The sequence below is a fragment of the Streptomyces sp. NPDC030862 genome (genome assembly GCF_055571835.1).
In genome coordinates this window covers 61,401-172,620 of record NZ_JBVIEN010000006.1, presented here as the reverse complement: position 1 = coordinate 172,620, position 111,220 = coordinate 61,401, and the positions used below count along the sequence as shown (strand labels likewise).

The window sequence follows — 111,220 nt, the reverse complement described above, 5'->3', positions numbered from 1 at the left end:
TGTACCGGGACGCGCGGCCGAAGGTCACCTCGGGGCCGGAGTCGATCAAGCGCGGCGAGAGCGGGGTCTTCAAGACGCCGGACGCCGCGAAGATCAAGACGGCGAAGCTGATGCGGCCGAGCGCGGTCACGCACGTGACGGACGTCGACCAGCGCTCGATCGCACTGGAGGTGGAGAAGACGGCGGACGGCATCGAGGTGACGGTGCCGAAGAACCGCGCCCTGGTGCCCTCCGGCTGGTACATGCTCTTCGTCACGGACGACAAGGGCACGCCGTCGGAGGCGGTCTGGGTCGAGGTGCCGTAAGCGGGTCGCGGTGCGTTGAGCCGAAGGGCCCCGGCGGTTGCCGGGGCCCTTCGCGTGCGCGGTCCTACTTCGTGTTGCGGGCCAGTTCGAGGGCGTACTCGGGGAACCAGTCGCCCGCCTTCGGGCCGCCCTTGCAGTCGCCGTCCGACTCGCCGGGGCGCTTGATCCACAGGTACGCGTCGACCAGCGGGTCACCGGTCTCGGTGGTGGGCGTCTCGCCCAGCGCGCGGCCCGGCGGGTTGCACCAGCGCTCGGTGGGGTCGCCGTCGGTGTAGGGCCCGTTGCCGTTGCGGCTGGTGTCGATGACGAAGTGCTTGCCGCCGACGTTCGCCGAGACCTTCCGGCCGTACTCCTTGCTCGCCTCGGTGGTCTGGAAGTTGGCGACGTTCACCGCGAAGCCGTCGGCCTGCCCGACGCCCGCGCGCTTCAGCGGCTCGAAGATCTGGTCGGGCTTGCCCCAGCCCGCGTTGCCCGCGTCCAGGTACACCTTGGTGCGGGGCTGCTGCTTCAGCCGCTGGACGGCACCGCGCAGGAGGTCGTACCGCTCCTCGTGGTAGCGCCCGTCGGTGCAGTTGTCCACCATGTGCATCACGGCGTCCGGCTCCAGGATCACCGTCGCCGGGCGGTCGCCGATGCCCTTGGCGACCTTGTCGAGCCAGTCGCGGTACGCGTTGCCGTCGGCGGCGCCGCCCGCGGAGTGCTGGCCGCAGTCGCGGTGGGGGATGTTGTAGAGGACGAGGACGGCGTCCCGGTCGGCCTTGGCGGCGGCTTCCGTGTAGCCGCGGGCCTCCGCCTCCGGGTTCTCGGCGCCCACCCACTGGCCCATCGGCTGGGCGGCGATCTTCTTGATCAGCTCGGCGTTCTCCGTGTCCCCGTCGCGCACCCGGCTGGCGAACGCCTGGGCCGCCTTCCCCTCCGGATTGACCCAGAACGGGGAGACCTCCTTGGGCTGCTGGCCGATCCCCGGCGCCGGTCCCTGCGACCGCCCACCGCCGTCCGAGGAGGAACACCCCGCCAGCAGCAGCGCCGCGACCGCCCCCACCGCGGCCGCGCCCAGGCGCGCACGACCGGTGCAACTGCCGTACATCCACTCCCCTTTGGTGCACTGTCGTGTCGTCGGGGCCACCCCCCAGGCGCCCCGCCCCGGACAAGCCCGGTCGAATCCATCCTGACACACGGGCCGGTCGCGGATCAGTGTGCCCCGGATCGGCGGACCGAATCAGCGGGGCCGGATCAGCGGGGCCCGGTCACGCCCGTGAGGTACGCGGAGACGACGACGTTCGCCGTGTAGGCGCCCGAGGCGCGGTCGAAGGTGCCGCCGCAGGTGATCAGCCGCAGCTCGGCGCGGCCCGGGCGCCGCTGCCCGTACACCTTCCGGGGGTCGAACTCGTCGCGGGCGACGACCTGCACGTCCTCGATGGTGAACTCGGCGACCGAGCCGTCGGTCCGGGTCACCCGGACCCGTTCGCCGGGGCGGGCCGAGCTCAGCCCGTAGAAGACGGCGGGTTCGGTCTCCGTGTCGACATGGCCGGTGAAGAGGGCCGCTCCGTCCGTGCCGGGCTCGCTGCCGGCGCCGAACCAGCCGACGGTCCGCGGTGTCTCGTACGGCGGCGGGTCTATCGCACCGCTGCTGTCGAGGCCCCGCGCGACGACCGGCGCGGCGATGCCCAGCGACTCCACCTCCAGCCGCGTCGGCCCGGCCGGCTCCAGCGGCGGGTGCGCGGGCGGCAGCGGTACGCCGAGGGGGCGGCCGACGGCGGCCACGTCGCCGGTGGTGGGGGCGGACAGGCCGCCCGGGCCGTCGGCTATGCCCTTGCCCCAGAGCCACAGGCCGAGGAGGAGCAGGGCCCAGGCCACGCCGGTGAGCAGTCGCCCGGAGCCGGCCGGGCGGTCCGGGGTCGACGCCATGGCCGTCAGTCCGCGCCCGGGCCCGTACCCACGCCGGTACGCCGGCGGCGGCGCAGGCGGGCGCTGCGGAACGCCACGGCGACGGCCGCCGCGCCCGCGAGGACGAGGCCGATCACGGTGTGCGGGGTGCCGGGCCCGCCCTCGCCGGCGTCGGCTCCGGTGACGGCGTCGGCGACGCTCGGGGCCTGGGCGGGGTCGGCGGCGAGCGCGGCCGCGCCACCGCCCCCGGCCCGTACGGGTGCGGTGGGGGTGGCCGGCGCGGGGAGCATGACGTGGACGGTGCCGACGGCGTGGTGGTCGCGGCCGTCACAGTGCACGGTGACGTCGTACGTACCAGGGGAGATCTGGGGCTTGACCGCGGTGGCGCCGCGCAGGGGCGCGCCCTTGCCGTCGGGGGCGGAGAGCGGCGCGTCGGTGAGGAACGCCTTGGACCTGGCGTGGCCGTGGTCGCGCTTGCAGCCGGTGACGCGGACCTCGACGTCGGCGCCCGGGGCGGCGATGGCCGGGAGGACCAGGGCCGTCACCTTGTGGTGTCCGCCCGGTTCCTCCTCCCCCGCGTGCGCGAGGCCGGCGGCCGGTGCGAGCACCAGCACGGGCGCCAGTACGGTGGCCGCCCCTGCGGCACGGAGAGCAAGCAGTCCTGAACGCATCGTGAACCTCCTGGTACTCGAAGATTCACTCCTGTTGGGACTTTTCGCATCTCCAGGGGACTGCGAGGGGCGGCCATTCGGCGCAATCACCGCTCTGACCTGCGGTGACGCGGGCGGATCCGGTCAGATGCGCTCGACCAGATCGGCGATCGAGTCGACGACGGTGGACGGCCGGAAGGGGTAGCGGTCGACGTCGGCCGGGGTGGTCAGGCCGGTCAGCACCAGGAACGTCTCCATGCCCGCCTCCAGACCGGCCAGCACGTCCGTGTCCATGCGGTCGCCGATCATGGCGCTGGTCTCGGAGTGCGCGCCGATGGCGTTGAGCCCGGTCCGCATCATCAGCGGGTTCGGCTTGCCCGCGAAGTACGGGTCCTTGCCGGTCGCCTTGGTGATGAGCGCCGCGACCGCCCCGGTGGCGGGCAGCGGGCCCTCGGCGGAGGGGCCGGTCTCGTCGGGGTTGGTGCAGATGAAGCGGGCGCCGCCGTTGATGAGCCGGATCGCCTTGGTGAGGGCCTCGAAGCTGTACGTGCGGGTCTCGCCGAGGACGACGTAGTCCGGGTCGTGGTCGGTGAGGATGTACCCGATGTCGTGCAGCGCGGTGGTGAGCCCCGCCTCGCCGATGACGTACGCCGTGCCGCCCGGCCGCTGGTCGTCGAGGAACTGGGCGGTGGCGAGGGCCGAGGTCCAGATGTTCTCCACGGGCACGTCCAGACCCATGCGGAAGAGCCGGGCGTGCAGGTCGCGGGCGGTGTAGATGGAGTTGTTGGTGAGGACCAGGAAGGGCCTGTCGGTGTCCCGCAGCTTCTTGATGAACGCGTCGGCGCCGGGGATGGGGACGCCCTCGTGGATGAGGACGCCGTCCATGTCGGTGAGCCAGGATTCGATCGGCTTGCGCTCTGCCATGGTTGCGGGACTCCTGCCGTGCAAGTCGTGCGTGGGTGCTGGTGGGCGCCGCGACGGCACTGTGGCGACGCCCCCAGGGTAATCAGGATGAGGTGATCTTCACCCCGTCGATCGTCCAGTACCAGTTGTTGGAGCCGGTGTAACGGAACCGGAAGCTGACGCTGGACGCGCCGGAGGGGACGGCGACGGTGAGGGACTGGGGCTGGGAGATCACGTCGGAGGTGTAGCTCTTCACGAGGGTCGGCGTCCCGCCGTTGAAGGAGGCCAGCACCTCGGCGGTCTGGCCGCCCTCCTGCCGGTAGAGCGTGGTGAAGTCCAGCGTGACCTTCGTCTTGCCGCCGACGCCGTACGCGGGGGTGACCAGCGTCGAGTCGTACGTGCCGGAGAAGGTCTTGTCGGCCCACTCGTCGGAGTCGGCGACCGCGAAGACGCCGCGGGCCCGGATGTTGAGCTCGCGCTGCTGGCCGGCTTGCGTGCGGGACCAGAACTCGTCCGTCGCGAAGGACCAGCCGCGCCACTCGGTCACGCCGCCGGTGCCCATGGCGTTGTTGATGACGGACCAGCCGCTGGGCGGGGTGTGCGTGAAGCCGAGGACCCCGGCGGGGATGCCGGTCTCGTCGACGCGCTGCGTCAGGGCGGACTGGAGGGTGTCGAAGGGGTCGGTCGAGCGCTGCTGGATCGGCTTGCCGTCCAGGCCCCACGCCGGGTCGGGGACGATGCCGAGCTGGTGGAAGACGGTGGCGGCGACGTCCACGAGCCGGGTGTCGAGCGGGCGGGCGCCGGCGGCGATGCCGGGGCCGGTGGCGAGGACGAAGGTGCGCCGCTCCTCGATGGAGCTGCCGCCGTGGCCGCCCGCGTCGACGTGGCCGTGGTCGGTGGTGACGATGACGGTCCAGCGCTCGGAGGCGTACGTGGGGCGGGCCTTGATGGCGGCGAGCATCCGCCCGAGCTGGGCGTCCTGGACGGCGATGGCGTCGAGGTACTTCTGGCCGGTGCCGCTGCCGTGGGCGACGGCGTCGGTGTTGCCGAGGTAGACGAACAGGACGTCGGGGTTCTGGTTGCGGAGGACCGACTCCGTCTCGGCGGTGATGGCGGCGTCGTGGGCGGCGTAGCCGTCGCGGTCGCCGTCGAGGACCAGCTTGGCGTCGGCGCCGGGCGTGACGGTGCCCTGGGTGTCCAGCGCCTTCCAGTCGACGGCGGCGTACGTGGAGAGGGCGGGCCGCACCTGGGCGAGGCGGGCGAGGAAGCCGGGGTACCGCCCGTAGTTCTTGCCGGTGAAGGTGTTGTCCTTGACGCCGTGCTTGTCGGGCCAGACGCCGGTGGAGATGGTCGACCAGCCGGGCCCCGAGGAGGTGGCGGCCATGGGGTTCGCGTACAGCAGCGACAGGCCGTAGGTGCCGTTCGCCATCATCGACTTCAGGTGCGGGGCGCTGGCGGCGTCGATCCTGTCGTGCCGAAGCCCGTCCATGCCGACGACGAGGACCTTGTCCTGGCTGGTGCCGTTCGGGAGCGTCGGCGCGGCGGCGGCCGGGGTGGCGGCGACGGCCGCCGTGGCGGCTCCGGCCGCCGCTGCGGCGAGCACGGTACGGCGGGACATGCCGGTGTGGGGCATCGGGGACCTCCATCGGGGATGCGCGGGCACGCCAACACCCCTGGTTTTCCAGGGGTGTTGGTCCGTACCCGTTATCCTTCCGCGACCTCTTGCGGGGCACCAGATACGTGCGGTGAACGGTTGGCTTCGGCTTAGCCGCCCGTCGCGGTCTTCCAGGCGTCGACGTACGTCTTCAGGTTCGCGTCGATGTCCGCCCAGTCGGGCTCGAAGACGTCGACGCCCTCCATCAGCCGGGCGAGTGCGACGGCGTTGGCGTCGGTGGGCTTGACGTCCGCACGGGCCGGGAAGCCGCCGCCGACCGCACTGACCTGGCGCTGCGCCCGCTCGCCGAGCATGAAGTCGAGGAGCTTTTTGCCGTTGTCGGCGTGCGGGGCGTCCTTGACCAGCCCGGCGGCGTACGGGAGGGCGAAGGTGGTGGGCTTCTTCCCCTGCCGGGCCGGGAACCAGATGCCGAGGTTCGGCATGGACGCGGCCTGCGCGAAGTTCATCTGGACGTCGCCGTTGGCGACGAGGAGCTCGCCCTTGTCGACCTTGGGGGCGAGCTTGGAGGTGGAGGAGGACGGGCCGACGTTGTTGACCTGGAGCTTCCCCAGGTACTCCATGGCCGGCTCCTTGCCGCCGAAGTCGTGCATGGCCTTGATGACGACGGCGGTGCCGTCGCCCGCGACGCCGGGCGTGGAGTACTGGAGCTTGTCCTTGTACGCCGCGCCGAGGAGCTCCTCCCAGGTGGTGGGGGCCTTGGGGAGCTCCTTCTTGTTGTAGACGAAGCCGAAGTAGTTGTTGACGACGGAGGTCCAGGCGCCGTCGGCGGCCTTGCCGGACCCGGGGACGCGGTCGGCGCCCTTCGGCACGTACCGCTGCAGCAGTCCCTTGGAGTCGGCCTGCTGGATGAAGGGCGGGAGGGTGACGAGCACGTCGGCCTGGGTGTTGCGCTTCTCGCGCAGGGCGCGCTGCACCATCTCGCCGGAGCCGCCCTCGACGTACTCGACCTTGATGCCGGTCTCCTTCTCGAAGTCCGCGAAGACCTTGTCGTACCAGCCGTCGCCCTTCTCGCCCTTGAGGCCGTCGGCGCTGTAGACGGTGACGACCTTCTCGTCGGAGGCGGCGGAGCCGGAGCCGGAGCCGCAGGCGGTGAGGCCGGCGGCGAGGAGGAGGGTGCCGGCGAGGGCGGCGAGCGGGCGGGGGGCGTACGTAAGCATGACGTCGTTCTCTCCTGACGGTCGGGTCAGCGGTAGGAGGCTTTGGTACGGATGCGGGAGACGGCGAGCAGGACGAGCAGCGTCGTCGCCATGAGGACGACCGCGAGCGCCGAGCCCGTGAAGAGGGAGCCCCGGTCGGTGGCCGTGAAGATCAGCACCGGCAGCGGCAGCCAGTCCGGCGGGTAGAGCATCATCGTGGCGCTCAGCTCCCCCATGGACAGCGCGAAGCACAGTCCGGCGGCGGCGTTGAGCGACGGCAGCAGCAGCGGCAGCTTGATCCGGAGGAGGACGTACGCGGGCCGGGCGCCGAGGCTCGCGGCGGCCTGCTCGTACACCGGGTCGAGGCGTACGAGGGCGGCGGAGACGGACTGGTACGCGAACGCCGTGACGAGCACGGTGTGCGCGAGGATCACGATCCAGCGGGTGCCGTTGAGGAGCAGCGGCGGTTGCGAGAACGCGACGAGGACGGCGAGGCCGACGACGACGGACGGGACGGCGACCGGCAGCACGAACAGCGCGTCGAGCGTCCGGCGGCCGCGCCTGCCGAGCGCCTGCGCCGCAAGCGCGGCCCACGTCCCGACGACGAGCGCGAGGGCGCTCGCGGTGAGGGCCGTGACCAGGCTGGTGGTGAGCGCCTGGAGCGATGCGCCGCGCACGGCGGAGGCGTAGTGCTCGGCGGTGGGTCCGGAGGGCAGGGCGCCGGACCAGTTCGTGGCGAAGGACGCGGCGAGGATGACGAGGAGAGGGAGGGCGAAGAGCGGCAGGAAGAGGACGAGGAAGCCCGCCCAGACGGCCCACCTGGCCTTAGCGCTGTGCACCAACACGACGGCTCACCACCCGGTACAGGGCGTACAGCCCCACGGAGATCGCGATGTTGACGACCGCGACGACGCACGCGGCCGGGTAGTCGGACTCGAGGATCGCCTTGCCGTAGACCAGCATGGGCAGGGTCGTCACGCCCTTGGCGCCGGTGAACAGGACGATGCCGAACTCGTTCAGGCACATGACGAGGACGAGGCTCCCGCCGGCGGCGAGCGCGGGCAGCGCCTCGGGCAGGATCACCTGCCGCACGATCCGCGCCGGGCGGGCGCCCAGCGAGGACGCCGCCTCCAGCTGCGCGGTGTCGAGCTGCGAGAACGCGGCGAGGAGCGGCCGCATGACGAACGGCGTGAAGTACGTGACCTCGGCGAGCAGCACCCCCCACGGCGTCGCCAGGAACCGGAACGGCCCCTCGGCGGCCCCGGTGACGTCGGTCCACAGGCCGTTGGCGATGCCGACGGTGCCGTAGAGGAAGAGGAGGGCGAGCGTGATGAGGAAGGAGGGGAAGGAGAGGAAGACGTCGATGAACTTGGCGACGGCCCGCCCTCCGGGAAACGGCACGAACGCGATGGCGAGCGCGAGCGCGAACCCGAGGACCAGGCACCCGACGGTCGCCCCGACGGCCAGCCACACGGTGGTCCCCAGCGCCTCCCGGAAGGCCCGCGAGGTGAGGACGTCGGCGTACGCGCCGGGGGCGAGGGACTCCTGCACGACGAGGGCGAGAGGGTAGAGGAACACCACCCCGAGGGCGAGGAGAGGAGGAAGGCTCCAGAGCCACGCGGGTGCGCGCCGCCCGCCCTGGGGCTGCGGGCTCCCGACCTCACCGAGGGCGGCACGGGCACCGGTCAGCGGGCGAGCTGCGCTACCCACCGGCCACCTCCGCGGGCAGCAGCACCGCGTCCTCCGGGACGAAGTGCAGCGCCACCTCCGCGCCCAGCGGCGGCAGGTCGCTCGGCTCGCGCAGCTCGCGCACGTCCGCCAACACGCGGTGGCCGGCGACGTCGACGTACAAACGGTGCGTCGAGCCGCGCCACTGGACCTCCGCCAGCGTGCCGCGCAGGGCGTTGGGCCCCTCACCGAGGCCGAGGAGGTGCGGGCGTACGCACAGCGTGGCGCCCGCGCCCGGGCGGGCCTCACCCGTCGGGACCGCCAGCGCGCGCCCCGCGAAGACGACGGTCCCGGCGGACGGGCCGACGGTCACCGGCAGCAGGTTCGCGTTGCCGACGAACGACGCCGTGAACTCCGTACGCGGCCGCCGGTACAGCTCCTGCGGCGTGCCGCAGTCCCGCAGCCGCGCCCGGTCCATGACCGCGATGCGGTCCGCCAGCGTCAGCGCCTCCACCTGGTCGTGCGTGACGTACAGGATCGACACGTCCGGCAGCTCCCGGTGCAGCCGCGCCAGTTCCGCGAGCATCCCCGAGCGCAGCTGCGCGTCGAGCGCGGACAGCGGCTCGTCGAGGAGCAGCACGCCCGGGCGGATGGCGAGCGCCCGCGCGATCGCGACGCGCTGCTGCTGCCCGCCGGACAGCTCGCGCGGGTAGCGCCCGGCGTACGCGCCCATGCCGGTCATCCCCAGCGCCTCGGCGACCCGCCCGGGGATATCGCCCTTCACCACCTTCTGCGCGCGCAGCCCGAAGGCGACGTTGTCGGCCACCTTCAGGTGCGGGAAGAGCGCGTACTGCTGGACGACCATCCCGATGCCGCGCCGGTACGGCGGCAGCGCCGTGACGTCCCGGTCGCCGAGGAACACCCGTCCCGCCACCGGCCGGACGAACCCGGCGACCGCCCGCAGCGCGGTGGTCTTGCCGGAGCCGGACGGGCCGAGCAGCGCCATGACCTCACCGGGCTCGACGGTGAGGTCGAGGGAGTCGAGGACGACGTTCCCGCCGTACGCGACGGAGACCCGGTCGAAACGGATGCCGCTGCGGGTACCGCCCCGGGTCATGACTCCACCCGCGCCAGGAGCTCCGGCAGTTCGGCGACCGAACCGAGGACGTGCGTGGCGCCCGCCGCCCGCAGCGCGTCGGCGCCGTGCGCGCCCGTCAGCACGCCCGCGACGACCCGCGCCCCGGCCCGTACGCCGCTGAGCATGTCGTACGAGGTGTCGCCGGCGACCGCGACGCCCTGGACGCCGTCCGCCGCGCCGGTACGCAGCAGGGCGGCCAGCACCATGTCGGGGTACGGGCGCCCGCGCCCGCCGGGCGTGTCGGCGGGGCAGAGCGTCAGCTCGACGAGGTCGCGCCAGCCGAGCGCGTCGAGGATGGCGTCCTGCGTGACGCGCGCGAACCCGGTGGTGAGGACCACCGTGCGGCCCTCCGCCCGCAGCCGCCCGATGGCGTCGGCGGCACCGGGCAGCGGCGCGATCCGGCCGTCCGCGACCAGCTCCCCGTACGCCTCCTCGAAGGCGCGGTTGGCGGCTTGGGCACGCGTCTCGTCGCCGAAGAGGTGGCGGAAGACGGAGATCTTGGACTCGCCCATGGTGGCGCGGACGTGGTCCAGCATGGCCGCGGCCGGTTCCTCGCCGAGGTGGCGGGCGGCCGCGGCGAACGCCTCCTCCACCAGGCCGCCGTCGGCGACGGTGGTGCCGGCCATGTCGAGGACGACGAGTTCGATTCCTGCCCTTCGTACTGCCATGGTCACCAGCCCAGTTCGTTCGCGGTCGTCTCGGCGATGGCGGGCGAGCACGTCATCCCGCGCCCTCCGGGGCCGGTCACCAGCCACACGCCCTCGCGCACCCGCTGGCGGTGGACGACGCGGCGGGTGTCGGTGCACTGCGCGTACACCCCGGCCCAGCGGCGGCGGATCCTCGGCAGCGGCCGGCCGAGGAAGGACTCGACGACCCGGGCGAGGTGCTCGTAGGGGTCTTCGAGGGTGTCGAAGGCGAAGGGGTGCTCGTACTCGTGCGTGTCGCCGATGGTCAGCCCTCCGTCGAGGCGCTGGACCATCAGCAGCTGCATGCGGTGCGCGGCGGCGACGGGCTCCTGCGGCTGTGCCGCCTCCAGGGCCTCGGAGGCGTACGCCGGGTAGTAGCGGAAGGAGTCGGCGTCGGCGACGGAGGTGGTGAGCGGCTCGCCGAGGGGGTCGGTCTGCATCATCTGGAGGCGTACGCGGCGTACGGGGAGGTCGGCGCCCGCGACCTCGCGGACGAGCCCGCCGAGCCAGGCGCCGGTGCACAGGACGACGGCGTCGCCCCGGTGGACGTCGCCGTGGTCATCGCGCACGGCGTTCTCGCCGACGACCTCGCGGACCTCCCGCCCGGGGAGGAAGGTGTAGCGCCCGGACGCGTACAGGGCTTCGCGGAGGGCGGGTTGCGCGGTGCGCGGTTCGACGGCCGCGTCGCGTTCGCACCACAGGGCGGCGGTGAAGTCGCCGCGCAGGGCGGGGTTGAGGGCGCGGGCCTCGGCGGGGGTGACGAGCCGGTACCCGCGGGCGGCGGCGTCGGGACGGGCGACCGCCGCCTCGGCGACGGCGAGCTCCGGGTCGGTACGGACGGGGGTCAGCGAGCCGATGGCCCGGAAACCGAGCGCGGGCACGCGGGCGCCGATGGCCTCCCACAACGTGCGGGCGCGCAGGGCGGTTTCCAGCTCCTCACCGCCCGCGCGGCCACTGACCCAGATCTGGCCGAAGTTGCGGAGGGAGGCGCCCCGGGCCTCGGTCTCGCGCTCGATCTGTACGACCTCGTGGCCGCGCTCCACTGCGTGCCAGGCGTGCATGGTGCCCACCACGCCGGCTCCTACGACGATGACTCTCACGGACGGAAACGCTCGTGGCGGCGGGTGGCGCGCGCGGATCGGTCCGTCGACGGGAAGGTGAACGCCCCCGCAAGCTTGGCCTAGACCCGTTACCGTCCTGTTATTTACCGAGGTGGGTGGTGAAGCTGAAACGGTCCCCTCGGTAGAGGGTGCGGACCCGTTCCAGCGGTCTGCCGTCGGTGTCCCGCGAGACCCGGTGCAGCAGGAGCATGGGCAGCGCGGGCGGGGTCCCGATGAGCAGCGCCTCGCGCGGGGTGGCGAGGACGGTCTCGATGCGCTCGTCGGCGTCGCCGAAGGAGATGCCGAGCCGTTCGCGCAGGTACGCGTAGAAGGAGGAGTCCGGGTCGAAGTCGGCGTCCAGGCGCGGGACGCGGGCCTCCGAGACGTACGTGCTCTCCAGCCCGACCCGTTCGTCGTCGGCGAGCAGCACCCGCTCCAGGTGCCAGACGGGGTCGCCGGGCGCGATGCCGAGGTCGGCGGCGAGCTCGTCCGGCGACGGGAACCGGTCGAGGGAGACGAGGTGGCGGCCGGGCCTGCGCCCCTGGCGCCGGACGCCCTCGGTATAGCTGGCGAGCGCCAGCGGCTGCTCCAGCTTGGGCCCGGCGACGACGGTGCCGCGCCCTTGGCGGCGCAGCCGCCCTTCGAGCAGCAGCTCGCGCAGGGCCTGGCGTACGGTCTCGCGGGAGACCTCGTACCGTACGGCCAGATCGCGCTCGGTGGGCAGGGTGCCGCCTTCGCCGAGCTCGTCGAGGAGGGCGGAGACGCGGGCCTTGACCGCGTAGTACTTGGGGACGCGGCCGTGCTCCGGGATGCCGGAGCGGACGGGTGCGCCAGGGGAGGCCTGGCCGTTCGGGTAGTCCACGGCGGGATGGTCGCAGACGTACGTGAACGTCAGGGGCGCCCGGCCCCTCGGCGCCCGACCCGCCACCGGCGCCCGCCGTCACGGCGCCCGACCCACCACCGTGCCCCGGCACCGAGGAGGAGCGCGAGGGCGGTGGCCCCGGTCAGGAGGAACGTGTCGTGGCCGGTCTTCGACAGCTCGTCGGCCACTCCGGGCTCCGCCGCCTCGCCGGTCGGCGGCGGCCCGGTGGGCTCGGTCGTGGCCTCGTCGGCCGGGCGCTCCTCCCCGCGGACGGCGAAGCGGTAGTCGCCGGACTCCCCGACCCAGTCGCCGTCGTCGCCGCGGCGCTGCACGATCGCGGCGTTGGCGGTGACCTCGTCGGGGCGGGCGGCGGAGGTGAAGGCGAGCCGTACGGGGACGGTGAGGGTCCGGCCGGGCGGCACGGTGTAGCCGGGGAAGCCGTTGTCGAGGACGCCGACGAGCTCGTTGTGGTCGGTCTTCTCGATGGTCACGGGGTGCGGGCGGCCGCCCTCCGCGGGGCCCCTCTCGTCCTCGTAGAACTCCAGCTGGATGTGTGAGGGCTGGAGGGTCTGGGCGCGGTCGGTGAAGACGATGACGGGGTGGATGTTGCCGCAGGTGCGGGCGGTGGTGTTGGTCAGCTCGACGCGCCAGCTCCGGAAGCCGCCGCCGGCCTCGTACGTGGTGGGCCCGTCCTTGATCCGCGTACCGATCGGGAAGGCGGTGTCGGCGGCGTTCCCGCAGGTCGGCTGGCGTTCCGGCACGGCGATGGTGTCGGCACTGCCGGCGGTGTCGGCGCCGCCACCGCCGACGGGCGGGGGCGTGGGGCCGCCGACGGGCGGGGGCGTGGGTGCGGGCGCGGTCGGTGCGGCCAGCGCGGTGCCCGCGACGACGGAGGGGACGGCGAGCAGGGCAACCGTGGCTCCGGTGGCGAGGGCGTGACGCAGTCGCATGGGGGCACCTTCGGCGGGGCGCGGAAAGTCGTGCCCCGAGAACCTGCCACGCATCGCCGCCACCGCACCGGCCGGGGTGGGGCGGCCCGCCGTACGGGGGCACGTATGCGCCCGATCAGCGGAGCGGGGGCGGGGGCGCATGCCCGGCGCCGGGGTGGGGGCGGGGGTCCGGCGGGGCGGGGGTCCGGCGGGGCGGGGGTCCGGCGGGGCGGGGGTCCGGCGGGGCGGGGGTCCGGCGGGGCGGGGGCGGGGGCCCGGCGGGGCGGGGGCGGGGGCCCGGCGGGGCGGGGGGCCGGCGGGGCGGGGGGCCGGCGGGGCCCAGTCCTGCCCCGCTCAGAGTCCGAACAACGGCGCCAGCGCCAGCAGTGCCGCGCCCTGGGCGACCTGGTGGTCGCCGGTGGCGGTACCGGCATCACCGGCACCACCGGCACCACCACCGGCACCACCACCGGCACCACCGGCACCACCGGCACCACCCTCGCCGGGCTCCGCGTCCGTGAGGCTCACCGGCACCGGCCGCGCGCCGCCCTCGCGGCGCGCGCGCTCCTCCAGGACCGCGCCGACTCCTCGTACGAAGGGCTCCGGCGCCGCCGCGACGACGCGCCCGCCCAGCAGGACGCGGTCGATGTCCAGGAGGCCGACGAGGTTGGCGGCGCCGACGCCCAGCACGCGCGCGGCCTCCGCCAGGTCGCCGCGCGACACCGCCGCGAGGCACAGCGCCTCCAGGCAGCCGCGCGCGCCGCACCCGCACGGCGGGCCGTCGAGCTGCACGGTCTGGTGCCCGAACTCGCCCGCGCCGGTCCGGGCGCCCCGGTGGAGCGTGCCGCCGAGGACGAGCCCGGCGCCCAGTCCCGTACCGAGGTGGAGGTACGCGAACGACTCCCCGCCCCGCCCCCGCGCGGCGATGCGGAAGGCGGCGGCGTTCGTGTCCTTGTCGAGGACCACGGGGAGCCCGAGGCGTTCGGCGAGCGCGTCGCGCAGCGGGAACCCGTCCCATTCGGGGAACCCGGTCACGCGGTGCGGTACGCCGGCGGCGTGGTCGAGCGGCCCTGGCATGGCGACCCCGGCGCCGAGGACGGTCGCGTCGAGGAGGCCCGCCGCCTCCCGCGCCGCCACCCCGAGGACGGCCTCCGTACCCGCGCCGAGGTCCAGCGGAACGCCGCGCGCCGCGACGACCGCCCCGGCGAGGTCGACGCGTACGACCGTGAGCTCGTCGCGGTCGAGGTGGAGCCCGAGGGCGTGGGCGGCGCCGGGCACGAGGCGCAGCACGGTGCGGGGCTTGCCGCCCGTGGAGGCGCGGCGCCCCGCGTCGACGGCGAGGCCCTCGTCCCGCAGCCGGGCGATGATCTTGCTGATGGCCTGTGGGGTGAGCCCGGTGCGCTCGGCGAGCTCCAGCCGGCTGACGCCGTCCTCGCCGGCCTGCCGCAGCAGGTTGAGTAGCAGGGCGGTGTTGTGGCTGCGCAGCGCGTTGATGTTCACGGTCCCATTGTCCGGCCCGCTTGCACTTTGGCAACAGCGTTGCTTAAGTGGGCGGCATGACTGGAACGCCTGGAACGCCTGGAACGCTGCGCGTCGGACTCGTCGGCTACGGCCTCGCGGGCTCCGTCTTCCACGCCCCGCTGATCGCCGCGACCGAGGGCCTGGTCCTGGACACGGTCGTCACGTCGAACGCGGAGCGCCAGGAGCAGGCGCGCGCCGCGTTCCCGGGGGTCCGGGTCGCCGCGTCCACGGAGGAGCTGTGGGCGCGTGCGGGCGAGCTGGACCTGATCGTGATCGCCTCCCCCAACAAGACGCACGCCCCGGTCGCGACCGCCGCCCTCGGGGCCGGCCTGCCGGTCGTCGTCGACAAGCCGGTCGCCGGCACGGCGGCGGAGGCGCGGGGCCTCGCGGCCCTCGCCGAGGAGCGCGGCCTGCTCCTGTCCGTGTTCCAGAACCGCCGCTGGGACAACGACTTCCTCACGCTCCGCTCGCTCGTCGAGCGCGGCGAGCTCGGCGACGTACAGCGCTTCGAGTCCCGGTTCGAACGGTGGCGGCCGCAGTTGAAGGGCGGCTGGCGGGAGTCGGGGGCGCCGGAGGAGTTCGGCGGGCTGCTGTACGACCTGGGCAGCCATGTCGTGGACCAGGCGCTGGTGCTGTTCGGCCCCGCCACGCGGGTGTACGCCGAGTCGGACGTCCGGCGGGCGGGCGCCGAGGCGGACGACGACACCTTCATCGCGCTGACGCACGCGAACGGCGTCCGCTCCCACCTGTACGTCAGCGCCACGGCCGCCCAGCTCGGCCCGCGCTTCCGGGTGCTCGGCTCGCGCGCCGGGTACGTCAAGTACGGCCTGGACCCGCAGGAGGCGGCCCTGCGCGAGGGCCTGCTGCCGGGCACGAGCCCGGACTGGGGCACGGAGCCGGAGCCGCTGTGGGGCCGCCTGGGTGCCGGGGACTCGCCGGTGACGGGCGGCGGCACGCCGGTCCCGTCGCTGCCGGGCGACTACCCGGCGTACTACGCGGCCATCGCCGCCGCCCTGCGCGACGGCACTCCCCCGCCGGTGACGGCCCACGAGGCGGCGGCCGCGCTGGACGTCCTGGAGGCGGCGCGCCGCTCGGCCCGCGACGGCGTGGCGGTGACGCTGTGACCGCGACCGCCCGCACCACCGCCCCCACCACTGCTCCCACCATCGCGGAGCTCGAAGCCCAGCAGGCCCGCCTGACGCTCCCCCACTTCACATACGAGGACGCGTGGCGGCTGGGCACGCTGCTGGCCGACCTGGCCCGCGAACGCCATGCCCCGGTCGCGATCGACATCCACCGCGGCCCGCAGCAGCTGTTCCACTGCGCGCTGCCCGGCTCCAGCGCCGACAACGACGCCTGGATCGACCGCAAACGCCGCGTCGTCGAGCGCTACGCCGAGAGCTCCCTCCTCGTCGGCACCCGCTTCCGCGCCAAGGGCAAGTCCTTCGACACCGACTCCCGCCTCGACCCCGACTCCTACGCGGCCCACGGCGGCTCCTTCCCGCTCACGGTCACCGGCGTCGCGGGCGTCATCGGCACGGTGACGGTCTCGGGCCTGCCGCAACTGGAGGACCACGCCCTGGTGGTCGAGGCGCTGGAGCGGTTCATCGCGCGGCTGTGACGGCTCTCGTGGGGTGGCGGCTGCGCGCCACCCCACGAGAAGACGTAGGGCTCCGGCCCACCGGAGCCGGAGTACACGCACCCCACCCGCCGCGGGGAGGGCGAGACACCCCCCTCGGTGAATCCGGACCAGGGGAGGCGACGTCTCACCGGGTGCCCTGACGCGAGCGGTGAGGTCCGCCGCGAGACCACCGAGAGGACTCCTCAGGCGGTACTTGTACGTCCGCATCGCTTCACCCATTCGGAGTAACCCAACCGCGCGGCATCACTCGACCGGCCCTACGGTCGAGAAGGCGTGCGAACCGATCACCCTCGCCGAAGCGCGCCGGAAGGAGGCAGTCATGCGCTCCACGAGAGCAGCCGCCGTCGCCCTCGCGGGAGGCGCCACCCTGCTGGCCCTGACGGCCGCCCCGTCATCGGCGGCGGCCCCGACCGTTGATCCCGGCGCCGCCACCAAGGCGGTGGACTGCGGTACCGGCTGGAACGGCCTCTCCGTCGTCGCGGTGACCACGAAGGGCAGCTCCGCCTGCGGCACCGCGCACCGCGTGGCCAACGCGTACGGCGATGCCGTCCAGGCCAAGCACCACGGTGGCAAGGGGCGCAAGGTCGTCGTGGTCCACGTGGACGACGCTCGCTGGAAGTGCCGCGAGCGCCAGGGCGACCCGAACCCGTACACGGAATGCGTCAACCTCAAGGACCGCGCCGAGAAGGTGCAACTCGTGTCCTGACCGGTCGTCGACGACGAGCGGCGGGCCGCCCCGCACAGGGGCGACCCGCCGCATCACGCCGTCAGCGTGCTACGCGTCGCGCGCTCACGCGTCCTTGAGCTCCTGGCGCTGCCGCCCGAGCCCCTCGACCTCCAGCTCCACCACGTCCCCGGCGCGCAGGTACGGCTTCGGCTCCGGCTGGCCCATCGCCACGCCCGCCGGCGTACCGGTGTTGATGACGTCACCGGGGTAGAGGGTCATGAACTGGCTGACGTAGCGCACCACCTCACCGACCGGGAAGATCTGGTTGGCGGTGGTGCCGTCCTGCTTGAGCTCGCCGTTGACCCACAGTTTCAGCGACAGCGCCTGCGGGTCCGGCACCTCGTCCGCCGTCACGAGCCAGGGGCCGAGCGGGTTGAAGGTCTCGCAGTTCTTGCCCTTGTCCCAGGTGCCGCCGCGCTCGATCTGGAACTCGCGCTCCGAGACGTCGTGCGCGACCGCGTACCCGGCCACGTGCGCGAGCGCCGCCTCCGCGGACTCCACGTAACGGGCCGTACGGCCGATGACGACCGCGAGCTCGACCTCCCAGTCGGTCTTGCGGCTGTTGCGCGGTACGAGCACGGTGTCGTCCGGCCCGACGACCGTGTCGGCCGCCTTGAGGAAGACCACCGGCTCGGCCGGCGTCGCCTGGCCGGTCTCGGCGGCGTGGTCGTGGTAGTTCAGCCCGATGCACACGACCTTGCCGATCCGCGCGACCGGCGGCCCGATCCGCAGCCCGGTCGCGTCGAGCGCGGGCAGCACACCGGCGCCGACGGCGGCACGGATCCGGTCGAGGGCGGAGGCGTCGGAGAGCAGGTTCCCGTCGATGTCCGGCACGAGCGCGGACAGGTCGCGGAGGGTCCCCTCCTGGTCGAGCAGCGCAGGGCGTTCGGCGCCCGCCGTACCGACGCGCAGCAGCTTCATGGTCTTCTCCCTGTGGTCGAGGTGGGCCCCGGCCGATGGGGTGCGGCCATCGGAGGATTGGTCGATCCTCCAATACCGCAGGTCACCCCGCAAGACCTCGTTCACACAGTGGACCTTTACGCGCGAGTAACCTCAGGGGTCAGCGCACCCCCGCGAAAGAGGTACGCCCGCTCCGCCGCGCCCCACGCCGTGCTCGTGACGACGTACAGGCCGGCCGCCAGCGGCAGCACGGCGACGCTGATGAGCGTCCCGTATCCCAGCAGCGGCATCAGCCGGGTGACCGCCCCCGGCAGCTCCGCGCCGGCCGCCTCCCCCATCACGCCCATCACGCCCATCTCGCGCCGCGCCCGCCGGTACGTGTACGTGGCGAGCCCGGTCACGATCATGAACAGCGCCAGGTACACCAGCCCGGCCGGCCCGAAGAGCCCGCCGTCGGCCAGGGCGTCCGTCCAGTGCCCGCCGAGGGGCGCGGCCAGCAGGGCGTGCCCCTCCATGCCGCCGCCGGAGAACAGGTGGTACATCAGGAAGAACGCGGGCAGCTGCAGCAGGCTCGGCAGGAACCCGGCGAACGGCGACACCTGCTCCCCCGCGTACAGGTCCATCACGGCCCGCTGCAGCCGCTCCGGGTCCCGCCCGTACTTCCTGCGCAGCTCGGCGACGCGCGGCGCGAGCCGCATCCGCGCCCGCTGCCCGCGTGCGGCGGCCCGCGACAGGGGGTGGAGGGCGAGCCGTACGGCCACGGTGAACAGGACGATCGCGGCGGCGGTGGCGGAACCGTGGAACAGCGGCTGGAGCAGCGCGGCGAGGCGCTCGACCAGCGAGGCGAAAACGGACATGGTGAGGGAACCCTCCGAGGGTCTCGTCGTACCGGAATGAGGTGTTTTCGGCATGCCGGATTGACGACGGAACCGCGTGGAGAACGGCGAAAAGGGAAGCGGGAACCTCTACGCGGCCGTCGCGACGAGACGTCGGCCGGGCGCCCTGGGCCGTCGGCGGCCCGGCGCGTCGGGGTCGCGCTGCCGCAGGAAGGCGGTGCGCTGCTCGCGGTCCCGGAGGGCGGTGCGTATGCGGGTCGGCGGCACGGCGTCCGCGCGGCGCGCGGCGACGACGGCGTACGTGACCAGCGCGGACCCGACGGCGACGAGCGCGGCGGCGACGGAGAACGCCCCGCCGTCGGCGAAGAGGAGGTACAGGACAGCGGCCAGCCCGCACATCACGGACACCCATACGGCAAGACGGCGCATGCGATCCCCCTCCCTTCACCCCCTCGAACGCACGCCCGTCCCGGATGGTTCCCGGCGCGGACGACGGGCTCGGACGACGGGCGCGGGGGACGGGCCCCCGCCGCCCCCGTACAGCAGTACGGTGTCCCCCATGCGCCCCGACGACACGTCTGCCGACCACATCACCGAAGCCGAGCGTCTGCTGCGCACCGCGGCGCAGTACCCCGAAGACCGCGAACCGCTGCTCCTGCGGGCGGCCGCCCACCTGGAGCTGGCCGGCGCCCGCGACCGCGCGACGACCCTCTACGACGACCTCCTCGCCGCCACCCCGCCGCCGGAGAACCCGCACCTGGTGAAGGCGCTCAAGGCGGCGAACCTGTGGGAGTACGGCCACGAGGCCGAGGCCCGCGCGATCCTCGACGGCCTGCGGGCGACGACCCCGACCGACGCCGCCGCGTGGGAGATCGTCGCCGAGACGCTGGAGGCCCACGACGAACTGGAGGCCGCCGAAGCGACCTTCACCACGGCGGTCACCACCCTCCTGCCCTCCCCCGACGACGAGGTCCCGTACCCGGCGCAGTCCCTTCTCATGGGCCGCCACCGCGTCCGCCGCCTGCTCGCGCTGCCGCACGACGACTGGGACGTCCTGGCCGACCGCCTCCACCGGGGCGCGGTCCCCCTGGACGAGCTCCACGACCCCAAGCGCCTCTGGTCCCTGGGCTCCGACGACCCGGCCGAGCTCCAGGCGGAGATCGCGCGCCTGCGCAGCGAGCTGGGCTCGTACCGCACGGCCCTCTCCCGCCCCTTCCCGGTGGCGGTCCTGCTCTGGCCGCCCAACGAACTGGCCGAGCTCCTCGCGGCCTACCCGGAGCTGGAGGCCGAGTACCCCACCCACGAGGCCCACCTCACCGACCTGGAGGCCTCCCTCCGCGAACTCGCGGCCGCCGGCACCCCGAACCTCGGCATCGTCCAGGGCACGGTCCCCTCGTACGAAGCCTTCGCCGCCTCCGAGGCCGCCTCCCCCGCCAACCCGGAGCTGCTCCCCCAATACGCCACCACCCTCGCCGCCCGCGGCCGCGCAACCCCCTGGCCCCCGGCCCGCACGTCCCCGTGCTGGTGCGGCTCGGGCACGGTGTACGGGGAGTGCCACGGGACGTTGGAGGTCTGACGACGGCCCGCCTACGACGAGGGGTTCGCCACGCTCCGTGCCCAAGACGCCTTCCGCGACGAGCTGCGGCAGGTCCTACCGCCCGCCTCGGCCAGTCGTACATCGGCGGCTCCCCACCGGGCGACTTCCGCGAGGGCGTCAAGTGGTGCGAGTCCATCAAGACCGACGCGCTATTCATCACACTGGAGAAGGGCGAGAAGGACTTTTCACCCAGACTCGCTATCCCCGCGGACGTCTACACCTACTCTGCGATCGCCGCGGGCTAAGGCCGCTCGGCCTCGCCTCCCAGAAGCGGCGAGACGTGCAACTGCGCGGCCCGTGCCTCCGTCATGAGGTCGTCGGGCCGGCAGAGGCGCCTCTCCATGACCTCCCGCAGCAGCGTCGCGACCGCACTCTCGTCGGCGAGGTGCGGGATCGCGTCCGCGACCGCGCGCGGGAGGGCCGCGCAGGCCAGGTTCCGGACCGGGACGCGGAGGGCGGGGCGGACCGTGGGGTGGACGCGGACGTACGCGTGGCTGCGCGGCGTCGCCCGGTGGGCGACCAGGACGTCCACCTTCGCCAGCTCGGCGGGCGCGGCGACGGACTCCAGGCCGTACAGAGCCAGGGCCGCGGGGCCGGTGAGGAGCGCGTCGGGCCCCGCGTACAGGAGGGCTCCGCGCAAGCGCTGTTGGGGCGTGGGCTCCGTCGTCTGCAGGACGATCACCCGAGGCAGCAACCGGCGCCAGGGGCCCGGCGGGCGGCAGTGGGCTGCGATCGCGGAGGAGGCGCAGCCCAGGTCCATGAGCTGGTGGACGGTGGCCACTCCGTCCTGCGCGACGACCAGCGGGTCGGCGGCGTAGCGGTGCGGCGGCGTGGGGGTCGGCATGCGCGTTTCGTGCCCGTACGGTGCGGTCGGCCATGCCTGCGCTGCGCGGTTGTTACGTGCTGGTGGCAGGAAGGGTCCTGCACCACCCCTGACGGTCACTTCTGTCGGCGAATCGGTACGAGGGCGTCGCAAGCTGCCCGAACCCGCCGCGTTAGCCTCGGGACAGGTATGAACACGCGTGCGGAAGGCAGGACAGCGAAGATGGCCAGGATTCCGGCAGCAGCCGTGGCGGCGAGTGGGCTCGTCGGTGGGTACGCCGTGGCGCGGTGGACCAAGAAGCGGCCCCTCGGGGGCGTGGCGCTCGCGGCCGCGGGGGCCGTGGCCGCGCGGGAGTGGCAGCGGCAGAGCGGTGGGAAGGCCGCAGCCGGGCTGACCGCGGCGTACGTGGCCGCGTTCGCCGGGTCGCACCCGCTGGCGAAGAAGGTCGGGGCATGGCCCGCGGTGTTCTCGGTCGCCGGGGCCATGGCGGCCGCGTCCTGGGCGGTCGGTCGCCGGAGCGGCTGAGGCGGCTGAGGCCGAGGTGTCGGCTGAGGCCGCGGTGCCGACCGGGCCTGGCTGAGGCCGCGGTGCCGACTGAGCCCCGCAGAGGCGAGCGCGGCGCCGGAGGTCGCGGCACCGACCAGGCCCCGCTGAGGCGCCGCGCTCGCCGCACCGCGACGCGACGCGCCGCGGGCGCGCCGAAAAGCCGTGCCCGGCGTCGCTGAACGCGGCGCCCGCCGGGTGCGTATAAGACGGCACCTCCCCACAGTGGCTGGGCGGGGGGCCCGGGCGGCAGGGTCCGGGGCACCCGCCCAGCACGACCCCAGGCAGCCCGGGCACCCGGACGCCCCCCCCCGCCTAGCCGCCCAGCGCGTGCGAGACCGTGTAGATCAGCAGGCCCGCCAACGCGCCGACCACCGTGCCGTTGATACGGATGAACTGCAGGTCGCGGCCGATATGAGCCTCGATCTTCCGCGACGTCTGGTCCGCGTCCCAGCTCGCCACCGTCTCGCTGATCAGCGACGTGATCTCGGCGCGGTACGTCGTCACGACGTACACCACCGCGTCCTCCGCCCAGCCCTCCACCTTCGCCTGCAACCGGGCGTCGGTGGCCAGTCGCCGGCCGAGCGCGAGGAGCGAGGCGCGGGCGCGCAGGCGCAGCTCGCTGCGTTCGTCCTCGGCCGCCGAGATCACCATGGCGCGGACCGACGCCCAGGCCGACGCGATGATGTCCTGGACCTCCGGGCGCGCCACCAGGTCCGACTTGAGGCGCTCCACCCGCGCCCGGGTGTCCGTGTCGGCCTGGAGGTCGGAGGCGAAGTCCGTCAGGAAGCGGTCCAGCGCCCCGCGCGCCGGGTGCCCCGGCATGTCGCGCATCTCCGTGACGAAGCGCAGCAGCTCCTTGTAGACGCGCTCGCCGACCTTCCGGTCGACGAAGCGGGGCGTCCAGCCCGGGGCCCCGCCCTGCACCGCGTCCATGATCGAGTCGGCGTGCAGCACCAGCCAGTCGTGGGCGCGGTTGCAGACGAGGTCCACCGCCCCGTGGTGCGCGCCGTCGGCGACGATCTTCTCCAGCGTCTTGCCGAGCCCGGGCGCGATCTCCGCCGCCTCCGCACGCCGCGTGACCGCCTCCCCCACCACCGCCTGGACGTCCGCGTCCCGCAACACGGTCAGCGCGCCGCGCAGTGCCGTGGACAGTTCGGCCGTGACCCGGTCGGCGTGCGCGGGCTCGGCGAGCCACGCGCCGAGCCGGCGGCCGATGGAGAGCGCGTGCAGCCGGGCGCGTACGACATCGCCGGAGAGGAAGTTCTCGCCCACGAAGGAGCCGAGCGAGGCGCCCAGCTGGTCCTTCTTCGTCGGGATGATCGCCGTGTGCGGAATGGGCAGGCCCAGCGGCCGCCGGAACAGCGCGGTGACCGCGAACCAGTCCGCCAGCGCGCCCACCATGCCCGCCTCCGCCGCGGCCGCGACGTAACCGGGCCAGCCGTCCACGCCGGCGTTCCGCGCCCACGTGGCCAGGGTGTAGACGAGGGCGACCAGGAGCAGCAGCCCGGTCGCCATGAGCTTCATCCGGCGCACACCGCGGCGCTTCTCCTCGTCCGCCGCCGTGTACGAGAACGCCACGAGCGGGGTCTTCGACTGGTTCATCCGCACCACCATGTACGTAGTCCCTTCCCAGGGTCCCTACCTCAGGTACTCCCGGGGCGCACGCCGAGTTCCCGTGTCCATGCCGGATGATGTCGGCCATGAGGGGAGTACGTGGGGAATACAGGCGTCCGCTCGCCGTGGTGCTGGCCGCGACCGTGCTGGGCTGCGGGGGCATCTTCGCGGCGGTGGAGCGGACGGGCGCGGACGGCCCCGCCCGGCACACCGACCCGCCGCACCAGGACGCCCGCGCCGCCACGACCGCGGAGAAGGCCGCGTGGATCGGAACCTGGTCCGCCGCGCCGGTCGAGCCCGCGCCGTTTCACGACCAGGCGGCACGCGAGCCCCGCTCCCTCCGCAACGTCATCCACACCAGCATCGGCGGCACCACCGCCCGCATCACCCTCACCAACCGGTACGGCGGCCCCCGTCCGCTCCGCATCGACGCCGCTTCCCTCGCGGTACGCGCCGAGGGGGCCGCGGCCGTCCCCGGCACGCTCCGGCGCGTCACCTTCGCCGGCGGCCGCCCGTACGTCACCATCCCGCCCGGCGCCGACGCCGTCAGCGACCCCGTACCCCTCGCCGTCCCGTACGACGGTGACCTCCTGGTCACGCTGTACGTCCCGGCCGGCGCGCCCACGACCCGGCACCCGGTCGCCCGGCAGACGTCGTACGCCGCCGACGGCGACCACACGCGGGAGGTGAGCGGCGCCGCGTACGCCGAGGCCGCCCCCACCTGGCACCACCTGGCGGCCGTCGACGTCGTCAACCCGGCCGCCCGCGGCGCGGTCGTCGTCTTCGGCGACTCCATCACCGACGGCGTCGGCTCCACCCGCGACGCCAACCACCGCTGGCCCGACCTGCTCGCCGACCGGCTGCGCTCCCGCGGCTACGGCGTGGTCAACCAGGGCATCGGCGGCAACCGCGTGCTGCGCGACGGCAGGGGCCCGAGCGCCCTCTCGCGCTTCGAGCGCGACGCGCTGAGCCGTCCGGGGGTCCGCACCGTCGTCATATGCCTCGGCATCAACGACATCATCCGCCCGCCCCACGAGACCGACCCGCGCCGCATCACCGACGGTCTGACCGCGCTGACGCGGCAGGCGCACGCGCGCGGGCTGCGCGTCGTCGGCTCGACGCTCCTGCCGTTCGGCGGCCACCGGCGGTACACGAAGGAGCTGGAGGCCGTACGGCAACAGGTCAACGCCACCATCCGCACGGGCGGCGTCTTCGACGCGGTCGTCGACTTCGACCGCGCCCTGCGCGACCCGTACGCCCCGACCCGCCTGCTGCCCGCGTACGACTCCGGGGACGGGCTGCACCCGGGCGACGCCGGCTACCGCCGTATGGCCCACTACGTCGACCTCGCCGACCTCACCAACCCCACCCACGGTGGAGCTCCGCACCAGGACCTCTAGGGCCTGCCCTCACTCCGGCACCTCCGACCGTTCCGCGTACATCTTCGCGATCACCGCCTCGATGTCCGGCTCCCGCACCGACAGGTCCACCAGCGGATACTCCGCCGCGATCCGCGCCACCAGCGGCGCCGCCGACCGGTCCGCCGGGAACGCCAGCCACTGCCGCGGCCCCTCCACCCGCACCACCCGCGCCCCGTCGGGCGCCTCGATGGGCGGTAGCTCGCGCTCCAGGTCCACCACCAGCGTCCGCTCGCTCCGGCCCACCTCGTGCAGGCCGCCGAGCGCCCCGTCGTACATCAGCCGCCCGTGGTCGATGACCATCACCCGCTTGCACAGCTGCTCGATGTCGGTCAGGTCGTGCGTGGTGAGCAGGACCGTCGTGCCGCGCTCGGCGTTCAGGTCGCGCAGGAACTCCCGCACCCGGGCCTTGGAGACGACGTCGAGGCCGATGGTCGGCTCGTCCAGGTACAGCACCTCCGGGTCGTGCAGCAGCGCCGCCGCGATGTCACCGCGCATGCGCTGGCCGAGGGAGAGCTGGCGCACGGGCACGTTGAGCAGCTCGCCGAGGTCGAGGAGCTCGACGCACCGGTCGAGGTTCTCGCGGTAGCGGGCCTCCGGGATCCGGTACAGGCGGTGGATCAGGCGGTACGAGTCGCGCAGCGGCAGGTCCCACCACAGGGTCGTACGCTGCCCGAACACCACGCCGATCCGCCGCGCGAGCCGCGTGCGGTCGCGCGCGGGGTCGATGCCGGCGACGCGCAGCCGACCGCCGCTCGGGGTCAGAATGCCCGTCAGCATCTTGATGGTGGTGGACTTCCCGGCGCCGTTGGGGCCGATGTAGCCGACCATCTCGCCGCGCGCCACGCGGAAGGAGATCCCGTCCACCGCCCGGACCCGCCGCTTCTCGCGACGCAGGGTGCCGGGCACGCGGCGCCGCACGTCGAAGACCTTCTCGACGCCGACGAGCTCGATGAAATCCGACTCGCTGAAGGCCGGCTCCATGGTCTCGGTGGTCGCGGTGATCTCGGTGGTCGCGGTGGTCTCGGTGGTCTCGGTGTTCTCGTTCGTCTCGTTGCTCACCGCTGCTCAGCTCCCTGTACTCCGGTACGAACGGACCCCGAACCGCCACGCCAGCCCCGCCAGCGCCCCCATCACCACCGCCACCACCGGCGACGCGAACGCCGCCCACCCCGGCAACCCCGCCGGCGCCGGGCGCCCGAGCACGTACAGCGCGGGCACCCAGTTCACGAACGCGAGCGGCACGACGTACACCACCCCCCGCACCAGGTCCGTCGCGAAGACCGTCGGCGGGTACTGGAGCAGCGTGTTGCCGCCGTACGTGAACGAGTTCGTCACCTCCGCCGCGTCCTGCGCCAGGAACTGGAAGGCCGCCCCCGCCACCATCACGGACGCGAAGATCATCCAGCCGCTCACCACCATCAGCGGGACGAGCGCCACCTTCACCGGCGTCCACTCCACGTCGTCCAGCAGCACCAGCGACCACACCAGCACCAGCAGCCCCTGCGACACCCGGCCCAGCCGCCGCAGCGCGAACCGGTCCGCCGCCACCTGCGCCAGCACCGGGGCCGGGCGCACCAGCAGCGTGTCCAGCGTGCCGTCCCGCACCCGCCGCCCCAGCCGCTGCGTCTGTCCCAGCGCCATGTCCGCCAGGCCGAAGGCGGTGCCGGTCGTCCCGTACAGGAACGCCACCTCGGCGAAGGAGAACCCGCCGAGGCCTCGGACGTGACCGAACATCAGCAGGATGACGACGAAGTCGAAGCCGGTCGCGATGAAGCTGGCGAGCAGCGTCATCGCGAAGGAGAAGCGGTACGTCATCGTCGACCGCACCCACATGGCGGCGATGAGCCCGTACGCGCGCAGCCCCGCGCCCACCTGCCCGAGCCCGTACCGGTCATCGTGTGCCTGATCAGCCACCCTGCACCACCACCCGACGCGTCGCCGCCGCCTGGAGCGCCCGCCCGGCCAGCAGCAGGACCAGCGCCCAGCCGCCCTGGAAGGCGTACGCCTCCACCAGCCCCCAGCCCGTGCGCTTCTCCAGGAAGACGTCCGCCGGGACCTGGAGCATCGACGACCAGGGCAGTACGCGGGCGACCTCACCGAGCACGCCCGGGAACACGTTCAGGGGCAGGAGCATGCCCGAGAAGAACATCCCCGACAGCCACGCCACCTGTACCACCCCGTGCCCGTCCATCAGCCAGAACGCGCTCAGCGCCACCAGGAACCACACCGCGAAGCTCACCACCGCGCCCAGCACCACCGAGAGGAGGAAGGCGAGCCAGGTCAGCGGCTGCTCGGGCAGCGCGATGTCGAAGGCGAGCGCGCCGACGGCCAGCGGCGCCACGCCACGCCCCAGCAGCAGGAAGCCGGACCGGCCCAGGGCGACGGACAGCCACCACAGCTGGAGGTCGGCGGGGCGGTAGAGGTCGACGGCGATGTCGCCCGTCCTGATGCGCTCCATCAGCTCGTCCTCGAACCCACCCCCCATCAGGCCGCAGGCGGCGAGGAGGGCTTGGCCGATCCACACATAGGCGAGCGCCTCGCCCATGTCGTAGCCACCGAGGTGAGGGCGCTCATCCCAGAGGGCTATGTAGGTGAACGCCAGGATGAAGCCGAAGACGGTGTTGGTGAACACCCCTGCCGCGGTCGCCACCCGATACGTCGCATGGCGCCGGAAACCACCGGCCGCCACGGCCGCGTACAGCCGCACCCTGAACTCCCTCCGTCAAAGCTGACGAGCCTAGCCCTGCGGAATCCGTCGTCGCGACTGCTTTTCGGTGCAAGATGAGTTTCGGACAAATCGTCATAAACAGCGCAGCAGTCATCGACAGGCCGGAGAACATGAGCGACGAGCCACCGAAGCAGGCCTGGGAGCCCCGCGACCCGACCGTCGCCGGCCCCCCGGCCCGCGAGACGCCGCAGAAGGGGAAGAAGGCGGGGAGGGAGGGCGGCCGGAAGAAGCCCGAGAAGCCGGAGACGCCGGAGACGGAGCCGGAGACGGAGACGCCGGAGACCGAGACGCCGGAGACGCATGCGAAGCCGGCGAAGCCGGAGGGCCGGAAGCAGGCCACTCACACCACACGCCCTCGGGCAGGTGCCACGCCCGGAAACGAGCCCACGGCCCGCCCCGGCGGTGGCACGGAAAGCGAACGCGCAGAAGACACAAGCACGGGCGCAGACACCAGCACCAGCCCAGGCACCCGCACCACAGGCACCCGCCCCCACCCAGGAGCACCAAGCGCCCCCGGCGCCCCCGCCGCCCCCGCCGGCCCCCCGGACCAGAGCCACCGCGGGTCCCGCGGGCCGCGCGGGCAGCAGCGGCCGAAGGGCCGCGGCAGGCGGCAGCGCGAGAAGCGCACCGGGTGGCGGCGCGCCGTGCCGACCTGGCGCATGCTCCTCGGCGGCTTCCTCTTCGCCTGCCTCCTCCTCGTCGGCGGCTTCTTCCTCGGCTACCACCTCGTCGACATCCCGCCGGCCAACGCCGCCGCCACCGCCCAGTCGAACGTGTACCTCTACAGCGACGGCACCCAGATCGCCCGCGACGGCCAGGTCAACCGGGAGAACGTCCGCCTCACCCGCGTCCCGTCCCACGTCCAGCACGCCGTCCTCGCCGCCGAGGACCGCGACTTCTACTCGGCGGCCGCCGTCGACCCCGAGGCGATGCTGCGCGCCGCCTGGAACACCCTCACCGGCAAGGGGACCCAGGGCGGCTCCACCATCACCCAGCAGTACGTCAAGAACTACTACCTCGGCCAGGAACGCACCGTCACCCGCAAGGTGAAGGAGTTCTTCATCGCGATCAAGCTCGACCGCGAGAAGACCAAGAACGACATCTTCGAGGGCTACCTCAACACCAGCTACTACGGCCGCAACGCCTACGGCATCCAGGCCGCCGCCCACGCCTACTACGACAAGGACGTCGAGGACCTCGACGTCGCCGAGGGCGCGTACCTCGCCTCGCTGCTCAACGCCCCGAGCGCGTACGACGTGGCCACCCACCCCCGGAACCGGCCCCGGGCCATCGCCCGCTGGGTGTACGTCCTCGACGCGATGGTCAAGGAGCGCTGGCTCACCCCGAGGGCGCGCGCCGAGGCCGTCTTCCCCACGCCGCTCGCCGCGCGCTCCACCATCGGGCTCTCCGGCCAGCGCGGCTACGTCATCCAGGCCGTCCAGGACTACCTCACCGACCACGGCGTCCTCCACCGCAAGGACCTCGCACGCGGCGGCTACCGCATCACCACCACCCTGCAGAAGCGCAAGCAGGACGCGTTCATCCAGGCCGTCGAGGACCAGGTCATGGCGCGGCTCGACACCACCGCCAACGAGACCGACCGCTTCGTACGCGTCGGCGGCGTCTCCCTCGACCCCGCCACCGGCAAGGTCCTCGCCATGTACGGCGGCGTCGACTACACCAAGCAGTACGTCAACAACGCGACGCGCCGCGACTACCAGGTCGGCTCCACCTTCAAGCCGTTCGTCCTCGCCGCCGCCGTCCACCACGGCTCGCGCACCCAGACCGGCGAGCGCATCACGCCCAACACGACGTACGACGGCACCAACGAGCGCCACGTGGAGGGCTGGACGGGCCCGGCGTACAACCCGAAGAACGAGGACGACGTCTCGTACGGCACCATCCCCGTGACCACCGCCACCGACAAGTCGGTCAACGCCGTGTACGCCCAACTCGCCGTCGACGTGGGCCCGGCCAAGGTCGAACAGACCGCCATCAACCTGGGGCTGCCCGTCGACACCCCGGACCTGAACCCGTCGCCGTCGATCGCGCTCGGCCCCGCCACCGCCTCCGTACTCGACATGGCGCAGGCGTACGCGACCCTCGCCAACCACGGCAAGCACAGCGCGTACACGCTGGTCGAGCGGGTGCAGCGGGACGGCGAAGACCTGGAACTGCCCGGCGCCGAGACCACCCAGGCCATCAGCCGCGAGGCGGCGGACACGACCACGGCGGTGCTGCGTGGCGTCATCGAGGGCGGTACGGGCACGGCCGCCCAGGCGGCGGGACGCCCGGCCGCCGGCAAGACCGGCACGGCGGAGGACGACAAGGCGGCCTGGTTCGCCGGCTACACGCCGAACCTGACGACCGTCGTCGCGGTGATGGGCCAGGACCCGAAGACGGGCGGCCAGAAGCCGCTGTACGGGGCGCTCGGCCTGGAGCGGATGAACGGCGGCGGCGCACCGGCGGAAATCTGGGCCCAGTACACGCGCGAGGCCCTGGCGGGCACGGCGGCACGCGACTTCGACCTGCGGATCGCGGAGGGCATGGAACCGCGCCCCGACCCCTCGGACGGACCGGACGAGCGGGACGGACGGGACGGCTTCGGCCGCCGCACCCCGGACACGGAGAACGCCGGCCCGAGACACGACCGGGGCGCCGGCGCCCCCGCGGCCGCCCCCGTCACCCCCGCCGCCCCGGCGGCCGCGGCACCCCCCGCCGAGCCGCGCGTCCGCAGCGCCCCGGTCGCCGCACCACCGCCACCCGAGACGGCCTCGCAAGCCCCCCAGGCACCGCACACCCCGCCGCCCCCACGGACCCCGACAGCCCGGCAGCCGTGGGAGTCCTGGGAGTCGCAGGACATGCACATGCCCTAGTGCCCGGAGGTGGCCTTCAGGCCGACCACCGCGACCAACAGCAGACACACGAAGAAGATCCGGGCGGCGGTCGCCGGCTCCCCCAGCACCACCATGCCGACCACCGCCGCGCCGGCCGCGCCGATGCCGACCCACACGCCGTACGCCGTACCGATGGGCAGGGTCTTCGCCGCCTGCGACAGCAGGGCCATGCTGGCGACGATGCCGGCGCCGGTCAGCAGGCTCGGCCACGGCCGCGTGAACCCCTCGGTGAACTTCATCCCGATCGACCAGCCGACCTCGAGCAGACCGGCGACGATCAGCAGAACCCATGCCATGACGGCGGCACCTCCGTGAACGCGAAAACGAACGGACAACAGGGGTGCGTCGTCTTTGCGTCAACCCGGTACGGCGCGTCTCGTCGGGTCCCTCAACCGTAACAAACCGGCGCTACAGGTACAGCCCCGTCGAGTCCTCCGAGCCCTCGAACCGGTCGGCGGCGACCGCGTGCAGGTCGCGCTCCCGCATCAGTACGTAGGCCACACCGCGCACCTCGACCTCGGCACGGTCCTCGGGGTCGTACAGCACCCGGTCGCCGGGCTCCACGGTCCGTACGTTCTGGCCGACCGCGACCACCTCGGCCCAGGCCAGCCGGCGGCCGACGGCGGCGGTCGCCGGGATCAGGATGCCGCCGCCCGAGCGCCTCTCGCCCTCGGGCGTGTCGTTCCGTACCAGCACGCGGTCGTGCAGCATGCGGATGGGCAGCTTGTCGTGGGTGTTCTCGCTCACCCCACGAAACTACCTGGCCCGGCGCGGCCCGCGCGCCGAAGGGTCAGCCCTTGCGGCGCCGCGCGGACACGGCGAGCAGCCCGACCACGCCGATCGCGAGCAGCGCCACCGGCACGACCCGCTCCAGCCGCGGCGAGCCGTCCTCCGCGACGAACCGGCCCTTCACGTCCGTGACGACGCGGTTCACGGTGACGAAGGCGCGCCCCGCGGTCTGGTCGACCGTCGACGCCACCTTGGCCTTAGCGTCCCCGATGATCGTCTTCGGGTGCATGCGTACGCCGATCTCGTCGAGCGTGACGGCGAGCTGCTCGCGACGACGGACGATGTCCGCCTCGATCTGCGCAGGGGTCCTGGCATCCGACACCGCGCTGCCTCCGTAGGTCTGTCCAAATCCGTGATGGACAGTCTGTCAGCTCGACGGCCCGCTCACTGTCCCCGACCCCCATTAGGCTCTGAAGGCGTACGCCCAAGCCAGGAGAGAGAGACCATGAGCGAGCGACTGCAGCCCGGCGACACCGCCCCCGCCTTCACCCTGCCCGACGCGGACGGCAACGACGTCTCGCTCGCCGACTACCAGGGCCGCAAGGTGATCGTCTACTTCTACCCGGCCGCGCTGACGCCCGGCTGCACCAAGCAGGCGTGCGACTTCACCGACAACCTCGACCTGCTGGCGGGCGCGGGCTACGACGTGATCGGCGTCTCGCCCGACAAGCCGGAGAAGCTCGCGAAGTTCCGCGAGAAGGAGGACCTGAAGGTCACGCTGGTCGGCGACCCGTCGAAGGAGACGCTGGCGGCGTACGGCGCGTTCGGCGAGAAGAAGCTGTACGGCAAGACGGTGACGGGCGTGATCCGCTCGACGATCGTCGTCGACGAGAACGGCAAGGTGGAGCGCGCCCTGTACAACGTGAAGGCGACCGGCCACGTCGCCAAGATCATCAAGGACCTCGGCATCTGACCGCCCCCTCCGCACCCCGCCCGACGCCGTAGAGGCCGCATCTGAGCCACCGTCATCCGGTGATCCCGCCGACGGCCCGCGCGCTGCCCATTACGATGGGGTCGCGCATGCGGCCGTGGTGGAATTGGCAGTCACGCTGGGTTTAGGTCCCAGTGGGGTAACACCCGTGAGGGTTCGAGTCCCTCCGGCCGCACGTGAGCGAAGGCCCGGCCCCACCAGGGGACCGGGCCTTCGGCGTACACCACGCCTCAGCCGACCAGCTCCCGGATCACCGGCACCAGGGCCCGGAACGCCTGGCCCCGGTGGCTGATGGCGTTCTTCTCGGAGGGGGTCAGCTCCGCGCAGGTGCGGGTCTCGCCGTCGGGCTGGAGGATCGGGTCGTAGCCGAAGCCGCCGGTGCCCGTGGGGGTGTGGCGGAGGGTGCCGCGGAGGCGGCCTTCCACCACGCGCTCGGTGCCGTCGGGGAGGGCGAGGGCGGCCGCGCAGGCGAAGTGGGCGCCGCGGTGTTCGGGGGCGATGTCGGCGAGCTGGGCGAGGAGCAGCTCCAGGTTGGCCCGGTCGTCGCCGTGGCGGCCGGCCCAGCGGGCGGAGAAGATGCCGGGGGCGCCGCCGAGGACGTCGACGCAGAGGCCGGAGTCGTCGGCGATCGCGGGCAGGCCGGTGGCCCGGGCGAGGGCGTGCGCCTTGAGGAGGGCGTTCTCGGCGAAGGTGACGCCGGTCTCCTTGACGTCGGGGACCTCGGGGAACGCGTCCGCGCCGACGAGGTCGTGGTGGAGACCCGCGTCGGCGAGGATGGCGTGCAGTTCGGTGATCTTCCCGGCGTTACGGGTGGCGAGGATCAGGCGGCTCATGCACCCCAGTATCTACGGGCCGTCAGGGGGTGCAGACCTTGCCGAGCTCGGTGGCCGCGTCCGTGACGGGCTTGAGGTCGGGGGTGGTGTCGCCGTTCTTGACGGCGGTGCGGACGGTGTCGACGCCCTTGTCGAGGTCGTCGACGGCCTTGGACAGGTCGGCGTTGTCCGTCTTGTCCTTCAGCGAGGCGAGTTCCTTGTCGATCGCGTCGAGGGACTCGTTCAGCTGGGTGGGGTCGTTGGTGGCGGACGAGGCGGCCTGGCTCAGCTTGTTGACGCTGGTGGCGATGGCGTCGGCGGCCTGGACGCAGCCCACGGCCTTGTCGAGCGCGCCGCAGCCCGTTACGGCGGTCAGGGCGAGTACGGCGGCGGCCGCGGTGGTGGCAATGGCTGCGGTGCGTCGGCGTCGGCGCATGGGTGGTGTCCTCCGAAGGTTTGGCCGGGCGTACGGGTCGATCCGTACGCCCGTACTCGTACAGACGCGGCGGGACCCCGTCGTGGTTGCCGCTACAGGGTCTCCGCCAGCGCGCGGCGCTGGAGTTCGGCGAGGTCGGCGCAGCCGCCGGTGGCCAGGTCGAGGAGGGCGTTGAGCTCCTTGCGGTCGAAGGGCTCGGCCTCGGCGGTGCCCTGGACCTCGACGAAGCGGCCGTCGCCGGTGCAGACGACGTTCATGTCGGTCTCGGCGCGGACGTCCTCCTCGTAGCAGAGGTCGAGGAGCGGCGTGCCGTCGACGATGCCGACGGAGACGGCGGCGACGGTGCCGGTCAGGGGCTTGCGGCCGGCCTTGACGAGCTTGTTGCGCTGCGCCCAGGCGACGGCGTCGGCGAGGGCGACGTACGCGCCGGTGATGGCGGCGGTGCGGGTGCCGCCGTCGGCCTGGAGGACGTCGCAGTCGAGGACGATGGTGTTCTCGCCGAGGGCCTTGTAGTCGATGACGGCGCGCAGGGAGCGGCCGATGAGGCGGGAGATCTCGTGGGTGCGGCCGCCGATCTTGCCGCGTACGGATTCGCGGTCGCCGCGGGTGTTGGTGGCACGGGGCAGCATCGAGTACTCGCCGGTGACCCAGCCTTCGCCGCTGCCCTTGCGCCAGCGCGGGACGCCTTCGGTGACGGAGGCGGTGCAGAAGACCTTGGTGTCGCCGAAGGAGATGAGGACGGAGCCCTCGGCGTGCTTGCTCCATCCGCGTTCGATGGTGACCGGGCGGAGCTGTTCGGGGGTGCGGCCGTCGATTCGAGACATGGGATGAGCCTAGCCCCCTCATACGAAGGGCCCGTTCCGGTTCCGGAACGGGCCCTCGCGGGTGAGCGGCGGTGGCTCACATCATGTCTTCGATCTCCGCGGCGATGGGGTCGGCGTCGGTGCCGATGACGACCTGGATCGCGGAGCCCATCTTGACGACGCCGTGGGCGCCGGCGGCCTTGAGCGCGGCCTCGTCGACCAGGGCGGGGTCGGCGACCTCGGTGCGCAGGCGGGTGATGCAGCCCTCGACCTCTTCGATGTTGTCGATGCCGCCGAGCCCGGCGACGATCTTCTCAGCCTTGCTGGCCATGTCCTTCTCCCTGCGTCCAAGAGCCGTTTCGGAGCACTGAGCGCTGCTCGGCCCACCTAGGTCTTTCGTCACCGTAACGCACGGTTGGCCCATCTTCGCGGGCACATGACCGGCTTGTAGCGAAGGATGACGATCACCAGCGCCTACGATATCGCAACTGGTCTACACCAGTCTCGCAGGAGACCAGGAGGACGCCGATGAGCTCCGACAGCTCCGCCACCACGGCCGCGCCGCAGCGGAAGCGGTGGTCCGGTGCCTTCCAGGGGCTGCAGAAGATGGGCCGCAGCCTCCAGTTGCCCATCGCCGTCCTGCCCGCGGCGGGCATCCTCAACCGCCTCGGCCAGCCGGACGTCTTCGGCGCGGACGGACTGGGCTGGAACGACGTCGCCAAGGTCATCGCGGGCGCGGGCGGCGCGCTGCTCGACGCGGACCTGGGCCTGCCGCTGCTCTTCTGCGTGGGCGTCGCGATCGGCATGGCGAAGAAGGCGGACGGCTCCACGGCGCTCGCCGCGGTCACCGGCTTCCTGGTCTACCGGGGCGTGCTGCGCGCCTTCCCCAAGGACTGCCCGCCGGGCACCAGGGACGTCAACGGCGGCTGCCTGGGCGCGGACGACACCTTCGTGGCGTACACGTACCAGAATCCGGGTGTCTTCGGCGGCATCGTCATGGGCCTGCTCACGGCCTACTTCTGGCAGCGGTTCCACCGGACCCGGCTGGTGGACTGGCTGGGCTTCTTCAACGGGCGCCGGCTCGTGCCGATCATCATGTCGTTCGTCGCCATCGCCTTCGCGGTCGTCTGCCTCTTCGTCTGGCCCCCGGTCGGCGACGCCCTGGAGGACTTCAGCGACTGGCTGGTGGGCCTCGGGGCGTGGGGCGCGGGCCTGTTCGGCGTCGCGAACCGCGCACTGCTGGTGATCGGGCTGCACCAGTTCCTGAACGTGCCCGTGTGGTTCCAGTTCGGCACGTACACCAAACCGGACGGCACGGTGGTGCACGGCGACATCAGCATGTTCCTGGCGGGCGACCCGGACGCGGGGCAGTTCACCACCGGCTTCTTCCCGATCATGATGTTCGCCCTGCCGGCCGCCGCGCTGGCCATCACCCACTGCGCCAAGCCGCACTGCCGCAAGGAGGTCGGCGGCCTGATGCTCTCGGTGGCCCTCACCTCGTTCGTCACGGGCATCACGGAGCCGATCGAGTACTCGTTCCTCTTCGTCGCGCCCGTGCTGTACGTGATCCACGTCGTGCTGACCGGCGTATCGATGGCGGTGACGTGGGCGTTCGGCGTGAAGGACGGCTTCAGCTTCTCGGCCGGTCTCATCGACTACGTCATCAACTGGGGGCTCGCGACGAAACCGTGGCTGATCATTCCGATCGGTCTCGCGTTCGCGGCGGTGTACTACGCGATCTTCCGCTTCGCCATCACCGCATTCGACCTGAAGACGCCGGGGCGCGAGCCCGAGGAGGCGGAGACGGACGTCACCAAGCCGTAGCCGCGGCGCCCGACGCCCGGCACCCGACGCCCGGCTGACGCCCGAAGGGGCCCGTGACCTGCGAGGTCGCGGGCCCCTTCGGGCGTTATCAAATTGCAAGTTCCTTATCTATCCTTCACCGTGCTACAACAGGTCTACACCACAATTGGTGTAGACCACGCGCGCATTTCTGCGCAGCGCTTCACGAGACGCCGCCGTCCCCTTTCACTGTCCCCGGGCGGCGCCTTGCCTACTGGAGGAAGTATGAGTACGGCCACCGCCACGGCGGCGCCCGCGAAGAAGCGGGGCTCCGGCCTGTTCCAGGGCCTGCAGAAGATCGGCCGCAGCCTGCAGCTGCCCATCGCCGTCCTTCCCGCAGCAGGCCTCATGGTCCGGCTGGGCCAGGACGACGTGTTCGGCAAGGACGGACTCGGCTGGGACAAGGTCGCCGCCGTCTTCGCCAACGCGGGCAGCGCGATCACCGGGGCGCTGCCGATGCTCTTCTGCATCGGCGTGGCGATCGGCTTCGCCAAGAAGTCCGACGGTTCCACCGCGCTCGCCGCCCTCGTCGGCTTCCTCGTCTACAGCAAGGTGCTCGAGGCCTTCCCGGTCACCGAGGCCGTCGTCAAGGCCGGCAAGGACGATCCGGCGACGTTCAACAACCCCGGCGTCCTCGGCGGCATCGTGATGGGTCTGCTCGCCGCCGTGCTGTGGCAGAAGTACCACCGCACCAAGCTGGTGGACTGGCTCGGCTTCTTCAACGGCCGCCGGCTCGTCCCGATCATCATGGCCTTCGTCGGCGTCATCGTCGGTGTCTTCTTCGGCCTGGTCTGGGAGCCGATCGGCGAGGGCATCGCGAACTTCGGCGAGTGGATGACGGGCCTGGGCGCGCTGGGCGCCGGTCTCTTCGGCGCGATCAACCGCGCGCTGATCCCGATCGGCATGCACCAGTTCGTGAACACCGTGGCGTGGTTCCAGCTGGGTGACTTCACCAACGCCGCGGGCGAGGTCGTGCACGGCGACTACGGCCGCTTCCTCGCGGGCGACCCGACCGCCGGCATGTTCATGTCCGGCTTCTTCCCGATCATGATGTTCGGCCTCCCGGCCGCCGCGCTCGCCATGGCGCACACGGCTCACCCCACGCGCCGCAAGGCCGTCCTCGGCATGATGGTGTCGCTGGCGCTGACCTCGTTCGTCACGGGTGTCACGGAGCCGATCGAGTTCGCGTTCATGTTCGTGGCGCCGGTGCTGTACGTGATCCACGCGGTCCTCACGGCCATCTCCCTCGCCCTCACCTGGGCCCTGGGCGTGCACGCGGGCTTCAACTTCTCGGCCGGTCTGATCGACTACCTGCTGTACTGGAAGCTCGACACCAAGCCGTGGCTGATCATCCCGATCGGTCTCGTGTTCGCGGTGGTCTACTACGTGGTCTTCCGCTTCGCGATCGTCAGGTTCAACCTCGCGACCCCGGGCCGTGAGCCCGAGGAGGAGATCGAGGACCTCACCAAGGCGTGAGCACATGACGGAACGCCCCCGGAACCGCAGGTTCCGGGGGCGTTCGCATGCTGTCAGACCTCGTACACCGCGCCCGCGTGGGCCAGCTCCGCCGGGCCGGCGTAGACCGCCCGCGCGTCGGCGAGGTTCCGCTCGCCATCCGTCCACGGCGGGATGTGCGTCAGCACCAGCCGCCCGGCCCCCGCGCGGGCGGCGTGCGCACCCGCCTCGCGGCCGTTCAGGTGCAGGCCGGGGATGTCCTCCTTGCCGTACGTGAACGACGCCTCGCACAGGAACAGGTCCGTCCCGGCCGCCAGCGTGTCCAGCTCGTCGCACACGCCGGTGTCACCGGAGTACGTGATCGACTTGCCGCCGTGCTCGATGCGGATGCCGTACGCCTCGACCGGGTGGCACACCTTCTCCGTACGGATCTGGAAGGGGCCGAGGTCGAAGGTGCCGGGCTTGAGCGTGTGGAAGTCGAAGACCTCGCTCATCGACTTGTCGGACGGCGTGTCCGCGTACGCCGTCGTCAGACGCTGCTCGGCGCCGTCGGGCGCGTACACCGGGAGGGCGGGGCAGCGGCCGCCCTCGTGCCGGTAGTAGCGGGCGACGAAGTACGCGCACATGTCGATGCAGTGGTCGGCGTGCAGATGGCTCAGGAAGATCGCGTCCAGGTCGTACAGACCGGTGTGGCGCTGCAGCTCGCCGAGGGCGCCGTTGCCCAGGTCGAGGAGCAGCCGGAAGCCGTCGGCCTCTACGAGGTAGCTCGAGCAGGCCGATTCCGCGGACGGGAACGACCCGGAGCAGCCGACGACGGTGAGCTTCATGGAGCGTGAACCTCCGTGGACGGGGGCGGGGCGCTGGGGGGAGGTCGTGCGGTTTACCGAGCGTAAGGCGCGGGAGGGCGGGCCGCTCCTTCGCAGTGGCCGCTTGTGGTCGAACTCACCCGCGCTGTCACCGATTCGGGCCTCTCCCGCCCGTTGCGGCCGCCTGCGGCGGGGCTTCTGCCCCACCCCGCCCCCTACGCCCTGCGGGGCCCCCACTTCCCGAAACCGGGGCCCCGGGGGGTGGGTGTCGTGGGGCTGCGCCCCACACCCCACGCGGCGGCTTCGCGCCGCGACCCACCAGGGCCCGCCGGGCCCCGCCCCGGCGCCTCGGCGCCCGTCGCGCCGTGCCGCCCCCGCCCTCGGGCCTGGGCCCGGCCGAGGCCAGGGGTTCGTGGCGCGGAGGGGCCGGCGCCGCGAGGCCCGGCCCGTGAGGGGCCGGAGGGGCTACGCCCAGAGCTGGCCCTGGAGTGTTTCGATCGCCGCTTCCGTCGTCGGGGCCGTGTAGACGCCCGTCGACAGGTACTTCCAGCCGCCGTCGGCCACCACGAAGGCGATGTCCGCGCTCTCGCCCGCCTTGAGCGCCTTCCGTCCGACGCCGATCGCCGCGTGCAGCGCCGCGCCCGTCGAGACGCCCGCGAAGATGCCCTCCTGCTGGAGGAGCTCCCGCGTCCGCGTCACCGCGTCGGCCGAGCCGACCGAGAAGCGGGAGGTGAGGACGGAGGCGTCGTACAGCTCGGGGACGAAGCCCTCGTCGAGGTTGCGCAGGCCGTAGACGAGGTCGTCGTACCGGGGCTCCGCGGCGATGATCTTGACGTCGGGCTTGTGCTCGCGCAGGAAGCGGCCGACGCCCATCAGCGTGCCCGTCGTGCCGAGGCCCGCCACGAAGTGGGTGATGGAGGGGAGGTCCGCCAGGATCTCCGGCCCCGTCGTGGCGTAGTGCGCGCCCGCGTTGTCGGGGTTGCCGTACTGGTAGAGCATCACCCAGTCGGGGTGCTCGGCGGCGAGCTCCTTGGCGACGCGGACGGCCGTGTTGGAACCGCCTGCCGCCGGGGAGGAGATGATCTCGGCGCCCCACATGGCCAGCAGGTCGCGCCGCTCCTGCGAGGTGTTCTCGGGCATCACGCACACGATGCGGTAGCCCTTGAGCTTGGCCGCCATCGCGAGCGAGATGCCCGTGTTGCCGCTGGTCGGCTCGAGGATGGTGCAGCCGGGGGTGAGCCGGCCGTCCTTCTCCGCCTGCTCGATCATGTGCAGGGCCGGCCGGTCCTTGATGGAGCCGGTCGGGTTGCGGTCCTCCAGCTTGGCCCAGATGCGTACGTCCTCGGAGGGGGACAGGCGCGGCAGGCGTACCAGTGGCGTGTTGCCGACCGCCGCGAGCGGGCTGTCGTAACGCATCAGCGCATGCCACCGGCGACGGCCGGAAGGATCGTGACGTTGTCGCCGTCGGAGAGCTTGGTCTTGATGCCGTCCAGGAAGCGGACGTCCTCGTCGTTCAGGTAGACGTTCACGAACCGCCGCAGCTCGCCCTCGTCGACGATGCGGCCCTGGATGCCGGCGTGCCGGGTCTCGAGGTCGGCGAAGAGGTCGGCGAGGGTCTCCCCGTTGCCCTCGACGGCCTTGGCGCCGTCGGTGTAGGTGCGGAGGATGGTCGGGATGCGGACCTCGATGGCCATGGCGTGGGCTCCTGTCGGAAGGTGAGTCGATGGCAGGCAGACGTACTGCGTGCGCGACCCCGGGGGGCACGCGCGGCGGTGCGGAAAGCGGTGCGGTGGCGGTGCGGAGAGGTGCGCTCAGGCGGCGCAGCGCGGTGGACACATCGCGCTGGCGAGGCGGCACAGGTCGACGTGCAGCCGCGCCACGAGCAGCACGGTGCCCGGCGTCTGTTCGCTCACGTCGATGGAAACCATGCGGTCATCGTATCGATTCCCGGTCCGGATCCTGGAGTGTGATCTCGCATTGCGGACGCTTTCCGCCCGCCTGGCGAGACGCCGCACTCATTACGCGTCGACGACCTGGACCTCTTCCTCCGTGATCTCGCCGTCCACGATCCGGAACGAGCGGAACTGGAAGGGTCCCGCGCCGTCCGTGTCCGCCGTCGACACCAGGACGTAGTGCGCGCCGGGCTCGTTGGCGTAACTGACGTCCGTGCGCGAGGGGTACGCCTCGGTCGCGGTGTGCGAGTGGTAGATGACGACCGGCTCCTCGTCGCGGTCGTCCATCTCGCGGTAGAGCTTCAGGAGGTCGCCCGAGTCGAACTCGTAGAAGGTGGGCGAGCGAGCGGCGTTGAGCATCGGGATGAAGCGCTCGGGGCGTCCGGAGCCCGCCGGGCCCGCGACCACGCCGCAGGCCTCGTCCGGGTGGTCCTCGCGTGCGTGCGCGACGATCTGGTCGTAGAGGGCCCGTGTGATGGTCAGCATGCGCATCAGGATAAGCAGAGGGGCCCGCCTGTACCGAGGAGTGGTACGGGCGGGCCCACATGCTGGACAGCCGGCTACGGCGTCACCGCTTGAAGGCGGTGTTCTCCGGGTTCCGGTTCTTCAGGAACAGGTAGCTGACACCGAGGAGCAGGGCCCACAGCGGGGCGCAGTACAGCGAGACCCGCGAGCCCTCGTCGACGCCCATCATGACGATCACGCCGAAGATGAACAGCAGCGCGAACCAGCTGGTGAAGGGCGCTCCGGGGGCCTTGAACTCCGACTCCGGCACCTCACCGCGGTTGACGGCGGCGCGGTAGCGGATGTGCGAGACCAGGATGGCGATCCAGGCCCACATGCCGGAGATGGTCGCGAAGGAGACGACGTACTCGAAGGCCTTGCCGGGGGCGACGTAGTTGATCCAGACGCCCACGAGCATCAGCGCCGCCGAGAAGGTGGTGCCGAGGAGCGGGGTGCCGGACTTCGTCAGCCGGGTGAAGACCTTGGGGCCCTGGCCGTTGAGCGCGAGGTCGCGCAGCATGCGGCCGGTGGAGTACATGCCCGAGTTGCAGGAGGACAGGGCGGCCGTCAGCACCACGAAGTTCACGATGGCGGCGCCGATGCCGAGGCCCATCTTCTCGAAGGCGGCGACGAACGGCGAGACGCCCGGCTGGAAGTGCGTCCACGGCACGACCGACAGGATCATGATCAGCGCGCCGACGTAGAAGACGGCGATGCGCCACGGGACGGTGTTGATGGCCTTCGGCAGCGTGACCTTCGGGTCCTTGGACTCGCCGGCGGTGACGCCGACCAGTTCGACCGCGAGGAAGGCGAACATCACGATCTGGAGCGTCATCAGCGTGCCGCCGATGCCCTTGGGGAAGAACCCGCCCTCGGACCAGAGCATGGTCATGGACGCGGTGTCGGCGGCGTCCGAGAAGCCGATGGTGAGGATGCCGGCGCAGATGAGGATCATGCCGATGATGGCGGTGACCTTGATCATCGAGAACCAGAACTCCAGCTCACCGAAGAGCTTCACCGAGATCAGGTTCGCGCCGTACAGGATGACCGTGAAGACCAGGGCCGAGACCCACTGCGGGATGTCCCACCAGTACGTCATGTAAGTGGCCGCGGCGGTGACCTCGGTCATACCGGTGATGACCCAGAACAGCCAGTACGTCCAGCCCGTGACGAAGCCGGCGAAGGGGCCGATGAACTCGCGGGCGTACTCCGAGAAGGACCCGGAGACGGGGCGGTACATGAGCAGCTCGCCCAGGGCCCGCATGATGAAGAAGATCACGAGCCCAGCGATGGCGTACGCCAGGATGAGGCTCGGTCCGGCCTTGGAGATGGCCTTGCCCGCGCCGAGGAAGAGCCCGGTGCCGATGGCTCCGCCGATCGCGATCATCTGGATCTGGCGGGCGCCGAGGCCTCGCTGGTAGCCCTCGCCCTCACCGGCGACGGGGCTGTCGTTCTGGTTGCCGACCTGCGTTGAGGTCATCGTTCTGCTGCGCCTTTCTCCACGCTGATCCCCCCGGATATGGATGGAGTGCCGCCGGCGATCAGCCGGCTCAAGCGCACCCGGGGAACAGGGGTGGCGTTCCCGGGCGATCGTGCAGATTTATCACGGCCGCACCGATGATCGAGTAGCGGTGATGTGAATTGAGACACAGCGAAAACATGACAAACGCCCCTTCCATGACTGAAAGGGGTGTCCCGGTAATCCGATCGTTATGCGGATTTGAGCGTCCGCTGAGCGGACGCCCGCGTGGACATCCGCGTGGACATCCGCGTGGGCGTCCGCGTGGGCGTCCGGCCCTACGGCATCAGCGTCTCGACGAGCGTCTCCTGCAGGGCGCCGAGCCAGAGGTACGCCATGACCATCGGCTTGCGCGGGTCGCTGTCCGGCAGCCGGTACAGGTCGTCGTTGTCGTCCTCGTCGCCGACGTCCAGCCGGGTGCCGATGGTCAGCCGCAGGTCGTTGAGCGCGCCGAGCCAGTGGCGCGCCTCGTCGGCGGACAGCTTGAGCACCGCGGCGCCCTCCCCGGCCACGGTCAGCGCGTCCAGGCTCCGTACGACGGCGAGGGCGTCCTCCCGCTTGCGGGTGCGCAGGTCGTTCTCGGTGAACCGGCGGAACTCCGCGGACATGGCGCGCAGCTGCTCGTCGTCGTCCGCGTACGCGTTCGGGAAGAGCCGGGCCAGCGCCGGGTCGGCCGGGGGTTCGCTCGGGCCGTCGCGGAACAGCTCGGCGAGCGGGTCCTCGCCCCGGGGCGGCTGCTCGCCGGGCCCGATCAGCTCCAGCAGCTGCACGGTCAGGGAGCGCAGGATGGAGACCTCGACCTCGTCCAGCAGGACGGCCGCGCCGCCGCCCGGCAGCGCCTCGAAGTGCCCGCTCATCAGCCGCGGTCCTGGGAGAGCGTCGCCCACAGTCCGTATCCGTGCATCGCCTGCACGTCCCGCTCCATCTCCTCGCGGGTGCCGCTGGAGACCACGGCCCTGCCCTTGTGGTGCACGTCGAGCATCAGCTTGTGCGCCTTGTCCTTGGGGTAGCCGAAGTACGCCTGGAAGACGTAGGTGACATAGCTCATGAGGTTGACCGGGTCGTTGTGGACGATCGTCACCCAGGGCACGTCGGGTTCGACGACGGCGAACGACTCTTCGGCCGATTGGGGGCGTTCGATCTCAGTGGGAGCAACACTCACCTTGCCCATGCTGCCACTGGAGGGGGACCACCGCACAAACCGGCCCCGCCGAAGCGTTTCCTCTGGGCTCCCAGAGAAATCGTCACTCTGACGAGATTGGAGGTAGCATCCGTCATATGAACGCTGCGGATCTTGGGCTGCCGGTGGACGTGCCGTCTACCGCGCTCTTCACCGACCAGTACGAGCTGACGATGCTCCAGGCCGCCCTGCGGGGCGGGACCGCCGACCGGCGCTCGGTCTTCGAGGTCTTCACCCGGCGGCTGCCGGAGGGGCGCCGGTACGGCGTCGTGGCCGGCACCGGGCGGGTCCTGGACGCCGTGGAGAACTTCCGCTTCGACGCGGGCGTCCTCGGCTTCCTGCGTGAGCGCGGCATCGTCGACGAGCCGACCCTCGCGTGGCTGGCGGACTACCGCTTCGGCGGCGACATCTGGGGCTACCCCGAGGGCGAGGTGTACTTCCCCGGCTCACCGATCCTGCGCGTCGAGGGCTCCTTCGCCGAGTGCGTACTGCTGGAGACCGTGATCCTGTCGATCCTCAACCACGACTCCGCCATCGCCGCCGCGGCCTCCCGGATGTCGTCGGCGGCCGGCGGGCGGCGGCTGATCGAGATGGGCGCCCGGCGCACCCACGAGCTGTCCGCGGTCGCCTCGGCCCGCGCCGCGTACGTCGGCGGCTTCGACTCCACCTCCGACCTGGCCGCCGGGTTCCGCTACGGCATCCCGACCGTCGGCACCTCCGCGCACGCCTTCACGCTGCTGCACGACACCGAGCGCGACGCCTTCCGGGCGCAGGTGGACTCCCTGGGCCGCGGTACGACGCTGCTCGTCGACACCTACGACGTCACCGAGGCCGTCCGTACCGCCGTCGAGGTGGCCGGGCCCGAGCTGGGCGCGGTGCGCATCGACTCCGGCGACCTGCTGCTGGTGGCGCACCGGGTGCGGCAGCAGCTGGACGAGCTGGGGGCGCGCGACACGCGGATCATCGTCACCTCGGACCTCGACGAGTACGCCATCGCCTCGCTGGCGGCGGCGCCGGTGGACGCGTACGGCGTCGGTACGCAGCTGGTGACCGGCAGCGGCCACCCGACCTGCTCCATGGTCTACAAGCTCGTCGCCCGGGCCGAGTCGGCGGACGTGCGGGCGCCGCTGGTGCCGGTGGCGAAGAAGTCGCTGGGGGCCAAGATGTCGATCGGCGGCCGCAAGTGGGCCGCGCGGCGCCTGGACGCGGACGGCGCGGCCGAGGCGGAGGTCGTGGGCACGGGTCCGGTGCCGGCCGGGCTCGCCGACCGTCAGCTGCTGGTCGAGCTCGTCAAGGGCGGCGAGGTCGTGGCCCGTGAGCCGCTGGAGGCGGCGCGCGAGCGGCACATCGCGGCGCGGGCGGGGCTGCCGATGTCGGCGACGCAGCTGTCGCGGGGCGAGCCGGTGATCCCGACGGAGTACGTCTGAGCCGGTCGTCCCCGAGGAGCCGCGTCCGTCCTCGCCTTCTGGGCCCCCTCCCGCAGGGCGGGGGAAGTCTCTAGGCTCGATGCCATCCCCGCCGTCCCCCCACCACCGAAGGACACCCGCCATGCACCGCGCATTGATCGTCGTGGACGTTCAGAACGACTTCTGCGAGGGCGGCAGCCTCGCGGTGGCGGGGGGCGCGGACGTCGCCGCCGCCATCACGGACCTGATCGGCGAGGCCGCGGGCGCCGTGTACCAGCACGTCGTGGCCACCCGGGACCACCACATCGACCCGGGCGGCCACTTCTCCGACGCCCCGGACTACGTGGACTCCTGGCCGAAGCACTGCGTGGCCGGTACGGAGGGCGTGGGCTTCCACCCGAACTTCGCGCCGGCGGTCGCGTCGGGCGCGATCGAGGCGGTGTTCGACAAGGGCGCGTACGACGCGGCCTACAGCGGCTTCGAGGGCACCGACGAGAACGACGTGCCGCTGGCCCGCTGGCTGCGGGAGCGGGAGGTGACGGAGGTGGACGTGGTCGGCATCGCCACGGACCACTGCGTCCGCGCCACGGCCCTGGACGCGGCCCGCGAGGGCTTCAGAACCCAGGTGCTGCTGGACCTGACGGCGGGCGTCTCCGAGGGGACCGTCCAGCGGGCCCTGGAGGAGCTGCGCGGGGCGGGCGTGGAGCTGACGGGCAAGCCGGTGGTCTGAGGCCGCCGGGGCGGCGCTGGGGGCGCCGGGGAGGCTCCGGGGGCGGCGCGCTACGCGCCGTCCGCGAGCCGCGGCGTGCCCCAGGTGCGGCTCTGCGGCAGCAGGGCCCGGATCGGGTGCCAGAGCTCCGTCGCGCCCTCCGGGCAGGTGCGCCACAGCAGGCCGTCCGGGTGGTGGAGGACGGCGGTGACCTCGTCCGGCGTCGGCGGGTGGAGGTTGCCCCGGAGGTAGACGGAGCGCAGGCCGAGGTTGCGCAGGCGGGTCAGGGCCCGGGCGCGGTTCGGCGCGTGCACGAGGACGCGGACCGTGGAGCCGTCGCCGACCGGGTTGGGCAGGCTGAGCGCGACCACCACGCTGCCGCCGGGCAACTTGATGAAACCTCCGCCGGGCATATGAAACCACTCCCCCGTGAGATGGTGTGTCAATAAGACGGGCCACAGGCACCTAAACAGAATCGGCCGCCGCCCGCTAGAGGGCGACGGCCGATCATGCTCTGACCTGCGACGATGCGGTTACTTCGTCGACGGGCCGACCTGGACCGTGATCGTCCGGCCGTTCTTCGGCTGCTTGACGATCGAGATCTTGGTGTTGGTGTCAGTTACCTTGACGCCCGCGCGCGGGTTCGACTCGTACCAGTAGACGCCCTTGCGGTCGTCGAACACCGGTACGCCCGGCTGGGACGCGATCGGGGCCGCGACACCCGCCTTGTGCAGCGTGATGCCGGTGGTGCGGTACAGGCTGAACGGCGAGTCGTACGCCTGGATCCGGTTGCGCATCAGCGTGCCGTCGGCCCACTTCGTCGGCGTGGGGTGCGCGTCGACCGGCAGGATCAGGCCCTGGCCCTCGTGGACGGCGGTGTTGTTGTCCTTCTGGGAGGTGTCCCACTGCCAGACCAGCAGACCGGTCTGGTACGGGTAGTGCTCCACCCAGCCGTCCATGGGGGCGGCGAAGCCGAAGTTGTACGGGCCGACCTTGAGGGTCGCGTCGTACGAGACGTACTGGCGGTTCTCGGCCAGGTAGTACTGCTCGTACTCGTTGGTGAAGGACTCACCGATGCGGGAGAAGCCCTTCGCCGTCCAGGCGGCGTCGGCGTTCTCGGCGTTGTCCGAGAAGACCGGGGCGCCGTCGGCGGTCAGCGCGATGTTGTCGGCGGTGAAGCCCTTGCCGCCCGCGCCGCCGTCCGTCTGGTAGCGGAAGCGGAGGTCGAACTTCTTGCCGGCGTACGCGTCCAGCGGGAAGGCCAGCTTCTGCCAGGAGCCCGAGACGTCCGTCAGCGCCGGGGCGCCGCTCGCGTCGGCCGGGATCGGCTTGCCGTCGGCGGTGCCGGCCAGGGCCGTCCAGTTCTTGCCGCCGTCGGTCGACACCTCGGTGTAGAGGTAGTCGTAGTCCTTCTCGATGTCCCACCAGCCGTCGAGCGTCAGCTCGGCCTTGGTCTTGCCGGTGAGGTCCACGGAGCGGGTGAGGGTGTTCTTGAGGTCGTCACCCATGTCGCTCCACCACTGCGTGGCGCCCTGGGCGGGCTTCACGACCGGGGTGGTGACCTTCTTCTTCGGCAGCTCGACGACGAGCGCCTGCGGGTTCTTGGTGTTGTACTCCGCGACGCCCAGCGTGTGCTTGGACTTCGTCGCCGCCTTGGCCTTCTCGTAGTTGAGCCAGCCCAGCTGCAGCTTGTCCCAGGCGGTCATGTCGCCCGGCATGTCGCCGATGGAGTCCTTGCCCAGGCCGAGCCAGGAGCCGGAGGACATCAGGGACCAGTAGCCCGTGGAGTTCTCGGCGCCCGCCTTGCCGGAGGTGTCGTACAGGTCCGGCAGGCCGAGGTCGTGGCCGTACTCGTGGGCGAAGACGCCGAGGCCGCCGTTCTCCGGCTGCATGGTGTAGTCGCCGACCCAGATGCCGGTGTCGCCGATCTGGGTACCGCCGGCCTTGTTGTGCGCCGGGCCGGTCTTGCCGGCGTCGGTGCCGTACGCGTACCAGCGGTGGGCCCACAGGGCGTCGCCGCCCTGGGCGCCGCCGCCCGCGGACTCGTCCTCACCGGCGTGGACGATCTGGAAGTGGTCGATGTAGCCGTCGGCCTCGTTGAAGTTGCCGTCGGCGTCGAAGTCGTAGCGGTCCCACTGGTCGTACTGGGCCAGCTGCGCCTTGATCTCGGCGTCGGTCTTGCCGGCTGCCTTCTGCTGCGCGGTCCACGCCGTCACACCGTCGCGGACGGCGTCCCAGACGTTGGCGCAGTTGCTGCTGCCGCAGTAGTTCGAGCCGTAACGGGCCTCGTTGTACTCGACCTTGACCCAGTCGGAGACCGCGCCGTCGACCGAGTACCGGCCCGAGGAGGTCTTCTCGTAGTAGGTCTTGAGCGAGTGCTTCTGCTGACCGGTCTTCGGGTCCTTGCCGGTGCCGAAGTACAGGTCCTGGAAGTGCTGCCGGTTGTAGTCCTTCTGCCAGGCCGTCGAGTTGTCCTTCGAACGGTCCGGCTCGGCTATCTGGTTGTGCAGCGGGCCGGGCGTGCCACCGAACTTGGGCTTCTTCTCGGTGGTGTCGTCGTCCGCGCGATCGACGAGCGTCTCGTTGTCGACCTTGTCGCCGAACTCGACCAGGATCGTGAAGATCTTGTCGGTCTTCTCGCGGCCCAGCTCGACGTACTTCTTGTCGTCGAGCTTGACGACCTGGGAGGCACCCCTGCGCTCCACCTTCAGGTCGCCGGCCAGCACCTGCTCCAGCGCCGCCTCGCGCTGCTGCGCCTGCTGCTTGCTGAACGGGCCGTCGAGGTCGTGGTCGACCTTCGCGGCGTGGTCGTGCCCCGGGGCTCCGTGGGCGTCCCCGGCCTCGTGCGCGCCGGGCGCCGGGTCGTGGCGCTCGATGCCGTGGTCGGGGCGGTTGTCTGCCTGGGCCGTGGTGAGGGCCGAGGCGGTCGCGGCGGTGGCCGCCAGGGCCACGAACACCGCGGACGCTCTGAACGCGCGTCGTCTGCTGGTCACTTAATGTCCTCCCCGCGCCCGCGATCCGCGGATGGGGGGTCGAAGTGGTATCCGCGTGCGAGTCGCGCCATAAGTGACGACATTCGACCGGATGGACGCGAGAAAAGACAGATCTTGACTTGAACAGACCAAGCCACTATGTGCGAACCATGATCCGGATTCCGGACGAACGGAGCGGTGCCCCGCGCGAGTTCGGGCGGCGGTCGCTCAGGGCATGGATCGGGTGGGCCCCACCGTACGGGGGTGTCGGCGGAACGCGTCAGCTCCCGCCCTCTTCCGGCCAATCGGCATAGGCGGTGATTCTGTGCGCCCCCCATGCACCGGTACCGTGGGTTAGGTCACGCTTACTACTGGTTCCTCTCGGGCATCCACCTTCGTAGAGTCGCCGGTGAGTGCGACCGAGTTGCGAGTCACCCATACCGATGCATTGAGGACGGATCCGTCATGCCGCGTCCGACTGCCGCACAACTCGCCTACGGTTCGGCCACCGTCGTCTTCTCGACCGTCGCCCTGCTGCTGCTCTCGCGCACCACCACCGGGCTCGGCGTCGCGCTGATCGGCGTGGGCGCGCTGCTGCTCGGGCTACTGGTCACGCTGACCATGCCCGTACCCGCGAAGACGAGGACGAAGGCCACGACGCGGGCGGCGGCCGACGCCCGGGTGCCGCGCCCGCGCGCCGAGGCCGCCGCCCCGCAGTCAGTGCGTCGTTGACACGACGACGGTTCTGGCCGCCTTGTCGTGCAGGCCCTGTTTGTACGGCTTGTCGACGAGGATCAGGATCAGCAGGAGCAACGGCCACAGGCAGGCGCAGCACACCAGCGCGGGCAGCCACAGCACGATGGCCCGGGTCAGCGCCGCGCTCGTGTTCGGCACGCTCCCGTCGTTGAGCATCGCCACCCGCAGGCCCATCAGCCGCTTGCCGACGGTCTGGCCGTGCCACTTGGTCGTCATGAGGGTGTCGTAGGCGATGTACGCCACGATCGTGAGGAGCTGGAAGACCCACTGCCCGCCGTCGTTGGTCGTCTGCCAGACGTCCGCGAGGTCGGACTCCTCCGCCACGCGGTCGTAGATGTCGAACGGCAGCCCGATCAGGGCCAGCGGTACGAAGATGAGGAACCAGTCGATCAGCCGGGCCAGGACCCGCTTGCCGGAGTCGGCGAGCGGGGGCATGCCCGCGAGCGGGTCGGTTCCGCCATAGCCGTACGGACCGCCGCCACCGCCACCACCGCCGTACGGACCGCCGCCACCGCCGCCACCGTAGGGACTGCCACCGCCGCCGTAGGGGCCGCCGTACGGGCCGCCACCGCCGCCCGGGGGCGGAGCGGGCGGCGGTTCCTCGGGCGGCCTCTTGCGGAACGGATCGTCCTCGGGCGGCTGACCGGGCGGCGGCGGTTCGTTGCTCATGTGGGCAGTGCATCCCGCCCGCCGGACCCCCGCAACGGATCACCGGCCGTTCGGGCTACCCGCCCTGCCCCGCCACGAAGGTGTGCGCCGCCTTGTCGTGCCACGCCTGGCGCCACGGGCGGTCGATCAGCGCCCACAGGACGCCCACGATCCCGATGACCAGGAGCCCCGGCACGCTGTAGACGAGCCAGCGGCGCAGCGCCGCGCCGAACGCCGGGGGTGCGTGCGACTCGATGTCCCGCACCTCCAGGCCGCACACCCGCTTGCCCAGCGTGCGGCCCCACTTGGCGGTCGGCAGCGCCTCGTACAGCACGCCGAGGACCAGCAGGGCGGCGAGCGTGATGCCGAAGTACGTGGACGTGGTGGAGTCCAGCAGCCAGACGGTGACCGTCTCGCCGGACTGCTTGGCCTGCTGGATCTTGCCGTCGATGTGGTCCAGCGCCTTGGAGACGAGCGGTACGCCGACCGCGCCGACGGCCGCCCCCAGGACCACGGTGTCGATCAGCCGGGCCGCCAGCCGCTTGCCGAGCGGGGCCGGGCGGGCGGCGGCCTGGGCGCGCGCGGCGCGCAGGAACGGGTCCTCCACCGGGGGCTTCCACGGGACGACCGGCGACTCCTGCCGCGACTCCTGCTGCGGCCCGGGCTGAAGCGGCTGCTGCTGGTGCGCCGCCTGGGGCGGCTGCGCGAGCTGGTGCACCTGCTGGGCCCAGGAGGCCGATCCGCCACCGGCGCCGTGTGCGACGGGGGGTGCGGGCGCGGGCGTGGGTGCCGGGGCCGGGGCCGGCTGCGGGACCTGAGCCTGCGCCTGCGGGGCCTGGGCGGCCTGCGGGGCGGGCTGTGCCTGCGGCTGGTGCTGGGCCGGGACCTGCGGGGTGCGCGGCGCGTCCTTGCCCAGCGCGCGGATGGTCATGGTGCCGTCGGCGGGCCGCTCCTGCGCGGGCACGGGGGCCGGCGCGGTCGCGGGTGCGGGCTTCTGGGCGCGGATGGTGACCGTGCCGTCGGAACGGGGCTCCACCTTCCGTACGCCCGGCAGCGCGCCGCCCGTCGGGTCCGTGCCCGCCGGCACGCGCGGGTCCGCCGCGGCGCCCTGGGGCTGCGCCTGGGCGCTCTCCGCGCCCCAGGAGACCCGGCGGTCGCGGTCGCCGCCGAAGCCGGTCTGGCGGGCGGCGTCGGCCTGCCAGGCGGACGCGGGCTCCGACTTGGCGGCCGCCTCCTCGGCGGCCTCCTCCTCGTCGAAGAAGACGGGCCCGGTCTCCTCGACGGACGGCGCCGGGGCGGGCACCGGGGCCGGCTTCGGCGCCGGGGAGGCCGGTACGGCCGAGGCCGGTGGCGCCGGCACGGCCTCGCCCTCCGCGGGCGCGGGCCGGCTCGTGCCGGGCACCCAGGCGGCGCCGTTCCAGTACCGGATGTATCCGGGGATGGACGGATCGGGGTAGTACCCAGCCAGGGGTACGTTCCCGCCGTCACCAGGAGGTGTAGCCACAGCCCCCAACTCCGTTCCTTCACGACACCGCATGTCCAGGGAGGACATTAACGAAGAACGCCGGAGCCGTAAGAAGGAGACGGGCAAAGACCGTGTTCGAGCGAGCTTGACCGATCAGGTGACGGACACCCGGGGCGAACATCACGGAAAGTAATGAGAAATTCCCCGCCCGTGTCGCGTAATGACGGAGGGGGGAGCGCCTCTCCACCGGTGCGGGGCCACTCCAGGACCCCGTACGAGGAGCAGGAGAAGGAGCGTCCCATGGAGCACACCGAGCACACCGAGCACGCTGGACACACCGCCGTCGAGCGCGAGCTGGAGCTGAACCTGGTGCTGTCGCCGGAGCGCAGCATTCCCGTGCCGGCCCGGCTGACGTACCGCACCGACGACCCGTACGCCGTGCACATCACCTTCCACGTCGGCTCCGACCACCCGGTGCACTGGACCTTCGCCCGTGAGCTGCTGGTGGAGGGGGTCTTCCGGCCCTGCGGCCACGGCGACGTGCGGATCTGGCCCACCACGCTCGACGGGCGGGCGGTCGTGCTGATGGCGCTGACGTCGCCGGACGGGGACGCCCTCCTGGAGGTGCCGGCCGTGGCGGTGTCGGCGTGGCTGGAGCGGACGCTGCGCGTGGTGCCGCCGGGGGCGGAGGCGGAGCAGCTCGGCCTGGACGAGGAGCTGGCCGAGCTGCTGGCCTGAAGCCGCCGGGGGTACCGGGGTGTCTACAGCTGGGCCTGGGGCTCCGGGGTACCCAGCAGGGCGGCCGCCGTCTGCAGGGGGGTGGGGCCGGGGGCGGGCAGGACGGCGGCGGCGGAGTGGCAGGTGAAGCCGAGCTTGGTCAGCGCCCTGCGCACCTCACCGGCGGTGAAGTCGCGGCGGTCCTGCCGGGTGATCACTTCGCCGACCTGCTTGAGCGGGTAGGTGCGGCGGCCGATGGTCACGGACTCGCCGGAGACGGGTTCGGGCTTGATGCCCCTCATCGCTTCCTGCACGTCGGCTTTGAACAGGTCGAAGGGGAAGTGGGCGATGACGCAGCGCATGGTTCCTCGCGGGGTCGAAGGGGAGTTCCGGAAGGGACGGATGAGCCTGGGGTTACGCGGCGGTGCGGGGTGCGGAGGAGCGGCCGCGCGAGCGCGCGGGCCGGCTCCGTCGTCCGCGCGTGGTGGAGTCGGCGCGCCCGGTCCGCTCGGCGGCGGGGGCGCTGATGGTGACGGGGACGCCCGAGGGCGCCTGGGCGCCGGTGATGCGGCTCAGCTCCGCCTCGCCGGAGCGGACCTTGGTCACCCGCGCGGTGATGCCGGCGTCGGCCATCACGCGGTTCATGCCGCGCCGCTGGGCGGGCAGGACGAGCGTGACGACGGTGCCGGACTCCCCGGCGCGGGCCGTGCGGCCGCCGCGGTGCAGGTAGTCCTTGTGGTCGCTGGGCGGGTCGACGTTGACGACGAGGTCGAGGTTGTCGACGTGGATGCCGCGGGCCGCGACGTTGGTGGCGACCAGGACCGTGACGTGGCCGGTCTTGAACTGCGCGAGGGTACGGCTGCGCTGGGGCTGGGTCTTGCCGCCGTGCAGGGCGGAGGCGCGCACCCCGACGGCCAGGAGGTCCCTGGTCAGCCGGTCCACGGCGTGCTTGGTGTCCAGGAACATGATCACTCGTCCGTCGCGGGCGGCGATCTCCGTGGTGGTGGCGTGCTTGTCGGCGCCCTGCACGTGCAGCACGTGGTGCTCCATCGTGGTGACGGCCCCGGCGGACGGGTCGACGGAGTGGACCACCGGGTCGGCCAGGTAGCGGCGGACCAGGAGGTCGACGTTCCGGTCGAGCGTCGCGGAGAAGAGCAGGCGCTGCCCTTCGCGCCGCACCTGGTCGAGGAGCTGGGTCACCTGGGGCATGAAGCCCATGTCGGCCATCTGGTCGGCCTCGTCCAGGACGGTGACGGCGACCCGGTCCAGGCGGCAGGCGCCCCGGTCGACGAGGTCCTTGAGCCGGCCGGGGGTCGCGACGACGACCTCGGCCCCGGAGCGCAGCGCGCTCGCCTGGCGGCCGATCGGCATCCCGCCGACCACCGCGGTGAGCCGCAGGTGCAGCGAGCGGGCGTAGGGGGTGAGCGCGTCGGTGACCTGCTGGGCCAGTTCCCGGGTGGGTACGAGGACGAGGGCCAGCGGCTGCCGGGGCTCGGCCCGCTGTCCGGCGGTACGGGCCAGCAGGGCCAGGCCGAAGGCGAGCGTCTTGCCGGAGCCGGTACGCCCGCGGCCCAGGACGTCCCGGCCGGCCAGCGAGTTCGGCAGGGTCGCGGCCTGGATCGGGAACGGCACGGTCATGCCTTCGGAGTGGAGCGCGGCCAGCAGGGGGGCCGGGAGGTCGAGGCCGGCGAAGGTCTCGACGGGCGGGAGCGCCGCGGTGCGGGTGACCGGCGGCGTGAACTCGCGGGGGCCGTGCCCGGCCGGGCGGGAGGGGCGCGGGGCGCGGGAGGCGCCGGCGCCGCGGGGGGCGCCGGAGGGACGGAAACGGTCGTTCGTGCGAGCGGTGCGGTTCACGGGGAACCTTCCTCGATGCGGCACGTATCGCGTCGCGAGAACGAGCCGAAGAAAAAGACGAGACGGGTCCGGGCCGGCTGTAGCGGCGGTTCGTCTCGAAGAGGACGCCGGAGTGCGGGCGAGCCGAGGAAAGCGGCATCGGCATTCGGGCGCGAGGGCCGGGCGTATTCATCCGGCCGGAGTCCATGGGCCCGTCGGAAGCGACGGGCGCGAACAGAGTGACCGGCTCGGTGGGGAGCCGGCTGGAGCTGGGTAACGAGCAGGGGCCCACACCCACGGTGCGGGCCCCGACTACGTCGTACGCGTCAGCGTCAGGCGGGAACGATGTTCTCGGCCTGCGGGCCCTTCTGGCCCTGCGTGACGTCGAAGTTCACCTTCTGGCCTTCCTGAAGCTCGCGGAAGCCGGAGCTGGCGATGTTCGAGTAGTGGGCGAACACGTCGGCGCCGCCACCGTCCTGCTCGATGAAGCCGAAGCCCTTTTCCGCGTTGAACCACTTCACGGTGCCAGATGCCATATTGAATCTCCCTCGGGGGCAGTGCCCGGAGTCCGCACCTTGCGAACCCGGAGTCGCTGCATGATTTACCCTCCGGAAGAACCGGACTGAAAAGTATCTGGGAACCACGACCGCAACTGACATCACCGTAGCACGGCGGTCGGCGGAAGAGCTCGATATGTTTACCGCTCTCCCATTCTCTGATTTTCTGTACCGGCGACGGCAGATTTCCGCATTTCCTCGTTGAGGCGGAGGGCCTCTTCGAGCTGGTCCTCCAGGATGATGATGCGGCAGGCGGCCTCGACCGGTGTGCCCTGGTCGACGAGTTCGCGGGCCCGGGCGGCGATGCGCAGCTGGTAGCGGGAGTAGCGCCGGTGCCCGCCCTCCGAGCGCAGGGGGGTGATGAGCCGCGCCTCGCCGAGCGCACGGAGAAAGGCGGGTGTCGTGTCCAGCAGGGCGGCGGCCCGCCCCATGGTGTAGGCGGGGTAATCGTCGTCGTCGAGGTGGTCGACGGCGGGCTTCTCAGAGGGCATAGCACCTTCGTTCGGGGGACGCATCGAGGATGCCTGCGTACAGCGGAAACCCTACGTTCCGCGCCGCCCGATATCTACTTCCGCCGGCACAGGAAATCCGCGGGGCCGGGTCAGTCGACGACGTACGTGTGGGTGATGAATTCGATCGAGTGGCCGTCCGGGTCGTCGATGTACACGCCGCGGCCCCCGTGGTGGTGGTTGATCCGCTGGGGTTCGTGGTGGTGTGGGTCGGCCCAGTACGGCAGCCCGCGCTCCTTGATCCGGCCGAAGATCTCGTCGAACTCGTCCTCGGAGACGAGGAAGGCGAGGTGCTGCGGGACGATCCGTTCGGAGTCGTCGTCGAGGTAGTCGAGGGTGACCCCGCCGTCGAGCGCGACGCCGGCGAAGGGGCCGAAGGGCTTGGGCTCCGGCGCCGCGAGCAGGTCGGTGAGGAAGCGGGCGCCGGCGAAGCGGTCGCGGCTGCGGACGATGGTGTGGTCAAGGCGTGCGGGCACGGCTCTCTCCTCTTCCGTTCGACTGTTCCTCGGCTCTTGCTGGGCTCTTCCGTCGACGTCCTTTCACGCTAGGCGGCGGGGCCGTCCGGTGACCATCGGGCATGGGGACGAGGACCGGAGACCTAGAAGAGCTTGCCCGGGTTGAGGATGTCGAGCGGGTCGAAGGCCTGCTTGATGGAGCGCTGCAACTCCACCCCGACCGGGCCCAGTTCGCGGGCCAGCCACTCCTTCTTCAGGACGCCGACGCCGTGTTCGCCGGTGATCGTGCCGCCCAGCTCCAGGCCGAGCGCCATGATGGCGTCGAACGACTCGCGGGCGCGCCGGGACTCGTCGGGGTCGGTGTGGTCGAAGCAGACGACGGGGTGGGTGTTGCCGTCGCCCGCGTGGACGCAGACGCCGATGGTGAGGTCGTACGTGTCGGCGATGGCGGCCGTGCCGTCGAGCATCTCGGCGAGCCGGCTGCGCGGTACGCACACGTCGTCGATCATCGTCGCGGACGAGACGGTCTCCAGGGCGGTGAGCGACAGGCGCCGGGCCTGCAGGAGCAGCTCGGACTCGGCCTCGTCCTCGGCGGGCACGACCTGCGTGGCGCCCGCCGCCGTGCACAGCTCGCCCACCGCCGCGAGGTCGGCGGCCGGGTCCGGGGTGTCGAAGGCGGCGAGGAGCAGCGCCTCGGTGGAGTCGGGGAGGCCCATCTTGGCCAGCCGGTTGACGGCCCGGATCGTCGTGCGGTCCATGAGCTCCAGCAGCGACGGCGTGTGGCCGCGTTCCATGATCGCGCAGACGGCCGCGCAGGCGGCGGCCGCCGACGGGAACTCGGCGGCGAGCGCCAGCTGCCGCGGCGGCTGCGGCTTGAGCGCCAGCACGGCCCGTACGACGATGCCGAGGGTGCCCTCCGAGCCGACGAGGAGCCGGGTCAGGTCGTAGCCGGCGACGCCCTTGGCGGTGCGGCGGCCGGTGGTGAGCAGGCGGCCGTCGGCGAGGACGACGTCGAGGCCGAGGACGTACTCCGCCGTGACCCCGTACTTGACGCAGCACAGTCCGCCGGACGCCGTGCCGATGTTCCCGCCGATGGTGCACGTCTCCCAGCTGGACGGGTCGGGCGGGTAGTACAGGCCGTGCGCGGCGACCTCGCGGGAGAGGGTGGCGTTGACGACGCCCGGTTCGACGACCGCGATCCGGTCGACCGGGTTGATCTCCAGGATGCGGTCCATCTTGACGAGGGACAGGACGATGCAGCCGTCGGAGGCGTTGGCGGCGCCGGACAGGCCCGTGCGGGCGCCCTGCGGGACGACGGGCACGCGCAGCGCGGTCGCCGTGCGCATGACGTGCTGGACCTGCTCGACGGTGCTCGGCAGGACGACCACGGCGGGCGAGCCGGCGGTGCAGAAGCTCGCCGCGTCGTGGGCGTACGAGGCGGTGACGTCCGGGTCCGTGAGGATCGCTTCCGCCGGGAGGCCGGCGCGCAGGTGTGTCAGCAAGTCGTCCATGATCTCAGCCTGGCAGTCGGGGCCATCGGTGTGAACCCGTTCGCCGCTGCGGTCGGCGTGCCGCGGGTGACCGGTCGTACTGGCGCACAGTGAGCCGCATGAAGAGCCGTACCCAGGGCCGGGAGCGTCCACGTCGTACGAAGTCCGAACGGGTCACGCTGGCCGTCCTGCTGTCGGGTGCGGGCTTGGTGCTCGCCGGGGCGGTGCTGCTGTACGTGCCCGGCGTGCCGGGCGTACCGGACGCGCTGCGCGGGGTGGACGCGGCGCCGCCCGCGCCGGGGCCGCTGGCGCGGGCGCGGGAGGCGGTGCGGGCGGGCGCGCAGGCGTCGCTGCCGGAGCTGACCGCGTTCATCGCCGACCGGGAGAAGTGGCTGCGGACGCATCCGCGGGACGAGGCGGCCTGGGCGGAGCTGGGCACGGCGTACGTGGAGCGGGCGGCCCGGAACGGCGACACCGCCGCGTACGTACGCGCCGAGAAGGCGCTGGAGCGGTCGCTGACCGTGCGGCCGGCCGCCGAGGGCAACACCGACGCGCAGCTCGGTCTGGGCGTGCTCGCCCAGGCCCGGGGCGACTTCGCCGCGGCCCGGCGGTGGGGCGAGACCGTACGGCAGCGGGAGCCGCGGCGCTGGCAGGCGCACGCACTGCTGGTCGACGCGTACACCGGCCTCGGCGCGTACGGGGCGGCCGACAAGGCGGCGGGGCGGCTGCGCGCGCTGCACCCGGGCGGCGTGGCCGCGCTGTCGCGCGCGTCCCGGGTGTACCGCGACAAGGGCTGGCGCGAGGACGCGGCGGCGCTCGCCTCCGACGCGGTGGCCCTCGCCGCGACCCCGGCGGAGCGGGCCGAGTGCCTGCGCCACCTCGGCGACCTGGCGTGGGAGCGGGGCGAGCCGGCCGAGGCGATCGGCTACTACGAGCCCGCGCTGCGGCTGGTGGCCGGCCATCCGCCGTCGCTCGCGGGGCGGGCGCGGGCGCTGGCGGCGCTGGGGCGGGCCGATGAGGCGCTGCGCGACTACGGGGCGGTGCTGGACGCGCTGCCGCTGCCGGAGTACGCCCTGGAGGCGGGCGAGTTGTACGAGTCGCGGGGCCTGGACGGGGACGCGCGCACGCAGTACGAGCTGCTGCGCACGCGGGCGGAGAAGGCGCGGGCGCACGGCGTGGACCCGTACCCGGTGCTCGCGCGGTACGAGTCCGACCACGGCGACCCGGAGCGGGCCGTGAAGTGGCTCTCCGACGCGTGGGCGCGCGGTCACCGCTCCGCGCACGTCGCCGACGCGCTCGGCTGGGCCCTGTACCGCTCCGGCGAACCGGCGCAGGGCCTGCGGTACGCGAAGAAGGCCACGGAGGCGGGCCTGCGCAGCGCGCTGTTCGCGTACCACCGGGGCCAGATCGAGCGGGCGCTCGGCCAGTACGGGGCGGCGCGGCGCCACCTCATGCAGGCGCTGCGGACGAACCCGGCGTTCTCGCCGCTGCTGGCGCCGGAGGCGCGGCGGGCGCTGGCGGTCCTGGGGGAACCCGCGGCGGGCGGCCCGGCGGACGTGCGGGGCACGAAGCCGCGGCCGAACGCGAGCGCGAGCCCGGGCGCGACGGCACGGCCGTCGGCACGCCCGTCGCGCTGACGGTGCTGCGGGCGGGTGGCGGAGTCCCCGGTGCTCCGCCACCCGCGCGGAGCGGTCAGAGGTTGCCGCGCTTGGCCTGCTCCCGCTCGATCGCCTCGAAGAGCGCCTTGAAGTTGCCCTTGCCGAAGCCCATCGACCCGTGCCGCTCGATGAGTTCGAAGAAGACGGTCGGGCGGTCCTGGACCGGCTTGGTGAAGATCTGGAGCAGGTAGCCGTCCTCGTCGCGGTCGGCGAGGATCTTCAGCTCGCGCAGCTCGTCGATCGGCACGCGCGTGTCGCCGACCCACTCGCCGAGTGTGTCGTAGTACGAGTCCGGGACGTCGAGGAACTGGACGCCGGCCGCGCGCATGGTGCGGACGGTGGCGACGATGTCGTTCGTGGCGAGGGCGATGTGCTGGACGCCGGGGCCGCCGTAGAACTCCAGGTACTCGTCGATCTGCGACTTCTTCTTCGCGATCGCCGGCTCGTTGATCGGGAACTTGACCTTCTTGGTGCCGTCCGCGACGACCTTCGACATGAGCGCGGAGTACTCGGTGGCGATGTCGTCGCCCACGAACTCCTTCATGTTGGTGAAGCCCATGACCTTGTTGTAGAAGGCCACCCAGTCGTTCATCTTGCCGAGCTCGACGTTGCCCACGCAGTGGTCGATCGCCTGGAAGGTGCGCTTGGCGGGCGGCTCGACCATCGGCTGCGCGGCGACGAAGCCGGGCAGGTAGGGGCCGTCGTAGCCGGAGCGCTCGACGAGGGTGTGGCGGGTCTTGCCGTACGTGGCGATGGCGGCGAGGACGACGGTGCCGTGCTCGTCCTTGAGCTCGTACGGCTCGGTGACGCCGGTGGCGCCCTGCTCGACGGCGTACGCGTACGCCTTGCGCGCGTCCGGCACCTCGATGGCGAGGTCGACGACGCCGTCGCCGTGGGCGGCGACGTGCTCGGCGAGGAAGCGGCCCCAGTCGGTGGACGGCTTGATGACGGAGGTGAACACGAAGCGCGCGGCACCGTTCGTCAGGACGTAGCTGGCGGTCTCGCGGCTGCCGTTCTCCGGTCCGGAGTAGGCGACCAGCTTCATCCCGAAGGCCGTGGAGTAGTAGTGCGCGGCCTGCTTGGCGTTGCCGACGGCGAAGACGACCGCGTCCATGCCCTTCACCGGGAAGGGGTCGGCCTGCCGGGCGGTGTCGGGGGTCTGGGAGAGGGTCTCAGTCATGGCCGCAGACTCTCTCCGTTCCGCAAGGTGCGCAATAGTTCGCGGGAGGACTGGGCAAGCTGCACAGCGACTGGGCAGTATGGCCGGGCGTTCTGTACAGGATGACCACCGGGAGGCCGCCGTGGCGATCGATCATCTGGACGGCAGGCTCATCGCCCTGCTCGCGCGCGAGCCGCGCATCGGCGTCCTGGAGGCGTCGCGCCGCCTCGGCGTGGCCCGCGGGACGGTCCAGGCGCGCCTGGACCGTCTGCAGGCGAACGGCGTCATCCGGGGTTTCGGGCCCGACGTCGACCCGGCGGCGCTGGGCTATCCGGTCACCGCGTTCGCCACGCTGGAGATCAAGCAGGGGCAGGGCGCGGACGTACGGGAGCACCTGACGGGCGTGCCGGAGGTGCTGGAGCTGCACACCACCACCGGCCACGGGGACATGCTGTGCCGGCTGGTGGCCCGCTCGAACGCCGACCTCCAGCGGGTGATCGACCGGGTGGTCGGCTTCGAGGGCATCGTGCGGGCCTCCACGGCGATCGTCATGGAGAACCCCGTCCCGCTGCGGATCATCCCGCTGGTGGAGCAGGCGGCGGGCGAGGACGCCGGGAAGGACCTCGGCAAGGACCTCAGCAGGACGGGACCTTCGTCCCCCGCTGCAACGCCCGGAGCGACGACACCGCGTCCTTGAGCGTGGTGACGGGGATGAGCTGGAGGCCCTTCGGCTTCTCGGCCTGGGCCTGCGCGCACTCGTCCTTCGGTACGAGGAAGACGGTGGCGCCGTCGCGCGCGGCGGCCTGCGTCTTGAGGGAGACCCCGCCGACGGCGCCGACCTCTCCGTCCGGGGCGATGGTCCCCGTCCCGGCGATGGTGCGCCCGCCGGTGAGGCTCGCGCCGCCGCCGTCGAGCTTGTCGACGATGCCGAGCGCGAAGAGCAGCCCGGCGCTGGGCCCGCCGATGTCGGGCAGGCGCAGGGTGACCTTGACGTCCTTCGGGCTCCTGCCGAGGTAGCCGAGCGCGGCGTCCACGGCGGCGTCCTGCGACTCGGCCATCTGGCCGAGGTTGCGCTTCTCGATCTCCGCGTCGCTCTTGCCGGGCGGATAGACGGAGTCGTGCGGCAGGACGGCCCGGTCCGTACGGAACCAGCCGTCGACGACGTCCGCGAGGTCGACGTGGGTCCGGGGCCCGGTCGCGACGATCGTCGTCATGCGCAGCTCGCCGTCGGTCTTCCCGACCGGCGCGCCGGAGATGGTGATCACCTCCTGGCCCTGGTGCCGCCCCAGCACGTCGGCGGTCGAGCCGGGCTGCGCCAAGGTGTACGGCAGCGGCGCGAACGCGGCCACGCCGAGCAGCGCGAGCACGGGCAGCCCGGAGACGAGCAGGGCACGGGTCCGGTTACGCAGGAGACTGGTGAGCAGCACGACGCCAATCTATCGGCCGGGCTCAGCGCAGGGCGTCGGCGACCTCGCGGGCGGCGTCGACCACGCGCAGGCCGACCCGCTCCGGGACGGAGTCCGCCAGCATCACCACGCCGACGCTGCCCTCGATGCCCGTCACGCCCACCAGCGGGGCCGCCGCGCCGCTCGCTCCGGCCTCCAGCTCGCCGTGCGTGAGCGTGTAGCCGGGGTCGCCGAGGGCGCCCTGGCGGGCGGCGAGTATCGCCCGTCCGGCCGCGCCCCGGTCCAGCGGGTGGCGGAAACCGGCCCGGTACGCGACGTGGTAGTCCGTCCAGGTGGGTTCGACGACCGCGACGGCGAGGGCCTCGGCCCCGTCGACGAGCGTGAGGTGCGCGGTGGCGCCGATGTCCTCGGCCAGCGAGCGCAGCGCGGGCAGGGCGGCCTCGCGCACCAGCGGGTGGACCTGCCGGCCCAGCCGCAGCACACCGAGCCCGACCCGGGCGCGGCCGCCCAGGTCACGGCGTACGAGCGCGTGCTGTTCGAGCGTGGCGAGCAGGCGGTAGACGACGGTGCGGTTGACACCGAGCTTGGTGGACAGCTCGGTGACGGTCAGCCCGTGATCGGTGTCGGCGAGCAGCTTGAGGACGCGCAGTCCCCGGTCGAGCGTCTGGGAGGTCTCCGCGGTCACGACGCCCTCTCCTTCGGAGTGAGTCGGCGGACACTCTCAACGTCGGCTGCGCCGCCGGTCCCATCGGCGACGCACGGAGAGGCCGCCGGCAGGCCATGGCACACCGGCTGCGCTCCGCGGCGGCGTTGCCACGGGGCGTTTGCATTGCGATTGCCGGGACAGTAGCGAGGGACTCCGCTGAGCGGAAGACCTCGTCCAGAATCCGGGCGCAAGCGGTTGCCGTGGGGCCCATTCGCCCCCATATGCCCGCTTCATACCTTCACTCGAGCTTGAAAACCTCCACGGTCCGGGGACGGGCGACGGCCTCGGGGTGGGGCCGTGCAGGGTCGTCCCCGCAGGCGTTGGCGGCGCCGACACCGTTCCGCGCACGTGCAGCTCAAGGCCGCCGACGCCGAGGAGTCGAGCCCGGAGGGGCCCCGCACCGCCACGCACCGGCGGAAGCCGCCCACGCGGGCGCCGTCACGGCACGGAACTGCGAACCCCGCAGGCCCCCGCCCATGCGGTCGCCGCCACGGCACGGCACCGCAAGCCGCCGCCCCCACGCGGAGTCCCACGCCCTGCAGAGCTCAGCGCATGCGGGTCGCCCACTCCTGGACCTTCTTGATGCGCTCCCGGATCTGGCCCGCCGTCGCCTCCGCGCTCGGCGGCCCGCCGCACACCCGGCGCAGCTCGGTGTGGATCACACCGTGCGGCTTGCCGCTCTGGTGGACGTACGCGCTCACCATCGTGTTCAGCTGCTTCCTCAGCTCCAGCAGCTCCTTGTGCGATACGACAGGCCGCCGCTCCGCCGGCAGCTCCAGCAGGTCGGCCTCCTCGGCCGGCTTCTGCCGGCTGTGGGCGATCTGCCGGGCCTGCCGCTTGCGCAGCAGCAGCTGCACCTGGTCGGGCTCCAAGAGCCCCGGGATGCCGAGGTAGTCCTGCTCCTCCTCGCTGCCGGGGTGGGCCTGCATGCCGAACTCGGCCCCGTCGTACAGCACCCGGTCGAAGACCGCGTCGGACTCCAGCGCCTCGAAGGGCAGCATGTCCTGCTCGCCGGTGTCCTCGTCCTGCTGCTTGTTGGCCTCGTCCATCTCCTTCTCGGACTCGGCGTACGGGTCCTCGTCCTCGCCCGCCTTCTTCGGCTTGTCGAGGGCGTGGTCCCGCTCGACCTCCATCTCGCTGGCGAAGCCGAGCAGCGTGGGGATCGTCGGAAGGAACACGGACGCGGTCTCGCCGCGCCTGCGCGATCGCACGAAACGGCCGACGGCCTGGGCGAAGAACAGCGGCGTGGAGATCGTCGTCGCGTACACCCCGACCGCGAGGCGCGGGACGTCGACGCCTTCGGACACCATGCGGACCGCGACCATCCAGCGGTCGTCGCCGTCGCTGAACTCGTCGATCCGCTTCGACGCGCCCGCGTCGTCCGACAGGACCACGGTCGCCTTCGTCCCGGTGATCTCGCGGATGAGCTTGGCGTACGCGCGGGCCGAGTCCTGGTCGGAGGCGATGACGAGGCCGCCCGCGTCGGGGATGCCCTTCCTGACCTCGGTCAGCCGCTGGTCGGCGGCGCGCAGGACGTTGGGCATCCAGTCGCCGCGCGGGTCGAGGGCGGTGCGCCACGCCTGGGAGACGGCGTCCTTGGTCATCGGCTCGCCGAGCTTCGCGGCGACCTCGTCACCCGCCTTCGTGCGCCAGCGCATGTTGCCGCTGTAGCTGAGGAAGATCACCGGGCGGACGACGCCGTCGGCGAGGGCGTTGCCGTACCCGTACGTGTAGTCGGCGGACGAGCGCCGGATGCCGGCGTTGTCCTCCTCGTACGTGACGAAGGGGATGGGGTTGGTGTCGGACCGGAAGGGCGTACCGGTGAGCGCGAGCCGCCGCGTGGCGGGCTCGAAGGCCTCCAGGCAGGCCTCGCCCCAGGACTTGGAGTCGCCGGCGTGGTGGATCTCGTCGAGGATGACGAGCGTCTTGCGCTGCTCGCTGCGGTTGCGGTGCAGCATGGGCCGCACGCCGACACCGGCGTAGGTGACGGCGACGCCCTGGTACTCCTTGCTGAGCGGCCCGGCGCTGTACTCCGGGTCCAGCTTGATGCCTATGCGCGCCGCCGCGGCCGCCCACTGCTTCTTCAGGTGCTCGGTCGGGGCGACGACGGTGACCTGCTGGACGATGTGGTGGTGCAGCAGCCAGGACGCGAGGGTGAGCGCGAAGGTCGTCTTGCCGGCGCCGGGCGTCGCGACGGCGAGGAAGTCGCGGGGCTGCTCCTGGATGTACCTGTCCATCGCGGCCTGCTGCCAGGCGCGCAGCTTGTTGGCGGTGCCCCAGGGGGCGCGGCCGGGGAAGGCGGGTGAGAGGTGATGGGAGGCGGTAGTAGTCACGGTCTCCGATTCGGCTCTCGGTTACGGCGGTCACGCCGCCTGCGGCGGTACGTACGACAACCGGGCCACCCTACCGGGGCCCCGGTTGCCGTCCGGCCCGTACGACGCGGTGACCACGACGACTGCGACACGGGTCACAGCCGGCCGCCCCTCACGCGCTCGGCGGGTGGCGAAGCGCGGTAACCGGACCACGCGGTGTCACCGCCTTTCGGCGCCCGGTCCCAGCCGCGTCGCCACCCACGCCCCCACCAGCGCCACCGCCGCCATCGGCAGGAACACCGCCGCGAAGGCCGCCGTGTGGGAGCCGGTCGCCGTGGCGGCGGCCGCGTGGCCCGACAGCGCGCCGCCGCCGAGGGCGGCGAAGGCGGCGCCGCCCACCGCGAGGAGCAGGACGTTCGACAGGCCGTCCGAGATCTGGAGCGCGGCGGAGTTCGTGCCCGCCTCCTCCGGCGCGGACAGCTTCAGCAGCAGCACGCTCGTCGAGGCGACCACCATGCCCATGCCGAGGCAGCCGAAGCCCCAGGCCACGCCCACGATCCAGACGGGCACGGCGGGGATGAGGACGCTCGGCGCGGCGGCGATGGCCGCGGTGACCAGCAGCATGCCGAAGACCATGAGCCCCTGCCGGTACGGCTCCACGCGCGGCCGTGCCTGGATGTACGAGCCGAGGGCCCAGGTCGCGCCGCCCACCGCGAGCGACAGCCCGGCCATGGTGGGGCTCAGGCCCCGCTCGCTGACCAGCATCAGCGGCACGAACGACTCCGCCGCGATGAACGCCCCCATCGAGATGCCGCGCAGCAGCACCACCGACGGCAGCCCCCGCGCCGCCCGGTACGTGCCGCGCGGCAGCAGGCCCCGCACGGCGGGCACCAGCAGCGCCGCGCCCGCGACCGCCGGGAGGACCGACAGCCAGCGCAGCTCCTGCCCCGCGTACTGGAGCAGCCCCACCCCCAGCGAGATCCCCAGCGCCAGCCGGATGCGGCGCCGGTCGAAGGGCACGGGCGGCGCCTCCGGGTCCCTGGGCCCGGCCGCCGTCCGCCGTATCGCGGGCAGGGCGAGCGCCAGCGGCAGCACGATGAGCACGGGGATGCCGACGAAGACCCACCGCCAGCCGAGCCGCTCGGTGACCGTCCCGGCGACCAGCGGCCCGACCACCGACGGCACCACCCAGCCCGCGGAGAACGCGGCCATGATGGCGGGCCGCAGCCGCTCCGCGTAGGCGCGGCTGATCACGACGTACAGCGCCACGATCACCAGTCCGCCGCCCAGCCCCTGCACGGCCCGCCCGGCGATGAACAGCCACATCGCCCCGGCCGTCCCCGACAGCAGCAGCCCGGCCCCGAAGGCGGTGATGCCGGTGGCGAGGGGCGCGAGCGGCCCGGCGCGGTCGGACCACTGGCCGGAGAGGACCATGGCGAAGAGGCTGGTGGTGAAGTACGCGGAGAAGGCGAAGGCGTACAGCGGGATGCCGTGCAGCTCGCGCGCGGCGACCGGCATCGCCGTACCGACGGCGGTCGCCTCGAAGGCGATGAGCATGACGACGGAGACGATGCCGATGCTGAGCGCGCGGTGCTCCCGGTCGAGTACGCCGCCGCGCGGCTCCTGTCGCTGGTCGCCGGTGGATGTGCCGGCGCTGCTTCCCAAGACGGTCATGCCCCTCACAGTAAGGGGCATGAGGGGCGATGGCCCCTGTCTTCGGACGGGAAAGATCTCCCTCCTTGGTCGTACGACCATGAACGGCGCATGGCAGTCGTGTTGCGGCCCGCCCGCCGGGCTTTCCTTCCAACTGCCGCCGCCCGTACGGTCGTACCGAAGCAGCACCGCACGACCGTGTGCCCGAGTGGCTGAGGGGCCAGACTGCAAATCTGGTGACGCGGGTTCGATTCCCGCCACGGTCTCCACGGAACGAGGGCGCGGTCCAGTCCCGCCGGGATCGCGTCCACCATTCCCTCCACGTCCAGCTCCGACCAGCCGCCGGAACACGTACCCGCGCATGTGCGCGGGTACGGCCGGTGAGTAGGCTCCTGCTGCTCCGGTGCTCGTTGAGGGGGGATTCGCACGTGGAACGGCCGCGCCAAGAAGCCCGGCGGGTCGGCCCGTACCACCTGATCACCCGTCTGGACCCGCCGGAGACCCCGCACGTACCCGTCCGCCGCTTCATCGCGCGCGGCGCGGACGGCGACCGTACGGTGCTCGTCCACGCCCCGCTGCCGGGCGCCGATCCGGCGCACTTCGCGGTGGAGGCGGACGCGGCGCGGCGGCTGATGGGCCCGTGGGTGGCCCCGGTGACGGAGGTGCCGCCGTCCGGGGCGGGCCCCTGGTACGCCACGCCCTACCTCCCCGTCCTCCCCCTCCCCGTCGCGCTCGCCGTTCACGGCGGCCCGCTCCCCGAGCCCACCGTCCGCGCCCTGGGCGCCGCCCTCGCCGAGACGCTCGCGGCGGCGCACGCGCAGGGCCTGACGCACGCGGGCGTGTCACCCGCCGCCGTACTGCTGGCCGCCGACGGGCCGCGGCTCGGCTGCTTCGGGGCCGTACGGGCGGCGGGGCCGGACGGCGAGCGGCGCGCGGACCTGCCGGGGCTGGACCCCGGGGCGCTCGCCCCCGAGCTGCTCGCGGGCGGCAGGCCGTGCCCGCCGGGCGACGTGTACGCACTCGGCGCGGTCCTCGCGTACGCCGCGACCGGCACCACCGTCCCGGAACGCACCGAACTCCCGCCCGCCCTGCGCCCCCTGGTCTCCGCGTGCCTCACCCGCGACGCGGCCGCGCGGCCGTCGGCCGCCGCGCTCCTCACCGGCCTCGTGCCCCGTACCCCGCACGAGACCGTCGTGACCTCGGCGGGCCCGCTCCTCACGCCCGGCTGGCTGCCGGGCCGGATCGTCGCGGCGCTGGCGCGCCAGTCGGCCTCGGTCCTCGCCGCCGAACTCCCCACCGCCGCAGTCCCCACCGCCCCCAGGAACTGACCACGCCCATGCTGTCCCCCCTCACCCACGACGACCCCGTCGCGCTCGGCGGTCACCGCCTGCTCGCCCGGCTGGGCAGCGGCGGCATGGGCACGGTGTACCTGGCCCGCTCGGCCGGCGGCCGCACGGTCGCGCTCAAGACCATGCGCGCGGCGCTCGCCGCCGACCCGGCCTTCCGCAGCCGTTTCCACCTGGAGACCAACGCGGCACGGATCATCGGCGACCGCCACGGCGCGGCGGTCTTCGACGCCGACCCGCTCGCCGAGACCCCGTGGCTGGCGACCGAGTACGTCCTCGGCCCGCCCCTCGACGACGCCGTCGCCCTGTGCGGCCCGCTGCCCGAACCCACCGTCCGCGCCCTGGGCGCCGCCCTCGCCGGCGCGTTGGGCCAACTGCACTCCTCGGACGTGGTCCACCGGGACCTGAAGCCCTCGAACATCATGGTCACGGCGTACGGCCCGAAGGTCATCGACTTCGGCATCGCCCGCGCGGCCGGCACCACCCACCTGACCGGCACGGGCGCGACGACCGGCACGCCCGCCTTCATGTCGCCGGAGCAGGCCACGGGCCAGGAGCACGCCCCGCCGGGCGACGTCTTCGCCCTCGCGGGCGTCCTCACCTTCGCCGCCACGGGCCGGGGCCCCTTCGGCACGGGCGCCCCGGCGGACCTGCTCTACCGCGTCCGCTACGCCGAGCCGGACCTCACCGCCGTCCCCGCGTCCCTGGCCCCGCTGCTCGGCCGCTGCCTCGCCAAGGACCCCGCCCTGCGCCCCACTCCGGCGGAGCTGGCCGCGGTCCTCCACGACGGTCACGGCGACTTCGCGGACCACCTCCCGCCCCTGCTGCTCGCCGACATCGCCCGCCGCGCGACGGAGGTCTGGCGGCACGAGCCGCACCGCCTCCCGGAGCCTTCGAGCGACCCGTACGCGGAGACGGTCCCGGCGGCGCGCCGGATGTCCCGCCGCGGGCTGCTGGCGTTGGGCGGCTTCTCCGTGCTGGGTTCCGGGGGCGCGGCGCTCGGCGTCCGGTCCTGGCTGTCGGCCGGCGAGCCGTCCGGCGGCGACGGGCCACCGCCGGAGCCGAGGCTCGCCGCGTCGCCGCCCTCGCTGTGGGAGAAGAAGGTGTGGACGGGCGACGAGGAGCAGCGGGGCTTCCCGCTGCTCGTCGGCGAGGACGTGGCCACGGTGGTCGGCCTGGGGATCGCCGGGCTCGTGCCGCGGACCGGCAAGGACGCGTGGTTCTGCAACGTGGACACGGTGTCGCGCCTCGTCACCGCGGGCCCCGAGGGCATCTACCTCGTCCCGGACTCGACCGCGGGCCACCAGGACTTCGCCGTCCACACCATCGACAGGGATAACCCCAGGGAGCCAGGGCCGGCACTCGTCACGCTCAAGGGCCTCAACGCCAATATGAGCATCGCTCAACTGCTGGGCGTCTCCGACGGCATGCTGTACGCCGTGGCGGGCCAGGGGACGTACACCTCGGTGCTCACGACGTACCTGCTCGCCATCGACGTACGCCGGCGCAAGGAGGTGTGGCGGCAGGAGGTCTCCCACCCCCAGCGCGACGAGAAGTTCGGCATCACCCCGTACGTCCTCACCTCGGCCGTGCGCGGGGACCGGCTCATCACCTTCGAGCTCACCGGTGACGAGCGGCGCACGCAGGTCACCGCGCGCGACACGAAGACCGGTGAGACGCGCTGGTCGCGGCTGCTCGACGTGAAGCGGCAGGACGTGTACAAGAGCCCGCTCGCCGTGGACGAGCGGTGCGTCTACGTCCCCGGCGTCCCGCTCGCCTCCCTCCGGCTGTCCGACGGCAAGCCGGTCTGGGAGCTGCGGGGCAAGGAGCCCTTCGGCGCCCCGGCCGTCCGGGACGGCGTCGTCTACGCCGCTTCCGAGGGGCGGCTGGTGGCGGTGAGCGCCGCCGGAGGGAAGGTGCTCTGGGAGGAGAAGGAGCTCCCCGACGCGGAACCCGACCTGTCGGTGCCGCCGGTGGTCGGTGAGAAGTACGTGTACAGCAAGGTCGCCAAGGGGCTCAGCGCGGTGGACCTCCGCACGCACCGGGCCGCCTACGTCTTCCAGACCACCGCCGACCGCCTCGTTCCCCGGGAGCGGGAGGGGCTTCTCTTGGCCGCGGGTGAGGGTTTCCTCATCTGCCTTCCCCTCCAGTGAGCGCAGGACCGTGAACGCAGAGACCAGGACACCGCTTCCCCTGCTCCCCCTCTCCACCGGCGACCCCCTGCGCCTGGGTCCGTACCGTCTCGTCGGCGTGCTCGGCGAAGGCGGCATGGGCAAGGTCTACCTGGCGGGCGATCACAGTGGCCGCCCGGCCGCGGTGAAGGTCCTGCGCCCCGAGCTGGCGCACGACCGGAACCTGGCGCAGCGCTTCGTCCGCGAGGCGCACACGGCGCAGGCCGTCACGAGCAGGGGCGTCGCCCGGGTCCTGGCGGCGCAGGTGGAGGGCGGACGGCCGTGGATCGCGACCGAGTTCCTCGCCGGTCCGACACTGGACCAGGCCGTCACCGCGTACGGCCCCCTCGGTGAGGACGCCGTCCGCGCGCTGGCCGCGGCCCTGGCCCGTACGCTGCAGGACGTCCACGCCGCCGGCCTGGTCCACCGGGACGTCAAGCCCTCCAACATCGTGCTGACGGCGGACGGTCCGCGCCTGATCGACTTCGGCATCGCCCGCCCGGAGCACGGCCTCACCCTCACCACCACCGGCCAGATCCCCGTCACCCCGGGCTACGGGGCTCCCGAGCAGGTGCTCGGGCACCGGGTGACGCCGGCCGCGGACGTGTTCTCCCTGGGTGCCGTCCTCGTCTTCGCGGCGAGCGGCCGACCGGCGTACGACGGCCCGTACGTCGCCGCCGTCCAGTACGCCGTGGTGCACGGGCAGCCGGACCTGGGCGGCCTTCCGCCCCGGCTCCAGCAGCTCGTCGGCCCGTGCCTGATGAAGGACGCGGCCCTTCGTCCGTCACCGGAGGGGATCGCCAAGGCGTTCGCGCCGCCGGCGAGCGCGCGCCGCGTCTGGCGCCACGGCCCGTGGGCCGAGGACGTCAAGCGGCGGGAGGCCGCGACCCGGCGGCTCACCGCCGTCGCCCGGCCGGCCGCGGGCCCGGCGACGTCGCGCCGCCGCTTCCTCGCGCTGTTTGGCATGGGCGGTGCCGTCGTCCTCGCGGGCGGCGGGGCGTCCGCCTGGTGGCTGACCCGGCGTGACGCGACCGCCCTGCCGCCCGCCGGGGACGCGCCGGAGGCGACTCCCCTGCGGGCGGGCGAGTACAGCGAGGGCCTCACGCCGCAGCCGCTGTGGACGGCGCGGAAGGCGGCCGCCACCGGTGCGCTGCCCACTCCGGTGGTCCTCCGCGATGTGGTGGTCTTCGCCGCCGCGGGCGGCGGGGTGGCGGCCCATACGGTGACCGACGGGAAGCGGAAGTGGTCCCTCCCCGGGGTTGCGGCGCGCGCTCGCCAGCTGCCCCTCGACCGGGACCTCTTCGTGGCCGCCGACGCGGACGGCGCGCTCCTGGCCTTCGACGCGTCCACCAGCGAGCGGAAGTGGTCCACGGACGCGGATGTCGCCCTGCTGCTGGCCACGAGCGGCGACGCCGTCTTCGTCCTGACGCGCGACGGACGGCTCCGCGCGGTCGACAGCGCCACGCGGAGCGTCCGCTGGACCGTACCGGCCAGGGCGGGCGCGACGGGCGACCCCGGCCCGCAGGCCGTCCACGGCTCGGGGCGTCTGGTCGTCTCCGGCACGGACGGCAGCGTCTTCGCCCTCGACGCCGCCACCGGCCGCGAGGTCTGGCGCGCCGACGCCCAGGCCACGGGGCCCCTCCTGCCCGCGGTCGACGGCGACACCGTGTACCTCGGCGGCCGTACGCTCACCGCGCGCGGGCTGGCGGACGGCCGGGAGATCGCGTCACTGCCCGCGAGCACCCCTGGAGAAGACCACGGGTGGCTGGGGGCCGCCGGCACTGGACGACGACGGGGTCACCGCCCACGACGGAGGTCTCCTCTACCGGTTCGAGAAGGACCTGACCAGGAGCGAGCTGTGGATGAAGGACACGGCGGCGACCCGGCCCGTCCTGGTCCCGCCGGTGATCCAGGGCAACTGCATCTGGGTCGTCGAGGGCGAGAAGGACCCCGTCGACGGCGGTGTGTCGGCCTTCGACAAGGCCGAGCAGACGCGCATGTGGACCTTCCGGCCGGACGACCACGGCCCTTGGGCGGTGGCGGCCGGCGGCAACCGCGTGTTCCTGGTCAGCCGGGGAGACGTGACCGCCATGCCCGTGTTCTGACGCCGTCCCGGGCACGGCGGCTCACACGGTTACGCCTTGGGCACCGCGACCGCCGCCTGGGGGCGGATGGGCAGCCGGTTGACGGGGCGGCCCGTGGCGGCGCGGACGGCGGAGGCCACGGCGGCCGGGGAGGTGACCACCGGGACGGCGCTGGCGGCCTTGGCGCCGAACGGCGCCACCACGTCGCGCTCCTCGACGAGCTTGACGATGCGGATGTCCGGGGCGTCCAGGGACGTCGGCAGGGCGTAGCCCGTGAGGTCCGGGTGGCGGACGAGGCCCCGGGGGGTGCGGAGGTTCTCGGTGAGGGCCGCGCCGATGCCCTGGGTGACGCCCGCCTCGATGCGGGTGGCGAGCTGGGCGGGGTTCAGCACGCGGCCCACGTCCTGGGCGACCGCCATCTCGACGACGCGGACGGAACCGATCTCGACGTCGACGTCGACGACGGCGCGGATGGCGCAGAAGGCGAGGCCCACGAAGGCGTCGCCCTGGCCCGCGTCGTCGAGGGGTTCGGTGGGGTGGGGGCGGCACTGGGCGGTGGCCCAGAGCTCCTTGCCGTCCAACGCCTCCATGACGGTGGTGGACAGGACCCCGTCGTACGAGGTGATCTTGCCGTCCGTGATCTGGAGCAGTTCGGTGGACATGCCGAACTTGTGGGCCAGCGGCTGGAGGAGCTGCGTGCGCACCATCTTGGCGGCGCGTTCGACCGCGCCGCCCGAGACCCAGGTGTGGCGGCCGTGCGCGGCGGGGCCGGCCGGCGGCTGGTCGGTGTCGACGGAGGCGACGTGGACCTCGTCGACGCCCAGGATCTCCTGGACGATCTGGCGGGCGAGGGTGGAGAAGCCCTGGCCGGTCTCGACCGCCGCGCAGATGACGGTGGCCACGCCGTCGTGGACCTTGACCGTGGCCGTGGAGACCTCGTCCGTGCCCTCGGCGCCGAGCATGTGGACCATGCCGAGCGCGTACCCGACGCCCCGCCGTACGGCGCCCGGCTCGCCCGCGCCCTCCGGGCCGCCGGGGAGCAGCCAGCCGTCCTCCAGGGAGCCCTCGGGGAGGTCGGGGAGCGGGAAGTCGCGGACGGCCTGGAGGAGTTCGGCGACGGGCGCCGGGCAGGTGACCGTCTGTCCCGTGGGGAGGATGTCGCCGGTGGCCATGGCGTTGCGCAGGCGCAGGTCGGCCGGGTCCAGGCCCAGCCGCGCGGCGAGCTTGTCCATCTGCGCCTCGTACGCGGCGCAGACCTGCATCGCGCCCTCGCCGCGCACGTGGCCGGAGGGCGGGTTGTTGGTGCGGACGGCCCAGCCCTCGATGAAGGCGTGCGGCACGACGTACGGGCCGCAGGCGAAGGCGACGGCCGCGGCGAGGGACTCGGAGGAGGCCTCGGCGTACGCGCCCGCGTCGAGGAGGATCTGCGCCTCGACCTTGACCAGGCGGCCCTCGGCGTCGGCGTGGTGGCGGTAGCGCAGCAGTGTGGGGTGTCTGTGCGCGTGGCCGAGGAAGGACTCCTCGCGGGTGGCGGCCAGTTTGACGGGGCAGCCGGTGCGCAGGGCGAGCAGCCCCAGCGGGATCTGGAAGCCGGGGTCCTCGCGGTCGCCCATGGCGCCGGGGACGCCGGTGACGACGACCTTGACCTGTTCGGGTGCGAGGCCGAAGCAGGCGGCGGCCAGGTCCCGGTCGGTGTGCGGGTCGGTGGAGGCGGTGTAGATCTCCACGCCGCCGTCCGGGCGCGGCACGGCGAGCCCCGCCTCGGCGCCGATGGGCGCCGGGTCCTGGCGGCCGATGCGGTACAGGCCCTCGACGATGACCTCGCCGACCGCCTCCGGGTCGCCGTAGCGCAGCGGGATGTGGCGGATCAGGTTGCCGTCGGGGTGGAGGGGCGGCGCCGCGAAGGCCTTCTCCGGGTCGGTGACCGGGTCGAGGAGTTCGTACTCGACCGCGATGGCGGCGGCGGCCAGGCGGGCGGTGTCGGGGTGGTCGGCGGCGACCGCGGCGATGGCCTCGCCGTGGTGGCGCACGAGGTCGGAGGCGAAGACGGGGCGGTCGGCGACGGTGCGGCCGTACGTGGCGGCGCCCGGCACGTCGGCGTGCGTCACGACGGCGCGGACGCCCGGCATCTCGGCCGCGGCGCTGGTGTCGATCGACACCACGCGCGCGTGGGCGTGCGGCGAGCGCAGGACGGCCGCCCACAGCAGGCCCTCGGCCCACAGGTCGGAGGCGTACGGGAAGGTGCCCTCGGTCTTGGCGCGGGCGTCGGCGGACGGGAGCGACGCGCCGAGCCCGTGGGTCGGCACCTCCTGCTGCGGGACCTGGGGGGCGTCGACCGCCGGGATGGCGGTGGCCGCGTCGTTGCTCACGCCATGCCTCCGTCGTGCGGGTGGGGAACCTGGTGCGGGATACGGGCCGTGTCGGCCGCTTCGGCGGCCGCTTCGGCCGCCGCGGCGGCGGAGGCGGCGCGCTCGGCGGCCACCTCCCGTACGGCGTCGAGGACGCCGCGGTACCCGGTGCAGCGGCAGAGGTTGCCGCACAGCGCCTGGCGGGCCTGCAGTTCGGTCGGGGCGTGGTTGCCCTCGAGCAGGTCGTGCACGGTCATGGCCATGCCGGGGATGCAGAAACCGCACTGGACGGCACCGCACGTGGCGAGGGCCCGCTGCACGTCGGAGGGCTCGCCGTTCACGGCGAGGCCCTCGACCGTGCGGACCTCGCTGCCGGCCGCGGTGGCCGCGGGGACCAGGCAGGAGGCGACGAGGCGGCCGTCGACCTGGACGTTGCAGGCGCCGCACTCGCCCTGCGAGCAGCCGTCCTTGGCGCCGGCGAGGCCGAGGCGCTCGCGCAGCACGTAGAGCAGCGACTCGCCGATCCACGCCTCGGAGACGGGGCGGTCGGTGCCGTTGACGCGCAGGACGTACGAGACGTGGGGGTGCTCGTCGCTGTCGGCGGTGTGGGGCGGCGCAGCGGCTTCTTCCCGCGGCTCCGGTTCCGGCTCCGGCTGCGGCTCCGGCTGCGGCTCCGGGGCCTGTTCCTCCTGCGGTTCCGGCTCCGGTTCCGCCGCCGGCCCGGGCTCGGCGGCGGGGACGGGCTCGGCCTCCGGCTCCGGTTCCTGCGGCGTCGCCTCCACGGGCGCGGGTGCGGGCTCGGGCGCGGGCTCCGGCTCGGTCACCGGCTCCGGGGTCGCCCAGGGCGCGGGGGCGCCGCCCGGCAGGGTGGCCGGCGGGTTGCCGCTCGTCCACTGCGAGGCCAGCACTGAGGCCGCGAACTCGCCCGATTCGTCCGGGATATCCCCTTGTGCGACCGGAATCGTCCACTGTCCGGTCAGCTCGGTGGGCGCGGCCTCCGGGGCGGCGGGAGCGGCCGGCGGGGCCGGGAAGCTCCACTGCGCGGTCGCGTTCGGGTCGTGCGCCGCCCACGCCTCCGCCGGGACGTAACCGTGCCCGGGGGCCTCCAGCGGGGCCCCCTCGCCCGTCAGTTCCGGCGGCAGCTGGACGAAGGCGGTCGCGTCACCGTCGTACTCGCCCTGCGGCGTCGGCCGCCAGCCGCCGTACTCCGGCCCGTACGGCTGCTCGTTCTCGTGCTCGTTCTCGCCGGTGGTCACGACAGCGCCCTCCCCAGTGCTCGTCGGGCCAGCGCGGCGACCGTGCGCCGCAAGTGCAGTACGGCGGGCGGCAGCTGCTCCCCGCCCTCCGGCGGATCCGGGATGCACGCCGCCGCGACGTACTCCCCGAACGCCGCCAGGGCCTCCGGAACCAGCCCCCGGTCGCCGTCCCAGTCGATCAGCGACGCGATCCAGCGCTCGGCCTCCAGCGGCCGCAGCGGCATCGGGGCGATGGCGCCCACCGCGCAGCGCACGCCGCGCCGCGCCGGGTCCAGGACGAGCGCGACGGACGCGGTGGCGCGGCCGGGTCCGGTCCGGCCGGTGGCCTTCAGGAAGACCTGCGGCGCGTGCAGCAGGGGTACGCGGACGAAGCCGACCAGTTCGCCCGGCGCGAGCAGCTCGCGGCCGGCCAGCAGGTACGACACCGGGATCTCGCGCGTACCGCCCGGGCCCGCCACGACGAGGTCCGCCTCCAGGGCGGCCAGCACGGGCAGAGAGTCACCGGTGGGCGCGGCGCTGACGATGTTGCCGCCGAGGGTGCCCGCGTTGCGGATCTGGGGCGGTCCGGCGGCGCGGGCGGCGGCGGCGAGCGCGGGGATGAGCGCCGCGAAGTCGGGGCGGCCCATGCGCGCGTGGGTGAGACCGGCGCCGAGGAGGGCGTGGCCGTCCTGGTACTGCCAGCCGCGGATCTCGTTGATGCGGCCGAGTCCGACGAGGCCCGCCGGGCGGAGCTGGCCCTTGTTGACGGCGGCCATCAGATCGGTGCCGCCCGCTACGGGCACGGCGGCGGGCATGGCCGTGAGCGCCGCCACGGCCGCGTCGAGCGTGGCCGGCAGCGTCACGGACTGCGCCGCCTGCGGTGCGTGCGTGGTCAACCCAGCTGCCCCTTCCCGGTGTCCCCGGATGTCCCCGGCTGTCCCGCCTGTGTTGCCGTACCGTACGTGCTCACAGAGCCGACGTGGCAACTCTGGCACATCTTCCGGGCTGCTCGACGCGAGGGTCCGCGAAGGGCGCATCCGCCCCGGACGTCCCGTGACCTGCGGGATGAGCGGGTTTGCCGCGCGATCGGCGGCAGGTGCGGATTGCGACGTCATTGCCACTTCTCGGCGACCTTGTACGGCTTGTTCCGGACGGCCTCCACCGTGGCAGGCGGCGGGTGCGCGGCGGGCTCCGTTCGGGCCGGGCTCACACGTTCGGGGGCGGCCCCTCGATCGGGCGTCCGAGGCTGCCTTTCATTCCTTCTGGGGCGGGGCGCCGCTGCCACGGCAACGGGCCGCCGGGCGGCCGGTAGTCGACGCCGAGCGCGTCCAGGCGCCTGTAGTGGGCGCCCATGCGGCGTTCGAAGTCCGCGAAGTCGCGTTCGGCGGGGGCCGGGAGGCCGGTGGACCAGGCGACCTCGGCGAACGCGGCGAGGCGGGGGAAGACCTGGTAGTCGACGCGGGCGCGGGTCTCCATGGCCTCGGTCCAGGCGTTGGCCTGGGTGCCGATGACGTGCGCGGCGGCCTCCGGGGAGAGTCCCGGCGGTACGGGGTCGAAGCGGTAGACGTCCTCCAGGGTGCGGACGTACCCGATGGGCACGGGCTCGTCGGGGCCGCCGTGCTGCCGGTGGTCGAGGTAGACGTGCTGTTCGGGGCACATGACGACGTCGTGGCCGGCCTCGGCGGCGGCCATCCCGCCGGCGTACCCGCGCCAGGAGGCGACGGTGGCGCCGGGCGCGAGGCCCAACGATGTCGTCTCGCCTCCGGGCGCTCGTACCCCCTGTCGACGTTCCTCGTCGCGCGGTCGCTCGTGCCTCGCTCCCTCCTCCTCGTCGCTTTCGACAGGGGCGCGCCCTTTGGCTCGACTCCCGCCCTCCAGGATCTCGTCCCAACCGATCAGGCGGCGGCCCCGCTCCGCCAGCCAGCGGTCGAAGTGGCGGATGAACCAGGACTGGAGCTCGTACTCGTCCGCCAGTCCGAGCTCCTTGATGCGGGCCTGTGCGGTCGGGGACGCCTTCCACTGGTCCTTGGGGCACTCGTCGCCGCCCAGGTGGATGTACGGGGAGGGGAAGAGGTCGAGGACCTCCTCCAGCACCTCCTCGAAGAAGCGGAGGGTGGTGTCGGTGGGGGCGAGGACGTTCGGGTTGACGCCCCAGGTGTCCCAGACGGTCAGGGCGCTCGTGTCGACGACGTCGGTGTTGCCGAGCTCCGGGTACGCGGCGATGGCGGCCTGCGCGTGGCCGGGGAGGTCGATCTCCGGGACGACGCGGACGTGCCGCTCGGCGGCGTACGCGACGATCTCGCGGATGTCGTCGTGCGTGTAGAAGCCGCCGTGCGGGGTGTCGTACCAGAGCTCCGAGGCCCGGTGCCCCCGCTTCGTCCGCGGCCGCCAGGCGCCGACCTCCGTGAGGCGGGGGTGGCGCTGGATCTCGACGCGCCAGCCCTGGTCGTCGGTGAGGTGGAGGTGGAGGACGTTGAGCTTGTGGGCGGCGAGGAGGTCGACGTAGCGCAGGACGTCGTCCTTGGGGAGGAAGTGGCGGGCGACGTCGAGCAGGAGGCCGCGCCAGGGGAAGCGGGGCGCGTCCTCGATGACGACCGTGGGCACGTACCAGTCCCGGCCGCGCGGGCCGATGGGCGCCCTGCGGTACGCGTCGGGACCGAGGAGCTGCCGGAACGTCTGGGCGCCCCAGAAGACGCCCGCGGCGCTGCCGCCCTGGATGCGCCGGGCGTACCCGTCGACGACGATGCGGTACGCCTCGGGTGCCAGCCCCGGTTCGATGCTCAGCACGATGCGGTTGTCGTCGTCGTTCCCGTCCGGGAAGGGGAGCCCGGTGGCGGCGCCGATCGTGGCCCGGAACCAGCGCGCGACGCCCTCGGTGCCCGGCTGGGCCTCCAGTTGGGTGTCCGTGTCGAGGGGGTCGAGGCCGGGGGGCGGCACCTCCCGGGAGCGGGAGGGGGCGGGGATCAGGTCGAGGGGCTCCATGGGTCAGTCCTTCACCGCGCCGCCGAGCCCGGACACCAGGCGGCGCTGTACGAGTACGAAGAAGACCAGCACCGGGATGGTCATCACCGTCGACGCGGCCATGATGCCGCCCCAGTCGTTCTCGTCCGGCTTGAAGAAGACGAGGAGCGCCATGGGGAGGGTTGACTGGGAGGTGTCGCTGATGAGGAACGACTTCGCGAAGAGGAAGTCGTTCCAGGTGGAGATGAAGGAGAAGACGCTCGTCGCGACGAGCCCGGGGAAGACCAGCGGGAAGAGGATCCGCCACAGGAAGCGTCCCCGGCTCGCGCCGTCGAGGTACGCGGCCTCCTCCAGCGCCTCGGGGACCGCCTTGACGAAGCCGCGGAGCATCCAGATCGCGAAGGGGAGGGAGAACGCGAGGTGCGGCAGGATCAGCGAGCCGAGGGTGTTGAGCTGCCCGAGGTCCCGCATCAGGAAGAAGAGCGGGATGGTCAGCGCCTCGATCGGGACCATCTGCGCGACGAGGAACATCACGAGCAGCGTCGTACGGAAGCGGAACCGGAAGCGGGTGACGGCGGTGGCCGCGAGGAAGGCGATGAGCGCGGACGCGACGACGACGGCGGAGGCGACGAGGAGGCTGTTGAGGAAGTAGCGCCCGAAGTCCTCCTGTTGGAAGACGCGGCGGAAGGAGTCGAGGGACGGGGAGAGCGTCCAGGGGCGGGCGTCGGTGGACTGGATCTCGCCGGCCGGCTTGAAGGCGGAGAGGACCATCCAGTACAGGGGGAAGGCGACGACGCCCGCGACGAGGAGGGCGGCGGCGTCGGCGACGAGGCGTCCGGGCGCGCGGGGGCGGAGGCGGTTCACAGCTCGCCTCCCTGGCGGCGCAGCAGCCGCAGGTACACCAGCGTGACGGCGAGCAGGATCAGCAGCATGACGACGCCGATGGCCGAGCCGAGGCTGTACTGGGAGGACGCGAAGGCCTTCTGGTAGGCGTACACGTTGAGGACGAGGTTCTGGCCGGCGATGCCGCCGCCGTTGGTCATGACGTAGATCTGCGTGAAGACCTTGAAGTCCCAGATGACCGACTGGATGGTGACGACGGCCAGGATCGGCCGCAGCAGCGGCGCGGTGACGGAGCGCCAGGTCCGCCACTGCGAGGCGCCGTCGAGCGCGGCGGCCTCCAGCACCTCGGCGGGGATGGCCCGGATGCCCGCGTAGACGGTGATCATCACGAACGGGAACGAGCACCACACCACCTCGAAGAGGACGAGCGCGAAGGCGCTGTAGCGGCCGTACGTCCACGAGAAGTCGCCGAGGCCCAGCAGCCGGTTGACGGGCCCGAAGTCGGGGTCGAACAGGAACACCCACACGGTGGACCCGGTGACGGCGGGTGTCGCCCAGGCGCCGAGCGCGGCGAGCATCAGGGCGAGGCGCGGTACGGCGCGCACGCGCGTGAGGAGGACGGCGAGGCCGCAGCCGACGGCGAGGGTGGCGGTGACGCAGGCGGCGGCGAACAGCACGGTGGCGAGGAGCACCTGCCGGAACTGCTCGTCGCGGAAGAGGGCCGCGTAGTTGCCGAACCCCTGGAAGGAGGTCGGTTCGCCGCCGCTGACCTGCGCCTGGGTGTACTCCAGGAAGGAGATGAGCCCCAGTTGGTAGACGGGGTACACGAGCAGCCCCGCGAGCACGATCAGCGCGGGCGCGAGGTACAGCCACGGCGCCCCTCCCCCACGGCCGTTCACGGCGCTCAACGCGTCGCCGCGAACGCCGCGTTCATCTTCTCCGCCGCGTCGTCCGCCGCCGTCGCCACGTCCTTACGGCCGCTGACGATCTCCTGGAACATCGTCGGCAGCACCAGGGACGCGTCGATCCGCCCCCAGGCCGCCGATGCGGGGACGAACTTCGTCCCGGACGCCAGCGTGTCGACGAAGGGCTTCAGGGCCGGCTCCCTCTTCGCGGCCGCCGCGCGTACGTCGGTGTAGGTCGGCAGGAAGCCCATCGCGTCGAAGAGCTCGTTCTGGGTCGCCTTCCCGGCCAGGGACTTCAGCAGCTCGACGGCGAGCGTGCGGTGCGAACTGCTCTTCAGCACCCCGAGGTTGTTCCCGCCTGCGAACGCCGGCGCCACCGATCCGGGACGTACGCCCGGCAGCGGGACCACCGCGTACGCGTCCTTCACCGTCCCCGCCTCGACGGCCGCCCGGCTGAAGTCGCCGCCGATCGCCATGGCCGCCTTGCCGGAGGCGAACGCCGTGACCGTCGCGTTGCCGCCCATCGAAGCGCACGTGGCGGCCGGGCAGTTGTCGTCGCCGAAGAGCGAGGTGTACGCCGCGATGCCCCTGCGCGCTGCCTCGCCGTCGAGGGCGGAGGTGTACGAGCCGCCGCGCGCCACCGCGAGTTCGCCGCCGTGCGCCCAGATGAAGGGCAGGGCGCCGTACGTGTACGCGCCGCCGACGGCGATCCCGTACAGCCCGGGCTTCGCCTGCCGGATGCGCTTGGCCGTCGCGATCAGCTCCTGCTGGGACCTCGGGACCGGAAGGCCCAGCTCCCGGAAGACGTCCGTGCGGTAGTACAGCGCCCGTACGCCGACGAAGAGCGGCGCCCCGTACACCTTCCCGTCGACCGTGACGGAGGCGCGCGCCGTCGGGTCGGTGTCCTTGGTGTCGGGCCAGGCGGCGAACTCCGCACTGATGTCGGCGAGTCCGCCGTCCGCCACGTATCCGGCGGTGTCGGTGTTGCCGTACTCGACGAGGTCGGGGGCGCTCGCCGGGTCGTTGAAGGCGGCCTTGATCCGCTGCGCGCGGGTGTCGACGGGGATGTACTCGACCCGGACGTCCGTGCCCGCGTGCCGCTTCTCGAAGGCGGCGACGGCGGCGTCGACGACCCGTTCCTTCGGTGTGTTGTTCACCTCACGGAAGAGCCAGACGCGCAGGGTGCCGCTCTTCTCGTCCTTCTTCGGGGCGGTGCCGGAGGTCTGCGGGGCGCAGGCTCCGGCGAGCAGTAAGGACACCAGGGCGGCGGCCGCGGCCGCCAGGCGGGGTATCCGGGCGGGAAGCTTCACGGGCAGGGGTCCCCTCCGAGGCGGCGACAGCGGCAGCGTTGCACCATGCGCAACGGGCGTTTCGTGCTGCACAACACACGCAGGAGGGTAAAGCGGCCCCGATGGGCCCCACAAGAGGTCTGAACCAGTCAGGGGCGACGGGAACGGCAGGAGCGGGCGGAACACGACGGAGCCCCCGGGTGCGCACGTCACGCGCGCTCCCGGGGGCTCCGGCCCCGACCCGTACCGGTCGGGTTACTTCTTGTCCTTGCCGCCCTTGTCCTTGTCGCCGCCGGCGCCCATGGACTCGTAGATCTCCTTGCACATCGGGCAGACCGGGTACTTCTTCGGGTCGCGCCCGGGCACCCAGACCTTCCCGCACAGCGCCACCACGGGAGTGCCGTCGAGGGCGCTCGCCATGATCTTGTCCTTCTGGACGTAGTGGGCGAAGCGCTCGTGGTCGCCGTCGCCGTGCGACACCTGCGGCGTCGGCTCGACGAGGGTTCCCGTACCTGCCCCGCGCTCGGGCTCAAGAGTGCTCATGAGCTCCAAGGGTACCCCCGCGCGGACAGCGACCGAAGGAGTCAGTTCAGCGACGGGTCGTCCAGATACGTCGCGATCATCGCCAGCTCGCTGCGCTGCCGCCGCAGCACCTCGCGCCACAGGTTCTCGGGCCGCGGCGACGAGACGTCGCCCGGTTCCGAGTCGACGACGAACCACGCCCCGCCGGCCAGCTCCTCCTCCAGCTGGCCCGGGCCCCAGCCCGCGTACCCGGCGAAGATCCGCAGCGAGCCGAGCGCCGCCGCGAGCAGCTCCGGCGGGGTCTCCAGGTCCACGAGCCCGATCGCGCCGTACACGCGCCGCCAGCCCAGCGGGCCCTCGTCGCCCGGGATCACGGCGAGGCCGAGCGCCGCGTCCAGCGAGACGGGCCCGCCCTGGAAGACGACGCCGGGCTCCCCGGCCAGCGGGGCCCAGGGTTCCAGGATGTCGCCGACGCCGACGGGCGTCGGGCGGTTCAGGACCACGCCGAGCGACCCTTCGTCGTCGTGGTCGAGCAGCAGCACCACCGCGCGGTCGAAGTTGGGGTCCACCAGCGCGGGGGTGGCCACGAGCAGCCGTCCTGTGAGCGAGGACACCTCGGTCATGCCGACATGATCCCGCACTTCGGGCCGGAGCGGGGGGTCGAGGGACAGGCCGACTCCGGCCACCCGGGGACGGCCCGTGGCTGGAAGTGGACCGTAACCCTCCGCAAGGGCGGGAAAGCAGAGGGTGTTGTGCCGAATTCATTACATCTGACTGAGCCCCTCGCCCTACCGGTACAGGGTCCGAAGCCCCTTACCCTTTTCCCTGGCCCCCTGCCCCTGACTCCCGGAACGCGAGATTCATGACCGGCACAGACGATGTACTGCTTGTCCACGGCGGAACCCCGCTGGAGGGCGAGATCCGCGTCCGCGGCGCGAAGAACCTCGTGCCCAAGGCGATGGTCGCCGCCCTGCTCGGCAGTGAGCCGAGCCGCCTGCGCAACGTGCCCGACATCCGTGACGTCCGGGTGGTGCGCGGGCTGCTGCAGCTGCACGGCGTGACCGTGCGTCCCGGTGACGAGCCGGGCGAACTGGTCCTGGACCCGACGTACGTCGAGTCCGCCAACGTCGCCGACATCGATGCCCACGCGGGCTCGTCGCGCATCCCGATCCTCTTCTGCGGTCCGCTGCTGCACCGCCTCGGCCACGCCTTCATCCCGGGCCTGGGCGGCTGCGACATCGGCGGCCGGCCGATCGACTTCCACTTCGACGTGCTGCGCCAGTTCGGCGCGACCATCGAGAAGCGGGCGGACGGCCAGTACCTGGAGGCCCCGCAGCGGCTGCGCGGCTGCAAGATCCGCCTGCCGTACCCCTCGGTCGGCTCGACCGAGCAGGTGCTGCTCACCGCCGTACTGGCGGAGGGCGTGACGGAGCTGTCCAACGCCGCGGTGGAACCGGAGATCGAGGACCTCATCTGCGTCCTGCAGAAGATGGGCGCCATCATCTCCATGGACACCGACCGGACGATCCGGATCACCGGTGTCGACAAGCTCGGCGGCTACACCCACCGCGCGCTCCCGGACCGCCTGGAGGCGGCCTCCTGGGCGTCGGCGGCGCTGGCGACCGAGGGCAACATCTACGTGCGCGGCGCGCAGCAGCGCTCGATGATGACGTTCCTCAACACGTACCGGAAGGTGGGTGGCGCCTTCGAGATCGACGACGAGGGCATCCGCTTCTGGCACCCGGGCGGCGCGCTCAACGCGATCGCCCTGGAGACGGACGTGCACCCCGGTTTCCAGACCGACTGGCAGCAGCCGCTGGTGGTGGCCCTGACGCAGGCGGCGGGCCTGTCCATCATCCACGAGACGGTGTACGAGTCCCGGCTCGGCTTCACCTCCGCGCTGAACCAGATGGGCGCGCACATCCAGCTGTACCGCGAGTGCCTGGGCGGCTCGGACTGCCGCTTCGGCCAGCGCAACTTCCTGCACTCCGCGGTCGTGTCGGGCCCGACGAAGCTCCAGGGCGCCGACCTGGTCATCCCGGACCTGCGCGGCGGCTTCTCGTACCTGATCGCGGCCCTGGCGGCACAGGGGACCTCGCGGGTCCACGGCATCGACCTGATCAACCGCGGCTACGAGAACTTCATGGCAAAGCTGGTGGAGTTGGGCGCGAAGGTCGAACTCCCGGCCACCGCCGCGATCTGATCCCGTCCAGCACGGCCCCCGTCACGCACGGGGGCCGTCTGCTTCCCCGCGGCACGCCCGCCCGCCAGGGCCCCCTTGCTGGGGGTCCGGGGGTTATCCCCCGGAAGACACAGCATGGCAAAGCTGGTGGAGTTGGGCGCGAAGGTCGAACTCCCGGCCACCGCCGCGATCTGACGGCGCGTAACGCACCGACCCCGCACAGACGCCGACGGCCCCCGCACCTCGCGGGGGCCGTCGGCGTCTGGCGCGTACAAGGCGCGCACAAGGCCTTCTGCGGGCCTGTACGGGGCCGTGTGCGGACGAACAGAAGGGCGGCCACCCTCGGTGGGGTGGCCGCCCTTCTGTCACGTCTCGTGCCCAGTGGCGCCCGGCCGGTGCGCGGCCGGCGCCCAGGGGGCTTACTTGCCCTTCGCGGCTTCCTTGAGCTTCGAGCCCGCGGAGACCTTCACGCTGTAGCCGGCCGGGATGTTGATCGGCTCGCCGGTCTGCGGGTTACGAGCGGTGCGAGCGGCACGGTGGGTGCGCTCGAAGGTCAGGAAGCCGGGGATGGTGACCTTCTCGTCGCCCTTGGCGACGACCTCACCGATGGTCTCGGCGAGCGCGGCCAGCACGGCGTCGGCGTCCTTGCGGGTCACCTCGGCGCGGTCGGCCAGGGCGGCCACCAGCTCACTGCGGTTCATGTTCTTACTCCCGTGTTCTTTCTGCCTGTGAGGCGTGCCACGCGGCGGAGCCGCATGTTGGGCACAGCGAAGCCGATGCTGCCAGGGCCCTTGGACAGTCCCCGGACCCGGGTCTGCTGTCAGACCCTCGCGCCCGAATACGCATCCTGCCCCCACCAGCGGCGGGAAAGCCAATCCGGCACCCTCCGGAGTCACACGAAAAGCGCCACTGGCCCGTCCTGGTGACGTTGGGTCGATCATGCGGGACTCCCCGGAGCCGAATCGCCACCCTAAAGGCCGACAGGGCGGCTGTACGGCTCCGGGCCCGCGCGGCGCGCCGCGAACCTCCGAGCGCCGACGGTCGGACGGCGGCCTGAGGGCGATCAGAGGGCGATCAGACCGACGACGGCGAGGCGGACGGCACCGTCGCGCCCGCCGCCTTCGCGGCGTCGCGCACGGCGCCCGCGACCGCGCCGGCGACCTTGTCGTTGAAGACCGACGGGATGATGTAGTTCGCGTTGAGCTCGTCCTCGGTGACGACCCCCGCCAGGGCGGTCGCCGCCGCGAGCATCATCTCGGTGTTGACGGTGCGCGACTGGGCGTCGAGCAGGCCGCGGAAGACGCCCGGGAAGACCAGCACGTTGTTGATCTGGTTGGGGAAGTCGGACCGGCCGGTGGCGACAACTGCCGCCGTCTGGCGGGCGATTGCCGGGTCCACCTCGGGGTCGGGGTTCGCGAGCGCGAACACGATGGCGTCGTCCGCCATGGCCGCGACGTCGTCGCCGCCGAGGACGTTCGGGGCGGAGACGCCGATGAAGACGTCCGCGCCGGCCACGGCCTGCTTGAGGGTGCCGGTGACGCCCTCGGGGTTGGTGTTGTCGGCGATCCAGCGCAGCGCCGAGTCGGGGTCGGCGGAGACGAGGTCCTCGCGGCCCGCGTGCACCACGCCGTGGATGTCGGCGACGACGGCGTGCTTGACGCCCGCCGCGATGAGGAGCTTGAGGATGGCCGTACCGGCGGCGCCGGCGCCCGACATGACGACCCGTACGTCGCCGATCGCCTTGCCGACGACGCGCAGGGCGTTGGTCAGGGCGGCGAGGACAACGATGGCGGTGCCGTGCTGGTCGTCGTGGAACACCGGGATGTCCAGGGCCTCCCGCAGCCGCGCCTCGATCTCGAAGCAGCGGGGCGCGGAGATGTCCTCGAGGTTGATGCCGGCGAAGCCGGGGGCGATGGCCTTGACGATCTCGACGATGGCGTCGGAGTCCTGGGTGTCCAGGCAGATCGGCCAGGCGTCGATGCCGGCGAACCGCTTGAAGAGGGCGGCCTTGCCCTCCATGACCGGCAGGGCGGCCTTGGGGCCGATGTTGCCGAGGCCGAGCACGGCGGAGCCGTCGGTCACGACGGCGACGGAGTTGCGCTTGATGGTGAGGCGGCGGGCGTCCTCGGGGTTCTCGGCGATCGCCATGCACACGCGGGCGACGCCCGGGGTGTAGACCATGGAGAGGTCGTCACGGTTGCGGATGGGATGCTTGCTCGCCATCTCGATCTTGCCGCCGAGGTGCATCAGGAACGTACGGTCGGAGACCTTGCCGAGTACGACGCCCTCGATGGAGCGCAGCTTGCCGACGATCTCGTCGGCGTGCGCGGTGGACGTGGCGGCGATCGTGACGTCGATCCGCAGCTTCTCGTGGCCGGATGCGGTCACGTCGAGGCCGGTGACGGAGCCGCCGGAGGACTCCACGGCCGTGGTGAGCTGGGAGACCGCGGTTCCGCTCGCGGGCACCTCCAGCCGGACCGTCATCGAGTACGAGACGCTGGGCGCCGTTGCCATGGCCGAGTTCCTCTTTCCCTAGCTTCGTTGCTGCGCCGCGCCGGCGGGTGGCCGGGCGGAGCCCTCCGATGGTCGCACCTACCTGTGAGTAACAGGTAATAGCGGTCATTTAGTTTTCGGAAACTAACTTCCACCATACGAGAAACCGACCGCTTGGCGGAAGCCCCAAGATCCCCGGACCCAAAAAGCAGCAGGTCCGTGTCATCGTCTGAAGACACGGACCTGCTGCTCATGAACGAAGGGTGGCACCGACCCGCCATGCTCGCCTCGCGGCAAGTGGTCGCTCTAAGCGACTAAGGTTGGGCCCGGGGGCTTGGATCGAGCCGGTGCCACACCCAGGCTAACAAACCACCCCGGGAAGTGATTGCCCCACGGCCGGTTGACGGCGAACAGTCCCGCGCGGATCGGTCGGAACAGCCCCGCGCGGATCAGTCCCGGAGCAGGTCCGGCACCCCGTCCGCGTCCGGCTCGTCGCGCCGCCCGGAGACCACCGTCAGCTGCTGCGTCGCCCGGGTGAGCGCCACGTACAGCACGCGCAGCCCGGCCGGCGACTCGTCGGCGATCTCCGCCGGCGAGACCACGACCGTCGCGTCGTACTCCAGGCCCTTCGCCTCCAGGCTGCCCAGCGCCACCACCCGGCCGCCGAGCTCCTGAAGCCAGCGCGCCGCCTGCCGCCGCCGCTCCATGGCCACCACGACGCCCACGGTGCCGTCCACGCGCTCCAGCAGCCGCCGCGCCTCCTCCCGTACGAGCTCGGCGAGGTCCCCGCCGTCACCGCCGTCCGGCACGGCGACGAAGCGGGGCTCCACGCCCGTCGAGCGGACGGCGCGCGGGGCCTCCATGCCGGGCATGGCGAGCGCCAGCACCTTCGCCGCCAGCTCGGCGATCTCGGCGGGGTTGCGGTAGTTCACGGTCAGCTCGAAGCGGCGGCGCGGCCGGGTGCCGAGCGCCTCGTCGCGCGCCTCGGCGGCCTCGTCCGGCAGCGGCCACGACGACTGGGCCGGGTCCCCGACCACCGTCCAGGTGGCGTGGCGCCCGCGCCGGCCCACCATGCGCCACTGCATGGGCGTGAGGTCCTGCGCCTCGTCGACGATGACGTGCGCGTACTCGGTGCGCTCCTGCGCCAGCCGCTCGGCCCGCTCGCGCTGGGTCTCCTCGCGTACGGGCATGAGCTCCTCCAGGCCCGTGAGCTGGTCCAGCGGGTCGAGCTCCCGCTTCTTGCGGGGGCGCGCCGGGGCGCCGAGGATCGCCTGGAGCTCGTCCAGCAGCGCCACGTCGTGCACGGAGAGCTCCGGGCGGCGCAGGGAGCGGGCCAGGCGGCGCACCTCGCCCGGGTTGAGCACCCGGCGGGCCCAGCGGCCCAGCCGCTTCTCGTCGGCCATGGTGTCGAGCACGCGGCGCGGGGTGAGCTCGGGCCACCAGGCGTCCAGGAAGGCGAGGAAGCTGTCCTCGGTCGTCACGTCCTCGTCGAAGGAGGAGCGCAGCTCGGCGGCGAGCTCCGGGTCGCCCGGGTGCCGCGAGGCCGCGCCCGTCTTGGCGTACAGGGCGTCGAGCAGGAGTCTGCGGGCGCGCGGGCGCAGCAGGTTCACCGGCGCGGTGCCGCCGAGCGCGTTGTGGCGGATGCGGTTCAGCTCGTCGGCCTCCAGCTCCAGGCGCCGTCCGAAGGCGACGACCCGCAGCCGCTCGGGCGCGCCGCCCTGCTCCAGGGCCCCGCGCGCGGCCTTCCGCAGCACCTTGAGCATCCGCGAGGAGCCCTTGACGCGGGCGACGGCCGGATCGTCGTACGCCGTCGCCTCGACGCCGTCGACCAGGCTGCCGACGGCGCGGATGGCCACCTGGCCCTCCTCGCCCAGCGACGGCAGGACGCCCTCGGTGTAGGCGACCAGCAGCGGGGTCGGCGAGACGATCAGGATGCCGCCCGCGTACCGGCGCCGGTCCTGGTAGAGCAGGTAGGCGGCGCGGTGCAGCGCGACCGCCGTCTTGCCGGTGCCGGGGCCGCCCTCGACGTACGTCACGGAGGCGGCGGGCGCGCGGATGACGAGGTCCTGCTCCGCCTGGATGGAGGCGACGATGTCGCGCATGGTGTGGCTGCGGGCCTGGCCGAGCGCGGCCATCAGCGCGCCGTCGCCGATCACCGGCAGCTCGGCGCCGTCCAGCGTCGCGGTCAGCTCGGGGCGCATCAGGTCGTCCTCGACGCCGAGGACCCGGCGCCCCTTGGAGCGGATGACCCGGCGGCGTACGACCCGGCCCGGCTCGACGGGCGTGGAGCGGTAGAAGGGCGCGGCCGCCGGGGCGCGCCAGTCGATGACCAGCGGCGAGTAGTCGGCGTCGAGGACGCCGATGCGGCCGATGTGGAGGGTCTCCCCGATCTCGGCGGTGTTGTCCGGTCCCACGGCGTCGTCGGCGGGCTCGACGGACGTGTACGCGCCGTCGGGGCCCTTCTTGCCGTCCTTGCCGCGGAGCAGGTCGATGCGGCCGAAGAGGAAGTCCTCGTACTCGTTGTTCAGCCGGTTGAGGTGGATCCCGGCGCGGAACACCTGCGCGTCGCGCTCGGCGAGCGCGCCGGGCGTGCCGACCTGGCCGCGCTGGGCGGCGTCGTTCATCAGGAACTCCGCCTCGTGGATCTTCTCCTCGAGGCGGCGGTACACCTGGTCCAGGTGGTCCTGTTCGATACCGATCTCGCGGTCACGGACCGTATCGACACCACCGACGGCTTCCTGCGCGGCCACCGAGGCCCCCTTCTGACGTGCATTGGGCAGCCGTCGAGCCTACGCCAGGGGGACCGCGAATGTCAGGCGGGTACCGTCACGAGCCGGTTCCCTTCGAACGTCCTCACCTCGAAGTGATCGATGTCGTCGCGCTCCATGGCGGCGCCGCCGTGGACGTACAGCGGGTTCCTGGCCGCCTTGTCGGGGCTGTCCGGGATGCCGTACCCCCACTTCGGGACCGACCAGGAGGTGATGATCTCCTCCTCGCCCGTCTTGGAGACGGCGATCAGATTGCACTTGAGCGGGCCCTTGACGTTCTTGAGCTCCAGCACGGTGTGCGTGCCCCAGGCCTTGCGCTCGGTGCCGACGGTGGCGCTGACCTTGGTGGTGGCGTCGACCGCGGACTCCTTCTGCTCCATGTGGTGGAAGAAGGCGTCCTCGGCGGGGCTGGTCGGGTGCGGGTCGAGGGCGACGGCGGGCCGCGAGTCGTCGCCGGACGAGGTGACGACCACCGCGGTCGCCGGCCCGGCGATGATCAGGGCGGCCGCGGCGGCGACCAGATAGCGCGTACGGCGCCGGCGCTGGGCGCGCTTGGCGGCGACCTCGTCGACGATCCGGTCGAACAGCCGTGTCTCCCCGCCGCGCAGTGGCTCGGGCGGGGGCAGGCTGACCGGCTGGGCGGACGGTCCGGGACCCTCCGCGAGCATGGCCAGCATGGGCTCCATCCCGGAGAACTCCTCCAGGTGGTGGGCGCACACCGGGCAGCCGGCCAGATGCGTTTCGAAGGCGGTGGCCTCGGCGTCGTCGAGAATTCCGAGCGCGTACGCGCCGACGGCGTCGTGCACCGACTCGTTCTCGTACGTCGTCATGCCGAGATCCCCCTCTCCTCCAGCGCGAGCTTCATGGAACGCAGTGCGTAGAACACCCGGGACCGGACGGTCCCGCTGGGTATGCCGAGCGTCTCGGCAGCCTCGTTGACCGTACGCCCCTTGAAATAAGTCTCGACCAATACTTCCCGGTGGGCCGGGCTCAAATCGTCGAGCGCGTCAGAGAGCGTCATCAGCCACAACGCCTTGTCGATCTCGTCCTCCGCGGGCATGACCTCGAGCGGCGACGGGTCGACCTCCTGCGGCCGGGCCTGCCGGCTGCGGTGGCCGTCGATGACGATGCGCCGGGCGACCGTCACCAGCCAGGGTCGGACGGAGCCGGTTGCCCGGTTGAGCTGACCGGCGTTCTTCCAGGCACGGATGAGTGTCTCCTGTACGACGTCCTCGGCGCGCTGGCGGTCGCCCGCGACGAGACGCAGTACATAGGCGAGCAGGGGGCCGGCGTGTTCACGGTAGAGCGCACGCATCAACTCCTCGTCCGGGACGGAGGTGTTGTCGTTGCGTGGCGGCACAGCGCGATGCCGGGCCCGATGCGCTCCCCGACGGTCATCGGCCACGGCGGCATCCTTGCGCACCTGCACCTCCCGGTCGAGACCCTGTCTGAGTCGTTGTCGTTCATGACTACGGAGGCGGGCCGGATTCTGCTCAACGCGCGCGGAATCTTTTTTCGTTGGCTTCCGCTCTTACGCCTGCGGCGGCGGGTCGTTGTGGAGAATCCGCTGGTAGAGGTGGTGGTCGCGCCACGCGCCGTCGATGTGCAGATAGGCGGGTGCCGTTCCGATCCGCTCGAACCCGCTCTTGGCCAGGACGCGTTGGGAGGCGGTGTTGGCGAGGACGGTGGCCGCCTCGATCCGGTGCAGCCCGAGCTCCTCGCGGGCGGCCCGGCACACCTCGCCGACGATCCGGGTGGCCAGCCCGCGCCCGGTGTGCGCGGCGTCGACCCAGTAGCCGAGGAAGGCGCTGCGGAAGGGGCCGAGCGCGATCCCGGAGAGCGTGGCGCAGCCGATGACGCCCTCCTCGTGGCGGGCGAGCCACATCCGGCTGTTGGGGGCGGTCAGCCGGGCGTACTGCTCCGCGGCGGTGTAGTACGCGTCGGTCCGGCGCGGCTCCCAGGGGCGCATGGCGGCGCGGTTGCGGGCGAGGGCGTCGGCGAGCGCGGGGGCGTCGGCGGGCTCGGCGGGGCGGATGAGGATCGTCATCCCGCCACCGTAGAACCCCTCACGGGTGCTACTCGCCCGCGTACTTGGCGTCCCCGCCCGGGTCCAGGGCCAGCCGGTAGCCGCGCTTGACGACCGTCTGGATGAGCTTCGGCGCGCCGAGGGCCGCACGGAGGCGGGCCATCGCCGTCTCGACGGCGTGTTCGTCGCGGCCCGCGCCCGGCAGGGCGCGCAGCAGGTCGGCGCGGGAGACGACCCAGCCGGGGCGGCGGGCGAGCGCGTGCAGGAGCGACATCCCCGCCGGGGGCACGGGCCGCAGGTCGCCGTCGACGAGGACGGCGTGGCCCCGGATCTCGATGCGCCGCCCGGCGACCGGCAGCGTACGGGCCCGGGCCGGGAGCTCCTGGCAGAGCAGCTGCACCAGCGGTCCGAGGCGGAACCGCTCGGGCTGCACGGTGTCGATGCCGTGCGCCTGGAGCGGCAGGGCGGTGACGGGTCCCACGCATGCGGCGAGCACCCCGTGGTGCAGCGCGTCGAGCAGTTCGGGCAGCAGGCCCCGGCTCTCGGCGCGGGCCAGCATCGAGGCGCCCGCCGGCGCGCTGGTGAAGGTCACCGCGTCCAGGGAGCGGGCCACGGTGGCGTCGATCAGCCGGTCCAGCGGCGCGAGGTCCTCGGGCGGCATCCACCGGTAGACCGGGACGACCACGACGTCCGCCCCGGCGTCCCGCAGCGCCTCCACGAACCCGGGCAGCGGCTCCCCGTGCAGCTGGAGCGCGATGCGCTTCCCGGTGACGTCCTGGGCGAGGAGCCGCTCCAGGACCTCGGCCATGGAGTCCGAGGCGGGCGACCAGTCCTCGGTGAGCCCGGCGGCCCGGACGGCGCCCTTGACCTTGGGGCCCCGGGCGAGGACCTGCGCGCCCCTCAGGCGGGCGAGCAGGTCGTCCCCGTACCCCCAGCCGTCCGCGGCCTCCAGCCAGCCGCGGAAGCCGATCGCGGTGGTGGCGAGCACGATGTCGGGGGCCTGGGCGATCAGGCCCTTGGTGGCGTCGAGGAGCTCGGCGTCGTCGGCGAGCGGCACGATCCGCAGCGCGGGGGCGTGCAGGACCGACGCGCCGCGGCGCTGCAGCAGCGCGCCGAGCTCGTCGGCGCGGCGGGCGGCGGTGACGCCGACCGTGAAACCGGCGAGGGGGCCGTGGGCGGGACCATGCGGGGGAGCCTGCTCTTGCTCGTGCATGACACCAGAGGGTGGCAAGGGTGCGTGACGGTCCTGGTTCGCCGAGATTTCTCCCCCGTTACGGACGCCCCCGGCAGTCATGTCCCGCTCACACCTCGGAGTAGCTGAGCTGCCGCTGCGCCGGGACCTCGGCCGGACGGCGAAGGTATACCGCCCAGGTGACGGCCAGGCAGGCCGCGTAGTAGGCGAGGAAGGCGACGAAGGCCGCGGTGCCGGTGCCGCCCGCCTGGAAGGACTGGCGGAAGGCGAGGTTGATGCCGAGCCCGCCGATCGCGCCGACCGCGCCGATCAGGCCCATCGCGGCGCCGGAGAGCCGGCGCCCGTACGCGTCGGCCTCCTCGTTCGCGAGCCCGAGCCCGTACGCCTTCCGCGTGAAGACCGCAGGGATCATCTTGAACGTGGAGCCGTTGCCGATGCCGCTGAGCACGAAGAGCGCGGTGAAGCCGATCAGGAAGACGGGGAGCGACTCCGTGACCGAGGCGTAGACGACGACCCCGGTGGCGGCGGCCATGCCGGCGAAGGTGGTCAGGGTGATGCGAGCACCGCCGTGCCGGTCGGCGAGGGACCCGCCGAAGGGGCGGATCAGCGAGCCGAGGAGCGGCCCGAGGAAGGTGAGGGACGCCGCCTGGAGCGGCGTACGGCCGAACTGCGTCTGCAGGACGAGCCCGAAGGCGAAGCTGTAGCCGATGAAGGAGCCGAAGCAGCCGATGTAGAGGAACGCCAGGATCCAGGTGTGCGGGGCCCGGACGGCCTCCTTGACGGCGCCGGTGTCGTTCTTCACGGGCGCCAGGTTGTCCATGTACAGCGCGGCGCAGACGGCGGCGACGACGATCAGCGGGATGTACACGCCGAGCACGATCCTGGGGTGGGCCGCGCCGGCGACGCCGATGACCAGCAGGCCGACGAGCTGGACGACGGGCACGCCGATGTTGCCGCCGCCCGCGTTCAGGCCGAGGGCCCAGCCCTTGCGGTGGAGCGGGAAGAAGGCGTTGATGTTCGTCATGGAGGAGGCGAAGTTGCCGCCCCCGACCCCCGTGAGCGCGGCGACGAGGAGGAAGGTGGTGTACGAGGTCCCCGGCTCCATCACCGCGAACGCCGCACCCGTCGGCAGCAGGAGCAGCAGCGCGCTGAAGACCGTCCAGTTGCGGCCGCCGAAGCGGGCGACGGCGAAGGTGTAGGGGATGCGGATCACCGCGCCGACCAGCGTCGCCACCGCGATCAGGAAGAACTTCCCGGCCGGGTCGATCCCGTACTCCGGTCCCATGAAGAGGACCATCACCGACCACAGCGTCCACACCGAGAACCCGATGTGCTCGGAGAAGACGGAGAAGTACAGGTTGCGCCGGGCGACCCGCTCCCCCTCCTCCCGCCAGAAGGTCTCGTCCTCGGGGTCCCACCGCTCGATCCACCGGCCGCGCATCGCGTACCTCCGCTGCTGTCAGGTCCTGCCTGCCTGAATCCCGTCAGGACCCGACGCTAGGGAGGATGCGTTTCAGCCCGGTCATAGGACGTGACCGGGCTGAAACCTTGCTCTCACCTGGCGCGGAGGGCGGCGGTGAGGACGGCTGTCGCGATGGCGCGGTTCACGGAGCCCGGAACGTCTCCCCGTACATCCGCCAGACCAGGGGCGTCTTCAGCGAGAGGTTGCCGTCGCGCAGGAAGGCACGCTGGGCCGTGTCGATGCGGCTGGTGTCCTGGTCGGAATCCGACGCGAGCATCGCCGTGCGGCAGGCGTCCAGGAAGGCGTTCAGGTAGGCCTTCTCGTCCCCGCCCTCGGACGCGGTCTTGGTCGCCGCCCGCACGCGCTCGCGGATCTCGTAGAAGCCGTTCTCGTCGATGCCCGGGCCGTGGAAGACCATCGCGTCGTAGTAGACGAACTGTCCGAGCGTCCCCAGGCCGTCCAGCTTCGCGAGGTCGACCGCCGGCGTGAAGTACATGGTGTCGCGGATCTCGTCCTGGGCGTCGCGGAAGGCCCGCTTCTCGCTCTCCCGCTGCCAGGCGTCCACGAAGCCGGTTCCCAGGCCCTCGTGGGAGTCCGTGCCGTCGACCGCCCGCAGCGCGGGCAGGTACGCGGCCAGGGCGTTGTCCGGGTGCTCCTTGGTGTACGACTCGACCAGGATGCGCATGTCCTTGGTGCCCGAGCAGAAGCCGACCACGCCCCCGCAGTAGCCGTCGCCGTCGTCGCTGTCGGCGATGTGGCCGTACAGCGTGCGCCAGTCCTTCGTGGAGTTCATGGACGAGCCGAGGATCTGGTGGGCCAGCTCCTTCTTGTCCCGGGCGGCGAGCCCGGGCGGCAGCTTGGCGAGGAGGTCCTCGGCGGACTCCAGCTCCTCCTCGGCGCGCTTGGCCGCGCCCTGGCTCTCCGACTGACCGGTGGCCTGCTGGGCCTCCGGCTTCGGGGTCGGGGTGGAGACGAAGATCGTGAGGCCGAGGAGCGGGGCCACCGCGAAGAGCATCCATCTGGCACGCACTCTCATGCGTCACGCCCCTTCCCGCGACGCGACGCCGCTCCCGTACCCATGCCCGTACCGACTCCCGTACCCGTGCCCGCGCCCGACGGCCAGAGCCTCGGGCGCCGCTTGGCGGCCACGTCCTCCAGCCAGCCGAACATCAGGATGCAGTAGGCGATCAGTGACCAGCTGAAGATCAGGGTCGGCCACGGGCTGTTCATCAGCCAGGGCAGGTCGCGCCACATCACCTCCAGCGACCACAGCCGGTTCCACATCGTCACGGCGATGGCGATGCAGACGTTGTGCCAGAGGTAGACCGTGACCGCACGCGCGTTGAGCAGTGTGACGGCACCGTCGAACCGCCGCAGCGGGCGCGGCCACTCGGACCACGACGGGCTGAAGTGCAGCAGCAGGAGGACGAAGCCCAGGCCCCAGAAGGCGGAGGCGAACGGCATGTTGCCGAGCTGGTTCTCGGCGCTCAGCCCGTGGTCCACGGCCCACCAGAGGCCGAGGCCCATGATGAACGGTGCGACGGAGGGGATGACGTAGCCGGGCAGGCGCTTCAGGACCCCGAGTTGGTGGGCCATGCCCAGGATCCAGCAGGCGCCGAACTCGCCGATGCCGTACAGGATGGGCGCGATCGACTCGCCGGCCTCCAGGTAGCCGAAGTTCAGCGCGGCCATCAGGGCGAGCGGCGCCGCGATCGTCGGCCAGGGCTGCTTGCGCAGGGCGGCGAGGAAGAGCGGCGAGAGGAGCACGAACCAGAGGTAGGCGCGGATGTACCACAGGGGGCCGGCGAAGGGCTCGGCCCATGTGCCGGGCAGGATGCCGGGCACACCGGCCAGCTCGGCGGCGTTCGGCGGGTCGCTGAGGGGCAGGATCCAGAACAGCAGCTCCAGCCACCAGGTGAGGGTGTCCTCGCCCTCCGCCGGGCCCCAGCCCTGGACGAGCATGCCGGTCACGCCGATGGCACCGGCGGCCCACAGCGGGGGCAGGAGCCTGCGGACACGGCCCCTGATGACCTGCACCGGCGGGCGCTTGAGGGAGCGCGCCATCAGGTTGCCCGCGAGGGCGAACATGACGCCCATCGACGGGAAGAGCAGGGGCAGCCACATCCAGCCGGTGAGGTGGTAGAGCACGACCCGGAAGAGGGCGAGGGCCCTCAGCAGATCGAAGTACCGGTCGCGGCCGCCGCCCGCCTTCGGCGCGGCTTCGGGCTCGGCTTCGGAAGCCGGGGCGGGGTCCGGGGCGGGCACCGGGTCCGGTTCGGTGGCGGTTGCCGCGCCGGACGGCGCGAACCAGTCCGGGAACGGGTCCGGGGCCGGGGCGGGGGCCGGGGGCTGCGGCAGCGTCGCGTGCGCAGGTCCGGCCCAGTCGTAGGACGCCGCCGGGGACGGTGCGTCGAACCGCCCGTCGTACGGGGGCTGGTACCCGCCGCCGACGGGGGCGTCGTACGGCCCGTCGTACGGCGCGGCGTCGTAAGGCCCGTCATAAGACCTGTCGTAAGGCCCGTCGTTAGGCCCGTCGTACGACCCGCCCTGAGCGCCTCCGGGGTAGCCGTTCGTCATGCGACCGGGCTCCGATCGGCACTGTGGGAGGAGTCGCGCTGCGTGGGGATGGAGATCGGCGCCCCCACGACTCCCGTGCGGCGCAGCTTCTGCCAGCGCAGCCGGCCGCCCGTAAGCGCGGTGATCCAGGACTGCAGCAGCACGACGTACATCAGCTGCCGGTAGAGGATCTGCTGGAGCGGGAGGGAGATGAGATGGGTCATCTTCTCCTTGTCGAGCCGGAAGGCGTACGCGGCGCACACCGCCTGCACCAGCAGGACGCCCAGCCACGCCGTGATCGTCTTGCCGGTGGGGCCGAAGACCAGGCCGTACAGGAGGAAGACGTCGATGAGCGGGGCGAGCAGCGGCGTGATCACCATGAAGAGCGACACCAGCGGCAGGCCGACCCGGCCGAACCGGCCCGACGGTCCCCGGTCGAACACGGCTCCGCGGTGCTTCCAGATGGCCTGCATGGTGCCGTAGCTCCAGCGGTAGCGCTGGGACCAGAGCTGCTGGACGGACTCGGGGGCCTCGGTCCAGGCGCGGGCGTTCTCCGCGTACACGACGTGCCAGCCGTCGCGGTGGATGGCCATGGTGATGTCGGTGTCCTCGGCGAGGGTGTCCTCGCTCATGCCGCCGACCCGCTCCAGCGCGGTGCGGCGGAAGGCGCCGACCGCGCCGGGGATCGTGGGCATGCAGCGCAGCACGTCGTACATGCGGCGGTCGAGGTTGAAGCCCATCACGTACTCGATGTGCTGCCAGGCGCCGATCAGGGTGTCGCGGTTGCCGACCTTGGCGTTGCCCGCGACGGCGCCGACGCGCGGGTCGCCGAAGGGCTGGACCAGCTCGCGGACGGTGGACGGCTCGAAGACCGTGTCGCCGTCCATCATCACGATGATGTCGTGGCTGGCGTGGGCGATGCCGTTGTTCAGGGCGGCGGGCTTGCCGGAGTTGATCTGCCGTACGACGCGGACGTTGGGCAGGCCCATCCGCTCGACGATGTCGGCGGTGCCGTCCGACGATCCGTCGTCGATGACGATGACCTCGACCGGGTGGTCGCTCGCCATCAGGGAGCGCACGGTGTTCTCGATGCACTCCTTCTCGTTGTACGCCGGGACCAGCACCGTGACCGGTTCGGTGACCGGAGCGCCCCAGCGGAAGTCACGGCGGCGCACCTTGCGCGCGTGCGCGAAGGCGAGGACGAGCATGAGGCCGAAGCGCCCGATGACGAGGGCGCCGACGACGGCGAGGCCGCTCACCAGGATGGTGGTGACGTTCTCGGAGATGCCGACGGCGTAGACGAACGCCTTGCCCTTCCACAGCTCCGTACCGCTGACCTCGGTGTGGGCGCTGGGCGCTCCGAGCGCCTCGGTGAGGGTGGTGAACTCGTAGCCCTTGGCCTTCTGCGCGGGGAGGAAGCGGCCGAGTGCGGCGACGGTCTGCTCGCGGTTGCCGCCGGAGTCGTGCATGAGCACGATCGCGCCCTTGCCGGGCTTCGGCGTGGCGTTCTTGATGATCGTGTCGACGCCCTGGCGCCGCCAGTCGTGGCTGTCGGTGTCGTTGAAGGCGGCGATGTAGCCGCGGCCGCCGACGTGCTTGATCAGGTCCCAGTTCTTGTTGTCCAGGTGCCATACGAAGTTGGAGTACGGCGCGCGGAACAGGGAGGAGCGGACGCCCGCCGCTCCGGCGAGCGCCATCTGGTTCTGGGACAGCTCCCAGTCGATGCGCTCCGGGGACTGCAGGGACAGGTCGGGGTGGTTGAAGGTGTGCAGGCCCACCTCGTGGCCCTCGGCGACCATCCGCTCGACCAGCTCGGGGTGGCGGGCGGTCATGGCGCCGGTGACGAAGAAGACCGCGCGGGCGTCGTGCTCCTTCAGCTGGTCGAGGACCTTGGGGGTCCAGACGGGGTCGGGCCCGTCGTCGAAGGTCAGCACGATCTTGTCGTCGGGGACGTTCAGGCTGACCGGCTTCTCCGGGTTCCGCGCGTCGATGACCGGTCCGCCCTTGTGCACGGCCGACGGCACCTTGTCACGGTCTTCGAGGAGCCGGATCCGGTGGTCGGGCCGGATCTCGTTGTGCACGTAGCCGCGCAGCATCAGCATCGCGAAGAGCGCGACCAGCAGGACCGAGGGCAGGAGATAGCGCATGGGCAGCCTGCGTCGGACGGCGCGCGCCTGCTTCACGCGCCGTCTGCCTGACGATGTCATTTACTGTGTGCCTTCCGCGGCCATCGGCTGGCCGTCACTCTCTTCGACCGGCGGTTCGGCCGGTTCTTGCGTCGGGTCTGTCGGCGGAGTGTCCGCGGGAACGTCCGGGTCCGGAGTGGGGTCCGCCGGCGGCGAGGGCACGCCCTCGCTGGGCGCGGGCGGAGGCGCTTCCTCCACCGTGCCGGGGTCGTCGACGGGACGGCCGGGACCCGTGCTGGGTGCGGTCGTCGACGAGGCGGAGGGGCCGGGGGCCGCCGGCTCGGCCGGGGCGCCGTCCTCGGAGGTGGTGGCGGGCCGCGGGGCCGCCGGGCCGGTGGAGCCGGTGGGAGCGGGGGCGCTGGGCGCGGCATCCGGAGCGGTGTCCGCGCCGGGGCTGGTGGAGGCGGTCGGGACGACCTTGGTGGTGTCGGCCTTCTCTTCGTTGGCCGGGCCGGGTATGAGGAGCCAGGGCGCGCTCGAGTTGCCACCGATGACGGCGACGCCGAGCGTGACGGCGTACACGGCGCAGGCCGCGGCCACCACCCAGCCGAGCCGGCGGAGCTTCTTGCTGCGGCGGCCGCTCTCGTCGACGAAGACGGGCCCGTCGGAGGGCTCCGGTGCGGCGGCGCCGGAGGTGGGTATCGCGGTGAGGAGCGGCGCGGTGTCGCTCGCGGCGCCCTCGGCAGCCGGTCGCACCGGCTGTACCGGCTGGTCCAGGTGCCCCAGCTGGTCCAGTTGCACCGTCATGTCCGTGGGGTGGGCGCCCGCGGCCTGGGCGGCGGCGCCCGGGAGGACCGGCTGGTCCAGCTGGACCGTCAGGTCGAACGACCGCTCCAGCGGCTGGGTGTACGCCTGCTCGTCATCGTCGCGGGACGGGTACGGCCGGTCGAAGGGTTCGTCGAACGGGTCCCGGTAGGCGCCGGGGTAGGCGCTGGTGATGGCGTCGTCGTACGCGTCGCCGTGCGAGCCGTTCGCCTGCCCGCCGGAGGCATTTTCTCGCCAATTTTCCACTGCTGTACGCACATCCCCCATGGAGCCGGATCAGAGTGCGTACGCGACCGGCCGGTACCAATCCCGAGCCGGGCCCCCACCCTGTCGAGGTGCTCCCTCCCACGTCGCACCTGAGTCATGAATGTAGCGCACGCCTGTGACCGTCGCGTCCGCCTCTCATTTCCTGGTGCACATCTGCAACAAATCCTCCTCGGGGAGCCAGGAACCGGGGGGCCTGCTCAGCCATTCCTCCCGCTCGGCGAGATCGGCGGCCGCCGCGCGCAGCGCGTCCACGCCCGGGTGCTTCAGGCCCTTCCGCCACACCAGGGAGACCGGCGAGAGCGGTACGGGGCGGACGAGCGGCCGCAGCACCGTGCCCGGCATGACCGGGAAGTCCACCCCGACCAGCACGGGTGTGCGGTGCTTCTCCATCACGCGGCGGAACTCCTCGTGACCGATGGCCACGGGTGCCGGTGGCGCGATCTTCACGCCCCGGCCCTCGAACAGCCGCTCGGCCAGGTCGGTCCACTCCCGGGTCCCGGGGTTGCCCGCCCCCGCGTACACGAACTCCCCGGCCAGCGCCGCCACCTCCACCTCGGCGCGCTCGGCGAGGGTGTGGTCCTCCGGTACGAGCACGGCCATCGGCTCGTAGCGCACGGGCTGCGCCGACAGCCGGGCGCGGATGGCCGGCTCCAGGCCCGCGAACCGCCCGAAGGACGCGTCCAGCCCGCCGGTCAGGATCTTGGCGGCGGCGCCGGTCAGCCCGCTCTCGAACCGGGCCATCAGTTCGCAGTGGGGTGCCAGTTCGCGGGCGCGCGCCAGGACCCTGCCGGTGATCATCCCGTCGCTGTTGAGGTCCACGAGCAGCGGCCGCGCCTCGTCCACGAAGGCCGCGCCCAGCTCGTCGTACGCGGCGAGCACGGCCTGCGCGTACGGCACCAGTCGTTCACCGTCCCCGGTGAGCGCCACCTGCCGCGTGGTCCGCACGAAGAGCTCGGTGCCCAACTCCCGCTCCAGCCGCCGGATGTCCCGGCTCAGCGCCTGCTGGGCGACGTACAGCCGGGCGGCGGCGCGGGTGAAGTGGAGCTCGTCGGCGACGGCGACGAAGGCGCGCAGGAGGCGCGGGTCTATGTCATGGGCCACGCGCCGAATTTACAACGCAGGTGCGTCAATGGGTCCCCATCAGGTGTTGGACCGCCGCACCCGGTGGCGGCGAGGCTCGCACCATGCCGCAGACCACCACCCCGACAGCCCGTCCCCTGGAGCGATACGCCCGGCTCTTCGCGCTGCCCGGCACGCGCGCGTTCACCGTCGGGAACCTGATCGCCCGGCTGCCCATGGGCATGTTCAGCGTGAGCGCCGTCATCATGATCGCCGGAGCCTACGGTTCGTACGCCCTCGCCGGGGCCGTCACCGCGGCCGGACTCGCCGCCACGGCGGTCGTCGCACCGTTCACGGCGCGGCTCGTCGACCAGTACGGCCAGGCGCGCGTCGCGGTGCCCGCCACCCTGGTGGCCGCCCTCGGGCAGCTCACCCTGCTGGCGTGCGTCCACGTCCACGCGCCCGCCTGGACGCTGTTCGCCGCGTACGCCGCCACCGCGACGATGCCCAACACCGGTGGCATGTCCCGCGCGCGCTGGGCCCACCTGTACCGGGACGACCCAACCGCCGTGCACACCGCGAACGCCTTCGAGCAGGCCGCCGACGAGCTGTGCTTCATGCTGGGCCCGGTCCTGGCGGCCTTGGTGTGCGCCGCGCTGTTCCCGGAGGCGGGCACCCTGACCGGCACGGTGCTGCTGGTCGCGGGCGTCCTGATCTTCGCGGCGCAGCGCGGCACCGAGCCGCCCGTCACGCCGCGCACCGGGCGCGGGCCCCGCACCCCGCTGCGTACGCCCGGCATGCCCGCCCTGCTGGCGGTGTTCCTGGCGACGGGCGCGGTCTTCGGGTCGATGGAGGTCGTCACGCTGGCCTTCGTGGACGGCCCGTCGGCCGGCGTCGTGCTGGCGCTCCAGGCGGCCGGTTCGTGCATGGCGGGCCTGGCCTACGGCTCGATGGCGGCTCCCGCCGGCGGCGCCCGGCGCCGGCTGCTCGGCTGCCTCGCCGCGATGACGGCCCTGATGTCCCTGCCCCTGCTCGCGGCGGCCGGCACGGGCTCACTGCTCGCACTGGCGGGCGCCCTGCTGCTGGCGGGCATGGCGACGGCCCCGACGATGGTGACGGGCATGACCCTGGTGCAGCGCCTGACCCCGGCCGGCCAGCTGAACGAGGGCATGACCCTGGCCGTGACGGCCCTGCTGGGCGGCATAGCCGCGGGCTCGGCGACCGGCGGCTGGACGATCGAACACGCCGGCGCGACGACGGCGTACACGGTCCCGCTCGCCTCGGCGGGCCTGGCGCTGCTGCTGGCACTGGCCTCGAATCGCCGCTGATCGCCAGTGATCGCCGCTGCCGGCCGGGCCGGCCGGCGCCGGACATGACGAAGGCCCGGCCGTCATGACGACGGCCGGGCCTTTGCCCACATGGGATGTCGGGGTCCGGGGGCGTGTGCCCCCGGGGCTCCGGCGAGTGGAGATGGCGGGAATCGAACCCGCGTCCAACGGTGCAGAATCAGGGCTTCTCCGTGTGCAGTCCGCTGCGCTTTTCTCGGCCCCGGAGATCACGCGGACAAGTCTCCGACGGGCTCAGTCACTGTGTGGTTTCCCCCTAGACCCCGTGACCGGGCCTAGAGGTTTAGTTCCCTAGCTGATGCCAGGATCCGGGTCGGGAACAGCCCCGGGCTGACACTTCGCGAGTCGCTACTTAGGCAGCGAGGGCGAAGGAATCGCGCTTGGTGTTGGCGATTATTGGTTGCGACATATGGTTTACGAGATCATTGCCGCTTCCTCGACACGCTTCCCCTGCTTCGACAGCCGCTGTCGAAACCGATCATCCCCATGTTGATTTTTCAATCTGCGCCCCTGCCGTGAGAGGCAAGTGCCATCGTACGGGATCAGCGCCGGACGGTGCCAGCTTATTTCCCGCACCCTGTGACGCGCGTCACTCGCCTCAGCCGCGCTGGCGGCGCCGGACCGCGGACATCGCGCGTTCCGCCTCGCGGCGGTCCTGCTTCTCGCGGAGCGTCTGGCGCTTGTCGTACTCCTTCTTGCCCCTCGCCAGGGCGATCTCGACCTTCGCCCGCCCGTCCTTGAAGTACAGCGCCAGGGGCACGATCGTGTGACCGGTCTCCTGGGACTTGGACTCCAGCTTGTCGATCTCGACGCGGTGCAGCAGCAGCTTCCGCTTGCGCCGCGCGGAGTGGTTGGTCCAGGTGCCCTGGCTGTACTCCGGCACGTGGACGTTGTGCAGCCACGCCTCGTGGCCGTCGATCTGTACGAAGCCGTCCACCAGCGAGGCCCGCCCCTGGCGCAGCGACTTCACCTCGGTGCCGGTCAGCACCAGACCGCACTCGTAGGTGTCCAGAACGTGGTAGTCGTGCCGCGCCTTCTTGTTCTGCGCGATCAGCTTGCGCCCTTTTTCCTTAGCCATAGTGCGGCCATTTTCGCACTACGAGGTGGTGCCGAGGCCACTCAATACCGTGCGCGCCCGCTCCTCCGCGCCCTCGGCCGCCGTCACGTCGGGGGTGATGCCCCGCCCGTCCACGGCGTGCCCGGCGGGGGTGCGGTAGTGGCCGACGGTCAGCTCGGCGACGGACCCGTCCGGCAGCCGGTTCGGCATCTGTACGGAGCCCTTCCCGAAGGTCCGGGTGCCCACCGTCACCGCGCGGCCGCGGTCCTGGAGGGCGCCGGCCAGGAGCTCGGCCGCGCTCATGGTGCCGCCGTCGACGAGCGCCACCAGGGGCCGGCGCGTATCGCCGCCCGGCTGGGCGTAGAGCGCCTTCTCCTCGCCGTGGACGTCGTACGTGGCGACCAGCCCGCCGTCCAGGAACGCGGACGCGACGGAGACCGCCTCGGAGACCAGGCCCCCACTGCTGCCGCGCAGGTCCAGTACGACACCGGCGCCGTCAGGTGCCTCGCGCACCGCCCGCCGCACCCGCTCGCCCGTGCCCTTGGTGAAGGCGGCCACCTTGATCCGTACGATCCGTGCGGCGCCGTCGCCGAGCCGCTGGACGGTGACGTCCTCGGTGGCCAGCCGCGCGCGGCGCAGGGTCTCGGTCCACGCGCGCGTGCCGCGCTCCAGGCCGAGGACCACGGGCGTACCGGCGTCGCCGCGCAGCAGGGCGACGACCTCGGAGACGGAGCGGCCCCGCACCGGGCGGCCGTCGACGGTACGGAGGCGGTCGCCCGGTTTCAGACCGGCCTTGGCGGCGGGGCCGCCGGGCTGGACGCGGGCCACCTCGACCCGGCCGTCCTCGTCGCGCCGTGCCGACAGGCCGACGCCGGTGTACGCGCCGTCGAGGGCCTGCTCGAACTCCTCGTACTCCCGCCGGTCGTACACCGCGCCCCACCGGTCGCCGCTGCGGCTGACGACCTCCTGGGCGGCCTTGGTGGCGGACTTGCCGTCCGCCATGGCCTCGCGCGCCGCGCGGTCGAGCTCCTCCCGGTCGACGGTGGCGGGCGAGGCGGCGCGCGCCGCGGGCAGCGGCTCGCGCGTGCGCCCCTCGTCGCGCGGAAGGCAGTTGGTGACCGCGGCGGTGGCGACGACGGTGACGAAGACGAATGTCAGGGCCGCCCCGCGGCTGCGTGCGCCGCGGGGCCGGGTACAGAACTCGGGGCCCAGCATGGCGCCCACTCTAGGACAAGCGAAGGGCGCCGTACGGTGGTTGACCGCACGGCGCCCCGGGGCAATCGTCACACCTTCAGGTACTTGCGCAACGCTATGGCGGCAGCCAGGGACGGCATCAGCAGGCCGATGACCACGACGAACGGCAGCACCGCGAACACCGCGTCCCAGCCGATGAAGTTGACCAGCGGCATGGACTCGGCGAGCCGGAGCCCCGCGTCGATCAGGAAGTACCGGCCCACCACCAGCAGGACGCAGGCGACCACACCGCCCAGCAGGCCCGCGACGGCGGCCTCCATGATGAACGGCATCTGGATGTAGAAGCTGGAGGCGCCGACCAGCCGCATGATGCCCGTCTCACGGCGCCTGCTGAACGCCGACACCCGCACGGTGTTGACGATCAGCATCAGCGCGATGACGAGCATCAGGCCCATGACGCACAGGGCCGCGACGTTCATGCCCTTCATCATGTTGAAGAGGTTCTCCAGGATGCCGCGCTGGTCCTGGACGGAGTGCACCCCCGCCCGCCCCGCGAACGCCGTGGCCACCACCTGGTACTTCTCCGGGTCCTTGAGCTTGACCCGGAACGACTCCTGCATCTGGTCGGGCGTGATGATGCTGGCGATGGCGGTGTCGCCGTACTGGTCCTTGTAGTGCTTGTACGCCTCGTCGGCGGTCTCGTGGTGGACCGTGTCGACGATGTCCATCTTCTTGAGATCGGTCTTGATCTCGTCCCTCTGCTGCGCGGTGACGGCGCCCTTGGCGCAGGTGTCACCGGTCTCCGCGTCGTTCTTGTTGCAGAGGAAGATGGAGACGTTGACCTTGTCGTACCAGAAGTCCTTCATCACGCTGACCTGCTCGCGCATGAGCAGCGCACCGCCGAAGAGCGCGAGTGACAGGGCCACGGAGACGATGACGGCGAACGTCATCGTGAGATTGCGACGGAGGCCGACACCGATCTCCGAGAGTACGAACTGGGCGCGCATCGCGTGCGTTCAGCCTTTCTTGCCGTCTTGGCGCTGGTGCTCAGTGCTGGTAGCCGTAGACGCCGCGCGCCTGGTCGCGTACGAGACGGCCCTGCTCGAGCTCGATGACGCGCTTGCGCATCTGGTCGACGATGTTCTGGTCGTGGGTGGCCATGACCACCGTCGTACCGGTGCGGTTGATCCGGTCCAGCAGCTTCATGATGCCGACGGAGGTCTGCGGGTCCAGGTTGCCGGTCGGCTCGTCGGCGATCAGCAGCATCGGCCGGTTGACGAACGCGCGGGCGATGGCCACGCGCTGCTGCTCACCGCCCGACAGCTCGCCGGGCATGCGGTCCTCCTTGCCGCCCAGGCCGACCAGGTCGAGCACCTGGGGTACGGCCTTGCGGATCTCACCGCGCGGCTTGCCGATGACCTCCTGGGCGAACGCCACGTTCTGGGCGACGGTCTTGTTGGGCAGGAGCCGGAAGTCCTGGAAGACCGTGCCGAGCTGGCGGCGCATGTGCGGCACCTTCCAGTTGGACAGCCGGGCGAGGTCCTTGCCGAGGACGTGCACGGTGCCCTGGCTGGCGCGCTCCTCGCGCAGCAGCAGCCGCAGGAAGGTGGACTTGCCGGAGCCCGAGGACCCCACCAGGAAGACGAACTCGCCCTTCTCGATCTCCAGGGAGACGTCCCTGAGCGCGGGGCGGTTCTGCTTCGGATAGGACTTGGAGACGTTGTCGAATCGGATCACGGGTGCACCACGGTCGGCCGGGAGTAGGTGTGCGTGACCATACGCGAACGGCGACGGCCCGCGCAGTCGCCGTAGGCCCTTGCACCTTTTGTCCCGGCGCCCCCGCGCCCCCGCGACCGCCCCCGCCCGCCTCCACCGGGTGGGGCGCGCCTAAATGCGCCGGACCTGGCAGAGTGGTAGGGGGAACGGATGCGTTTCCGTGAGCGTTGTGCGGAGAGAACTGTGTGCACAGTCCGCGTCTGCGGCTCCGCCGCGCGGGAGGAGGAAAGCGCATGACCTATGACCGACTGGTATGCGCGAACTGCGCGGCGCCCGTCAGCGAGGGCCGGTGCCCCGTCTGCCGGGCCAATCGGGAGCGCCTCCAGCAGGAGGGGCCCTTCGGGGGCCTCAGCCCGGCGGCTCTGCTGACGCTGCTGGTCGTCCTGGTCGCGATGGTGGCCCTGCTGGCCGCCACGGCCCAGCAGACGGCGTAAGGCTTCCCCCGGCCCTCGGACATCCTGGAGGGGGCCGGGCGTACGGAAGGGCCCCGGAAGGCCGCTGAGCGGCTTTCCGGGGCCCTTCCTGCGTGTAGCCGGTGATCCGGTTACGTGGTTACCGGCCGGTTTCAGGCGGCCGTACGGCCACCGCCGACGAGGCGCGGCAGCATACGGAAGCCGATGCCACCGGCGATCATCGTCGCGGCGCCGACCAGCAGGAACGTGGTCTCGGCGGCGCCGGTCTCGGCCAGCTCGCCGCCGGTCTCGGCCAGCTCCTCCTTGGCCTTGCCCTGCTCGACCGGCTTGGAGCCGGCGGAGTCGGTATCGGTGTTGTTGGCGCACTCGGCACCGTCGAGGTCGACGGTGCAGTTGCCGGCGTCACCGGTGGTGGAGCCGCCGGTCGCGGCCGCGCCGCCGGTGGTGGAGCCGCCCTGGTCGCCACCGGTGCTGCCACCGGTCGCACCGCCCGTGGAAGCCGCGCCGCCCGTGGAGGCCGCACCGCCGGTCGAGGCCGCGCCACCCGTCGAGGCCGCGCCACCCGTGGAAGCGGCACCGCCGGTCGAGGCCGCACCGCCCGTGGAGGCCGCGCCACCCGTCGAGGCCGCGCCACCCGTGGAGGCCGCACCGCCGGTCGAGGCCGCGCCACCCGAGGCGGCGGCGCCGCCCGCGGTGTCCGTACCACCCGAGGCGGCCGCGCCACCCGTGGAGGCCGCACCGCCCGAAGCAGCCGCACCGCCCGAGGCAGCCGCGCCGCCCGCGGTGTCCGTACCGCCCGAAGCGGCCGCGCCACCCGTGGTGGTCGCGCCACCCGAAGCAGCCGCACCGCCCGAGGCAGCCGCGCCACCCGTGGTGTCCGTACCGCCCGAAGCGGCCGCACCGCCCGTGGTGGTCGCGCCACCCGAGGCGGCCGCGCCACCCGTGGTGTCCGTACCGCCCGAAGCGGCCGCGCCACCCGTGCTCGTGTCACCGACACCGCCCGGGTCGCCTTCGCCCTCGTTGATGCCGAGGCCGATCTCCGCACCGTCCTTGGTCACCTCGGCGCTGGCGCCGAGGCCCGCGACGTTGACCTCCACGCCGACGGCCGAAGCGGCGCCCGCGGCGGTCAGGGACGCACCGGCGGCGATCACCGCACCGGCTGCGATCCGCGCCACGCGGACCCGCGTCTTCTTGGTCATCTGCCTGCTACCCCCAGTAGCTGAATTCGTCAGTGGAGCAGCGCTCGGGGCAGCGGACGCTGGGGGTCGTGCTTCTTGTCGCCCCCGATCACACACGCCCCCGTTCATGCGCATGCCGCGCGTCAGCTTTCCCACTTTTCAGACAAGCGTCAAGGTCGTTGCGCGTGCGATGCCCGGAATGATCACACTTGCCGGGCGTGCAACGATGCAACTGTGACGTAAAAGCCGAACGACCGCGCCGCACCTGGCCGTTCCCTTGTCGACAAAGCGCCGAAATAGCGTGCGCGCCGCTTGCGTCAGCGAATTGACGCTCCTTACGCAGACGGCGCCGGACCCCGACCGGGATCCGGCGCCGAACGGCGTTGCGCGCGTGGGCGGTTACTTCTCCTGCTGCTTCCGCCAGCGGATGCCCGCCTCCAGGAAGCCGTCGATCTCGCCGTCGAGGACCGCCTGCGGGTTGCCGACCTCGAACTCCGTCCGCAGGTCCTTGACCATCTGGTACGGGTGAAGGACGTACGACCGCATCTGGTTGCCCCAGGAGTTGCCGCCGTCGCCCTTGAGGGCGTCCATCTTGGCCTGCTCCTCCTGGCGGCGGCGCTCCAGCAGCTTCGCCTGGAGGACGTTCATCGCGCTCGCCTTGTTCTGGATCTGCGAGCGCTCGTTCTGGCAGGAGACCACGATGCCGGTCGGGATGTGGGTGATGCGCACCGCCGAGTCGGTGGTGTTGACGCCCTGGCCGCCCGGGCCCGAGGCGCGGTAGACGTCCACGCGCAGCTCGGACTCGTCGATCTCGACGTGGTCGGACTGCTCGACGACCGGGAGCACCTCGACACCGGCGAAGGAGGTCTGGCGGCGGCCCTGGTTGTCGAACGGGGAGATGCGCACCAGGCGGTGCGTGCCCTGCTCCACGGAGAGCGTGCCGTAGGCGTACGGCGCCTTGACGACGAAGGTGGTCGACTTGATGCCGGCCTCTTCCGCGTACGACGTCTCGTAGACCTCCGTCGAGTAGCCGTGGCGCTCGGCCCAGCGCAGGTACATGCGCTGGAGGCGCTCGGCGAAGTCGGAGGCGTCGACGCCGCCGGCCTCGGCGCGGATGTTGACCAGGGCCTCGCGCTCGTCGTACTCGCCGGAGAGGAGGGTGCGGACCTCCATCTCGTCGAGCGCCTTGCGGACGGAGACGAGCTCCGCCTCGGCCTCGGCGAGGGTGTCCGAGTCGTCCATCTCCTCGGCGAGCTCGAAGAGGACGGCGAGGTCGTCGATGCGACCGCGCAGTGCCTCGGCCTTGCGCACCTCGGCCTGGAGGTGCGAAAGCCGGCTCGTGATCTTCTGCGCCGCCTCCGGGTCGTCCCACAGGGACGGGGCCGCGGCCTGCTCCTCGAGCACGGCGATGTCTGCCCTCAGCTTGTCGAGGTCCAGGACGGCCTCGATCGACCCCATGGTCGAGGAGAGGGACTTCAGCTCTTCGGATACATCGACGACTGCCACGACACCAGCGTAACGGCTGACCGCGGCGTCCCGGCCCGGCAGGAGGCCCTCGGCGGCCCCCCGCGGTCCCGCTACGGCTGCGCGGGGGCCGACTGCCGGGAGTCGCCGGGCGGCGCGGGTTCGTCGTCCGCGCTGGTCACGGCGTATCCGCCGACGCCCGCGGCGGCGACCAGCGCGGCGGCGGCGATACCCAGCGTGAGGCGCCGCTTGCGGATGGCGTCCGCCTTGTGGCGGGCGGAGCCGGGGCGGCGCCCGCCGGCGGGGCGGGGGGCCCGGGCGGTGCCCAGGGGGCCGCCGGAGAGCTCGTCGGGCGCCGGGACGCGCATGGAGGTGTGGGTGTCCCGGCTGGAGTCCGGGGCGGAGCCGGGGACCAGCGGGACGGCGGCCCTGCGCGGCGCGTTCGGGACCGTCGGGTACGGGTCGTCGTCGTACGGCTCCGCGGACGGCTCGGTGTCCGGCTCGTCGACGTCCAGGGGAGGCATGCCCGCGAGGAGGGGGAGTACGTCGTGGAGGCGGGCGGCCAGTTCCGAGGCGCGCAGGCGGGAGGCGGGTGCCTTGGCCAGGCACTGGACGATCAGCTTCCACAGCTCGTCCGGGATCCCGGGGAGCGGGACGACCGTCTCGGTGACGTGGCGGCGCAGTACGGCGCCGGGGTGGCCGCCGCCGAAGGGCGTGAAGCCGGCGAGGAGCTCGTACAGCACGGTGGCGAGGGCGTAGATGTCGACGGCCGCGCGGGGCGGGAGGCCCTCGACGATCTCCGGGGCCACGTAGTCGGGCGTGCCGATGACGCGGGTGGACTTGGTGCGGCCGGGCGTGTCGATGAGCTTGGCGACGCCGAAGTCGGTGAGGAGGGCGGGGTGGGCGCCGCCGGGGCCGAGCGGGCCCTCCATGTCGAGCAGGATGTTCTCCGGCTTGACGTCGCGGTGGACGACGCCCGCGGCGTGCGCGGCGGCCAGCCCGTCGGCGACGTCCGCGACGATCGCGACGGCCGCCTCGGGCGCGAGGCGGCGCTCGCGGTCGAGGCGGGTGCGCAGGTCGGTGCCGCGCACGAGGTCCATGACGAGCGCGAGGTCGTTGCCGTCGACCACCAGGTCGCGGACGGCCACCACGCGCGCGTGCTCCAGTCCGAGCAGGGCGGTGCGCTCCTGGACGAAGCGGCCGACGAGTTCCTGGTCGGATGCCAGGTCCTCGCGCAGCAGCTTGATCGCGACGGGACCCTCGGGGCCCTCGCCGAGCCACACCGTGCCGGCGCTTCCCCGTCCCAGGATCTGGTGGGCCGTGTACCGGCTGCCGATTTTCCGTGCCAAGACTGCTCCCTCAGCGGCTGGCGTTCCCGACCAAGTTACGCGGGTGCGGGCACCGTTATTCACCTCCGGAGCGAAATCAGCCTCCGGAGGTCGACAAATCGACAGGGTTACCGGCTACTGCCCGGGGGGCGTAGGGGTCGTGTTGTCGCCGCCGAGCTGGGAGATCCAGTCGGAGACCGTGGACACGGCGTCGCCGATGGCCTGCCAGTAGCCCTTGCCCTGGGCGATCCAGTCCTGGAGCGGGGTCTGTTCCCAGATGAGCCAGCCCGCCAGGACGAGCAGCACGACCGTGAACAGGCACCCCTTGAGGCAGCCCAGGCCCGGGATGCGCATCGGGTTGGCGCTGCGCTGCCGGGGCTGACGCGGCTCGCGCGGCGGACGCGGCGCGGGCTGCGGGGGCTGCTGCCGCTGCGGTTGGCGCGGCGGCGGCTGGTGCTGCTGGGGCTGGTGGTGCTGGGGGGCGTACTGCTGCGGCGGGGGCGGCGGCGGCGCGTACTGCTGCTGGTGCCGGGGCGGCTGCGGAGGCTGCCGGTACTGCGGGGGCCGCTGCGGCTGCTGTTGCGGGTGCTGCGGGTGCTGCGGGGCGGCGTACGGCTGGGGCTGCTGCGCCTGCGGGGGCTGCTGCGGCTGGGGCCGGCGGGGCGGCCGGCGGCGCAGGGGGTCCTCGCTCGGGTCCAGGTACTGGATCTGCGTCTGCTCGTTGCGGTCGCGGGCCGCGCGCAGCTGCGTCTGCCAGGGGTGCGGCTCCTCCGGCTGCGGCGGGCCGTCGGGGCGCGGGGGCACCGGCGGCATGACCGCCGTCGGATCGGCGTCACCGGCACCGGGGCGGCCGGGGCCGCTGGTGGGCATGACGCTGGTCGCGGCGTTGGGGTCGTACTGTCCGGGGTTCGCGTCGTACTGTCCGGCCTGCCCGGCGGTGCTGGGCAGCACCTGCGTCGGATCCGCGGCGCCGGGCGTCTCCGGCACGGGGGCCGGAGCCGGGTCGGGCGCGAGCAACGCGCCGACGCCCTCGGCGGCCTCGATCTGGGCGGGCGTGGCGTGCACGCCGATGCCGGCGGCGACGACGCGCAGGCCGCGGGCGAGGTTCTCGGCGCTCGGGCGGCGCTCCGGGTCCTTGCTCAGGCAGCGCTCGATGACGGTCCACAGGGGGCC

The 111,220-nt window shown here is 72.5% G+C and carries 104 protein-coding genes, 2 tRNA genes, 1 other RNA gene, 2 pseudogenes and 1 riboswitch (2 of these 110 only partly in view); of the genes and pseudogenes, 26 read left to right on the top strand and 83 right to left on the bottom strand.

The features are described from left to right. Nucleotides 1-305 carry the 3' end of a radical copper oxidase GlxA gene (glxA, locus tag ACZ42X_RS17970; protein ID WP_468290539.1) on the top strand. The gene continues 1,648 nt to the left of window position 1, outside the view, so 305 of the gene's 1,953 nt are visible here — the last part of the coding sequence; the start codon falls outside the window, past its left edge; it ends in the stop codon at nt 303-305. A gap of 64 nt (nt 306-369) precedes the next feature. Here glxA and ACZ42X_RS17965 read toward each other — a convergent pair whose 3' ends face one another. From ACZ42X_RS17965 to ACZ42X_RS17900, 14 genes are all read right to left on the bottom strand, one after another. Next, entirely contained in the window at nt 370-1,392 is a 1,023-nt protein-coding gene (locus tag ACZ42X_RS17965) for a glycoside hydrolase family 6 protein (protein ID WP_468290537.1), read from the bottom strand. Between the two features lie 146 nt (nt 1,393-1,538). Continuing rightward, on the bottom strand, nt 1,539-2,213 hold the full coding sequence (locus ACZ42X_RS17960) for a class F sortase (protein WP_468290534.1): 675 nt from the start codon (nt 2,211-2,213) through the stop codon (nt 1,539-1,541). A 5-nt stretch (nt 2,214-2,218) separates the two neighbouring features. Next, nucleotides 2,219-2,863, bottom strand: coding sequence for a hypothetical protein (locus ACZ42X_RS17955; protein WP_468290531.1), 645 nt, complete (start codon nt 2,861-2,863; stop codon nt 2,219-2,221). A gap of 123 nt (nt 2,864-2,986) precedes the next feature. Then, nucleotides 2,987-3,766, bottom strand: a complete 780-nt coding sequence (locus ACZ42X_RS17950; protein WP_468290528.1) for an HAD-IIA family hydrolase — start codon at nt 3,764-3,766, stop codon at nt 2,987-2,989. 82 nt (nt 3,767-3,848) lie between these two features. Further along, nucleotides 3,849-5,378: an alkaline phosphatase family protein gene (locus ACZ42X_RS17945; protein ID WP_468290525.1), complete on the bottom strand. Its 1,530-nt coding sequence runs from the start codon at nt 5,376-5,378 to the stop codon at nt 3,849-3,851. Nucleotides 5,379-5,509: 131 nt separating this feature from the next. After that, the gene (locus ACZ42X_RS17940; protein ID WP_468290522.1) at nt 5,510-6,577 is read right to left on the bottom strand and encodes a 2-aminoethylphosphonate ABC transporter substrate-binding protein; all 1,068 of its coding nucleotides are present in this window, start codon (nt 6,575-6,577) and stop codon (nt 5,510-5,512) included. 26 nt (nt 6,578-6,603) lie between these two features. Further along, nucleotides 6,604-7,401, bottom strand: a complete 798-nt coding sequence (locus ACZ42X_RS17935) for an ABC transporter permease (RefSeq protein ID WP_468290519.1) — start codon at nt 7,399-7,401, stop codon at nt 6,604-6,606. Beyond that, nucleotides 7,382-8,245 (bottom strand): 2-aminoethylphosphonate ABC transporter permease subunit, encoded by an 864-nt coding sequence (locus ACZ42X_RS17930; protein ID WP_468291200.1) that lies wholly within the window; start codon nt 8,243-8,245, stop codon nt 7,382-7,384. Before ACZ42X_RS17930 ends, ACZ42X_RS17935 begins: the two co-directional genes overlap by 20 nt. Nucleotides 8,246-8,258: 13 nt before the next feature. Continuing rightward, on the bottom strand, nt 8,259-9,341 hold the full coding sequence (locus tag ACZ42X_RS17925; protein WP_468290516.1) for an ABC transporter ATP-binding protein: 1,083 nt from the start codon (nt 9,339-9,341) through the stop codon (nt 8,259-8,261). Then, the gene (locus ACZ42X_RS17920) at nt 9,338-10,030 is read right to left on the bottom strand and encodes a phosphonatase-like hydrolase (protein ID WP_468290513.1); all 693 of its coding nucleotides are present in this window, start codon (nt 10,028-10,030) and stop codon (nt 9,338-9,340) included. Before ACZ42X_RS17920 ends, ACZ42X_RS17925 begins: the two co-directional genes overlap by 4 nt. Before the next feature lie 2 nt (nt 10,031-10,032). Continuing rightward, a complete protein-coding gene (locus ACZ42X_RS17915; protein ID WP_468290510.1) occupies nt 10,033-11,148 on the bottom strand; it encodes a TIGR03364 family FAD-dependent oxidoreductase in 1,116 nt (371 codons plus the stop codon). Nucleotides 11,149-11,248: 100 nt separating this feature from the next. Continuing rightward, nucleotides 11,249-12,010 (bottom strand): GntR family transcriptional regulator, encoded by a 762-nt coding sequence (locus ACZ42X_RS17910; protein ID WP_468290507.1) that lies wholly within the window; start codon nt 12,008-12,010, stop codon nt 11,249-11,251. Nucleotides 12,011-12,039: 29 nt separating this feature from the next. Continuing rightward, the gene (locus tag ACZ42X_RS17905; protein WP_468290504.1) at nt 12,040-12,960 is read right to left on the bottom strand and encodes a cell wall protein; all 921 of its coding nucleotides are present in this window, start codon (nt 12,958-12,960) and stop codon (nt 12,040-12,042) included. Nucleotides 12,961-13,293: 333 nt separating this feature from the next. After that, nucleotides 13,294-14,439, bottom strand: coding sequence for an ROK family transcriptional regulator (locus ACZ42X_RS17900; RefSeq protein ID WP_468290501.1), 1,146 nt, complete (start codon nt 14,437-14,439; stop codon nt 13,294-13,296). Between the two features lie 56 nt (nt 14,440-14,495). Here ACZ42X_RS17900 and ACZ42X_RS17895 point away from each other — a divergent pair, with 56 nt between their 5' ends. The 3 genes from ACZ42X_RS17895 to ACZ42X_RS17885 all read left to right on the top strand — a co-directional run bounded on the left by ACZ42X_RS17895 (nt 14,496) and on the right by ACZ42X_RS17885 (nt 16,808). After that, nucleotides 14,496-15,584, top strand: coding sequence for a Gfo/Idh/MocA family oxidoreductase (locus ACZ42X_RS17895; RefSeq protein WP_468290497.1), 1,089 nt, complete (start codon nt 14,496-14,498; stop codon nt 15,582-15,584). Next, on the top strand, nt 15,581-16,081 hold the full coding sequence (locus ACZ42X_RS17890; protein WP_468290494.1) for a heme-degrading domain-containing protein: 501 nt from the start codon (nt 15,581-15,583) through the stop codon (nt 16,079-16,081). Before ACZ42X_RS17895 ends, ACZ42X_RS17890 begins: the two co-directional genes overlap by 4 nt. A 340-nt stretch (nt 16,082-16,421) precedes the next feature. Then, entirely contained in the window at nt 16,422-16,808 is a 387-nt protein-coding gene (locus ACZ42X_RS17885; protein ID WP_468290491.1) for a hypothetical protein, read from the top strand. 84 nt (nt 16,809-16,892) lie between these two features. Here the strand turns inward: ACZ42X_RS17885 and ACZ42X_RS17880 are convergent, their stop codons facing one another. The 3 genes from ACZ42X_RS17880 to ACZ42X_RS17870 form a co-directional block, all read right to left on the bottom strand. Beyond that, the gene (locus tag ACZ42X_RS17880) at nt 16,893-17,750 is read right to left on the bottom strand and encodes a fumarylacetoacetate hydrolase family protein (protein ID WP_468290488.1); all 858 of its coding nucleotides are present in this window, start codon (nt 17,748-17,750) and stop codon (nt 16,893-16,895) included. Nucleotides 17,751-17,866: 116 nt separating this feature from the next. Then, complete coding sequence (locus ACZ42X_RS17875; protein ID WP_468290485.1) at nt 17,867-18,586, bottom strand: YidC/Oxa1 family membrane protein insertase; 720 nt, start codon at nt 18,584-18,586, stop codon at nt 17,867-17,869. Between the two features lie 108 nt (nt 18,587-18,694). After that, nucleotides 18,695-18,994 (bottom strand): DUF6412 domain-containing protein, encoded by a 300-nt coding sequence (locus ACZ42X_RS17870; protein ID WP_468290482.1) that lies wholly within the window; start codon nt 18,992-18,994, stop codon nt 18,695-18,697. Between the two features lie 130 nt (nt 18,995-19,124). Here ACZ42X_RS17870 and ACZ42X_RS17865 point away from each other — a divergent pair, with 130 nt between their 5' ends. Further along, nucleotides 19,125-20,141: an SEC-C metal-binding domain-containing protein gene (locus ACZ42X_RS17865; RefSeq protein WP_468290479.1), complete on the top strand. Its 1,017-nt coding sequence runs from the start codon at nt 19,125-19,127 to the stop codon at nt 20,139-20,141. A gap of 262 nt (nt 20,142-20,403) precedes the next feature. Here the strand turns inward: ACZ42X_RS17865 and ACZ42X_RS17860 are convergent, their stop codons facing one another. Continuing rightward, nucleotides 20,404-21,006, bottom strand: coding sequence for a hypothetical protein (locus ACZ42X_RS17860; protein ID WP_468290476.1), 603 nt, complete (start codon nt 21,004-21,006; stop codon nt 20,404-20,406). A 201-nt stretch (nt 21,007-21,207) separates the two neighbouring features. On the opposite strand from ACZ42X_RS17860, the gene ACZ42X_RS17855 reads away from it, so the two are divergent. Continuing rightward, complete coding sequence (locus tag ACZ42X_RS17855) at nt 21,208-21,510, top strand: hypothetical protein (RefSeq protein ID WP_361422859.1); 303 nt, start codon at nt 21,208-21,210, stop codon at nt 21,508-21,510. Nucleotides 21,511-21,843: 333 nt separating this feature from the next. On the opposite strand, the gene ACZ42X_RS17850 is transcribed toward ACZ42X_RS17855, so the two are convergent. Beyond that, entirely contained in the window at nt 21,844-23,133 is a 1,290-nt protein-coding gene (locus ACZ42X_RS17850) for a DUF445 domain-containing protein (RefSeq protein ID WP_468290473.1), read from the bottom strand. Nucleotides 23,134-23,231: 98 nt separating this feature from the next. On the opposite strand from ACZ42X_RS17850, the gene ACZ42X_RS17845 reads away from it, so the two are divergent. Further along, complete coding sequence (locus tag ACZ42X_RS17845) at nt 23,232-24,545, top strand: SGNH/GDSL hydrolase family protein (RefSeq protein ID WP_468290470.1); 1,314 nt, start codon at nt 23,232-23,234, stop codon at nt 24,543-24,545. A gap of 9 nt (nt 24,546-24,554) precedes the next feature. Here ACZ42X_RS17845 and ACZ42X_RS17840 read toward each other — a convergent pair whose 3' ends face one another. The 3 genes from ACZ42X_RS17840 to ACZ42X_RS17830 all read right to left on the bottom strand — a co-directional run bounded on the left by ACZ42X_RS17840 (nt 24,555) and on the right by ACZ42X_RS17830 (nt 27,273). Next, nucleotides 24,555-25,547, bottom strand: a complete 993-nt coding sequence (locus ACZ42X_RS17840; protein ID WP_468291197.1) for an ABC transporter ATP-binding protein — start codon at nt 25,545-25,547, stop codon at nt 24,555-24,557. Nucleotides 25,548-25,631: 84 nt separating this feature from the next. Then, nucleotides 25,632-26,480, bottom strand: coding sequence for an ABC transporter permease (locus ACZ42X_RS17835; RefSeq protein ID WP_468290467.1), 849 nt, complete (start codon nt 26,478-26,480; stop codon nt 25,632-25,634). After that, entirely contained in the window at nt 26,473-27,273 is an 801-nt protein-coding gene (locus tag ACZ42X_RS17830) for an ABC transporter permease (protein WP_468290465.1), read from the bottom strand. Before ACZ42X_RS17830 ends, ACZ42X_RS17835 begins: the two co-directional genes overlap by 8 nt. Nucleotides 27,274-27,938: 665 nt before the next feature. On the opposite strand from ACZ42X_RS17830, the gene ACZ42X_RS17825 reads away from it, so the two are divergent. Next, nucleotides 27,939-30,170: a transglycosylase domain-containing protein gene (locus ACZ42X_RS17825; protein WP_468290463.1), complete on the top strand. Its 2,232-nt coding sequence runs from the start codon at nt 27,939-27,941 to the stop codon at nt 30,168-30,170. Here the strand turns inward: ACZ42X_RS17825 and ACZ42X_RS17820 are convergent. From ACZ42X_RS17820 to ACZ42X_RS17810, 3 genes are all read right to left on the bottom strand, one after another. Continuing rightward, nucleotides 30,167-30,487, bottom strand: coding sequence for a DMT family transporter (locus ACZ42X_RS17820; protein ID WP_468290460.1), 321 nt, complete (start codon nt 30,485-30,487; stop codon nt 30,167-30,169). The genes ACZ42X_RS17825 and ACZ42X_RS17820 overlap by 4 nt on opposite strands. Nucleotides 30,488-30,530: 43 nt before the next feature. After that, a riboswitch (guanidine-III (ykkC-III) riboswitch) is annotated at nt 30,531-30,598 on the bottom strand. A gap of 1 nt (nt 30,599) precedes the next feature. Then, complete coding sequence (locus ACZ42X_RS17815; RefSeq protein WP_031076289.1) at nt 30,600-30,938, bottom strand: GroES family chaperonin; 339 nt, start codon at nt 30,936-30,938, stop codon at nt 30,600-30,602. A gap of 43 nt (nt 30,939-30,981) precedes the next feature. Further along, nucleotides 30,982-31,302 carry a DUF3618 domain-containing protein gene (locus tag ACZ42X_RS17810; protein ID WP_361422843.1) on the bottom strand — a complete coding sequence of 107 codons (321 nt, stop codon included), beginning with the start codon at nt 31,300-31,302 and terminating at the stop codon, nt 30,982-30,984. Nucleotides 31,303-31,425: 123 nt separating this feature from the next. Here ACZ42X_RS17810 and bcp point away from each other — a divergent pair, with 123 nt between their 5' ends. Beyond that, complete coding sequence (gene bcp, locus ACZ42X_RS17805) at nt 31,426-31,893, top strand: thioredoxin-dependent thiol peroxidase (protein WP_468290456.1); 468 nt, start codon at nt 31,426-31,428, stop codon at nt 31,891-31,893. 109 nt (nt 31,894-32,002) lie between these two features. Continuing rightward, a tRNA-Leu gene (locus ACZ42X_RS17800) sits at nt 32,003-32,086 on the top strand. A gap of 55 nt (nt 32,087-32,141) precedes the next feature. Here ACZ42X_RS17800 and rdgB read toward each other — a convergent pair. The 4 genes from rdgB to ACZ42X_RS17780 form a co-directional block, all read right to left on the bottom strand. After that, on the bottom strand, nt 32,142-32,744 hold the full coding sequence (gene rdgB, locus ACZ42X_RS17795) for an RdgB/HAM1 family non-canonical purine NTP pyrophosphatase (RefSeq protein ID WP_468290453.1): 603 nt from the start codon (nt 32,742-32,744) through the stop codon (nt 32,142-32,144). A 22-nt stretch (nt 32,745-32,766) separates the two neighbouring features. After that, nucleotides 32,767-33,159 (bottom strand): hypothetical protein, encoded by a 393-nt coding sequence (locus tag ACZ42X_RS17790; RefSeq protein ID WP_468290451.1) that lies wholly within the window; start codon nt 33,157-33,159, stop codon nt 32,767-32,769. Between the two features lie 92 nt (nt 33,160-33,251). Next, on the bottom strand, nt 33,252-33,983 hold the full coding sequence (gene rph, locus ACZ42X_RS17785; protein ID WP_468290449.1) for a ribonuclease PH: 732 nt from the start codon (nt 33,981-33,983) through the stop codon (nt 33,252-33,254). 76 nt (nt 33,984-34,059) lie between these two features. Then, nucleotides 34,060-34,293 carry a PTS sugar transporter subunit IIB gene (locus ACZ42X_RS17780; RefSeq protein ID WP_031076305.1) on the bottom strand — a complete coding sequence of 78 codons (234 nt, stop codon included), beginning with the start codon at nt 34,291-34,293 and terminating at the stop codon, nt 34,060-34,062. 197 nt (nt 34,294-34,490) lie between these two features. Here ACZ42X_RS17780 and ACZ42X_RS17775 point away from each other — a divergent pair, with 197 nt between their 5' ends. Together ACZ42X_RS17775 and ACZ42X_RS17770 are read left to right on the top strand one after the other, a co-directional pair. After that, nucleotides 34,491-35,786 (top strand): PTS transporter subunit EIIC, encoded by a 1,296-nt coding sequence (locus ACZ42X_RS17775; protein ID WP_468290445.1) that lies wholly within the window; start codon nt 34,491-34,493, stop codon nt 35,784-35,786. A gap of 243 nt (nt 35,787-36,029) precedes the next feature. Then, on the top strand, nt 36,030-37,280 hold the full coding sequence (locus ACZ42X_RS17770) for a PTS transporter subunit EIIC (protein ID WP_468290442.1): 1,251 nt from the start codon (nt 36,030-36,032) through the stop codon (nt 37,278-37,280). A 53-nt stretch (nt 37,281-37,333) separates the two neighbouring features. Here the strand turns inward: ACZ42X_RS17770 and ACZ42X_RS17765 are convergent, their stop codons facing one another. The 8 genes from ACZ42X_RS17765 to clpS form a co-directional block, all read right to left on the bottom strand. Continuing rightward, the gene (locus ACZ42X_RS17765; protein WP_468290439.1) at nt 37,334-38,086 is read right to left on the bottom strand and encodes an MBL fold metallo-hydrolase; all 753 of its coding nucleotides are present in this window, start codon (nt 38,084-38,086) and stop codon (nt 37,334-37,336) included. A 444-nt stretch (nt 38,087-38,530) separates the two neighbouring features. Continuing rightward, nucleotides 38,531-39,481 carry a PLP-dependent cysteine synthase family protein gene (locus tag ACZ42X_RS17760; protein ID WP_361422818.1) on the bottom strand — a complete coding sequence of 317 codons (951 nt, stop codon included), beginning with the start codon at nt 39,479-39,481 and terminating at the stop codon, nt 38,531-38,533. Further along, nucleotides 39,481-39,759 carry a MoaD/ThiS family protein gene (locus ACZ42X_RS17755; RefSeq protein ID WP_361422815.1) on the bottom strand — a complete coding sequence of 93 codons (279 nt, stop codon included), beginning with the start codon at nt 39,757-39,759 and terminating at the stop codon, nt 39,481-39,483. The genes ACZ42X_RS17760 and ACZ42X_RS17755 overlap by 1 nt, the downstream gene beginning before the upstream one ends. A 117-nt stretch (nt 39,760-39,876) precedes the next feature. Then, nucleotides 39,877-39,993: a putative leader peptide gene (locus tag ACZ42X_RS17750; RefSeq protein ID WP_355364863.1), complete on the bottom strand. Its 117-nt coding sequence runs from the start codon at nt 39,991-39,993 to the stop codon at nt 39,877-39,879. A 90-nt stretch (nt 39,994-40,083) separates the two neighbouring features. Then, nucleotides 40,084-40,503 (bottom strand): M67 family metallopeptidase, encoded by a 420-nt coding sequence (locus ACZ42X_RS17745; RefSeq protein ID WP_468290436.1) that lies wholly within the window; start codon nt 40,501-40,503, stop codon nt 40,084-40,086. 82 nt (nt 40,504-40,585) lie between these two features. Next, nucleotides 40,586-42,001, bottom strand: coding sequence for an amino acid permease (locus ACZ42X_RS17740; protein ID WP_468290433.1), 1,416 nt, complete (start codon nt 41,999-42,001; stop codon nt 40,586-40,588). 317 nt (nt 42,002-42,318) lie between these two features. Further along, nucleotides 42,319-42,897, bottom strand: coding sequence for a DUF2017 domain-containing protein (locus ACZ42X_RS17735; protein WP_468290430.1), 579 nt, complete (start codon nt 42,895-42,897; stop codon nt 42,319-42,321). Beyond that, nucleotides 42,897-43,211, bottom strand: coding sequence for an ATP-dependent Clp protease adapter ClpS (clpS, locus tag ACZ42X_RS17730; RefSeq protein WP_361422803.1), 315 nt, complete (start codon nt 43,209-43,211; stop codon nt 42,897-42,899). Before clpS ends, ACZ42X_RS17735 begins: the two co-directional genes overlap by 1 nt. A gap of 107 nt (nt 43,212-43,318) precedes the next feature. On the opposite strand from clpS, the gene ACZ42X_RS17725 reads away from it, so the two are divergent. Further along, nucleotides 43,319-44,647, top strand: coding sequence for a nicotinate phosphoribosyltransferase (locus tag ACZ42X_RS17725; RefSeq protein WP_468290426.1), 1,329 nt, complete (start codon nt 43,319-43,321; stop codon nt 44,645-44,647). A 121-nt stretch (nt 44,648-44,768) separates the two neighbouring features. Next, a complete protein-coding gene (locus ACZ42X_RS17720; protein ID WP_468290423.1) occupies nt 44,769-45,356 on the top strand; it encodes an isochorismatase family protein in 588 nt (195 codons plus the stop codon). 50 nt (nt 45,357-45,406) lie between these two features. On the opposite strand, the gene ACZ42X_RS17715 is transcribed toward ACZ42X_RS17720, so the two are convergent. Together ACZ42X_RS17715 and ACZ42X_RS17710 are read right to left on the bottom strand one after the other, a co-directional pair. Continuing rightward, entirely contained in the window at nt 45,407-45,748 is a 342-nt protein-coding gene (locus tag ACZ42X_RS17715; protein ID WP_468290420.1) for a hypothetical protein, read from the bottom strand. A 120-nt stretch (nt 45,749-45,868) separates the two neighbouring features. Next, nucleotides 45,869-48,328, bottom strand: coding sequence for an immune inhibitor A domain-containing protein (locus ACZ42X_RS17710; RefSeq protein ID WP_468290417.1), 2,460 nt, complete (start codon nt 48,326-48,328; stop codon nt 45,869-45,871). 444 nt (nt 48,329-48,772) lie between these two features. Here ACZ42X_RS17710 and ACZ42X_RS17705 point away from each other — a divergent pair, with 444 nt between their 5' ends. Further along, nucleotides 48,773-49,039 carry a hypothetical protein gene (locus tag ACZ42X_RS17705; protein WP_468290414.1) on the top strand — a complete coding sequence of 89 codons (267 nt, stop codon included), beginning with the start codon at nt 48,773-48,775 and terminating at the stop codon, nt 49,037-49,039. Here ACZ42X_RS17705 and ACZ42X_RS17700 read toward each other — a convergent pair. Both ACZ42X_RS17700 and ACZ42X_RS17695 read right to left on the bottom strand, forming a co-directional pair. Then, complete coding sequence (locus tag ACZ42X_RS17700) at nt 49,025-49,732, bottom strand: RDD family protein (RefSeq protein WP_468290411.1); 708 nt, start codon at nt 49,730-49,732, stop codon at nt 49,025-49,027. The two genes, ACZ42X_RS17705 and ACZ42X_RS17700, sit on opposite strands and share 15 nt — an antisense overlap. 55 nt (nt 49,733-49,787) lie before the next feature. Beyond that, nucleotides 49,788-51,248: an RDD family protein gene (locus ACZ42X_RS17695; protein WP_468290408.1), complete on the bottom strand. Its 1,461-nt coding sequence runs from the start codon at nt 51,246-51,248 to the stop codon at nt 49,788-49,790. 228 nt (nt 51,249-51,476) lie between these two features. Here ACZ42X_RS17695 and ACZ42X_RS17690 point away from each other — a divergent pair, with 228 nt between their 5' ends. Next, nucleotides 51,477-51,914 carry an SsgA family sporulation/cell division regulator gene (locus tag ACZ42X_RS17690; RefSeq protein WP_361422781.1) on the top strand — a complete coding sequence of 146 codons (438 nt, stop codon included), beginning with the start codon at nt 51,477-51,479 and terminating at the stop codon, nt 51,912-51,914. Between the two features lie 23 nt (nt 51,915-51,937). Here ACZ42X_RS17690 and ACZ42X_RS17685 read toward each other — a convergent pair whose 3' ends face one another. The 6 genes from ACZ42X_RS17685 to ACZ42X_RS17660 all read right to left on the bottom strand — a co-directional run bounded on the left by ACZ42X_RS17685 (nt 51,938) and on the right by ACZ42X_RS17660 (nt 56,758). After that, nucleotides 51,938-52,255, bottom strand: coding sequence for an SCO5918 family protein (locus ACZ42X_RS17685; RefSeq protein ID WP_468290406.1), 318 nt, complete (start codon nt 52,253-52,255; stop codon nt 51,938-51,940). Between the two features lie 52 nt (nt 52,256-52,307). After that, entirely contained in the window at nt 52,308-53,747 is a 1,440-nt protein-coding gene (locus ACZ42X_RS17680) for a DEAD/DEAH box helicase (RefSeq protein ID WP_468290403.1), read from the bottom strand. 311 nt (nt 53,748-54,058) lie between these two features. Then, on the bottom strand, nt 54,059-54,262 hold the full coding sequence (locus ACZ42X_RS17675; protein ID WP_064071132.1) for a cold-shock protein: 204 nt from the start codon (nt 54,260-54,262) through the stop codon (nt 54,059-54,061). Nucleotides 54,263-54,423: 161 nt separating this feature from the next. Next, nucleotides 54,424-54,774 carry a MerR family transcriptional regulator gene (locus ACZ42X_RS17670; protein WP_468290400.1) on the bottom strand — a complete coding sequence of 117 codons (351 nt, stop codon included), beginning with the start codon at nt 54,772-54,774 and terminating at the stop codon, nt 54,424-54,426. 110 nt (nt 54,775-54,884) lie between these two features. Then, nucleotides 54,885-55,268 (bottom strand): VOC family protein, encoded by a 384-nt coding sequence (locus ACZ42X_RS17665; protein WP_468290397.1) that lies wholly within the window; start codon nt 55,266-55,268, stop codon nt 54,885-54,887. Between the two features lie 122 nt (nt 55,269-55,390). Next, nucleotides 55,391-56,758 (bottom strand): FAD-binding oxidoreductase, encoded by a 1,368-nt coding sequence (locus ACZ42X_RS17660; protein ID WP_468290394.1) that lies wholly within the window; start codon nt 56,756-56,758, stop codon nt 55,391-55,393. Between the two features lie 98 nt (nt 56,759-56,856). Between ACZ42X_RS17660 and ACZ42X_RS17655 the strand changes: the two genes are divergently transcribed. Next, nucleotides 56,857-58,374 carry a tetratricopeptide repeat protein gene (locus tag ACZ42X_RS17655; protein ID WP_468290391.1) on the top strand — a complete coding sequence of 506 codons (1,518 nt, stop codon included), beginning with the start codon at nt 56,857-56,859 and terminating at the stop codon, nt 58,372-58,374. Between the two features lie 55 nt (nt 58,375-58,429). Here ACZ42X_RS17655 and hppD read toward each other — a convergent pair whose 3' ends face one another. Continuing rightward, nucleotides 58,430-59,575, bottom strand: coding sequence for a 4-hydroxyphenylpyruvate dioxygenase (gene hppD, locus ACZ42X_RS17650; RefSeq protein WP_468290388.1), 1,146 nt, complete (start codon nt 59,573-59,575; stop codon nt 58,430-58,432). A 121-nt stretch (nt 59,576-59,696) separates the two neighbouring features. Between hppD and ACZ42X_RS17645 the strand changes: the two genes are divergently transcribed. Continuing rightward, nucleotides 59,697-60,251, top strand: coding sequence for an Lrp/AsnC family transcriptional regulator (locus ACZ42X_RS17645; protein WP_468290384.1), 555 nt, complete (start codon nt 59,697-59,699; stop codon nt 60,249-60,251). Here the strand turns inward: ACZ42X_RS17645 and ACZ42X_RS17640 are convergent. The 4 genes from ACZ42X_RS17640 to ACZ42X_RS17625 all read right to left on the bottom strand — a co-directional run bounded on the left by ACZ42X_RS17640 (nt 60,190) and on the right by ACZ42X_RS17625 (nt 65,652). Continuing rightward, nucleotides 60,190-60,978, bottom strand: a complete 789-nt coding sequence (locus ACZ42X_RS17640) for a YlbL family protein (protein ID WP_468291194.1) — start codon at nt 60,976-60,978, stop codon at nt 60,190-60,192. The two genes, ACZ42X_RS17645 and ACZ42X_RS17640, sit on opposite strands and share 62 nt — an antisense overlap. A 25-nt stretch (nt 60,979-61,003) precedes the next feature. Beyond that, on the bottom strand, nt 61,004-61,645 hold the full coding sequence (locus tag ACZ42X_RS17635) for an IclR family transcriptional regulator (protein WP_468290381.1): 642 nt from the start codon (nt 61,643-61,645) through the stop codon (nt 61,004-61,006). Between the two features lie 566 nt (nt 61,646-62,211). Beyond that, on the bottom strand, nt 62,212-63,999 hold the full coding sequence (locus ACZ42X_RS17630; protein WP_361422750.1) for a DEAD/DEAH box helicase: 1,788 nt from the start codon (nt 63,997-63,999) through the stop codon (nt 62,212-62,214). A gap of 198 nt (nt 64,000-64,197) precedes the next feature. After that, a complete protein-coding gene (locus tag ACZ42X_RS17625; protein ID WP_468290378.1) occupies nt 64,198-65,652 on the bottom strand; it encodes an MFS transporter in 1,455 nt (484 codons plus the stop codon). A gap of 173 nt (nt 65,653-65,825) precedes the next feature. On the opposite strand from ACZ42X_RS17625, the gene ACZ42X_RS17620 reads away from it, so the two are divergent. From ACZ42X_RS17620 to ACZ42X_RS17600, 5 genes and pseudogenes are all read left to right on the top strand, one after another. After that, nucleotides 65,826-65,900, top strand: a tRNA-Cys gene (locus tag ACZ42X_RS17620). 159 nt (nt 65,901-66,059) lie between these two features. Next, the gene (locus tag ACZ42X_RS17615; RefSeq protein ID WP_468290375.1) at nt 66,060-66,959 is read left to right on the top strand and encodes a protein kinase family protein; all 900 of its coding nucleotides are present in this window, start codon (nt 66,060-66,062) and stop codon (nt 66,957-66,959) included. A gap of 8 nt (nt 66,960-66,967) precedes the next feature. After that, on the top strand, nt 66,968-69,130 hold the full coding sequence (locus ACZ42X_RS17610; RefSeq protein ID WP_468290372.1) for a protein kinase domain-containing protein: 2,163 nt from the start codon (nt 66,968-66,970) through the stop codon (nt 69,128-69,130). Nucleotides 69,131-69,245: 115 nt separating this feature from the next. After that, a pseudogene (locus ACZ42X_RS17605) lies at nt 69,246-70,835 on the top strand (serine/threonine-protein kinase); the annotation flags it as partial. 175 nt (nt 70,836-71,010) lie between these two features. Next, complete coding sequence (locus ACZ42X_RS17600) at nt 71,011-71,253, top strand: hypothetical protein (protein WP_468290369.1); 243 nt, start codon at nt 71,011-71,013, stop codon at nt 71,251-71,253. A gap of 29 nt (nt 71,254-71,282) precedes the next feature. On the opposite strand, the gene ACZ42X_RS17595 is transcribed toward ACZ42X_RS17600, so the two are convergent. The 9 genes and pseudogenes from ACZ42X_RS17595 to ACZ42X_RS17555 all read right to left on the bottom strand — a co-directional run bounded on the left by ACZ42X_RS17595 (nt 71,283) and on the right by ACZ42X_RS17555 (nt 81,958). Continuing rightward, on the bottom strand, nt 71,283-73,601 hold the full coding sequence (locus tag ACZ42X_RS17595) for a xanthine dehydrogenase family protein molybdopterin-binding subunit (protein ID WP_468290366.1): 2,319 nt from the start codon (nt 73,599-73,601) through the stop codon (nt 71,283-71,285). Continuing rightward, nucleotides 73,598-74,836, bottom strand: coding sequence for a (2Fe-2S)-binding protein (locus ACZ42X_RS17590; RefSeq protein ID WP_468290364.1), 1,239 nt, complete (start codon nt 74,834-74,836; stop codon nt 73,598-73,600). Before ACZ42X_RS17590 ends, ACZ42X_RS17595 begins: the two co-directional genes overlap by 4 nt. Further along, on the bottom strand, nt 74,833-75,711 hold the full coding sequence (locus ACZ42X_RS17585) for an FAD binding domain-containing protein (protein ID WP_468290361.1): 879 nt from the start codon (nt 75,709-75,711) through the stop codon (nt 74,833-74,835). The genes ACZ42X_RS17590 and ACZ42X_RS17585 overlap by 4 nt, the downstream gene beginning before the upstream one ends. Before the next feature lie 310 nt (nt 75,712-76,021). Then, nucleotides 76,022-77,797, bottom strand: coding sequence for a beta-N-acetylhexosaminidase (locus ACZ42X_RS17580; RefSeq protein ID WP_468290359.1), 1,776 nt, complete (start codon nt 77,795-77,797; stop codon nt 76,022-76,024). Nucleotides 77,798-77,800: 3 nt separating this feature from the next. After that, nucleotides 77,801-78,640 (bottom strand): carbohydrate ABC transporter permease, encoded by an 840-nt coding sequence (locus ACZ42X_RS17575; protein WP_468290356.1) that lies wholly within the window; start codon nt 78,638-78,640, stop codon nt 77,801-77,803. Then, nucleotides 78,637-79,584 (bottom strand): annotated as a pseudogene (locus ACZ42X_RS17570) (carbohydrate ABC transporter permease); the annotation flags it as partial. The gene ACZ42X_RS17575 and the pseudogene ACZ42X_RS17570, both read right to left, overlap by 4 nt. After that, entirely contained in the window at nt 79,524-80,834 is a 1,311-nt protein-coding gene (locus ACZ42X_RS17565) for an extracellular solute-binding protein (protein WP_468290353.1), read from the bottom strand. The gene ACZ42X_RS17565 and the pseudogene ACZ42X_RS17570, both read right to left, overlap by 61 nt. A gap of 234 nt (nt 80,835-81,068) precedes the next feature. Beyond that, nucleotides 81,069-81,356, bottom strand: a complete 288-nt coding sequence (locus tag ACZ42X_RS17560; protein WP_063835429.1) for a DUF3039 domain-containing protein — start codon at nt 81,354-81,356, stop codon at nt 81,069-81,071. A gap of 41 nt (nt 81,357-81,397) precedes the next feature. Further along, complete coding sequence (locus tag ACZ42X_RS17555; RefSeq protein WP_468290350.1) at nt 81,398-81,958, bottom strand: YqgE/AlgH family protein; 561 nt, start codon at nt 81,956-81,958, stop codon at nt 81,398-81,400. Nucleotides 81,959-82,197: 239 nt separating this feature from the next. Here ACZ42X_RS17555 and murA point away from each other — a divergent pair, with 239 nt between their 5' ends. Then, nucleotides 82,198-83,538 carry a UDP-N-acetylglucosamine 1-carboxyvinyltransferase gene (gene murA, locus ACZ42X_RS17550; protein ID WP_468290348.1) on the top strand — a complete coding sequence of 447 codons (1,341 nt, stop codon included), beginning with the start codon at nt 82,198-82,200 and terminating at the stop codon, nt 83,536-83,538. 398 nt (nt 83,539-83,936) lie between these two features. On the opposite strand, the gene ACZ42X_RS17545 is transcribed toward murA, so the two are convergent. From ACZ42X_RS17545 to ACZ42X_RS17485, 13 genes are all read right to left on the bottom strand, one after another. Continuing rightward, entirely contained in the window at nt 83,937-84,218 is a 282-nt protein-coding gene (locus ACZ42X_RS17545; RefSeq protein WP_023588435.1) for an HU family DNA-binding protein, read from the bottom strand. 373 nt (nt 84,219-84,591) lie between these two features. Then, nucleotides 84,592-86,031: an NAD-dependent malic enzyme gene (locus ACZ42X_RS17540; protein ID WP_468290345.1), complete on the bottom strand. Its 1,440-nt coding sequence runs from the start codon at nt 86,029-86,031 to the stop codon at nt 84,592-84,594. Nucleotides 86,032-86,459: 428 nt separating this feature from the next. Further along, a complete protein-coding gene (locus ACZ42X_RS17535; RefSeq protein WP_468290342.1) occupies nt 86,460-88,760 on the bottom strand; it encodes a HelD family protein in 2,301 nt (766 codons plus the stop codon). Nucleotides 88,761-88,822: 62 nt separating this feature from the next. Then, nucleotides 88,823-89,608, bottom strand: a complete 786-nt coding sequence (locus ACZ42X_RS17530; protein ID WP_468290339.1) for a zf-HC2 domain-containing protein — start codon at nt 89,606-89,608, stop codon at nt 88,823-88,825. Continuing rightward, nucleotides 89,605-90,207: a sigma-70 family RNA polymerase sigma factor gene (locus ACZ42X_RS17525; RefSeq protein WP_355363460.1), complete on the bottom strand. Its 603-nt coding sequence runs from the start codon at nt 90,205-90,207 to the stop codon at nt 89,605-89,607. The genes ACZ42X_RS17530 and ACZ42X_RS17525 overlap by 4 nt, the downstream gene beginning before the upstream one ends. Nucleotides 90,208-90,309: 102 nt before the next feature. Next, nucleotides 90,310-90,825, bottom strand: coding sequence for a GNAT family N-acetyltransferase (locus ACZ42X_RS17520; protein WP_468290334.1), 516 nt, complete (start codon nt 90,823-90,825; stop codon nt 90,310-90,312). Between the two features lie 28 nt (nt 90,826-90,853). Next, entirely contained in the window at nt 90,854-92,017 is a 1,164-nt protein-coding gene (locus ACZ42X_RS17515) for a uroporphyrinogen-III synthase (RefSeq protein WP_468290331.1), read from the bottom strand. A gap of 88 nt (nt 92,018-92,105) precedes the next feature. Then, nucleotides 92,106-93,437 (bottom strand): nitrate/nitrite transporter, encoded by a 1,332-nt coding sequence (locus ACZ42X_RS17510; protein ID WP_468290329.1) that lies wholly within the window; start codon nt 93,435-93,437, stop codon nt 92,106-92,108. 163 nt (nt 93,438-93,600) lie between these two features. Further along, the gene (locus ACZ42X_RS17505) at nt 93,601-94,494 is read right to left on the bottom strand and encodes a chitosanase (RefSeq protein WP_468290326.1); all 894 of its coding nucleotides are present in this window, start codon (nt 94,492-94,494) and stop codon (nt 93,601-93,603) included. Beyond that, on the bottom strand, nt 94,491-95,723 hold the full coding sequence (locus tag ACZ42X_RS17500; protein WP_468291191.1) for an acyltransferase family protein: 1,233 nt from the start codon (nt 95,721-95,723) through the stop codon (nt 94,491-94,493). The genes ACZ42X_RS17505 and ACZ42X_RS17500 overlap by 4 nt, the downstream gene beginning before the upstream one ends. A 308-nt stretch (nt 95,724-96,031) precedes the next feature. Beyond that, entirely contained in the window at nt 96,032-98,161 is a 2,130-nt protein-coding gene (locus tag ACZ42X_RS17495) for a bifunctional polysaccharide deacetylase/glycosyltransferase family 2 protein (RefSeq protein ID WP_468291189.1), read from the bottom strand. A 60-nt stretch (nt 98,162-98,221) separates the two neighbouring features. After that, on the bottom strand, nt 98,222-99,223 hold the full coding sequence (locus ACZ42X_RS17490; RefSeq protein ID WP_468290324.1) for a hypothetical protein: 1,002 nt from the start codon (nt 99,221-99,223) through the stop codon (nt 98,222-98,224). A gap of 144 nt (nt 99,224-99,367) precedes the next feature. Further along, a complete protein-coding gene (locus ACZ42X_RS17485; protein ID WP_468290322.1) occupies nt 99,368-100,333 on the bottom strand; it encodes a LysR family transcriptional regulator in 966 nt (321 codons plus the stop codon). A gap of 83 nt (nt 100,334-100,416) precedes the next feature. On the opposite strand from ACZ42X_RS17485, the gene ACZ42X_RS17480 reads away from it, so the two are divergent. Further along, a complete protein-coding gene (locus ACZ42X_RS17480) occupies nt 100,417-101,619 on the top strand; it encodes an MFS transporter (protein ID WP_468290319.1) in 1,203 nt (400 codons plus the stop codon). 134 nt (nt 101,620-101,753) lie between these two features. Here ACZ42X_RS17480 and ssrA read toward each other — a convergent pair. The 5 genes from ssrA to ftsE all read right to left on the bottom strand — a co-directional run bounded on the left by ssrA (nt 101,754) and on the right by ftsE (nt 105,625). Beyond that, nucleotides 101,754-102,123, bottom strand: a transfer-messenger RNA (tmRNA) gene (gene ssrA / locus ACZ42X_RS17475). A gap of 112 nt (nt 102,124-102,235) precedes the next feature. Beyond that, entirely contained in the window at nt 102,236-102,715 is a 480-nt protein-coding gene (smpB, locus tag ACZ42X_RS17470; protein WP_468290316.1) for an SsrA-binding protein SmpB, read from the bottom strand. An 18-nt stretch (nt 102,716-102,733) separates the two neighbouring features. Beyond that, complete coding sequence (locus tag ACZ42X_RS17465) at nt 102,734-103,909, bottom strand: S41 family peptidase (RefSeq protein ID WP_468290313.1); 1,176 nt, start codon at nt 103,907-103,909, stop codon at nt 102,734-102,736. Between the two features lie 68 nt (nt 103,910-103,977). Next, nucleotides 103,978-104,895, bottom strand: coding sequence for a permease-like cell division protein FtsX (ftsX, locus tag ACZ42X_RS17460; RefSeq protein ID WP_468290310.1), 918 nt, complete (start codon nt 104,893-104,895; stop codon nt 103,978-103,980). A gap of 40 nt (nt 104,896-104,935) precedes the next feature. Then, entirely contained in the window at nt 104,936-105,625 is a 690-nt protein-coding gene (gene ftsE / locus ACZ42X_RS17455; protein ID WP_355363492.1) for a cell division ATP-binding protein FtsE, read from the bottom strand. Between the two features lie 272 nt (nt 105,626-105,897). On the opposite strand from ftsE, the gene ACZ42X_RS17450 reads away from it, so the two are divergent. After that, the gene (locus tag ACZ42X_RS17450; protein ID WP_355363494.1) at nt 105,898-106,098 is read left to right on the top strand and encodes a hypothetical protein; all 201 of its coding nucleotides are present in this window, start codon (nt 105,898-105,900) and stop codon (nt 106,096-106,098) included. 131 nt (nt 106,099-106,229) lie between these two features. Here the strand turns inward: ACZ42X_RS17450 and ACZ42X_RS17445 are convergent, their stop codons facing one another. The 4 genes from ACZ42X_RS17445 to ACZ42X_RS17430 form a co-directional block, all read right to left on the bottom strand. Further along, nucleotides 106,230-107,276 (bottom strand): hypothetical protein, encoded by a 1,047-nt coding sequence (locus ACZ42X_RS17445; protein WP_468290306.1) that lies wholly within the window; start codon nt 107,274-107,276, stop codon nt 106,230-106,232. A gap of 378 nt (nt 107,277-107,654) precedes the next feature. After that, nucleotides 107,655-108,761, bottom strand: a complete 1,107-nt coding sequence (gene prfB, locus ACZ42X_RS17440; RefSeq protein WP_468290303.1) for a peptide chain release factor 2 — start codon at nt 108,759-108,761, stop codon at nt 107,655-107,657. Nucleotides 108,762-108,832: 71 nt separating this feature from the next. Then, nucleotides 108,833-110,068 (bottom strand): serine/threonine-protein kinase, encoded by a 1,236-nt coding sequence (locus ACZ42X_RS17435; RefSeq protein ID WP_468290300.1) that lies wholly within the window; start codon nt 110,066-110,068, stop codon nt 108,833-108,835. A 114-nt stretch (nt 110,069-110,182) separates the two neighbouring features. Next, a protein-coding gene (locus tag ACZ42X_RS17430) for a serine/threonine-protein kinase (RefSeq protein ID WP_468290298.1) crosses the window boundary here: on the bottom strand, nt 110,183-111,220 show its 3' portion. 735 nt of this gene lie beyond the right edge of the window; the window shows 1,038 of its 1,773 coding nt (coding positions 736-1,773); the start codon falls outside the window, past its right edge; the stop codon is at nt 110,183-110,185.

What these genes read in the sequence shown, in the direction of transcription:
- ACZ42X_RS17965 (WP_468290537.1), bottom strand. Translation starts at nt 1,392, where the DNA reads ATGTACGGCAGTTGCACCGGTCGTGCGCGCCTGGGCGCGGCCGCGGTG.
- ACZ42X_RS17960 (WP_468290534.1), bottom strand. Translation starts at nt 2,213, where the DNA reads ATGGCGTCGACCCCGGACCGCCCGGCCGGCTCCGGGCGACTGCTCACC.
- ACZ42X_RS17955 (WP_468290531.1), bottom strand. Translation starts at nt 2,863, where the DNA reads ATGCGTTCAGGACTGCTTGCTCTCCGTGCCGCAGGGGCGGCCACCGTA.
- ACZ42X_RS17950 (WP_468290528.1), bottom strand. Translation starts at nt 3,766, where the DNA reads ATGGCAGAGCGCAAGCCGATCGAATCCTGGCTCACCGACATGGACGGC.
- ACZ42X_RS17945 (WP_468290525.1), bottom strand. Translation starts at nt 5,378, where the DNA reads ATGCCCCACACCGGCATGTCCCGCCGTACCGTGCTCGCCGCAGCGGCG.
- ACZ42X_RS17940 (WP_468290522.1), bottom strand. Translation starts at nt 6,577, where the DNA reads ATGCTTACGTACGCCCCCCGCCCGCTCGCCGCCCTCGCCGGCACCCTC.
- ACZ42X_RS17925 (WP_468290516.1), bottom strand. Translation starts at nt 9,341, where the DNA reads ATGACCCGGGGCGGTACCCGCAGCGGCATCCGTTTCGACCGGGTCTCC.
- ACZ42X_RS17920 (WP_468290513.1), bottom strand. Translation starts at nt 10,030, where the DNA reads ATGGCAGTACGAAGGGCAGGAATCGAACTCGTCGTCCTCGACATGGCC.
- ACZ42X_RS17905 (WP_468290504.1), bottom strand. Translation starts at nt 12,960, where the DNA reads ATGCGACTGCGTCACGCCCTCGCCACCGGAGCCACGGTTGCCCTGCTC.
- ACZ42X_RS17895 (WP_468290497.1), top strand. Translation starts at nt 14,496, where the DNA reads ATGACTGGAACGCCTGGAACGCCTGGAACGCTGCGCGTCGGACTCGTC.
- ACZ42X_RS17885 (WP_468290491.1), top strand. Translation starts at nt 16,422, where the DNA reads ATGCGCTCCACGAGAGCAGCCGCCGTCGCCCTCGCGGGAGGCGCCACC.
- ACZ42X_RS17880 (WP_468290488.1), bottom strand. Translation starts at nt 17,750, where the DNA reads ATGAAGCTGCTGCGCGTCGGTACGGCGGGCGCCGAACGCCCTGCGCTG.
- ACZ42X_RS17875 (WP_468290485.1), bottom strand. Translation starts at nt 18,586, where the DNA reads ATGTCCGTTTTCGCCTCGCTGGTCGAGCGCCTCGCCGCGCTGCTCCAG.
- ACZ42X_RS17870 (WP_468290482.1), bottom strand. Translation starts at nt 18,994, where the DNA reads ATGCGCCGTCTTGCCGTATGGGTGTCCGTGATGTGCGGGCTGGCCGCT.
- ACZ42X_RS17865 (WP_468290479.1), top strand. Translation starts at nt 19,125, where the DNA reads ATGCGCCCCGACGACACGTCTGCCGACCACATCACCGAAGCCGAGCGT.
- ACZ42X_RS17860 (WP_468290476.1), bottom strand. Translation starts at nt 21,006, where the DNA reads ATGCCGACCCCCACGCCGCCGCACCGCTACGCCGCCGACCCGCTGGTC.
- ACZ42X_RS17855 (WP_361422859.1), top strand. Translation starts at nt 21,208, where the DNA reads ATGGCCAGGATTCCGGCAGCAGCCGTGGCGGCGAGTGGGCTCGTCGGT.
- ACZ42X_RS17850 (WP_468290473.1), bottom strand. Translation starts at nt 23,133, where the DNA reads ATGAACCAGTCGAAGACCCCGCTCGTGGCGTTCTCGTACACGGCGGCG.
- ACZ42X_RS17845 (WP_468290470.1), top strand. Translation starts at nt 23,232, where the DNA reads ATGAGGGGAGTACGTGGGGAATACAGGCGTCCGCTCGCCGTGGTGCTG.
- ACZ42X_RS17840 (WP_468291197.1), bottom strand. Translation starts at nt 25,547, where the DNA reads ATGGAGCCGGCCTTCAGCGAGTCGGATTTCATCGAGCTCGTCGGCGTC.
- ACZ42X_RS17820 (WP_468290460.1), bottom strand. Translation starts at nt 30,487, where the DNA reads ATGGCATGGGTTCTGCTGATCGTCGCCGGTCTGCTCGAGGTCGGCTGG.
- bcp (WP_468290456.1), top strand. Translation starts at nt 31,426, where the DNA reads ATGAGCGAGCGACTGCAGCCCGGCGACACCGCCCCCGCCTTCACCCTG.
- rdgB (WP_468290453.1), bottom strand. Translation starts at nt 32,744, where the DNA reads ATGAGCCGCCTGATCCTCGCCACCCGTAACGCCGGGAAGATCACCGAA.
- ACZ42X_RS17790 (WP_468290451.1), bottom strand. Translation starts at nt 33,159, where the DNA reads ATGCGCCGACGCCGACGCACCGCAGCCATTGCCACCACCGCGGCCGCC.
- rph (WP_468290449.1), bottom strand. Translation starts at nt 33,983, where the DNA reads ATGTCTCGAATCGACGGCCGCACCCCCGAACAGCTCCGCCCGGTCACC.
- ACZ42X_RS17780 (WP_031076305.1), bottom strand. Translation starts at nt 34,293, where the DNA reads ATGGCCAGCAAGGCTGAGAAGATCGTCGCCGGGCTCGGCGGCATCGAC.
- ACZ42X_RS17775 (WP_468290445.1), top strand. Translation starts at nt 34,491, where the DNA reads ATGAGCTCCGACAGCTCCGCCACCACGGCCGCGCCGCAGCGGAAGCGG.
- ACZ42X_RS17770 (WP_468290442.1), top strand. Translation starts at nt 36,030, where the DNA reads ATGAGTACGGCCACCGCCACGGCGGCGCCCGCGAAGAAGCGGGGCTCC.
- ACZ42X_RS17765 (WP_468290439.1), bottom strand. Translation starts at nt 38,086, where the DNA reads ATGAAGCTCACCGTCGTCGGCTGCTCCGGGTCGTTCCCGTCCGCGGAA.
- ACZ42X_RS17760 (WP_361422818.1), bottom strand. Translation starts at nt 39,481, where the DNA reads ATGCGTTACGACAGCCCGCTCGCGGCGGTCGGCAACACGCCACTGGTA.
- ACZ42X_RS17755 (WP_361422815.1), bottom strand. Translation starts at nt 39,759, where the DNA reads ATGGCCATCGAGGTCCGCATCCCGACCATCCTCCGCACCTACACCGAC.
- ACZ42X_RS17750 (WP_355364863.1), bottom strand. Translation starts at nt 39,993, where the DNA reads ATGGTTTCCATCGACGTGAGCGAACAGACGCCGGGCACCGTGCTGCTC.
- ACZ42X_RS17745 (WP_468290436.1), bottom strand. Translation starts at nt 40,503, where the DNA reads ATGCTGACCATCACACGGGCCCTCTACGACCAGATCGTCGCGCACGCA.
- ACZ42X_RS17740 (WP_468290433.1), bottom strand. Translation starts at nt 42,001, where the DNA reads ATGACCTCAACGCAGGTCGGCAACCAGAACGACAGCCCCGTCGCCGGT.
- ACZ42X_RS17735 (WP_468290430.1), bottom strand. Translation starts at nt 42,897, where the DNA reads ATGAGCGGGCACTTCGAGGCGCTGCCGGGCGGCGGCGCGGCCGTCCTG.
- clpS (WP_361422803.1), bottom strand. Translation starts at nt 43,211, where the DNA reads ATGGGCAAGGTGAGTGTTGCTCCCACTGAGATCGAACGCCCCCAATCG.
- ACZ42X_RS17725 (WP_468290426.1), top strand. Translation starts at nt 43,319, where the DNA reads ATGAACGCTGCGGATCTTGGGCTGCCGGTGGACGTGCCGTCTACCGCG.
- ACZ42X_RS17720 (WP_468290423.1), top strand. Translation starts at nt 44,769, where the DNA reads ATGCACCGCGCATTGATCGTCGTGGACGTTCAGAACGACTTCTGCGAG.
- ACZ42X_RS17715 (WP_468290420.1), bottom strand. Translation starts at nt 45,748, where the DNA reads ATGCCCGGCGGAGGTTTCATCAAGTTGCCCGGCGGCAGCGTGGTGGTC.
- ACZ42X_RS17705 (WP_468290414.1), top strand. Translation starts at nt 48,773, where the DNA reads ATGCCGCGTCCGACTGCCGCACAACTCGCCTACGGTTCGGCCACCGTC.
- ACZ42X_RS17700 (WP_468290411.1), bottom strand. Translation starts at nt 49,732, where the DNA reads ATGAGCAACGAACCGCCGCCGCCCGGTCAGCCGCCCGAGGACGATCCG.
- ACZ42X_RS17695 (WP_468290408.1), bottom strand. Translation starts at nt 51,248, where the DNA reads ATGCGGTGTCGTGAAGGAACGGAGTTGGGGGCTGTGGCTACACCTCCT.
- ACZ42X_RS17690 (WP_361422781.1), top strand. Translation starts at nt 51,477, where the DNA reads ATGGAGCACACCGAGCACACCGAGCACGCTGGACACACCGCCGTCGAG.
- ACZ42X_RS17685 (WP_468290406.1), bottom strand. Translation starts at nt 52,255, where the DNA reads ATGCGCTGCGTCATCGCCCACTTCCCCTTCGACCTGTTCAAAGCCGAC.
- ACZ42X_RS17675 (WP_064071132.1), bottom strand. Translation starts at nt 54,262, where the DNA reads ATGGCATCTGGCACCGTGAAGTGGTTCAACGCGGAAAAGGGCTTCGGC.
- ACZ42X_RS17670 (WP_468290400.1), bottom strand. Translation starts at nt 54,774, where the DNA reads ATGCCCTCTGAGAAGCCCGCCGTCGACCACCTCGACGACGACGATTAC.
- ACZ42X_RS17660 (WP_468290394.1), bottom strand. Translation starts at nt 56,758, where the DNA reads ATGGACGACTTGCTGACACACCTGCGCGCCGGCCTCCCGGCGGAAGCG.
- ACZ42X_RS17655 (WP_468290391.1), top strand. Translation starts at nt 56,857, where the DNA reads ATGAAGAGCCGTACCCAGGGCCGGGAGCGTCCACGTCGTACGAAGTCC.
- hppD (WP_468290388.1), bottom strand. Translation starts at nt 59,575, where the DNA reads ATGACTGAGACCCTCTCCCAGACCCCCGACACCGCCCGGCAGGCCGAC.
- ACZ42X_RS17625 (WP_468290378.1), bottom strand. Translation starts at nt 65,652, where the DNA reads ATGACCGTCTTGGGAAGCAGCGCCGGCACATCCACCGGCGACCAGCGA.
- ACZ42X_RS17610 (WP_468290372.1), top strand. Translation starts at nt 66,968, where the DNA reads ATGCTGTCCCCCCTCACCCACGACGACCCCGTCGCGCTCGGCGGTCAC.
- ACZ42X_RS17600 (WP_468290369.1), top strand. Translation starts at nt 71,011, where the DNA reads ATGAAGGACACGGCGGCGACCCGGCCCGTCCTGGTCCCGCCGGTGATC.
- ACZ42X_RS17580 (WP_468290359.1), bottom strand. Translation starts at nt 77,797, where the DNA reads ATGGAGCCCCTCGACCTGATCCCCGCCCCCTCCCGCTCCCGGGAGGTG.
- ACZ42X_RS17560 (WP_063835429.1), bottom strand. Translation starts at nt 81,356, where the DNA reads ATGAGCACTCTTGAGCCCGAGCGCGGGGCAGGTACGGGAACCCTCGTC.
- ACZ42X_RS17555 (WP_468290350.1), bottom strand. Translation starts at nt 81,958, where the DNA reads ATGACCGAGGTGTCCTCGCTCACAGGACGGCTGCTCGTGGCCACCCCC.
- murA (WP_468290348.1), top strand. Translation starts at nt 82,198, where the DNA reads ATGACCGGCACAGACGATGTACTGCTTGTCCACGGCGGAACCCCGCTG.
- ACZ42X_RS17545 (WP_023588435.1), bottom strand. Translation starts at nt 84,218, where the DNA reads ATGAACCGCAGTGAGCTGGTGGCCGCCCTGGCCGACCGCGCCGAGGTG.
- ACZ42X_RS17540 (WP_468290345.1), bottom strand. Translation starts at nt 86,031, where the DNA reads ATGGCAACGGCGCCCAGCGTCTCGTACTCGATGACGGTCCGGCTGGAG.
- ACZ42X_RS17530 (WP_468290339.1), bottom strand. Translation starts at nt 89,608, where the DNA reads ATGACGACGTACGAGAACGAGTCGGTGCACGACGCCGTCGGCGCGTAC.
- ACZ42X_RS17520 (WP_468290334.1), bottom strand. Translation starts at nt 90,825, where the DNA reads ATGACGATCCTCATCCGCCCCGCCGAGCCCGCCGACGCCCCCGCGCTC.
- ACZ42X_RS17515 (WP_468290331.1), bottom strand. Translation starts at nt 92,017, where the DNA reads ATGCACGAGCAAGAGCAGGCTCCCCCGCATGGTCCCGCCCACGGCCCC.
- ACZ42X_RS17510 (WP_468290329.1), bottom strand. Translation starts at nt 93,437, where the DNA reads ATGCGCGGCCGGTGGATCGAGCGGTGGGACCCCGAGGACGAGACCTTC.
- ACZ42X_RS17505 (WP_468290326.1), bottom strand. Translation starts at nt 94,494, where the DNA reads ATGAGAGTGCGTGCCAGATGGATGCTCTTCGCGGTGGCCCCGCTCCTC.
- ACZ42X_RS17495 (WP_468291189.1), bottom strand. Translation starts at nt 98,161, where the DNA reads ATGCGCTATCTCCTGCCCTCGGTCCTGCTGGTCGCGCTCTTCGCGATG.
- ACZ42X_RS17480 (WP_468290319.1), top strand. Translation starts at nt 100,417, where the DNA reads ATGCCGCAGACCACCACCCCGACAGCCCGTCCCCTGGAGCGATACGCC.
- smpB (WP_468290316.1), bottom strand. Translation starts at nt 102,715, where the DNA reads ATGGCTAAGGAAAAAGGGCGCAAGCTGATCGCGCAGAACAAGAAGGCG.
- ACZ42X_RS17465 (WP_468290313.1), bottom strand. Translation starts at nt 103,909, where the DNA reads ATGCTGGGCCCCGAGTTCTGTACCCGGCCCCGCGGCGCACGCAGCCGC.
- ftsX (WP_468290310.1), bottom strand. Translation starts at nt 104,895, where the DNA reads ATGCGCGCCCAGTTCGTACTCTCGGAGATCGGTGTCGGCCTCCGTCGC.
- ACZ42X_RS17450 (WP_355363494.1), top strand. Translation starts at nt 105,898, where the DNA reads ATGACCTATGACCGACTGGTATGCGCGAACTGCGCGGCGCCCGTCAGC.
- ACZ42X_RS17445 (WP_468290306.1), bottom strand. Translation starts at nt 107,276, where the DNA reads ATGACCAAGAAGACGCGGGTCCGCGTGGCGCGGATCGCAGCCGGTGCG.